Annotated in this window: 99 protein-coding genes and 1 tRNA gene (1 of these 100 cut by a window edge); 70 read left to right on the top strand and 30 right to left on the bottom strand. The window is 72.1% G+C overall.

Going from position 1 to position 114,238, the window contains the following annotated elements; translation table 11 throughout:
• Window positions 1–15: 15 nt before the first annotated feature.
• From ACIP2X_RS35700 to ACIP2X_RS35685, 4 genes are all read left to right on the top strand, one after another.
• A complete protein-coding gene (locus tag ACIP2X_RS35700; protein WP_401681767.1) occupies window positions 16–1,602 on the top strand; it encodes a flavin-containing monooxygenase in 1,587 nt (528 codons plus the stop codon).
• Window positions 1,599–2,525 carry an alpha/beta fold hydrolase gene (locus tag ACIP2X_RS35695; protein ID WP_401681764.1) on the top strand — a complete coding sequence of 309 codons (927 nt, stop codon included), beginning with the start codon at window positions 1,599–1,601 and terminating at the stop codon, window positions 2,523–2,525. Before ACIP2X_RS35700 ends, ACIP2X_RS35695 begins: the two co-directional genes overlap by 4 nt.
• On the top strand, window positions 2,522–3,406 hold the full coding sequence (locus ACIP2X_RS35690) for an SDR family oxidoreductase (RefSeq protein ID WP_401681761.1): 885 nt from the start codon (window positions 2,522–2,524) through the stop codon (window positions 3,404–3,406). Before ACIP2X_RS35695 ends, ACIP2X_RS35690 begins: the two co-directional genes overlap by 4 nt.
• A gap of 75 nt (window positions 3,407–3,481) precedes the next feature.
• A complete protein-coding gene (locus ACIP2X_RS35685) occupies window positions 3,482–3,676 on the top strand; it encodes a hypothetical protein (RefSeq protein WP_401681759.1) in 195 nt (64 codons plus the stop codon).
• A gap of 87 nt (window positions 3,677–3,763) precedes the next feature.
• On the opposite strand, the gene ACIP2X_RS35680 is transcribed toward ACIP2X_RS35685, so the two are convergent.
• On the bottom strand, window positions 3,764–7,003 hold the full coding sequence (locus ACIP2X_RS35680; RefSeq protein WP_401681757.1) for a S41 family peptidase: 3,240 nt from the start codon (window positions 7,001–7,003) through the stop codon (window positions 3,764–3,766).
• Between the two features lie 191 nt (window positions 7,004–7,194).
• Between ACIP2X_RS35680 and ACIP2X_RS35675 the strand changes: the two genes are divergently transcribed.
• From ACIP2X_RS35675 to ACIP2X_RS35655, 5 genes are all read left to right on the top strand, one after another.
• Entirely contained in the window at window positions 7,195–7,794 is a 600-nt protein-coding gene (locus ACIP2X_RS35675; RefSeq protein ID WP_401681754.1) for a TetR/AcrR family transcriptional regulator, read from the top strand.
• A gap of 155 nt (window positions 7,795–7,949) precedes the next feature.
• Entirely contained in the window at window positions 7,950–10,163 is a 2,214-nt protein-coding gene (locus tag ACIP2X_RS35670) for an MMPL family transporter (RefSeq protein WP_401681751.1), read from the top strand.
• 201 nt (window positions 10,164–10,364) lie between these two features.
• Complete coding sequence (locus ACIP2X_RS35665) at window positions 10,365–12,413, top strand: TerD family protein (protein WP_401681748.1); 2,049 nt, start codon at window positions 10,365–10,367, stop codon at window positions 12,411–12,413.
• A gap of 69 nt (window positions 12,414–12,482) precedes the next feature.
• Window positions 12,483–12,980 carry a YbaK/EbsC family protein gene (locus ACIP2X_RS35660; RefSeq protein ID WP_401681746.1) on the top strand — a complete coding sequence of 166 codons (498 nt, stop codon included), beginning with the start codon at window positions 12,483–12,485 and terminating at the stop codon, window positions 12,978–12,980.
• Window positions 12,977–13,816, top strand: a complete 840-nt coding sequence (locus ACIP2X_RS35655; RefSeq protein WP_401681744.1) for an EamA family transporter — start codon at window positions 12,977–12,979, stop codon at window positions 13,814–13,816. The genes ACIP2X_RS35660 and ACIP2X_RS35655 overlap by 4 nt, the downstream gene beginning before the upstream one ends.
• Here the strand turns inward: ACIP2X_RS35655 and ACIP2X_RS35650 are convergent.
• Window positions 13,803–15,368 (bottom strand): metallophosphoesterase, encoded by a 1,566-nt coding sequence (locus tag ACIP2X_RS35650; RefSeq protein WP_401681741.1) that lies wholly within the window; start codon window positions 15,366–15,368, stop codon window positions 13,803–13,805. The genes ACIP2X_RS35655 and ACIP2X_RS35650 overlap by 14 nt on opposite strands.
• Window positions 15,369–15,538: 170 nt before the next feature.
• Here ACIP2X_RS35650 and ACIP2X_RS35645 point away from each other — a divergent pair, with 170 nt between their 5' ends.
• The 4 genes from ACIP2X_RS35645 to ACIP2X_RS35630 all read left to right on the top strand — a co-directional run bounded on the left by ACIP2X_RS35645 (window position 15,539) and on the right by ACIP2X_RS35630 (window position 19,117).
• A complete protein-coding gene (locus ACIP2X_RS35645; protein ID WP_365453043.1) occupies window positions 15,539–15,814 on the top strand; it encodes a DUF1876 domain-containing protein in 276 nt (91 codons plus the stop codon).
• 250 nt (window positions 15,815–16,064) lie between these two features.
• Complete coding sequence (locus ACIP2X_RS35640) at window positions 16,065–17,252, top strand: acyltransferase family protein (RefSeq protein WP_401681737.1); 1,188 nt, start codon at window positions 16,065–16,067, stop codon at window positions 17,250–17,252.
• A 190-nt stretch (window positions 17,253–17,442) separates the two neighbouring features.
• Window positions 17,443–18,249, top strand: coding sequence for an SAM-dependent methyltransferase (locus tag ACIP2X_RS35635; protein WP_401681735.1), 807 nt, complete (start codon window positions 17,443–17,445; stop codon window positions 18,247–18,249).
• Between the two features lie 196 nt (window positions 18,250–18,445).
• Window positions 18,446–19,117, top strand: a complete 672-nt coding sequence (locus ACIP2X_RS35630) for a ScbR family autoregulator-binding transcription factor (protein ID WP_401681732.1) — start codon at window positions 18,446–18,448, stop codon at window positions 19,115–19,117.
• A gap of 112 nt (window positions 19,118–19,229) precedes the next feature.
• On the opposite strand, the gene ACIP2X_RS35625 is transcribed toward ACIP2X_RS35630, so the two are convergent.
• Window positions 19,230–19,964 carry a ScbR family autoregulator-binding transcription factor gene (locus ACIP2X_RS35625; protein WP_401681729.1) on the bottom strand — a complete coding sequence of 245 codons (735 nt, stop codon included), beginning with the start codon at window positions 19,962–19,964 and terminating at the stop codon, window positions 19,230–19,232.
• Between the two features lie 222 nt (window positions 19,965–20,186).
• Between ACIP2X_RS35625 and ACIP2X_RS35620 the strand changes: the two genes are divergently transcribed.
• Both ACIP2X_RS35620 and ACIP2X_RS35615 read left to right on the top strand, forming a co-directional pair.
• Window positions 20,187–21,218 (top strand): ScbA/BarX family gamma-butyrolactone biosynthesis protein, encoded by a 1,032-nt coding sequence (locus ACIP2X_RS35620; RefSeq protein WP_401681726.1) that lies wholly within the window; start codon window positions 20,187–20,189, stop codon window positions 21,216–21,218.
• A gap of 186 nt (window positions 21,219–21,404) precedes the next feature.
• The gene (locus ACIP2X_RS35615; protein WP_401681724.1) at window positions 21,405–21,554 is read left to right on the top strand and encodes a hypothetical protein; all 150 of its coding nucleotides are present in this window, start codon (window positions 21,405–21,407) and stop codon (window positions 21,552–21,554) included.
• A 153-nt stretch (window positions 21,555–21,707) separates the two neighbouring features.
• On the opposite strand, the gene ACIP2X_RS35610 is transcribed toward ACIP2X_RS35615, so the two are convergent.
• The gene (locus tag ACIP2X_RS35610; RefSeq protein WP_401681722.1) at window positions 21,708–22,478 is read right to left on the bottom strand and encodes a response regulator transcription factor; all 771 of its coding nucleotides are present in this window, start codon (window positions 22,476–22,478) and stop codon (window positions 21,708–21,710) included.
• 373 nt (window positions 22,479–22,851) lie between these two features.
• On the opposite strand from ACIP2X_RS35610, the gene ACIP2X_RS35605 reads away from it, so the two are divergent.
• The 31 genes from ACIP2X_RS35605 to ACIP2X_RS35455 all read left to right on the top strand — a co-directional run bounded on the left by ACIP2X_RS35605 (window position 22,852) and on the right by ACIP2X_RS35455 (window position 54,331).
• Entirely contained in the window at window positions 22,852–23,481 is a 630-nt protein-coding gene (locus tag ACIP2X_RS35605; protein WP_401681719.1) for a hypothetical protein, read from the top strand.
• A complete protein-coding gene (locus tag ACIP2X_RS35600) occupies window positions 23,478–23,669 on the top strand; it encodes a hypothetical protein (RefSeq protein WP_401681716.1) in 192 nt (63 codons plus the stop codon). Before ACIP2X_RS35605 ends, ACIP2X_RS35600 begins: the two co-directional genes overlap by 4 nt.
• A gap of 351 nt (window positions 23,670–24,020) precedes the next feature.
• On the top strand, window positions 24,021–24,392 hold the full coding sequence (locus ACIP2X_RS35595; protein WP_401681714.1) for a dehydrogenase: 372 nt from the start codon (window positions 24,021–24,023) through the stop codon (window positions 24,390–24,392).
• Window positions 24,389–24,955: a nuclear transport factor 2 family protein gene (locus ACIP2X_RS35590; RefSeq protein ID WP_401681711.1), complete on the top strand. Its 567-nt coding sequence runs from the start codon at window positions 24,389–24,391 to the stop codon at window positions 24,953–24,955. Before ACIP2X_RS35595 ends, ACIP2X_RS35590 begins: the two co-directional genes overlap by 4 nt.
• Before the next feature lie 93 nt (window positions 24,956–25,048).
• Complete coding sequence (locus ACIP2X_RS35585; protein ID WP_401681708.1) at window positions 25,049–25,540, top strand: ester cyclase; 492 nt, start codon at window positions 25,049–25,051, stop codon at window positions 25,538–25,540.
• Window positions 25,541–25,640: 100 nt separating this feature from the next.
• On the top strand, window positions 25,641–26,045 hold the full coding sequence (locus ACIP2X_RS35580) for a nitroreductase family deazaflavin-dependent oxidoreductase (RefSeq protein WP_401681705.1): 405 nt from the start codon (window positions 25,641–25,643) through the stop codon (window positions 26,043–26,045).
• Complete coding sequence (locus tag ACIP2X_RS35575) at window positions 26,042–26,632, top strand: NADPH-dependent FMN reductase (RefSeq protein WP_401681702.1); 591 nt, start codon at window positions 26,042–26,044, stop codon at window positions 26,630–26,632. Before ACIP2X_RS35580 ends, ACIP2X_RS35575 begins: the two co-directional genes overlap by 4 nt.
• A 66-nt stretch (window positions 26,633–26,698) precedes the next feature.
• A complete protein-coding gene (locus ACIP2X_RS35570) occupies window positions 26,699–28,003 on the top strand; it encodes a cation:proton antiporter (protein ID WP_401681699.1) in 1,305 nt (434 codons plus the stop codon).
• Window positions 28,004–28,146: 143 nt separating this feature from the next.
• Window positions 28,147–28,806, top strand: a complete 660-nt coding sequence (locus ACIP2X_RS35565) for a hemerythrin domain-containing protein (protein WP_401681697.1) — start codon at window positions 28,147–28,149, stop codon at window positions 28,804–28,806.
• A 92-nt stretch (window positions 28,807–28,898) separates the two neighbouring features.
• The gene (locus ACIP2X_RS35560) at window positions 28,899–30,371 is read left to right on the top strand and encodes an MFS transporter (protein WP_401681694.1); all 1,473 of its coding nucleotides are present in this window, start codon (window positions 28,899–28,901) and stop codon (window positions 30,369–30,371) included.
• Between the two features lie 86 nt (window positions 30,372–30,457).
• Window positions 30,458–31,540, top strand: a complete 1,083-nt coding sequence (locus ACIP2X_RS35555; protein ID WP_401681692.1) for a methyltransferase — start codon at window positions 30,458–30,460, stop codon at window positions 31,538–31,540.
• A 71-nt stretch (window positions 31,541–31,611) separates the two neighbouring features.
• Entirely contained in the window at window positions 31,612–32,721 is a 1,110-nt protein-coding gene (locus ACIP2X_RS35550; RefSeq protein ID WP_401681688.1) for a MarR family winged helix-turn-helix transcriptional regulator, read from the top strand.
• Window positions 32,722–32,846: 125 nt separating this feature from the next.
• On the top strand, window positions 32,847–34,559 hold the full coding sequence (locus ACIP2X_RS35545) for an NAD(P)/FAD-dependent oxidoreductase (RefSeq protein ID WP_401681686.1): 1,713 nt from the start codon (window positions 32,847–32,849) through the stop codon (window positions 34,557–34,559).
• A 43-nt stretch (window positions 34,560–34,602) separates the two neighbouring features.
• Entirely contained in the window at window positions 34,603–35,178 is a 576-nt protein-coding gene (locus tag ACIP2X_RS35540) for a flavin reductase family protein (RefSeq protein ID WP_401681683.1), read from the top strand.
• A gap of 1 nt (window position 35,179) precedes the next feature.
• Complete coding sequence (locus ACIP2X_RS35535) at window positions 35,180–36,964, top strand: acetyl/propionyl/methylcrotonyl-CoA carboxylase subunit alpha (RefSeq protein WP_401681680.1); 1,785 nt, start codon at window positions 35,180–35,182, stop codon at window positions 36,962–36,964.
• Window positions 36,965–36,969: 5 nt separating this feature from the next.
• Window positions 36,970–37,932 (top strand): hypothetical protein, encoded by a 963-nt coding sequence (locus ACIP2X_RS35530; protein ID WP_401681677.1) that lies wholly within the window; start codon window positions 36,970–36,972, stop codon window positions 37,930–37,932.
• An 87-nt stretch (window positions 37,933–38,019) separates the two neighbouring features.
• The gene (locus ACIP2X_RS35525) at window positions 38,020–39,486 is read left to right on the top strand and encodes an FAD-dependent monooxygenase (RefSeq protein WP_401681674.1); all 1,467 of its coding nucleotides are present in this window, start codon (window positions 38,020–38,022) and stop codon (window positions 39,484–39,486) included.
• 69 nt (window positions 39,487–39,555) lie between these two features.
• On the top strand, window positions 39,556–39,885 hold the full coding sequence (locus tag ACIP2X_RS35520) for a TcmI family type II polyketide cyclase (protein WP_401681671.1): 330 nt from the start codon (window positions 39,556–39,558) through the stop codon (window positions 39,883–39,885).
• Window positions 39,882–41,153: a beta-ketoacyl-[acyl-carrier-protein] synthase family protein gene (locus ACIP2X_RS35515; RefSeq protein ID WP_401681668.1), complete on the top strand. Its 1,272-nt coding sequence runs from the start codon at window positions 39,882–39,884 to the stop codon at window positions 41,151–41,153. Before ACIP2X_RS35520 ends, ACIP2X_RS35515 begins: the two co-directional genes overlap by 4 nt.
• Window positions 41,150–42,370, top strand: coding sequence for a ketosynthase chain-length factor (locus tag ACIP2X_RS35510; protein WP_401681665.1), 1,221 nt, complete (start codon window positions 41,150–41,152; stop codon window positions 42,368–42,370). The genes ACIP2X_RS35515 and ACIP2X_RS35510 overlap by 4 nt, the downstream gene beginning before the upstream one ends.
• A gap of 669 nt (window positions 42,371–43,039) precedes the next feature.
• Window positions 43,040–43,312: an acyl carrier protein gene (locus tag ACIP2X_RS35505; RefSeq protein WP_401681662.1), complete on the top strand. Its 273-nt coding sequence runs from the start codon at window positions 43,040–43,042 to the stop codon at window positions 43,310–43,312.
• A 133-nt stretch (window positions 43,313–43,445) separates the two neighbouring features.
• Complete coding sequence (fabG, locus tag ACIP2X_RS35500) at window positions 43,446–44,231, top strand: 3-oxoacyl-ACP reductase FabG (protein WP_401681659.1); 786 nt, start codon at window positions 43,446–43,448, stop codon at window positions 44,229–44,231.
• A 41-nt stretch (window positions 44,232–44,272) separates the two neighbouring features.
• Window positions 44,273–45,217: an aromatase/cyclase gene (locus ACIP2X_RS35495; RefSeq protein WP_401681656.1), complete on the top strand. Its 945-nt coding sequence runs from the start codon at window positions 44,273–44,275 to the stop codon at window positions 45,215–45,217.
• Between the two features lie 2 nt (window positions 45,218–45,219).
• On the top strand, window positions 45,220–47,514 hold the full coding sequence (locus ACIP2X_RS35490; RefSeq protein WP_401681653.1) for an SDR family oxidoreductase: 2,295 nt from the start codon (window positions 45,220–45,222) through the stop codon (window positions 47,512–47,514).
• A gap of 4 nt (window positions 47,515–47,518) precedes the next feature.
• Window positions 47,519–48,937: an MFS transporter gene (locus ACIP2X_RS35485; RefSeq protein ID WP_401681651.1), complete on the top strand. Its 1,419-nt coding sequence runs from the start codon at window positions 47,519–47,521 to the stop codon at window positions 48,935–48,937.
• Window positions 48,938–48,995: 58 nt separating this feature from the next.
• Window positions 48,996–49,445: an acyl carrier protein gene (locus ACIP2X_RS35480; protein WP_401681648.1), complete on the top strand. Its 450-nt coding sequence runs from the start codon at window positions 48,996–48,998 to the stop codon at window positions 49,443–49,445.
• A 35-nt stretch (window positions 49,446–49,480) separates the two neighbouring features.
• The gene (locus ACIP2X_RS35475; RefSeq protein ID WP_401681646.1) at window positions 49,481–50,251 is read left to right on the top strand and encodes a 4'-phosphopantetheinyl transferase family protein; all 771 of its coding nucleotides are present in this window, start codon (window positions 49,481–49,483) and stop codon (window positions 50,249–50,251) included.
• A gap of 10 nt (window positions 50,252–50,261) precedes the next feature.
• Window positions 50,262–51,938: an acyl-CoA carboxylase subunit beta gene (locus tag ACIP2X_RS35470; protein ID WP_401681644.1), complete on the top strand. Its 1,677-nt coding sequence runs from the start codon at window positions 50,262–50,264 to the stop codon at window positions 51,936–51,938.
• Window positions 51,935–52,165: an acyl-CoA carboxylase subunit epsilon gene (locus ACIP2X_RS35465; RefSeq protein WP_401681642.1), complete on the top strand. Its 231-nt coding sequence runs from the start codon at window positions 51,935–51,937 to the stop codon at window positions 52,163–52,165. The genes ACIP2X_RS35470 and ACIP2X_RS35465 overlap by 4 nt, the downstream gene beginning before the upstream one ends.
• A 70-nt stretch (window positions 52,166–52,235) precedes the next feature.
• The gene (locus ACIP2X_RS35460) at window positions 52,236–53,162 is read left to right on the top strand and encodes a nuclear transport factor 2 family protein (RefSeq protein WP_401681639.1); all 927 of its coding nucleotides are present in this window, start codon (window positions 52,236–52,238) and stop codon (window positions 53,160–53,162) included.
• Window positions 53,163–53,347: 185 nt separating this feature from the next.
• Complete coding sequence (locus tag ACIP2X_RS35455; protein ID WP_401681636.1) at window positions 53,348–54,331, top strand: NAD-dependent epimerase/dehydratase family protein; 984 nt, start codon at window positions 53,348–53,350, stop codon at window positions 54,329–54,331.
• On the opposite strand, the gene ACIP2X_RS35450 is transcribed toward ACIP2X_RS35455, so the two are convergent.
• From ACIP2X_RS35450 to ACIP2X_RS35430, 5 genes are all read right to left on the bottom strand, one after another.
• The gene (locus ACIP2X_RS35450; RefSeq protein WP_401681633.1) at window positions 54,321–55,484 is read right to left on the bottom strand and encodes a serine hydrolase domain-containing protein; all 1,164 of its coding nucleotides are present in this window, start codon (window positions 55,482–55,484) and stop codon (window positions 54,321–54,323) included. The genes ACIP2X_RS35455 and ACIP2X_RS35450 overlap by 11 nt on opposite strands.
• A gap of 88 nt (window positions 55,485–55,572) precedes the next feature.
• Window positions 55,573–56,019 carry an organic hydroperoxide resistance protein gene (locus tag ACIP2X_RS35445; RefSeq protein WP_401681631.1) on the bottom strand — a complete coding sequence of 149 codons (447 nt, stop codon included), beginning with the start codon at window positions 56,017–56,019 and terminating at the stop codon, window positions 55,573–55,575.
• A 128-nt stretch (window positions 56,020–56,147) separates the two neighbouring features.
• Window positions 56,148–56,921: an energy-coupling factor ABC transporter ATP-binding protein gene (locus tag ACIP2X_RS35440; protein WP_401681628.1), complete on the bottom strand. Its 774-nt coding sequence runs from the start codon at window positions 56,919–56,921 to the stop codon at window positions 56,148–56,150.
• Window positions 56,909–57,670 (bottom strand): cobalt ECF transporter T component CbiQ, encoded by a 762-nt coding sequence (gene cbiQ, locus ACIP2X_RS35435; protein WP_401681625.1) that lies wholly within the window; start codon window positions 57,668–57,670, stop codon window positions 56,909–56,911. The genes ACIP2X_RS35440 and cbiQ overlap by 13 nt, the downstream gene beginning before the upstream one ends.
• 1 nt (window position 57,671) lies before the next feature.
• Complete coding sequence (locus tag ACIP2X_RS35430) at window positions 57,672–58,727, bottom strand: energy-coupling factor ABC transporter permease (RefSeq protein ID WP_401681623.1); 1,056 nt, start codon at window positions 58,725–58,727, stop codon at window positions 57,672–57,674.
• A 167-nt stretch (window positions 58,728–58,894) separates the two neighbouring features.
• On the opposite strand from ACIP2X_RS35430, the gene ACIP2X_RS35425 reads away from it, so the two are divergent.
• Entirely contained in the window at window positions 58,895–59,251 is a 357-nt protein-coding gene (locus ACIP2X_RS35425) for an SsgA family sporulation/cell division regulator (protein ID WP_401681621.1), read from the top strand.
• Window positions 59,252–59,273: 22 nt separating this feature from the next.
• On the opposite strand, the gene ACIP2X_RS35420 is transcribed toward ACIP2X_RS35425, so the two are convergent.
• From ACIP2X_RS35420 to ACIP2X_RS35405, 4 genes are all read right to left on the bottom strand, one after another.
• Window positions 59,274–60,944 (bottom strand): penicillin-binding transpeptidase domain-containing protein, encoded by a 1,671-nt coding sequence (locus ACIP2X_RS35420; protein ID WP_401681618.1) that lies wholly within the window; start codon window positions 60,942–60,944, stop codon window positions 59,274–59,276.
• Window positions 60,945–61,077: 133 nt separating this feature from the next.
• Entirely contained in the window at window positions 61,078–62,709 is a 1,632-nt protein-coding gene (locus ACIP2X_RS35415) for a penicillin-binding transpeptidase domain-containing protein (protein WP_401681615.1), read from the bottom strand.
• An 87-nt stretch (window positions 62,710–62,796) separates the two neighbouring features.
• On the bottom strand, window positions 62,797–62,982 hold the full coding sequence (locus ACIP2X_RS35410) for a hypothetical protein (RefSeq protein ID WP_401681612.1): 186 nt from the start codon (window positions 62,980–62,982) through the stop codon (window positions 62,797–62,799).
• 44 nt (window positions 62,983–63,026) lie between these two features.
• Window positions 63,027–64,772, bottom strand: coding sequence for a dolichyl-phosphate-mannose--protein mannosyltransferase (locus tag ACIP2X_RS35405; protein ID WP_401681609.1), 1,746 nt, complete (start codon window positions 64,770–64,772; stop codon window positions 63,027–63,029).
• 62 nt (window positions 64,773–64,834) lie between these two features.
• Between ACIP2X_RS35405 and rsmI the strand changes: the two genes are divergently transcribed.
• The 10 genes from rsmI to ACIP2X_RS35355 all read left to right on the top strand — a co-directional run bounded on the left by rsmI (window position 64,835) and on the right by ACIP2X_RS35355 (window position 77,472).
• Complete coding sequence (gene rsmI, locus ACIP2X_RS35400; RefSeq protein WP_401681606.1) at window positions 64,835–65,680, top strand: 16S rRNA (cytidine(1402)-2'-O)-methyltransferase; 846 nt, start codon at window positions 64,835–64,837, stop codon at window positions 65,678–65,680.
• Window positions 65,681–65,843: 163 nt separating this feature from the next.
• Entirely contained in the window at window positions 65,844–66,257 is a 414-nt protein-coding gene (locus ACIP2X_RS35395; protein WP_401681604.1) for a hypothetical protein, read from the top strand.
• A gap of 37 nt (window positions 66,258–66,294) precedes the next feature.
• Entirely contained in the window at window positions 66,295–67,194 is a 900-nt protein-coding gene (locus ACIP2X_RS35390; protein WP_401681601.1) for a TatD family hydrolase, read from the top strand.
• A 94-nt stretch (window positions 67,195–67,288) separates the two neighbouring features.
• Entirely contained in the window at window positions 67,289–68,767 is a 1,479-nt protein-coding gene (locus tag ACIP2X_RS35385) for a ubiquitin-like domain-containing protein (protein ID WP_401681598.1), read from the top strand.
• Between the two features lie 31 nt (window positions 68,768–68,798).
• On the top strand, window positions 68,799–69,698 hold the full coding sequence (gene rsmA, locus ACIP2X_RS35380; protein ID WP_401681596.1) for a 16S rRNA (adenine(1518)-N(6)/adenine(1519)-N(6))-dimethyltransferase RsmA: 900 nt from the start codon (window positions 68,799–68,801) through the stop codon (window positions 69,696–69,698).
• Window positions 69,695–70,594 carry a 4-(cytidine 5'-diphospho)-2-C-methyl-D-erythritol kinase gene (locus ACIP2X_RS35375; RefSeq protein ID WP_401681593.1) on the top strand — a complete coding sequence of 300 codons (900 nt, stop codon included), beginning with the start codon at window positions 69,695–69,697 and terminating at the stop codon, window positions 70,592–70,594. Before rsmA ends, ACIP2X_RS35375 begins: the two co-directional genes overlap by 4 nt.
• An 82-nt stretch (window positions 70,595–70,676) precedes the next feature.
• A complete protein-coding gene (locus tag ACIP2X_RS35370; RefSeq protein WP_401681590.1) occupies window positions 70,677–72,482 on the top strand; it encodes an ABC-F family ATP-binding cassette domain-containing protein in 1,806 nt (601 codons plus the stop codon).
• Between the two features lie 250 nt (window positions 72,483–72,732).
• On the top strand, window positions 72,733–74,538 hold the full coding sequence (locus ACIP2X_RS35365; protein WP_401681587.1) for a PQQ-binding-like beta-propeller repeat protein: 1,806 nt from the start codon (window positions 72,733–72,735) through the stop codon (window positions 74,536–74,538).
• A 49-nt stretch (window positions 74,539–74,587) separates the two neighbouring features.
• Entirely contained in the window at window positions 74,588–76,471 is a 1,884-nt protein-coding gene (locus ACIP2X_RS35360) for a PQQ-binding-like beta-propeller repeat protein (protein ID WP_401681585.1), read from the top strand.
• A 314-nt stretch (window positions 76,472–76,785) separates the two neighbouring features.
• The gene (locus ACIP2X_RS35355) at window positions 76,786–77,472 is read left to right on the top strand and encodes a LuxR C-terminal-related transcriptional regulator (protein ID WP_401681583.1); all 687 of its coding nucleotides are present in this window, start codon (window positions 76,786–76,788) and stop codon (window positions 77,470–77,472) included.
• A gap of 487 nt (window positions 77,473–77,959) precedes the next feature.
• On the opposite strand, the gene ACIP2X_RS35350 is transcribed toward ACIP2X_RS35355, so the two are convergent.
• Together ACIP2X_RS35350 and ACIP2X_RS35345 are read right to left on the bottom strand one after the other, a co-directional pair.
• Complete coding sequence (locus ACIP2X_RS35350; protein ID WP_401681581.1) at window positions 77,960–78,271, bottom strand: hypothetical protein; 312 nt, start codon at window positions 78,269–78,271, stop codon at window positions 77,960–77,962.
• A 19-nt stretch (window positions 78,272–78,290) separates the two neighbouring features.
• The gene (locus ACIP2X_RS35345) at window positions 78,291–79,970 is read right to left on the bottom strand and encodes a sodium:solute symporter family protein (protein ID WP_401681578.1); all 1,680 of its coding nucleotides are present in this window, start codon (window positions 79,968–79,970) and stop codon (window positions 78,291–78,293) included.
• Window positions 79,971–80,148: 178 nt separating this feature from the next.
• Between ACIP2X_RS35345 and galT the strand changes: the two genes are divergently transcribed.
• From galT to galK, 3 genes are read left to right on the top strand one after another with little or no spacing between them, the layout of a single operon-like run.
• Window positions 80,149–81,210: a galactose-1-phosphate uridylyltransferase gene (gene galT / locus ACIP2X_RS35340; RefSeq protein ID WP_401681575.1), complete on the top strand. Its 1,062-nt coding sequence runs from the start codon at window positions 80,149–80,151 to the stop codon at window positions 81,208–81,210.
• Window positions 81,207–82,169: a UDP-glucose 4-epimerase GalE gene (galE, locus tag ACIP2X_RS35335; RefSeq protein WP_401681572.1), complete on the top strand. Its 963-nt coding sequence runs from the start codon at window positions 81,207–81,209 to the stop codon at window positions 82,167–82,169. The genes galT and galE overlap by 4 nt, the downstream gene beginning before the upstream one ends.
• Window positions 82,170–82,197: 28 nt before the next feature.
• A complete protein-coding gene (gene galK / locus ACIP2X_RS35330; RefSeq protein WP_401681569.1) occupies window positions 82,198–83,370 on the top strand; it encodes a galactokinase in 1,173 nt (390 codons plus the stop codon).
• A 10-nt stretch (window positions 83,371–83,380) separates the two neighbouring features.
• Here galK and ACIP2X_RS35325 read toward each other — a convergent pair whose 3' ends face one another.
• A complete protein-coding gene (locus ACIP2X_RS35325; RefSeq protein ID WP_401681567.1) occupies window positions 83,381–83,842 on the bottom strand; it encodes a GNAT family N-acetyltransferase in 462 nt (153 codons plus the stop codon).
• Window positions 83,843–84,140: 298 nt separating this feature from the next.
• Between ACIP2X_RS35325 and ACIP2X_RS35320 the strand changes: the two genes are divergently transcribed.
• Window positions 84,141–84,911 carry a LuxR C-terminal-related transcriptional regulator gene (locus ACIP2X_RS35320; RefSeq protein WP_401681564.1) on the top strand — a complete coding sequence of 257 codons (771 nt, stop codon included), beginning with the start codon at window positions 84,141–84,143 and terminating at the stop codon, window positions 84,909–84,911.
• 344 nt (window positions 84,912–85,255) lie between these two features.
• Here ACIP2X_RS35320 and tamR read toward each other — a convergent pair whose 3' ends face one another.
• On the bottom strand, window positions 85,256–85,753 hold the full coding sequence (tamR, locus tag ACIP2X_RS35315) for a MarR family transcriptional regulator TamR (RefSeq protein ID WP_210588285.1): 498 nt from the start codon (window positions 85,751–85,753) through the stop codon (window positions 85,256–85,258).
• Window positions 85,754–85,825: 72 nt separating this feature from the next.
• Here tamR and ACIP2X_RS35310 point away from each other — a divergent pair, with 72 nt between their 5' ends.
• The gene (locus ACIP2X_RS35310) at window positions 85,826–86,626 is read left to right on the top strand and encodes a trans-aconitate 2-methyltransferase (RefSeq protein ID WP_401681560.1); all 801 of its coding nucleotides are present in this window, start codon (window positions 85,826–85,828) and stop codon (window positions 86,624–86,626) included.
• Between the two features lie 30 nt (window positions 86,627–86,656).
• Here the strand turns inward: ACIP2X_RS35310 and ACIP2X_RS35305 are convergent, their stop codons facing one another.
• Together ACIP2X_RS35305 and ACIP2X_RS35300 are read right to left on the bottom strand one after the other, a co-directional pair.
• Window positions 86,657–87,331 (bottom strand): TetR family transcriptional regulator, encoded by a 675-nt coding sequence (locus tag ACIP2X_RS35305; protein ID WP_401681558.1) that lies wholly within the window; start codon window positions 87,329–87,331, stop codon window positions 86,657–86,659.
• Window positions 87,328–88,347 carry an acyl-CoA desaturase gene (locus ACIP2X_RS35300; RefSeq protein WP_401681555.1) on the bottom strand — a complete coding sequence of 340 codons (1,020 nt, stop codon included), beginning with the start codon at window positions 88,345–88,347 and terminating at the stop codon, window positions 87,328–87,330. Before ACIP2X_RS35300 ends, ACIP2X_RS35305 begins: the two co-directional genes overlap by 4 nt.
• A gap of 315 nt (window positions 88,348–88,662) precedes the next feature.
• On the opposite strand from ACIP2X_RS35300, the gene ppc reads away from it, so the two are divergent.
• On the top strand, window positions 88,663–91,407 hold the full coding sequence (gene ppc / locus ACIP2X_RS35295) for a phosphoenolpyruvate carboxylase (protein ID WP_401681552.1): 2,745 nt from the start codon (window positions 88,663–88,665) through the stop codon (window positions 91,405–91,407).
• Window positions 91,408–91,494: 87 nt separating this feature from the next.
• Here ppc and ACIP2X_RS35290 read toward each other — a convergent pair whose 3' ends face one another.
• From ACIP2X_RS35290 to ACIP2X_RS35265, 6 genes are all read right to left on the bottom strand, one after another.
• Window positions 91,495–91,983, bottom strand: coding sequence for a hypothetical protein (locus tag ACIP2X_RS35290; RefSeq protein WP_401681549.1), 489 nt, complete (start codon window positions 91,981–91,983; stop codon window positions 91,495–91,497).
• Window positions 91,984–92,037: 54 nt separating this feature from the next.
• Entirely contained in the window at window positions 92,038–92,640 is a 603-nt protein-coding gene (gene pth / locus ACIP2X_RS35285; RefSeq protein ID WP_401681546.1) for an aminoacyl-tRNA hydrolase, read from the bottom strand.
• A 67-nt stretch (window positions 92,641–92,707) separates the two neighbouring features.
• On the bottom strand, window positions 92,708–93,319 hold the full coding sequence (locus ACIP2X_RS35280) for a 50S ribosomal protein L25/general stress protein Ctc (RefSeq protein ID WP_401681544.1): 612 nt from the start codon (window positions 93,317–93,319) through the stop codon (window positions 92,708–92,710).
• Between the two features lie 200 nt (window positions 93,320–93,519).
• The gene (locus ACIP2X_RS35275; protein ID WP_393109397.1) at window positions 93,520–94,500 is read right to left on the bottom strand and encodes a ribose-phosphate diphosphokinase; all 981 of its coding nucleotides are present in this window, start codon (window positions 94,498–94,500) and stop codon (window positions 93,520–93,522) included.
• A gap of 134 nt (window positions 94,501–94,634) precedes the next feature.
• Window positions 94,635–96,083 (bottom strand): bifunctional UDP-N-acetylglucosamine diphosphorylase/glucosamine-1-phosphate N-acetyltransferase GlmU, encoded by a 1,449-nt coding sequence (gene glmU / locus ACIP2X_RS35270; protein WP_401681542.1) that lies wholly within the window; start codon window positions 96,081–96,083, stop codon window positions 94,635–94,637.
• 121 nt (window positions 96,084–96,204) lie between these two features.
• Window positions 96,205–96,275 (bottom strand) — tRNA-Gln (locus ACIP2X_RS35265).
• Window positions 96,276–96,736: 461 nt separating this feature from the next.
• Between ACIP2X_RS35265 and ACIP2X_RS35260 the strand changes: the two genes are divergently transcribed.
• Window positions 96,737–98,068: a histidine kinase gene (locus ACIP2X_RS35260; protein WP_401681539.1), complete on the top strand. Its 1,332-nt coding sequence runs from the start codon at window positions 96,737–96,739 to the stop codon at window positions 98,066–98,068.
• 22 nt (window positions 98,069–98,090) lie between these two features.
• Here ACIP2X_RS35260 and ACIP2X_RS35255 read toward each other — a convergent pair whose 3' ends face one another.
• Together ACIP2X_RS35255 and ACIP2X_RS35250 are read right to left on the bottom strand one after the other, a co-directional pair.
• On the bottom strand, window positions 98,091–98,585 hold the full coding sequence (locus ACIP2X_RS35255) for an SUKH-3 domain-containing protein (protein ID WP_401681537.1): 495 nt from the start codon (window positions 98,583–98,585) through the stop codon (window positions 98,091–98,093).
• A gap of 104 nt (window positions 98,586–98,689) precedes the next feature.
• Window positions 98,690–99,205, bottom strand: coding sequence for a YwqJ-related putative deaminase (locus ACIP2X_RS35250; RefSeq protein ID WP_401681534.1), 516 nt, complete (start codon window positions 99,203–99,205; stop codon window positions 98,690–98,692).
• A 319-nt stretch (window positions 99,206–99,524) separates the two neighbouring features.
• Between ACIP2X_RS35250 and ACIP2X_RS35245 the strand changes: the two genes are divergently transcribed.
• The 3 genes from ACIP2X_RS35245 to ACIP2X_RS35235 all read left to right on the top strand — a co-directional run bounded on the left by ACIP2X_RS35245 (window position 99,525) and on the right by ACIP2X_RS35235 (window position 104,408).
• Window positions 99,525–100,553 carry an SMI1/KNR4 family protein gene (locus ACIP2X_RS35245; protein ID WP_401681532.1) on the top strand — a complete coding sequence of 343 codons (1,029 nt, stop codon included), beginning with the start codon at window positions 99,525–99,527 and terminating at the stop codon, window positions 100,551–100,553.
• A gap of 7 nt (window positions 100,554–100,560) precedes the next feature.
• Window positions 100,561–103,335: an SUKH-4 family immunity protein gene (locus ACIP2X_RS35240; RefSeq protein ID WP_401681530.1), complete on the top strand. Its 2,775-nt coding sequence runs from the start codon at window positions 100,561–100,563 to the stop codon at window positions 103,333–103,335.
• Between the two features lie 182 nt (window positions 103,336–103,517).
• A complete protein-coding gene (locus ACIP2X_RS35235) occupies window positions 103,518–104,408 on the top strand; it encodes a DivIVA domain-containing protein (RefSeq protein WP_401681527.1) in 891 nt (296 codons plus the stop codon).
• Window positions 104,409–104,461: 53 nt separating this feature from the next.
• On the opposite strand, the gene ACIP2X_RS35230 is transcribed toward ACIP2X_RS35235, so the two are convergent.
• The 3 genes from ACIP2X_RS35230 to ACIP2X_RS35220 all read right to left on the bottom strand — a co-directional run bounded on the left by ACIP2X_RS35230 (window position 104,462) and on the right by ACIP2X_RS35220 (window position 108,297).
• Window positions 104,462–106,072: a cation acetate symporter gene (locus tag ACIP2X_RS35230; RefSeq protein ID WP_401681524.1), complete on the bottom strand. Its 1,611-nt coding sequence runs from the start codon at window positions 106,070–106,072 to the stop codon at window positions 104,462–104,464.
• Complete coding sequence (locus ACIP2X_RS35225) at window positions 106,069–106,602, bottom strand: DUF485 domain-containing protein (protein WP_401681521.1); 534 nt, start codon at window positions 106,600–106,602, stop codon at window positions 106,069–106,071. Before ACIP2X_RS35225 ends, ACIP2X_RS35230 begins: the two co-directional genes overlap by 4 nt.
• A gap of 168 nt (window positions 106,603–106,770) precedes the next feature.
• Window positions 106,771–108,297 (bottom strand): MFS transporter, encoded by a 1,527-nt coding sequence (locus tag ACIP2X_RS35220; protein WP_401681518.1) that lies wholly within the window; start codon window positions 108,295–108,297, stop codon window positions 106,771–106,773.
• A gap of 457 nt (window positions 108,298–108,754) precedes the next feature.
• Here ACIP2X_RS35220 and ACIP2X_RS35215 point away from each other — a divergent pair, with 457 nt between their 5' ends.
• From ACIP2X_RS35215 to mfd, 3 genes are all read left to right on the top strand, one after another.
• A complete protein-coding gene (locus tag ACIP2X_RS35215; protein WP_401681515.1) occupies window positions 108,755–109,543 on the top strand; it encodes an ABC transporter ATP-binding protein in 789 nt (262 codons plus the stop codon).
• A complete protein-coding gene (locus ACIP2X_RS35210) occupies window positions 109,540–112,119 on the top strand; it encodes an ABC transporter permease (RefSeq protein ID WP_401681512.1) in 2,580 nt (859 codons plus the stop codon). The genes ACIP2X_RS35215 and ACIP2X_RS35210 overlap by 4 nt, the downstream gene beginning before the upstream one ends.
• A gap of 238 nt (window positions 112,120–112,357) precedes the next feature.
• On the top strand, window positions 112,358–114,238 hold the 5' portion of the coding sequence (gene mfd / locus ACIP2X_RS35205) for a transcription-repair coupling factor (protein ID WP_401681509.1). It continues 1,653 nt past the right edge of the window; the window shows 1,881 of its 3,534 coding nt (coding positions 1–1,881); its start codon is at window positions 112,358–112,360; its stop codon lies off the right edge, out of view.

The raw sequence follows: 114,238 nt of genomic DNA, 5'->3' as shown, positions 1-114,238 counted from the left end.
TGGAGGGGCGTCGGTATGTCCGAGCACGAACATGTACGGGTGGCGGTGGTCGGGTCGGGATTCGGTGGGCTCGGGGCCGCCGTGCGGCTGCGCCGCGAGGGGATCACCGACTTCGTCGTCCTGGAGCGCGCCGGCAGCGTCGGCGGCACCTGGCGGGACAACAGCTACCCCGGGTGCGCCTGCGACGTGCCCTCCCATCTGTACTCGTTCTCCTTCGCGCCCAACCCCGAATGGCCGCGCACCTTCTCCGGGCAGGAGCACATCCGCGCCTACCTGGAGCACGTCGCGGACGTCTTCGGACTGCGCCCGCACCTGCGCTTCGACTCCGAGGTCAAGCGGATGGCCTGGGACGGCGACGCGCTCAGGTGGGTGATCGAGACCGCCTCCGGCACCCTCACCGCCGACCTCGTCGTCTCCGCCACCGGACCGCTGTCCGACCCGAAGGTCCCCGACGTCCCCGGCCTCGACACCTTCCCCGGCAAGGTCTTCCACTCCGCCCGCTGGGACCACGAGGCCGACCTGCGAGGCAAGCGCGTCGCCATGGTCGGCACCGGCGCCTCCGCCATCCAGATCGTGCCCGCCCTCCAGCCCGAGGTAGGCCGGCTCACCCTCTTCCAGCGCACCCCGCCCTGGGTCATGCCCCGCATGGACCGCGCGATCAGCGGTGCCGAGCGCAGGCTGCACCGCGCGCTGCCGCTGACGGCCCGGCTCCGCCGCGGACTGCTGTGGGGCATCAGGGAGTTGCAGGTCCAGGCCTTCACCAAGCACCCGGGCGAGCTGGGTTTCGTGGAGCGGCTGGCCAAGCAGAACATGGCCCGAGCCATCAAGGACCCGGCCCTGCGCGCCAAGCTCACCCCGGACTACCGCATCGGTTGCAAGCGGATCCTGCTGTCCAGCGAGTACTATCCGGCGCTCGCCCGGCCGAACGTGGACGTCGTCGCGAGCGGGCTGAGCGAGGTCCGCGGCTCGACGGTCGTCGCGGCCGACGGCACCGAGGCCGAGGTCGACGCGATCGTCTTCGGCACCGGCTTCCATGTGACGGACATGCCGATCGCCGAGCGGGTCGTCGGGGCGGACGGCCGGACGCTCGCCGAGGTCTGGAAGGGCGGCATGGCGGCCCTGCGCGGCGCCTCGGCCGCCGGGTTCCCGAACTGGATGACGATCATCGGGCCCAACACCGGACTCGGCAACTCCTCCATGATCCTGATGATCGAGTCCCAGCTGAACTACTTGGCCGACTACGTGCGGCAGTTGGAGGTGCTCGGCGGACGGGTGGCCCTCGACGCCCGCCCCGAGGCCGTGAACGCCTGGAACCTGAACGTGCAGGAGCGGATGAAGCGCACGGTGTGGAACACCGGCGGCTGCAACAGCTGGTACCTGGACGCCTCCGGCCGCAACACGACCATCTGGCCCGGTACGACGAGCGAGTTCCGGCGCGCTACACGGCGCGTGGACCTCGCCGAGTACGAGGTGCTGCGCCCGTCCGCCGACCGGCCCGCCGGCGAGGTCACGGGGCAGGCTGCCGGCGACGCGACCGGCGACGCGACCGGCGACGCGACCGGCGACGCCACCGGCGAGGCCGTCCGGGAGGCCCTCGCATGAGCCGCCTCCCGCATGTCACCGCCGGCCCCTACGCGCCCCCCGTCCCGGCCCGCGAACTGAAGGTCACCTCCGCCGACGGCGCACCCCTGCACGTCGAGGTGCACGGACCCGACCACGCGCCGGCCGTCGTCCTCGTCCACGGCTGGACCTGCTCCACCGCGTTCTGGGCCGCGCAGATCCGGGCCCTGGCCGCGGACCACCGGGTCATCGCCTACGACCAGCGCGGTCACGGCCGCAGCCCCGCGAGCCCGCTGTGCAGCACGCAGGCCCTCGCCGACGACCTGGAGGCCGTGCTCGCCGCGACCCTCGTGACCGGGGAGCGGGCGGTGATCGCCGGGCACTCCATGGGCGGCATGACGGTGCTGGCGGCGGCCGGGCGGGAACACTTCCGGGCCCACGCGGCGGCCGTCCTGCTGTGCAGCACGGGCAGTTCGCGCCTGGTCGCCGAGTCGACCGTCCTGCCGATGCGGGCGGGACGGCTGCGGACATGGCTGACCGGGCACGTCCTCGGCTCCCGCGCGCCTCTCGGCCCGGTCACGGCGCCGGCGCGCAGGATCCTCAAGTACGCCACCATGGGCGCCGGTTCCGCCCCGCACATGGTGGAGGCATGCGCCCGGATCGTGCACGCCTGCCCGCGCACCGTGCGCCACTCCTGGTCGCGGGTGCTGGACCTGCTCGACCTCGACCACGGCGTAAGGGAGTTGCAGGTCCCCGCCGAGGTCGTCGTCGGCACGGGCGACCGGCTCACACCGCCGGTGCACGCCCGCGCGCTGGTCGCCGCGCTGCCACGGTGCGTCGGACTCACCGAGCTGCCCGGGCTCGGACACATGACACCGGTCGAGGCTCCCGAGCTGATCACCGGCAGGATTCGCGAACTCGTCACCACGTACGCGCCGGGGGAACCGGTCAAGGAGGGCGCATGAGCAGGGTCGGCCTGGAGGGGCAGGTCGCGGTCGTCACCGGGGCCGCGCGGGGCGTCGGGGAGCTGCTCGCCCGCAAGCTGTCGGCGCGCGGCGCCAAGGTGGCGCTGGTCGGCCTGGAGCCGGACGCGCTGAAGCAGGTCGCCGCGCGGCTGCACAGCGAGAGCGAGCACTGGTACGCCGACGTCACCGACCACGAGGCCATGGCGAAGGTCGCCCAGGAGGTCAAGGCGCGTTTCGGCAAGGTCGACCTCGTCGTCGCCAACGCGGGCGTCGCGAGCGGCGGGCCCTTCACCGACTCCGATCCGCAGGCCTGGCGGCGGGTCATCGAGGTCAATCTGATCGGGTCCGCGGTGACCGCCCGCGCCTTCCTGCCGGTGCTCACCGAGAGCCGGGGCTATCTGCTCCAGATCGCCTCCCTCGCCGCGATGACGCCGGCGCCGATGATGACCGCGTACTGCGCGTCCAAGTCGGGCGTCGAGGCGTACGCGCACAGTCTGCGCGCCGAGGTGGGCCACCAGGGCGTGAAGGTCGGGGTCGCGTATCTGTCCTGGACCGACACCGACATGGTGCGCGGGGCCGATCAGGACGACGTCATGCGGGAGTTGAGGCAGCGGCTGCCGTGGCCGTCGAACAAGACCTATCCGCTCGGGCCGGCCGTGGACCGGATCGTGGCCGGCATCGAGCACCGGTCCAGCCATGTGTACGGGCAGTGGTGGCTGCGCGGGATGCAGGGGGTGCGCGGGTACTTGCCGGCGCTCATCGCCACCGTGGGGCAGCGCGAGATGCGGCGGTTCGCGCCGCGGCTGCGCGGCATGCGCACGGGACTCGTGGGCGCGGGCGGCGAGGCCGACGAGCAGGCGCGTGCTACGCAGCGTAGTTGATCGAAATGCGTGCGTAGTCGCGCCGTGCAAATCTGGTCGAGGCCCCATCCCCCACCCACTACGGGAGTGAATCTCATGGGCATGAAGGACCAGTTCCAGGACAAGGCCGAGCGCATGCGGCAGCAGGCCAAGGAGCGCGCCGGGCAGGAGCGGGACGAGAAGCGCGAGCGTCCCTCCGAGCCGATGCGTGAGCGCGGCCGCCGCGACTCGGACCCGGAGCGGGAGCGGCAGGAGGCCGAGGACCGTTTCGCGCAGGACTACGACGCCTGAGTGTGCGTACGGCTTCACCCAGTGACGCAGGGTGCCCTCCTCTTCCGGAGGGCACCCTGTGTTCGTGTTGGTGCGCGCGGGCGCGGGTCACGGGCGGGGCGGCAGCTTCGGGCGGGATCTGTCCGGCACGTGACGGTAGTCGGGCGGTGTCGCCGCGGGCTCCGTTGTCAGCAGGCGCACGGCGAGTTGCACCGCGTCGTCGAGCTGGGCGTAGCGGCCCTCCGCCCAGTCGAGGGGGGTGCGCAGGGCCTCCACGTCGGGGGTGACGCCGTGGTTCTCGACGGACCAGCCGTAGGCGTCGAACCAGGCGGCGTTCATCGGCACGGTGATGACCGTGCCGTCGCCCAGCCGGTGCCGGCCGGTCATGCCGACGACGCCGCCCCAGGTGCGCTGCCCCACCACGGGGCCCAGTTTCAGGAGCTTGAAGGCGGCCGTGATCATGTCGCCGTCGGAGGAGGTCGCCTCGTCCGCAAGTGCCACCACCGGGCCGCGCGGCGCGTTCGAGGTGTACGAAACCGGCTGGGCGTCGCGGGTGAGGTCCCAGCCCAGGATCGTTCGGGTCAGCTTCTCGATGACCAACTCGCTGATGTGGCCGCCGGCGTTGCCCCGCACGTCCACGATCAACGCGGGACGGGACACCTCCATGCGCAGATCGCGGTTGAACTGGGCCCAGCCCGAGCCGCCCATGTCGGGGATGTGCAGATAGCCGCAGTGCCCGCCGCTCAACTCCCGCACGACCTCCCGGCGTTTGGCCACCCAGTCCTGGTAGCGCAGCGGACGCTCGTCGAGGAGCGGGACGACGGCGACCCGCCGGGAGCGCCCCTCGCCCTCGGCCGGGGTGAAGGTCAGCTCGACCGTCGTGCCGCCCGCGCCCGCGAGAAGCGGGTACGGGCCGGTCAGCGGGTCGACCGGGCGGCCGTCCACATGGGTCAGGATCGCGCCCTCGCGGATGCCGGAACCGGCCAGCGGTGAGCGGGCCTTGGAGTCGGAGGAGTCGCCGGGCAGGATGCGGGCGACGGTCCAGCCGCCTTCGCGCTGGGCGAAGTTGGCGCCGAGCAGGCCCTGGCGGCGCTGGTAGTGGGGCGGGCCCTCGTTGCGGCGGGCGGCGGTGACGTAGGCGTGGGAGGTGCCCAGTTCGCCGAGGAGTTCGCGCAGCAGGTCGGCGAACTCGTCCGGGGAGGCCACCCGCTCCACCAGCGGCCGGTACTGGTCCAGCACAGCGTCCCAGTCGATCCCGCACATCCCCGGCTCCCAGAAGTAGGCCCGGATCAGCCGGCCCGCCTCCTCGTACGACTGGCGCCACTCGGCGCCCGGGTCGACCTCGTGCAGGATGCGGCGCAGGTCGATCCAGGTCGTCGTGTCGCTGTCGCCGGGCTCGGTGGACGGCACCGCGCGCAGGTCGCCCTCGTCGACCACGACGAGACGGGTGCCGTCGCCGCTGACGGTGAACCAGTCGAGGTGCTCGACCAGTTCGGACTTCTTCGCCTTGACGATGTTGAAGTACTCCAGCGTGGGACGGCCGCTGGTGTCGTCCGGGTTGACGAACGTCTCGCCGAGCGCGCCCGAGATCGGCCAGCGCAGCCAGACCAGCCCGCCGCCCGCGACCGGGTACAGCCCCGAGTACTTGGAGGCGGCGACCGGGAAGGGCGTCACCCGGCTCTCCAGGCCCTCGACCTCGACCATCACCGTGCCGCCCTCCCCGCCCTCGGCGCCGGCCTCGTCCTCGACCGGGTCCATCCCCCCGGCGGCCGGGCGTCCGTCCGGGCTCAGCGCGAAGGGGGAGGGGGTGGCCGAGGTCAGCGGGACCAGGTAGGGGCGGCAGCCCAGCGGGAAGGACAGGTCGCCGGTGTGGACGTCGTAGACCGGGTCGAAGCCGCGCCAGGAGAGGAAGGCGAGGTAGCGGCCGTCGCGGGTGAAGACCGGGTTCTCGTCCTCGAAGCGGCCGTTGGTGAGGTCGACGACGAAACGGTCCTTGATCCGGGCCAGTTTGATCTGGCGCAGGGACCGGCCGATGCCCGGGTGCGACCACGTGAGCCACGAGCCGTCCGGGGAGAAGGCGAGGTCCCGCACCGGGCCGTTGATCGACCGGATCAGCTCGGTCACCCCTCTGTTCGACCCTTCCGTCGCGTCGAGCAGGAGCAGCCGCCCGTCGTGCGAGGCGAGGGCGAGCCGTTCGCCTTCCGGATCGGAGACCATCTCCAGCACCCGGCCCAGCTCCCCTTGTGCCAGCCGTCGCGGCTCGCGGTCGCCGGTGGCGCGCGGCAGATAGGCGATCTCGATCGCGTCCTCGCCCTCCGCGTCCGTGACGTAGGCGACCTGGCCGCCCGAGCCGAGCATCTCCGGCAGCCGCACCCGGACGCCCGGGGTGTCGGTGATGGTGCGGGCGGGGCCGTCGCGGTGAGTGAGCCAGTACAGGCTGCCCCGGACGACGACGGCGCTAGCGCGCCCGGTCTCGTCGACCGAGATGCCGTCCACGTGGTGTGCGGCGGGCACCTGGTAGGTACGGCGGCCCGCGCGTGGACCGCTCAGGCGGACGTCGAGCCGGCGGGGCGCGGAGTCGGCGGCGAGGTCGTCGACGAGCCACAGGTCCCCGCCGCACTGGTACACGACGCGGGTGCCGTCGCCGGCGGCGTGCCGGGCGTAGAAGGCGTCGTGGTCGGTGTGCCGGCGCAGGTCGGAGCCGTCGTAGGCGCAGGAGTAGAGGTTGCCGACGCCCTCGTGGTCGGAGAGGAAGGCGATCCGGCCGCCGACGAACATCGGGGAGTGCAGATGGCCCTCCAGGTCGGCGAGCAGCCGGGTGCCGTGCAGCCAGAGGCGGCCCATGGCGCCGCCGCGGTAGCGCTTCCAGGAGGCCGGTTCGTGGGGTGGCGTCCCGGTGAGCAGGAGGGTGCGGCGCTCGCCGTCGATGTCGGCGACCTGGAGGTCCGCGACCGGGCCCCAGGGCAGTTTGCGGCCCGGGCAGCCGTCCGTGGAGACCTTGTAGGCCCAGGTGAAGTGCGAGAAGGGCTCTCCGTGCGAGGCGACGGCGAGAATGTCGCCGTCCGGGGTCCAGCCGCACACCTGGGTGTCCGGGCTGCCCCAGTAGCTGAGCCGGCGGCCGCTGCCGCCCTGCGTCGGCACCAGGTACAGCTCGGGCACCAGACTGCGCCAGCTCGTGTACGCGATCCGGCTGCCGTCCGGGGAGAAGCGCGGATGGCCGATCTTGGTGCGGTCGACGGTGAGCCGCCAGGCGCGACCCGGCCCGTCGAGAGGGGCGAGCCAGAGGTCGTCCTCGGCGACGAAGCACAGCAGGTCACCGCTGAGGTGGGGCAGACGCAGATAGGTCACCTCCCCATGCTTCGCCCCGAGGACGGACCGGAGCAAGTCGTGTGAAAACGCCCCTCGGGGTGTGGTGGGCGAGCGTGACGGGCGACACGTACGAAACGGTTTCGTTTCTCAGCGGGCTGCGCTACATTCGTCATGTACGAGTACGAGACGGTGTCGTACGGAGATCGCCGCGAGCGGGAAGGGTGAGTCGGATGGCCGAGGTCGCAACGACGCGTCGCAGCCGGATCACACCCGAGCGCGAGGCCGAGCTGTACGCGGCCGTGCTCGACCTGCTCCGGGAAGTCGGCTACGACGCGCTCACCATGGACGCGGTGGCCGCCCGTACGAAGTCCAGCAAGGCGACGCTCTACCGCCAGTGGGGCGGCAAGGCCGAGCTGGTGGCCAAGGCGATCCGGTACAACAAGCCGGGCGGCATCGCCGACGTCGACACCGGCACCCTGCGGGGCGACTTCCACGCCCTGCTGGAGCACGAGGACGACTGCACCATGGAGCAGAACGCCGCGCTGATGCGGGGTCTGGCCATGGCGGCGCACACCAACCCGGATCTGCTGAAGGCGTTCAGGGAACTGCTGGTGGAGCCCGAGACGCAGGAGTTCCGCAGAATGGTCCAGCGGGCGATCGACCGGGGCGAGGTCCGGGCCGACAACCCCGCGCTGGAGTACGTCGTGCACATGATGCTCGGCGCCTTCGCCACCCGTGCGCTGATCGAGGACCTCCCGCCGACGCGGGACTTCCTCACCTCGTACATCGACGCCGTGGTGCTCCCCGCCCTCGGCGTTCCCACCCTCTGAGCACCTCCTCGCCCGAGTAGCAGCACCCCCTACCCGCACCACCACCTGTACCTGACGCGCCCGCTCACGTCGTCGGGACGATCACCCCTGCCTCCCCGCCGGGTGATCACCCCTGCCCTGAAACACCCCCACGACCTGACCGGGAGTTCGCCCTCGTGGCCACGTTCCTCTACAAACTCGGCCGGCTCGCCTTCCGGCGACGGCATTTCGTCGCCCTGATCTGGGTGGCGCTGCTGACCCTCGCCGGTGTCGGCGCGGCCAGCGCGCCCACCGCCGGCACCACGTCCTTCTCGATCCCCGGCACCGAGGCCCAGAAGGCCTTCGACCTGCTGGAGGAACGCTTCCCCGGAATGAGCGCGGACGGGGCGACCGCACGGGTCGTCTTCAAGGCGCCGCCCGGAGAGAAGATGACCGCCGCCGGCCACAAGGCGACCGTCAAGGAGACCGTCCGGGAACTGTCCGACGGCTCCGAGGTCGCCGCCGTCGCCGACCCGTACGTCGCCAAGTCGGTCAGCCGGGACGGCACGATCGCCTACGCGCAGGTCACCTACAAGGTGTCCGGCATGGAGCTGGCGGACTCCTCCCGCGAGGCCCTGGAAGAGGCCGCGCAGGACGCGCGGGACGCCGGGCTGACCGTCGAGGTCGGCGGCGACGCGCTCCAGACCACGCCCGAGACCGGTTCGACGGAGATCATCGGCATCGCCATCGCGGCGGTCGTCCTGGTCATCACCTTCGGTTCGCTGCTCGCGGCCGGGCTTCCGCTGCTGACGGCGATCATCGGCGTCGGCATCGGCGTCGCGACGATCACCGCGCTGGCGAGCACGCTGGACCTCGGCTCGACGACGTCGACGCTGGCCACCATGATCGGCCTCGCGGTCGGCATCGACTACGCGCTGTTCATCGTCTCCCGCTACCGGGCGGAACTGGCCGAGGGCCGCGAGCGTGAGGAGGCCGCCGGACGGGCGGTCGGCACGGCCGGTTCCGCGGTGGTCTTCGCGGGCCTGACGGTCGTGATCGCGCTGGTGGGTCTGGCCGTCGTCAACATCCCGATGCTGACGAAGATGGGTGTCGCGGCGGCGGGCACCGTGGCCATCGCCGTGCTGATCGCGCTGACGATGATTCCGGCGCTGCTCGGATTCGCGGGCCGCAAGGTGCGTCCGGCGGGGGAGAAGAGCAAGCTGCTGGGCGGCGGCCGCGCCTCGGCCGCGGGCAAGCAGAACCGCCCCAACATGGGCACCCGCTGGGCGAGTTTCGTCGTACGCCGTCCCGTCGCCGTGCTGCTGCTGGGGGTGCTCGGCCTCGGTGCCGCCGCCGTCCCGGCGACCTCGCTGGAACTCGGCCTGCCCGACGACGGCTCGCAGCCGACGTCGACCACGCAGCGCCGGGCGTACGACCTGCTGTCGGACGGCTTCGGTCCCGGCTTCAACGGCCCGCTGATGGTCGTGGTCGACGGGAAGTCGAGCGACGACGCCGAGGGCGCGTTCGACGAGGTCGCCGACGAGATCAGGGGCCTGGAGAACGTCGTCACGGTGACTCCGCCGGCGCCCAACAAGGCCGGTGACACGGCGACGATCACCGTGATCCCCGACTCCAAGCCGTCGTCGGTGACGACCGAGGAACTGGTGCACTCCCTCCGCGACGCGGGCACCGCGATCCAGGCGGACACCGGGGCGGAGGTGCTGGTCACCGGCGCGACGGCGATGAACATCGACGTCTCCCAGAAGCTGAACGACGCGCTGGTGCCGTATCTGATCCTGGTGGTCGGCCTGGCGTTCCTGCTCCTGATCGTGGTCTTCCGCTCGATCCTGGTCCCGCTGAAGGCGGCGCTCGGCTTCCTCCTGAGCGTGATGGCGGCGCTCGGCGCCGTCGTGGCGGTCTTCCAGTGGGGCTGGTTCGCCGGACTGATGGGCGTCGAGGAGACCGGACCGGTCATGTCGATGATGCCGATCTTCATGGTCGGCGTGGTCTTCGGACTGGCGATGGACTACGAGGTGTTCCTCGTGACCCGGATGCGGGAGGCGTACGTCCACGGGGAGAAGCCCGGCCAGGCGATCGTGACCGGGTTCCGGCACGGCGCGCGGGTGGTCACGGCGGCGGCCGTGATCATGATGGCGGTCTTCGCGGGCTTCATCGGCTCCAGCGAGGCCATGGTCAAGATGATCGGCTTCGGCCTGGCGATCGCGGTCTTCTTCGACGCCTTCGTCGTCCGCATGGCGATCGTCCCGGCGGTCCTGGCGCTGCTCGGCAAGAAGGCCTGGTGGCTGCCCAGGTGGCTGGACCGCGCGCTGCCCAACGTCGACGTCGAGGGCGAGGGCCTGCGCACGAGGACGGACCGCGACGACGAGGACCGCCAACTGATCCACGCCTGAAGCCCCTTGAACCCGGGCCGGTGAGTCCCCACGACGACGGGACTCACCGGCCTCTGCGCGCCCACGTGCTGGGTGATGTTGCCCGAGGAGCCCCTCGCCCTCGTGATCGGGCACTACAGTCTTTCGTTGTGCCGTACATCACATGATGGTGCGGCGGTGGCGGCTGGGTGGGGGCCCGAGTCGTGAGAGCTGGGGGGCTTCATGCAAGAAATGATCAAAGGTTCGAACGTCGCGCTGGCGGCCCTGAGCGAGAACGCCGGGTCGGTCATCGTGAGCCTGAGCTGGGTCAGCCCGACGGGTGAAGGCGACGCGGACGTGTCCGTCCTGCTGCTGAACGCGGACGGCAAGGTGCGCAGCGACGGCGACTTCTACTTCTACAACAACCCGGTCTCCGCCGATGGAAGCGTGCAGTTGCTGGGTAAGACGCCGACGGGGAGCGGCGACGAGGACAGGATCAGCTTCGACCTGACGGCGGTCTCCTCCGAGATCGACCGGATCGTCGTCGCGGCAAGTCGCTACGAACGAGGCGGCTTCGGCGAGCTGGAGGATCTGAAGCTGACGCTCGCCGACGGAGGAGGCGAGTGCTTGCTCGGCTTCGCCATCGACGACCCCGGCACGGTCAGCGCGATCATCTTCGGCGAGCTGTACCGGCGCGGGGAGGAGTGGAAGTTCCGCGCTGTCGGACAGGGCTACGGCTCAGGTCTGGCGGGCCTGGCGACGGACTTCGGCGTCGACATCGACGACGACGCGGGCAGCGAGGAGTCCGTCCACGACGACCTGGACGGTGGGCAGGCAGACGCCGTGGCTCCGCCGATTGCCGTGGAGCAAGCACCGTCGGCACCGCAGGGGACACCGAGACTCGTTCCGACGCCTCGCCCGCCCGGCGACGAGACGAAACCGGTGAAGGCGGCTCGGCCGCGCACCGCGAAGAAGAAGGTCACCGTGCCCAGGGGGGCCAGGAAGTCGCTGGCTGAGAACGAGTCCTGGAGGGGCGCCAGGCTCTTTCCCGTGCCGGCGCTCAAGAGCGACCGTGAGCGGGAGCAGCGTGCCACGTCGGTCCTGCTGTCGGTGATGGCGCAGGTGCCGGAGTTCGGCCGGCGACTGCTGGCACCGTTCGGCGCGCCGGCCGGACGCATGGAGACGTTCACCGAGGTCTCCCTGCCACACGGAGACACGCCGCGACGTCCCGACGGGGTGGTTCGCGTGGAGCGGGCCGGCAAGTTGTGGACCGCGCTGGTGGAGACCAAGACGAACGGCAACGGCGTCAAGGCCGAGCAGGTGCAGGCGTACGTGGACATCGCGGCACGACGTGGCTACGAGGCGGTGATCACGCTGACCAACGACGTCGCGCTGGAAGGCAGCCCGCTCGTCGAGGTCAAGATCGACGGTCGGCGCAAGCACAAGGTCGCCGTGCGGCACCTGTCGTGGGCCGAAGTCACCTACCAGGCACAGATGCTGATCCGGCACGAGGGCGTCGGGGACAAGGCGCACGCGTGGTTGCTGGAGGAGCTTCTGCACTACCTGCAGCACGAGAACTCCGGCTGCCACGGCTTCCAGAACATGGGATCCGCCTGGGTCCCGGTCCGTAACGGCATCGACGACGAAACACTGTGCCAGGGCGACCCGCGCATCCTCGAAGTGATCGAAAGCTGGGAACGGCTCGTTCGTCAGATCTGCCTCAGTCTCGGTGGTGAGATCGGGCAGAAGGTGCTGCCCGTTCAGCGCGCCAAGCGCGGCGCCGACCCGAAGGCCCGACGCGCGCTTCTGGCCGATCAGTTCTGCCTCGACGGCAGACTTCAGGCGGAGCTGCGGATCGAGGGCGCACCCGGCATCCTCGCGATCTGCGCCGATCTGCGGACCGGCAGGCTCCGTACCTCCATCGACATTCCCGCCTCCGAGCAGGGGTATCCGCTGACCCGGGTGAAGCGACTGGTCCGGCGTCTGGCCGAGGCCCCCGCGGACCTTCACGTCGAGACCCTTGTCGAGGGCGAGGCAGGCGGGCCACGCGGCACCCTGGAGCGGCTCCGCCCGGAACCGGCGGACCTGCTTCCGAAGCACGACGGTGCCCGCATCAACGGCTTTCGCCTGTCCCTGCTCAAGAGCATGGGAAGCAGTCGAGGGAACGCCGAATCGGGATTCATCCGCAGTGTCGACGACGCCGTTCGGCGCTTCCACACGAACGTGGTGGTCCACCTGGATCGCGCCGAACCTCGCCGGACGCCGACCCAGGAAGGTGCCGGGGCCGGATGACAGTGGCGCAGGTCCGGTGGGGGGTAACCCGGTCGCGTGTGGTGTGTACCGGCCGCTAGCGTGCCGGGCATGACCACTTCGGAATCAGGAGTCCACCCCCGGTTCGGTGCCGCGCTCGACGCGTTGGGGCTCGGGGAGGTGCGGGGGCGGGTCCGGCGTTTTCCGGAGGCGACGCGGACCGCCGCCGAGGCCGCCGCCGCCCTCGGGTGCGAGCTGAGCGAGATCTGCAAGTCGCTCGTCTTCGGTGCCGACGGGGTGCCGGTGCTGGTGCTGATGGACGGGGCCTCCCGCGTCGACGTGGAGCTGGTGCGCCGGGAGCTCGGCGTCGGCAAGGTCACGCGGGTCGGCGCCGACGTCGTACGGGAGACCACGGGGTACGCCATCGGCGGGGTGCCGCCGTTCGGGCATCTGACCAGGACGAGGGTCCTCGCCGACCGGTCGCTGCTCGACCACGACGTCGTGTGGGCGGCGGCCGGGACGCCGTACACCGTCTTCCCGATGGAGCCCAAGGCCCTGATCGCGCACGCCGGCGGCACCCTGGTGGACGTCCGCGAGCGCGCTGCGTGACCCCGCTGGTCACCACGGCCGTCCTGCTCGCCGCCGTCGCGCACGCCAGCTGGAACGCCATCGCCCACCGCATCACCGACAAGCTCGTCGGGTTCACGCTGATCTCGGGCGGCGGGCTGGTCATCGGACTCGCACTGCTGCCCTTCGTCGCGGTACCGGCGACGCGGGCCTGGCCGTATCTGCTGCTGTCGTCCGCGCTGCACATCGCCTACTACGCGCTGCTGATGAAGTCCTTCCGGCTCGGCGACTTCGGGCAGGCCTATCCGATCGCGCGCGGCAGCGCCCCGCTCGTCGTCACCGTGCTGGCCGCGGTCTTCGCGCACGAGATCCCCGACGGCTGGGTGGTGGCCGGGATCGCGCTGAGCTGCGCGGGGCTGACCGGCGCCGCGCTGTGGGGGCTGCGCGGACGGCGGCCCGACTGGCCCGCGATCGGGGCCGCGCTGGCGACCGGGCTGTCCATCGCCGTGTACACGGTGGTGGACGGTCTCGGCGTACGGGCCTCGGGCTCGGCGTTCGGGTACGTGGCCTGGCTGATGGCGGTGCAGGGCGTCGTGATCCCGGCGTACGCGCTGTACGTCTGGCGTGCCGGGACCGTGGCGCGCCTACGGCCCTTCCTCGGACCGGGACTGGTGGGCGCCGTCCTGTCCGTGGGCGCCTACGCCCTGATCCTGTGGGCGCAGACCCGCGCCGAACTCGCGCCCATCGCCGCCCTGCGCGAGTCGTCGGTCCTCGTGGGCGCGGCCATCGGTGCCGTGGTCTTCAAGGAGCGGTTCGGGGCGGCCCGGATCGCCGCCGCGGGGCTGCTGGTCGTGGGGATGGGACTCATGCTGGCGTGAGCCCGCCGGCAGCCCCCGGCGCGCCGCGGGCTCGGCACCGGGATGACCGGCCCCAGGCCGCCGTGAGGCGGTCCGGTACGGGGTCCCTCGGTGCCGGGCGGGTGATGCCCGAGAGGTCGTGGGCCGCGACGCTGTTGCGGTCCGTCACCGAGTGGCCGAACGCGTGGTGCGGCCACAGACCGCCCGCGACCCGGCGGCCGCGCTCCACCCAGGCGCGGGCCGCGGCGTCCCGGGGCGTGTAGTGGTTCAGGGCGTATCCGGCCGTGTGCAGGCGCAGCAGGCTGAAGCCGCCCGGATAGTCCTTGACCGCGCTGACCTCCTGGAACGTGACGTGCGGCGCCTCGTCCAGGACCGTGCGCTTGTTGCGGTGGGTGTGGCCGGCGTGATGCAGGAAGACACCCCGCGCGGCGGCGTAGGCCGCCAGGACCGCGCGGGCCTGCGCGCGGGCCAGCCGCTGTCCCGCGCTCACCGGGAACAGGGAGTGCCGCACGGTCAGCGGATGGTGGCCGAAGACGAGCGTCGGCTGCTCCCGTGTCTCGCGCAGCAGGGCCCGCAGCCACGCCAGCTGCTCCGCCCCCATCCCGCCCGCGTCGCCGCCGGTGCCCGTCTTCTCGTAGGTGTCGAGCCCGATGATCCGCAGGCCGCCCACCTCTCGGGCGAAGAACGTGGCCTCGCCGGTCGCGGAGCCGAAAGCCCGGTGGAAGGCGTCGCCGCCCGGGCCCGCCCGGTCGTGGTTGCCCCGTACGACGAAGTAGTCCCGCCCGTGGGCGCCGAAGCCGTCCAGTATGCGCCGCGCCGTCGCCAGGTCGCGCGGCGCGCCGCCCGCCGAGATGTCCCCGGCGGCCAGCAACAGGTCCGCCCCGCGTCGCAGGGCCTCCGCGACCACGGCGCGGCTCATGACCTCCGGGTAGGGATCGTGCCCCGGCGTCTGGGAGACACCGCGCAGGAGCGGGAGCCCGGCCACCAGGCCCGCCGTCGTCTCGCCCAGGTGCAGGTCGTTGCAGAGCGCGATCGAGAGCAGGTGGCGGCCCGGCGGCGGCTGGGGCGTGGTGAAGGAGTACGGGCCCGCGGGCGTGCCCAGGCCGTGCGGCGAGGTGCCCACCGCGTTCCCGCCGGCCAGGTGCAGCGGGGTCGCGGAGGCGGGGACGCCCCGGGAACGGGCCTGGTAGTAGTACGTCCGGCCCGGCTCCAGGTCCGTCAACTCGACCTGGTGGTGTGCGGTCGGCCGGTCCTCGCCGGCGAGGCGGTCCAGGCGCGCCGGATGGGTGCCGTACACCACCTCGCCCTCGGTGGGCGCGGGGAGCATCTGGCCGAGCCCGTCGTCGGTGCCGGGCACACCCGTGAACCAGGTGAGCACGGCGTGGTCCTCGGCCAGCGTGACCAGTTCCAGCTGCACCGCGGCGACGGGGCCGTGGTGCCGGGTGCGCAGACCGTGCAGGACCACGGGGGCCAGCAGGGCGGCGGAGCGCACGACGTGGTGGGGGGCGGGGAGCGCGGAGAGGGACCCGAGGGCCGAGCGGACGGCTGGGGGAGCGGTCGGACAACAGCGCATACGGCCTTGGTGCCCGGCGGCGGTGAACGGCGGCCGTGGTCGCGGCGGCGTGACCGGGTCAGGAACACGACAGGAGCGACGGGAACGCGACAAGCCGGGCACTGCGGGAGCACCCTGGAAACAACCGGCAACGGCTGATCCTGGAGACAGGTGGTCCGGAGGTGATCGTCATGATGCACACCACGGTGGGATGGCATGTCGAGCTGGAGTTCCAGGAGGACGACACCCACACGAGGGCGGCGGCGCTGGTGCGGCTGCCCGACGGGACCGAGGTACGGGCCCACGGACACGCTGCCCGGCACCACACCGACTCCCAGCAGCCGCGGGTGGGCGAGGAGATCGCGGGGGCGCGGGCGCTGAACGAACTTGCCATGCGGCTGCTCACCAAGGCGCACGACGAGATCGACTCGGCGTCGGGGCGCACGTCGCACCCGATCCACGTCTGATCCGCCGCCGATCCGCGTCCCGCGCGGCCCGACCGTCAGGCGCGTGGCGGCATCCGGAGCGGGTTGACTTCCGCGAAGGAGGGCTGTCACGCTCTTGGCGGCGGTTGATGTGTGCGCCCGAGCGCCCCCCTTGAGGGCCGGGACTTCCCGTCGGCCGACCCTTCTCTTTTTCCCTGTCTTTCCGACACCGCGCGGCAGGCCATCCGGCCTGCCGCGCGGTGTTTTCTCATGCCGCGCGAAGGAGAGATCCGTGACCATCCCCACCCATCGGCCCCAGGAGAGCGTGCCCGCCCGGACCGGGCGGGCACGCCCGCTCGACGGGCTGCCGTCACTGACGGGACTGCGGTTCTACGCGGCGACTGCCGTGTTCCTGTACCACGTCACCAGCCCCCAGCTCAGCCCGTTCGCCGGGCGGACCGGGCACGACGCGGCCCGGCTGTTCGGGATCGCGGGCGGGCTCGGGGTGTCGTTCTTCTTCATCCTCAGCGGGTTCATCCTGACCTGGTCCGCCCGCCCCACGGACACCTCCGGCCGGTTCCTGCGGCGCCGCCTGGTCAAGCTGTACCCCAACCACCTCGTCACCTTCGTGGTCTCGCTGCTGGTCTTCGCCGGCGCGACCACCACCGCCTGGCAGCACTGGCTGCCCAACCTGCTGCTGTTGCAGACCTGGTCCTGGGACCCCGCGGTGTCCTTCAGCGTCAACGCCCCCAGCTGGTCGCTGGGTTGTGAACTGCTCTTCTACCTGTGCTTCCCGCTGCTGCACCGCGCGGTGAAGGCGATCCGCCCGGCCCGGCTGTGGGGGTGGACGGCCGGCCTCGTGGCCGCCGTGATCGCCGTACCGGCCTTCGCCTACGCCGTGCTGCCCGGCGAGGTCCGCATCCCGGGCTGGCAGGTCAGCGAGGTGCAGAACTGGTTCGTGTACCAACTGCCGCCGGTGCGGATGCTGGAGTTCGTGGTCGGCATGCTGCTGGCCCGGCTCGTGCTGACCGACCGCTGGGTGGGCGTGCGACTGTGGCAGGCGGTGCTGCTGTGCTTCGCCGCGTACGCCGTGGCGCTCGAGGTGCCCTACCTGTACGCCCTTTCCGCGGTCTGGGTGATCCCGCTCGGCCTGCTCATCCCGGCCGCGGCGGTCGCCGACGTGCGCGGGCGGCGCTCGCCCTTCCGGGGCCGGGTGATGACCTGGCTCGGCGAGGTGTCGTTCGCGTTCTACCTGCTCCAGGCGACCGTCCTGATCGGCGGCACCAAGTACCTGGCCGGGCACGCCCCTTACAGCTTCGCCGAGGCCATCGGGCTGTGCGTGCTGGCCTGGGCCGTCACCACCGTCCTCGCCTATCTGCTCCACGCGCTGGTGGAGCGCCCCGCGATGAAGCACCTCAGCCGGCCGCGCCCGAAGCAGGCGGCGACGGCACCGGCGGAGCGGACTCCCAGCCTCCGTTGACATCGGACGCGTGCACATGTCACGCTTCCCCGCGGAGCCCTTTTGCCCTGAAACAGCATGACAAAGGCGACATCCACCGGTGGTCACCGGTCTCGGATGTCGCCTTTTCCGTGTGTTCCCTGCCGGGCCGGTCGGCCCCGCCGGGCTCCCCCTCGCATGAGACCCAACCCCTCACCAAGGATGTGTGGACATGCCCGAGAACATGACCCCCGACCAGATCCCGCACGCCGCGCGCATCATGGACTACTTCCTCGGAGGCTCCGAGAACCTCCCGGTGGACCGTGCCGCGGCGGACGGCATCGTGAAGCTGCTGCCCGGCGGCCCGCTGGGGGCGCGCGCGAACCGGCGCTTCCTCAACCGGGCGGTGCGCACCGCCACCCGGCGTGGCATCGGCCAGTTCCTGGACATCGGCAGCGGCATCCCCGCCGCGGCCGCCACGCACGAGGTGGCGCCCGAGGCCAAGGTCGTCTACGTCGACAACGACCCGGTCGTCGGCGACATCTCCCGCCGGCTGCTGGGGGAGACCTCGGACGGCAGGACCGCCTACGTCGACGCGGACTTCCGCGACCCGCAGTCGGTGCTGTCCGCCCCCGCGACCAAGGAACTGCTCGACCTCTCCCGGCCGGTGGCCGTGCTGCTGGGCGCGCTGCTGCACTTCGTCGTCGACTCCGAAGACCCCTACGGCACCGTCGAGCGCTACAAGGAGGCGCTGGCCCCCGGCAGCCTGCTCGTCCTCACCCACTCCAGCCCCGACTACGTCTCCGCGCCGGTGCGGGCCGCGGTCGACGAGTTGTACACGAACCTGCGTGTGGACCTCGCCTCGCGCTCCCGTGCGGAGATCACCCGGTTCGTGGCCACGGAGGGCTGGACCGTGCTCGAGCCGGGTGTGGTGTCCGTCAACGAGTGGGAGACGGACGAGGAGCGGGCCGACGACGCGGACTACCAGACCAACCGCGAGGACACCGCCGGCTTCGCCGCCGTCGCCGTGAAGAACTGACGCACCCGGACGCACCCGGACGCGGCCGGGCCGGCCTCCCGTGGGCCGGCCCCGTCGTGCGAGCCGGGTCGGAAAGTGTGAGGGTTTGGAATCTTTTTGTTTATCTGACACTGGGCTTGCGTTCCGCTGCCCCGCCGAGGCGTATCAAGGACCCATGCAGGAGGTGTAACGGGTTGCTTCGAGAAGCGGCGGTCGGATGGCAGGAAAACAAAAACGCTCCGAAAGGACCGTCGAGCGACTGGTGGTCGCCGCGGCCGAGCAGTTCGCTCAGCACGGCTACGTACGGGCCACGCTCGCCGACATCAGCCAGCACGCCGGAGTGACCAAGGGAGCGCTGTTCTTCCACTTCTCCACCAAGGACGTGGTGGCCATGGCCGTGCAGGAGCGCGGCCGGGAGGTCATGGAGCGCGCGGTGCTCCAACTGGAGGCGACCGGCGCCACCTATCTCCAGCTCGTCGTCGATCTGACCTACGAGCTGGGCCGGTTGCTGCGCGAGAACGTGTTCGTGCGGGCGTCGGTGCGGATCGCCCGGGAACGGGAACCGGGGGACGCCGGCGGGATCGTTGTCGGTCGTGCGCTGCCCGCCGACGACGGCACCGCGGACTTCTACGGGCAGTGGCTGGGGCGCCTGGGCGGCCTGCTCGACCAGGCCCGCCGGGCCGGAGAACTCGGGCACACCGTGGCGGAGTCGTCCGCGCGCACGCCGGTGGCGGCGGCGGTCTCCGGTCTGGAGACGCTGACCTGGCTGGGGGTGCCGGCGGACGAGTGCGAGACGTGGCTCGCCGATCTGTGGGAACTGACCCTGCCCGCGCTCGCGTCGGAGGACGGGCTGCGAGCGGTGCGGACCACGGCCCCGTCCGTGCTGTGAGGCCCGGGGACCGCTTCGTCGGGGACCGCTTCGTCAAAGACCTGAGTCGACGTCATGTCGGCGCTGCGGTCCCCCCATTGGCACGTGTACATGCCTGGCCTGCGCCTACCGGTCAGTCGGTCGGCTGCGCAACCCGCTCCCGCTCCAGCCCGTGCCCCCGCAACAGCCCGTGTCCCTGCTCCGCCGGGTGCCCGTGGACCAGCGGCGCGAGCCCCAGCTCCGCACGGCACTTGGGGGATCCGGCGGGCAGGAAGGCGTCCAGCCGCTCGGCCGGGACGATGCCCGGGAGCAGGTAGCGGAACATGTCGGCGACCCGCTCGTGCAGGTCCTCGCGGCCGGTGCGGACGTACGAGGTGAGCTGGAGGCCGGTGAACGAGCCGCACACGAACGTCGCCAGGTCGGTCACGTTGATCTCCGGGAAGAGGTCGCCGCGGCCCTGGGCGGGCGCCAGGCAGTCCCGCACGATGCTGATCCACGAGTTGTAGGGCGTGGGGTCGGGGTCGACGAACGAACCGAACTCCACCACCAGCCGTATCCCCGCGCGCAGCCGGACGTCGCTGCGCAGTCCGTGCGCCAGCCGGTGCCCCATGTCGATCACCGTCTGCACGCCCGGCATCAACTCGCCGGCGATCAGATCGGTGGACTGGAACTGCTCGTCCACCAACGCGCGGGCGAGGGCCTCCTTGGAGGCGAAGTGAAAGTACAGGGCGCCCTTCGTGACGCCCGCCTGCTGCGCGACGTCGCTCAGGCTCGTACCGCCGAACCCGGTCGCGTCGAATGCCGTCGCGGCTCCGTCGAGGATCGCCTGCCGGGTGATCTCGGCCCGTTCCTGCCTGGCCCTTGCCAACTTGCCCACCTCCTGTCCGGCGACATCCGGTGGCGGTCGCCCACCCCCGCCGGTGCCGCCGTGAGTCCCTTGGTAAAAGACTGCCATGTCCGACAGAAAAAAAACCAGTCAGCTAGTACGCTTACGGCAGCGGCGTTGCCATGCACGACGGCGGCCCATGTAAGCCCTGTCCTGTTCCGCTCGCGGAAGGCCACGTTCCTTTCGCGCCTCAGGAGGCACACGATGAGTGCACTTGTGCAAGCCGACCGGCAGGAATTTTTAACCCTCGAAAACGGGGAGGTCGACCTCTTCGAGCGCACGGTGCCGCGCTGGCTCGTGCACCGTGCCGCGGTCTCGGAGGTCCTCATCACAGGGGTGAGACCGCACAGACGGGACGTGTACCGCGTGGGAGCCCAATGGGCGCGCGGGCACAGCTACTACGGCCCGGTGGCGGGGCGCTGGCACGATCCCATGGTGCTAGCAGAATCGATACGCCAGGCCGGGCTGCTCCTGGCCCACCAGGCGCTCGGCATCGCTCAGGGCCATCAGTTCCTGACCAAGCACACCTCCTTCGAGATCACCGAGGAGGGGGCACGGCTGGCGGGGGCGCCGGCCAACGTGGTCCTCGAAGTGACGCTCAAGGACATCCGCTGCCGGCGGGAGCACGTCGTGTCGTTCGCCTGCGACGTGCTCGCGCACCGGGACGGCACGCTCATCGGGCACGGGTACGCCGCGAGCGACTGCGTGGCTCCCGCGGTGTACCGCAGGCTGCGCGGCGAGCGGGCCGAGGCACGTCCGGCGTGCACGCTCGTCCCGGCGGTCCGGCCCGAACTCGTGGGACGGAGCAAGGAGTTCGACGTCGTTCTGGGCGTGCCGGGCGGGGGGGCCGGCAGCGACCAGGGTTTCGACGTCCTGCTGGGCGCGCCGGGCGGGGAGGCCGGCGACGACCGGAGTGCGGTGCATCTGCTGCGCGTCGACCACACCCACCCGGTGCTGTTCGACCACCCGGTGGACCACGTGCCGGGCATGCTCGTCATGGAGGCCGCCCGGCAGGCGGCCCTGGCCCGCCTCGGGCTGCCGCAGGGGCTGCTGGTCGGCTGCGACGCCTTGTTCCACCGGTACGTCGAGCTGGACACGCCCTGCGTGGTCTCGGCGTCCGTACCGACGGTGGACGAACTGGGCCGCCGCAGCCTGACGGTGGAGTTCCACCAGTCCGGCAGCGTGGCCGGCGTCTGCACGGTCACCATCCTGGACACGGCGGCACAGCTCGCCTGAACACCTGAGGGGCGCCCCCCTTCCCGCGGCCCGCGGGGAGGGGGGCACGGCCATGTGCGGCGCGGGGTGGGGGAGGGGCGAGCCCGGCTGCGGCGTCGCCGGGGGCCGTACGCGTACGCCTCGCGCCGCCTCGTGCGGTGGTCCCGTCCGGACGGCGCCTGTGGGGCGTTGTGGACGGTGGCCGGCATGGGCCGACGTGTCCGTGAGACGCCGCCGGTACGCCGCTCCGGGCGAACGCCGGGCCGTGAACCGGGCGGCAGGGGCGTACAGGTGGGCCTGTGGTGGCCCCTGGTCGTGTCGCGCCGGATCGTCGAGGAGTGGTCCGCCACGCGGTAGGTGATGAAGGGCGCGCTCAGGTGGGGACGCCGGGCTGGGCGGGGGACGTGCGCGTGCGCCTTGTGGTGGCCGCTGGTCGGGCCGTGCCGGATCGTCGACGAGTGGCCCGTCGCGCGGAAGGTGAGCGCCGGGCGGTGGGGCACCGGAGGCGGCTCAGCCTCCTGCCTTCTCCGGTGTCCGGTGGGCCGGGGTCAGGGGCTTCGGGGGGATCACCAGGCGGTAGCCGATGCCGCGCACGGTCTCGATCCAGTCGCGGTTGCCCAGCTTGCTGCGCAGGGAGCCGACGTGGACGTCGAGGGTGCGGGTGGAGCCGAACCAGTTCTCGTCCCAGACCTGGGCCATGATGTCCTGCCGCCGGTGCACGGTGCCGGGTTCCTCCATGAGCATCGCCAGCAGGTCGAACTCCCGCCGGGTGACCGGGATCTCCTCGCCGTTCAGGGCGACGGTCCGGGTTCGCAGGTCGAGCCCCAGGGGGCCGGCGCTGAGCGTGTCGGCGGCGGACGTCAGGCCCTGCGCGGGCCCGTCCACGGCCCGCGGCGCCTCGCCGTGGCCCTCGTGCCAGGGGCAGTTGCCCGCGCGCCGGAACAGGGCCTGGATGCGGGCGCTCAACTCGTAGGAGCCCACCGGCTTGTACGCGAAGGCGTCGGCACCCATGTGGAACGCCATCACCCGGTCCAGTTCCTCGGCCCGGTCGCTCATCGCGAGGATCGGCACGCAGGAGCGCTCCCGGATCCGCCGGCACACCTCGTGCCCCGCGAGGTCCGGAAGGCTGAGTTCGAGCAGGACGAGCGACACGTCGTCCAGCAGGTCCAGCGCGTCGGCACCGGTCGCGGCGCGCAGCGCCATGAACCCGTGGACGGTCAGGGCCTGCGCGAGCGATTCGGCCACACCGTCATCGTCGTCGACGATCAGAACGGTCCTCATCGGTGTCTCCCAGCGCCGTGGCCCGCCCGCCTCGGAGGTCTCCGCCACGGGTCTGAAGGGTGGTCTAAAAAAACTGGTCGCACGGTATCTTCTGCTATGTTTATCAAACGGATCGGCCAGTCTTCAAGCCTTGCCGGAGGCCCCCGGCCCCGGCCCGGCGGCGGAACCAGCCCCTCCGGGGACGCCACCGGGCGCACCACCGGCCCAGGGCCCTGCCAGGCGACGAATTCAGGCCGTCTCACACTGTCCTGACGGTCCGTTCACACAACTGCAGATGCTTGTCCAAACCCTGAACGGACCTGCGTTGAAGCGCGTCGGGGCGGCCGCGAGCATGGAGGAAGTCTCAGGAGAACCCAGAGATTCGGGGGATCGGATGCACGAGGTTCGGCAACTCGCCGACGACCACAGGAGCAGGGAGTGCGTGCCCCTGTGCGGTCGGATCTGCGCCAAGTGCGTGGACCGGCTGCACCGGGAGTTACGCACGCTGCTCGAACTCTACGAAGAGAGCGATCAGGCCCTCACCCGGGCCACGCCCCACCTGCGCGAGCGGGTGAGCGGCAGCCGGAGCACCGTGGGCATCGTGCTGGACGACAACGCGGTGGCGCTGCGGGCCCAGGTCGGCGACGTACTCGCCCAGTGGGCCAGGCTGGTGGTGGACGAGCGGCGGGACCGCGCACCGCGGCTCCGGGAGCCCCGGCCGGCCGGCCTGGTGCGGTTTCTGCGGCAGCAGTTGCCGTGGCTGGCCGGCCACCCCGCGGCCGTCGACTTCGACGAGGAGGTCGCCGAACTGCTCGCCGCCCTCGGCAAGCTGTTCGGTCCCGGCCAGGTGCGCAGGTTCCCGCTCGGCTCCTGCCTGGAGCCCGGGTGCGACGGCTCGCTGCACGGCGTGATGTCCCAGGGCGGCGGCCGGGTGCCCAGCCATGTCACCTGCGACGCCGGGCACGCCCTGCCACCGCACCTGTGGATGCGCGTGGCCGACCGGCTGAAGGACGAAGCCGCGTGACGGAGGAGGAGAGCCGGAGACGACGGAGGGTCTCGACGGAACTGGCCGCCCTCGCCATGGGCGTGTCCGAGGCCACCATCCGCAAGTGGGCGAGCCGCCGGAAGATCACCCGATACGGCGGCCCGCAGCGGGCGGAGTACGACCTGGACGAACTGTTCCGGTTGACCCGCCGCGACGATTCCCAGTAATTCCCGATCTTCGGCAACGGCGCCGTGGAATAACACCTTCACCATTATCTGCCGACCATCATGACGGGCCCGTCAGGACCATCATGAAGAAAAAACGCGGATCCGTGCGGGGATCCCGTTGAGCAGCCCCCACGGCCTTCCCCCAGGCCGTGGGGGCTGCTTTTTCCGTTCACCGGCGATTCATCAAGTGGCTTCCGAAAACTCGGAGTTGACGAAGCTCGGGCCAAGGTGTCACACTTTTTCCGGCGCCTTCATGCCCTGACTCGAAATCCGTATCCACGTCGGTGTTCCCGACCTGGATGCGGATTTTTTGTTTCCCCGACGTTTCCCCGACTAGAGGAAGTGTGGTCGATGCCTGTTTCTACCTGGACGCCCGTCGGTCGCTGGACGGGTACGGTCACGCACGACGGCGAGGTGGACGACTACACGGTCACCTTCGCCCCGGACGGTTCCCTCTCGGTCACGACGAAGAAGAGCACCGGCACCGGCTCGTGGACCGTCACCAGCGACACCGAACTGGAGTTCTCCCTGCGCGAGGACTTCAACCTCGACGTCACCCAGATCAGCCCCAACGGCCACCACGCCGCGTACATACAGATCGACATCAGCGCCCGCCGCGACGGTGACTCGCTCACCGGCGAGGGCAAGGCCGTCGTGCACGGTCCGGACGACGCCGTGATCTACGGGACGGACGCCACCACCGAAGCGCGCCGGGTGTCATGACCCGCCTTCAGGCGGCGGACCCGGCCGCGCTGGCCGCCGAGATCGCCCGGCTCGCCGACCTCGCCGAGCTGCAGAAGCTCGCCGGCCGCTATCTGGCCAGCCTCGACGAGGGCGAGTTCGACGCGGCCTGGGCCACGTCCCTGTTCACCGAGGACATCGAGATGACGTTCCCGGTGGGCAGCCACCACGGGATCACCGGTGTCGGCGGTTTCACCGGCGAGATCATGGCGCGCTGGGGCCGCACGCATCACCACGGCTCCGACAGCTCGGTGGACCTCGACGGCGACCGGGCCGCGCTCAGCTGGAGCCTGATCGCGTCCCATGTGCACCACGGCTCGCCCCTGCCGCCGGACCCCTCCGAGTACTTCCAGCTCGGCGGCCGGTTCACCGGCACGGCCCGGCGCCTGCCCGACGGCTGGCGCTTCGACCGGCTGCGGCTGCGCATCTCGTGGACCACGGGCGCCGTGCCCCGGGGCGTGACCCAGGTCGACGTCAAGACGCTCGACACCCGTGGGAACACCGTCGCGGCCGCGTCAGCGGGTTCGGCGACCACGGCGCCGTAAGCAACTTCAGCGACTTCAGCAACTCCTGCAACTCCTGCAACTCCTGCAACTTCAGCGACATCAGCGACATCTGCGATGAAGGAGAACTGACGCATGCCCACCACGCTCACCGCCGAGCAGCAGCGCGAGGTCATCGAGAAGGTCTTCCACGAGGGCCTGGACCTCGGCGACCTCTCGGCCGCCGACCGCTACCTGACCGCGGACTTCCGCAACAACGGCAGCCACGACGACTCCATGCGCGGTCCGGAGGCGTTCAAGCACACCATCAAGATCCAGCAGTCCGCGTTCAGCGACATCCGCTACGAGATCCTCGACTTCATCTCGATGGGCGACAAGGCCGCGATCCGCTGGGTGATGCACGGCAGGCACACCGGCTCGTTCATCGGCATCCCGGCGACCGGGTTGCAGGTGCAGCACCAGGCGATCATCTGGTTCCGCTTCGAGGGCGACCGGATCGCCGAGCGCTGGGGCATCGTCGACAACTTCACCCTGGAGCGTTTCCTGAAGTCCGGTGGCAAGCCGGTCGGCCCCCTGACGCCGGCCGGCGCGAACGGCGGTCCCGGCGCGGGCAAGCCGGCCGCCTGACCCACGCCCCGGATCCGGACGGGCGCCCGCCGTGGTGTGACGGCGCGGCGCCCGTCCGGCGTTCAGAGGCGACAAGACAGCTCAGAGGGAGGGAAGATCCGTGCCGATCGACAGGAAAGTGGCCCGCTTCAACCGGAAGTTCGCCAACCACCTGGTGGGCCCGCTGTTCAGCCGGCTGCCGGGGTTCGGAAAGGTGCACCACCGCGGCCGCAGGTCGGGCCGCGAGTTCGCCACGCCGGTCAAGCTGTTCCGGCGCGGCGAGGACATCATCATCACGCTGCCGTACGGGCCGGGCTCCGACTGGGTCAAGAACGTGCTGGCGGCGGGCGGTTGCGAGATCACCACCCGGGGGCGGCGCGTCCAGGTCACCAGCCCGGTGGTCTTCACCGACGACGGCACCACCAAGATGCCGGCCCTGACCCGCCGCATCCTGTCCAGGGTCGACGCGAAGGAGTTCCTGGCGCTGACTCCGGTGCCCGCGCCGCGCCCGGCGGTCCGGCGATGAGCGCGTCCGTACTGGTGACGCGTCCCGTGCGGGTCACGCTGCTGGTCGGCTCGGCCCGGGAGGGACGGCTCGCGCCGGACGTCGCGGGCTGGTTCGCCCGGGTGGCCGCCCGCCGTGACGACCTGGTGCTCGACGTCGTCGACGTGGCCGAGCACCTGCTGCCCGCGAGCCTCGACGCGGAGCACCCCGCGGCGGCGGCCCTGCGCCCCCGGCTGACCGGGGCCGAGGCCTACGTCGTGGTCGTGCCGGAGTACAACCGCAGCGTGCCCGGCCCGCTGAAGACACTGATCGACAGCTTCCAGGCCGAGTGGCAGGCCAAGCCGGTCGGCTTCGTCGGCTACGGGCTCGGCTCGGCCGGCGGGGTGCGCGCGATCGAGCATCTGCGGCAGATCTTCGCCGAGTTCCACTGCGTGGGGATGAAGGACATCGTCACCTTCCCCCGGATCCTCGAACACTACGACGCCGAAGGCCGCTTCCCCGCCGATCCCGAGGGCGCGGAATCCGCGGTCAAGCTCATGCTCGACCAGCTGCTGTGGTGGGCCCGCGCGCTGCGCGAGGCGAAGGCGGCACGCCCGTACGCCTCCTGACGTGACGTCAGTGACACCGGACACCCGCGCGCTTTTCCTTCCCGAACCCTCCACAGGAGACGTGTGATGGCCGCTGTTCCCGATCCCCTCCCCGATCTGCTGACGGCCGTGCCCGCGGTGATCCTGGCCTGCCGGGCCGGTGCCCAGCTCGTGCGGCGGCTCGGGCAGCCGCCCGTGGTGGGCGAGATCGTCGTGGGGATCCTGTTCGGTCCCTCGCTGCTGGGCTGGCTGTGGCCGGCCGCGCAGGCCTGGCTCTTCCCGCAGTCCGTCCTGCCGTACATCGGTGTGCTGGGCAACATCGGGCTGCTCGCCTTCATGTTCCTCGTCGGGCTGGAACTGGATCTGAAGGCGCTGCGCGGCCACAGCCGCACGGCGGTGGCCGTGTCCCAGGCCAGCATCGCGGTGCCGTTGCTGCTGGGCACCCTGCTGGCCTTCGGCATGTACGACACCTTCGCGCCCGCGGGCACCGACAGGCCGGCGTTCGTGCTGTTCATCGCGGTGTCGATGAGCATCACCGCCTTCCCCGTCCTCGCCCGCATCCTCACCGACCGGGGCCTGTACCGGACCCGGGTGGGGGCGCTGGCGATGGCCTGCGCGGCGGTGGACGACGTGACCGCCTGGTGCCTGCTCGCGGCCGTGGTCGCCGTGACGAAGAGCAGCTCGCCCACGGAGGCGCTCGTCACCGCCGGGTACGCCCTGGCGTTCACGCTGGCCATGTTCTACCTCGTGCGTCCGGTGCTGCGCCGCTGGGCGGGGCGGGCCGAGCGCAAGTACGCCGACGGGGTGCTGCTGGTCGTGCTGTTCAGCGGGCTGTGCCTGAGCGCGTACGCCACCGAGGAGATCGGCGTGCACGCGCTGTTCGGCGCGTTCCTGTTCGGCGTGATCACCCCTCGGGGCCGGCGGAAGATCGAGGCCACCGCGGCCCGGCTGCGGGCCTTCACCGTGCCGGTGCTGCTGCCGCTCTTCTTCGTCTCCACCGGCCTGCGGACCGACGTGTCGCTGCTGGGCGGGGACCCGGAGCTGTGGCTGTGGGCCGGCGCCGTGCTCGCCGTCGCCGTGGCCGGCAAGTGGGGCGGCGGCTCGGTCGCGGCCCGGCTCGCGGGCCAGCGCTGGCGGGACGCGATGTCGATCGGCGCGCTGATGAACTGCCGCGGCCTGACCGAACTGGTCGTGCTGAACATCGGCCTCGGCCTCGGGGTCATCGGCCCCGACCTGTTCACGATCCTCGTGTTGATGGCGCTGGTCACGACGGCCGCGACCTCGCCGGCGCTGAGCCGGATCCGCCGCGGCATGGGGGATCTGGATCCCGCCCGGGATCCGTCCAGAACCGGCCAAGAAGAGCCGGTGCTGGAGTCCGCGGGAACCCGCTGAAACCGCTTCCGACCTGCTCGTTCCACCATTACTTGGATAGTAGATGGTTGGCTAGTTGTTAGTTGGACGCATTGATGGATAAGTAAGTTGACGATACTCTCGCGGTACGGCAACGCAGCAGTGAGGCACTGAGGGAGACAGCGATGAGCCAGCAGTTCAAGAACCTCGACATGACGATGATGTTCGCCATCCACGACGCCCTCCGGCGCGAGCTGGAGCGGATCGCGCGGATCACGGCCCGGGTCGACGAGGACCCCCGCCATGTGCTGAGCACCGCGGTCGGATGGGAGCTGTTCAAGAAGTTCCTCACCATCCACCACACGTCCGAGGACGTCACCGTGTGGCCCGTGATGCAGCAGGCCCTGGCCGGCAAGCCCGACGAGCTGGCCCTGCTGGACGCGATGGAGGCCGAGCACGCCGTCATCGACCCGCTGCTCGCCGACATCGACGCGGCCCTCGCCGACCGCGACTCCGGCCTGGAGCGCCTCGGCGGCCTCACCGACACCCTCTGCACGCAGCTCGGCGGTCACCTCGACCACGAGGAGCGGGACGCGCTCCAGCTGATGGACATCACCATGAGCGCGGAGCAGTGGGCGGCCTTCAGCGCCGAGCAGCGCACCCGCGTCGGCGACGACTCGCGGTACTACCTGCCCTGGCTGCTCGACGACATGACCGCCGCCAAGCTCACCGGAATCCTCGGCAAGATGCCCGAGCCGCTGCGCAACGCCTACGAGACCGAATGGCGCGCCGCCTACGAGGCGCTGGACATCTGGGGCACCAAGGCCGGCTCGGCCGCCCGCTGACCCGAGAACCCCGCGTCCGGGGGTCTCCGCTTCCGCGCCCCCGGACCCCCGCGGTACCCACCCCCCTCAACCAGAGACATCGGAGAGAGCTCATGTCGCTGCAAGACCGCACCCAGGCCGTCCCCAGGGCCGCGGCACCGCCGCAGAAGGACGGCAAGCTCGGCCTCGCGCTGCTGGTCATCGCCGCAGCACAGCTGATGCTCGTCCTGGACAACACGATCGTGGCGGTCGCCCTGCCGAGCATGCAGAGCGCCCTCGGCCTCAGCGAGGCCGGCCTCGGCTGGGTCGTCACCGCCTACGCCCTCGCCTTCGGCGGACTGCTGCTGGCCGGTGGCCGCGCGGGTGACCTGTTCGGCCGCCGGCTGGTCTTCCGGATCGGCCTGGTCATCTTCACCGCCGCCTCCCTGCTCGGCGGCCTGGCCACCACCGGCGAGCTGCTGATCGCCGCCCGGCTGCTGCAAGGTCTGGGCGCCGCGATCGCCGCGCCCACCGCGCTGTCCCTGCTGGCCACCACCTTCCCGGCGGGCCCGGCCCGCAACAAGGCGCTCGGTGTCTACGGCGCGATGGGCGGCCTCGGCTCCGTCGTCGGCCTGCTGCTCGGCGGCGCCCTGACCGAGTACCTGAACTGGCGCTGGGTGATGTTCGTCAACATCCCGATCGCCCTCGCCGTCCTGGTCGGCACCGGCGTCCTCGTCGAGGGCGGCCGCGAGCGCGGCAAGGTCGACGTGCCGGGTGCCTTCGCCGCCACCTTCGGCTTCGGCGCCCTGGTCTACGGCATCACCCGCGCCGGTGAGGAAGGCCTCGACGACACCACCACGCTGATCTCCCTCGGCGTCGCACTGGTCCTGCTGGTCGCCTTCGTCGCGATCCAGCGCACCGCGCGGGCGCCGATGATCCCCGGCGGTGTGCTGGCCGACAAGGGCCGCGTCGGCGCCAACGTGGTGATGTTCCTGGTCGGCGCGGGCATGCTCGCCACCTTCTACTTCCTGACCCTCTACATGCAGCTGGTCAAGGGCTACGACCCGATGATCACCGGCGTCGCCTACCTGCCGTACGCGGTGGGCATGCTGCTCGCCGCCGGCGGCATCGGCCCGCAGCTGCTGGCCCGGCTGTCCGAGCGCACCGTGATCTCCGTCGGTCTGACCATCGGCATCCTCGGCATGGTCTGGTTCAGCCTGCTGGCCCCGGACCAGAACCCCTGGGTCGCGCTGCTGCCCGCTCAGCTGGTCTCCGGTCTCGGCCTCGGCATGGTCTTCGTCGCCGTCACCATCATCAGCGTCCGCGGGGTCGCGCCGCAGGAGACCGGTGCCGCGTCCGGCCTGGTCAACACCGCCCAGCAGATCGGTGGCGCGATCGGCCTCGCCGCGCTGGCCGCGGCGGCGACCGTGATCACGCAGAACGAGTCCGAGCCCACCACGTCCGACGCCCTGACCACCGGCTACTCGTACGGCTTCCTGCTCGGTGGCGCTCTCTACCTGCTGGCCCTGCTGACGGCGCTGCTCACCGCGCCGAAGTCGGCACCCCAGCCGCAGCAGGACGGGGCCCAGCCCCCCGTCGCGCTGTGACCCACCCCGGCGGCCCCGCCCCTTCCCCCGCGGCGGGGCCGCCGGTCCTCTCCCCCCACACCACGAGCCCGGAAAGAGGCGCCGAGATGCCCCAGCCCGCGCGGAACACCCAGGTCGAGCAGTCCACGTCGCACAGTGGTCCGGGGAACAGCGGTCCGGAGAACCGTTCCCTCGCCGTGTGGGAGCTCGCCGACCTCGTCACCCCCATGGCCGTGCGCGTGGCCGCCACCTACCGGGTCGCCGACCACATCGCGGCCGGCCGGACCACCGCCGAGGACATCGCCCGCGCCGAGCACCTGCACGCCGGGGCGCTGGAGCGGGTCCTGCGGCACCTGGTCACCGTCGGGGTCCTCACCGTGAGCGGCCCGGCGTACGGACTGTCCGGCCTCGGTGAGCAGCTGCGCACCGACCACCCCGGCGGCCAGCACCGCCTCGTCGACCTCGACGGCGCCCTCGGCCGCGGCGACCTCAGCCTCGTCGAGCTGGCCCACGTGGTGCGCACCGGCGAGCCCGCGTACCCCGTCCGCTACGGCGTGCCGTACTGGGACGACCTGGCCGCCGACCGGGCGCTGGCGGAGTCCTTCGACGCGATCATGGCGGACAACCTCGCCCGGGACGTGCCCTCGATCGCGGCGGCCTACGACTGGTCCGCGCTGGGCCACGTCCACGACCTCGGCGGCGGCAGCGGTGTCCTGCTCGCCGGGCTGCTCACGGCCCACCCGCCGCTGCGGGGCACGGTCGTGGACCTCAAGGCCACCGCCAACGGGGCGGCGGACCGTTTCCGGGCGCTCGGCCTGGAGGACCGGGCCGACGTCGTCGACGGCAGCTTCTTCGACGAGCTGCCCGCCGGCGGCGGGGGCTACGTCCTCTCCTCCGTCCTGCACAACTGGTCCGACGAGGACGCCCTGCGCATCCTGCGCCGCTGCGCCGACGCCGTCGCCGGCGGCGACGGCCGGGTGCTGGTCGTCGAGGAGACCGGCGAGCGGCCCGAGACGGCCATGGACCTCAGGATGCTCGCCTACTTCGCCGGCGTGGAGCGTGGCGTCGACGAACTCATCCGTCTCGCCGGCCGGGCGGGCCTGAAGCTGACCGGCGTGTTCGAGGCCGGCAGCCAGGCCGCCGGTGTCCGGTCGGTGCTCGAACTGGTCCCGCAGCACGTCACCCCCTGAATTTCCGGACCGCGGTGCACCCGAGGGGACGGCGGGTGCACCGCACTTATACTCGGGCAGGAGGTGCTGTTTTGCGGCGTGCACGCGACGAGGTCCAGGAACCGGTGAACCCGGTGGGTGCGGTCACTCCCCTCACCAGGACGGAGGAGACCGCGGAGGTCCCGGGACCCCTCCCGGAGTCGCTCGCCGGCTATGTCAGCTACCTCCTGCGCCGGGTCCACGCGCAGTTCTCCGCGACCCCCGACGGCACCGGCACCGACTCCCGCGACTTCCTCGTCCTCGACGCCCTCACCGGCCAGGACTGGGCCTCCCAGCTCGACCTCGCCGAACGCCTCGGCATCAACCGCACGATCATGGTCCAGGTCATCGACCGCCTGGAGGCCCGCGGCGAGGTCCGGCGCACCCGCAACCCCGACAACCGGCGCCAGTACGTCCTGTCCCTGACCGACCGCGGGCGCACCGCCCTCGGCTCCATGCGCCGGGCCGTCGCCGAGCGGGACGCGCAGCTGACCGCCGTCCTCGGCCCCGAGGAGCGCGCACGGCTCGACGAACTGCTGGCCCGGCTGCTGCCCGAGTCGGCGCAGCCGCTGGTGCGGGGCACCGAGTACCTGGTGGCGCAGGCCCATTTCCGGCTGCGCCGGCACGGCGACGACAAGCTCACCGGCACCGGCCTGCGCGTCCGCCACTACGGCCCCCTGTCCGCCCTCGTCGCCTCCGGCCCGTGTTCCCAGCAGGAACTCGCCCGGTTCCTCGCCGTCACCGGGCCGGCCGCCTCGCAGCTCGTCGACGAACTCGTCAAGCAGGGGCTGGTCCGCCGCGGCCGCGACGCCCACGACCGGCGGCGGTACGCCCTGGAGGTCACCGACGACGGCCGGAGGTCACTCGCCGTCGTCACCGCGGCCGTGCACGAACTCGCCCACGACGTGGCCGAGATGCTCGGTCCCGGCGGCGAGGACGAACTGCGGGCCATGCTGCTGCGACTGCTGGAGGCGGGCGAGCATTCCGCCGGACATCCTGATTCCAGCGGTGATATCAGCAGTGCTGCCGGCGGCGAATCCGGTGGTGAATCCGGCGGCGAATCCGGTGGTGAATCGGGCAGTGAATCCGGTGGTGAATCCGGCGGGCATTCCGGAAGCGATCTCTCCGAAAACTCCAAGTCGACCGTTCCGGCCAGGGGTTGACCCTCTGGCCAGAACCTGTCACGCTTAATTCAGCGGTTACCTCACGCCTTTTTCCACGGCTCTTCATTCTCCGAATGAAGGGCCTTTTTTCATGCGGTGTTCCGCCCCGAAGAAGGAGACAGTTCATGGTCACGAAGATGACCGAGGGCGCGACGGAATCGGCACGCATACCCGAGGAGATGACATTCGACGTCGTCGTCCTGGGTTCGGGCCTGGCCGGCTCCGTGACCGGTGCGATCCTGGCCAAGCACGGCGCGCGGGTCCTGCTGGTCGACGCGACCGCCCACCCGCGCTTCGCCGTCGGCGAGTCCATGACCCCGCAGCTCGTGGAGTGGATCCACATCCTCTCCGAGCGCCACGACATCCCCGAGCTGAAGAGCCTGTCCAGCGTCCAGGCCTCCACCCGTGACATCGGCCCGACCTTCGGCACCAAGGCGCACTTCGGCTTCATCAAGCACGAGGTGGGCCAGGAACCCGACCCGCGGGCCGCCACCCAGCTGGCGCTGCCCAAGATCTTCCACCAGAACAGCCACATGCACCGCCAGGACAGCGACTCGTTCATGTTCCACGTGGCGATCAAGTACGGCTGCACCCCCCGGCAGAACTGGCGTGCGAGCGAGGTCGACTTCGACGACGACGGTGTGACCGTCACCGGGAAGAGCGCCGCGCCGGGCGCCCAGCCCGAGCAGTACCGGGCCAAGTACCTGGTGGACGCCTCCGGTTTCCGCTCGCCGCTCGCCGACAAGTTCGACCTGCGCGAGAAGCCGGCCCGGTTCAAGCACCACAGCCGCTCGATGTTCACGCACTACGTCGGCATCAAGCGGTTCGACGACGTCAGCGGCCACCCCAAGGACCTGCGCCCGCCGGCCGACTGGCACACCGGCACCCTGCACCACATGATCGAGCGCGGCTGGTTCTGGATCATCCCGTTCGACAACCACGACAAGTCCCGCAACCCGCTGTGCAGCGTGGGCCTGACCGTGGACGAGCGCACCTACCCCAAGCCCAAGGACCTCACCCCGGAGCAGGAGTTCCAGCTCTGGCTCGACAAGTACCCGGCGGTCAAGCGCCAGTTCGACGGTGCGACCCGGGTGCGCGAGTGGGTGTCCACGGACCGGCTCCAGTACTCCTCGAAGCAGACCATCGGCGACCGCTGGTGCCTGATGTCGCACGCGGCCGGCTTCATCGACGCGCTGTACTCCCGCGGGCTGTCCAACACCTTCGAGGTGGTCGACGCGCTGACCTCCCGGCTGCTGGTCGCGCTCAAGGACGGCGACTTCTCCGCCGAGCGCTTCGAGTACGTCGAGCGACTGGAGCAGGGGCTGCTCCAGTACAACGACGAACTGGTCAACAGCTCCTTCATCGCCTTCTCCCACTTCCGCCTGTGGAACGCGGTGTTCCGGGTGTGGGGCTCCTTCATCACCCCCGGCACCATGCGGCTCACCCGGGCCCGGCTGAACCATGCCCGCGACGGCCGCAAGAAGCACTTCGAGGAACTGGAGCAGGTGCCGTACCCGGGTCTGTGGTGGCCGCAGTCCGACTCCTTCAAGCGGATCCTCGACACCACCGCCGAGGCCTGCGAGAAGTACGAGGCGGGCGCGATCACCGGCGACGAGGCCGCCGACATCATCTTCGAGACCCTGCGGAACTCGCCCATCGTCAACCCGGTCTTCGGCTGGAAGGACGAGAAGCAGCGCTTCATTTACCCCTCGGTGCCGACGATGGCCCGCTTCCTGTTCTGGGCGTCGGTGCAGGCCCCGTCGGAGATGAACGCCGTCGGCCGGGAGTTCCTGCTCGGCATCGTCAAGGCCGGCTCGAAGGTTCGCAAGCTCCTCTGATCCGCGCGGCACACCCACGACACCCCCCATGGAAGGGATGAGCATGTCCGCAGCAGCGCGGTCGCTGACCCGCACCCCTGAGCGACAGCCCATCGAGCCGCTGAATCTGCGCCGCGTGTGCGGCCTGTTCACGACCGGCGTCACGGTGGTCTCCACCGGGCCGAGCGGCCGGGCCGAGGGCACCACCGTGAACTCCTTCACCTCGGTCTCGCTGGATCCCCCGCTGGTGCTGTTCTGTCTGCACAAGCAGTCCCGGCTGCACGACCTGCTCCAGGAGAGCGGCGGCTTCACCGTCAACTTCCTGTCCGGGCAGCAGCAGCCGCTGGCACGCTACTTCGCCGAGAAGCGGCCCGACGCGTTCTCGGCGGTCCCGCACCACTTCACCACGGACGGACTGCCCGCGCTCAGCGAGGCGCTGGCCTACATCGCCTGCACCACGGTCGACGTGCACGCGGCAGGCGACCACGACATCGTCATCGGCGAAGTCGTGGAGCTGGGCGCTCCCCGGGACGGCCAGGAACCGTTGATCTTCTTCGACGGGTCGCTGGGTCCCCTGGAGACGGCGGCCGGCCGGTTCAGCCGGGCCGGCGAGCCGCCGGCAGCGGCCCGGGTGTCCTGACATGCGCCGGGTGCTCATCGCCAACCGTGGCGAGATCGCCGTCCGGGTGGCCCGGGCCTGCCGGGACGCCGGTGTCGCGAGCGTGGCCGTATACGCCGACCCGGACCGCGACGCCCTCCATGTCCGGGCCGCGGACCAGGCGTTCGCCCTGGGCGGTGACACCCCGGCCACCAGCTATCTCGACTTCGGCAAGGTGCTCGGGGCGGCCCGTGAGTCGGGAGCGGACGCCGTCCATCCGGGCTACGGGTTCCTCTCGGAGAACGCGGAGTTCGCGCAGGCGGTGCTGGACGCGGGGCTGATCTGGATCGGGCCGCCGCCGCAGGCCATCCGCGATCTGGGTGACAAGGTCGCGGCCCGGCACATCGCCCAGCGTGCCGGTGCCCCGCTGGTGGCGGGGACGCCGGACCCGGTCTCAGGCGCCGACGAGGTCGTGGCGTTCGCGAAGGAGCACGGGCTGCCGATCGCGATCAAGGCCGCGTTCGGCGGCGGGGGCCGCGGCCTGAAGGTCGCCCGGACCCTGGAGGAGGTGCCCGAGCTGTACGACTCGGCGGTCCGTGAGGCCGTCGCCGCGTTCGGCCGGGGCGAGTGCTTCGTCGAGCGCTACCTCGACAAGCCCCGCCACGTCGAGACCCAGTGCCTGGCCGACACCCACGGCAACGTCGTGGTCGTCTCCACCCGCGACTGCTCCCTCCAGCGCCGCCACCAGAAACTCGTCGAGGAAGCCCCCGCCCCGTTCCTGTCCCCGGCACAGGTGGACGAGCTCTACACGGCGTCCAAGGCCATCCTCAAGGAAGCCGGCTACGTCGGCGCCGGCACCGTCGAGTTCCTCGTCGGCCTCGACGGCACCATCTCCTTCCTCGAGGTCAACACCCGCCTCCAGGTCGAACACCCCGTCACCGAGGAAGTCTCCGGCATCGACCTGGTGCGCGAGATGTTCCGCATCGCCGACGGCGAGGCCCTCGGCTACGACGACCCGCCGCTGCGCGGCCACTCCTTCGAGTTCCGCATCAACGGCGAGGACCCCGGCCGCGGCTTCCTGCCCGCCCCCGGCACCGTCACCACCTTCACCGCGCCCTCCGGACCCGGTGTCCGCCTGGACGCCGGCGTCGAGTCCGGCAGCGTCATCGGCCCCGCCTGGGACTCCCTCCTCGCGAAGCTGATCGTCACCGGCCGCACCCGCGCCGAGGCCCTCCAGCGCGCCGCCCGCGCCCTGGAGGAATTCACCGTCGAAGGCATGGCCACCGCCATCCCCTTCCACCGCGCGGTCGTCAAGGACCCGGCATTCACCCCCGAACTGACCGGCTCCACCGCCCCCTTCACCGTCCACACCCGCTGGATCGAAACCGAGTTCGCCAACGACATCGAACCCTTCACCGCACCCGCCGACGACACGGAGAACGAGGGCGGCGGCCGTGAGACGGTCGTCGTCGAGGTCGCCGGGCAGCGCCTGGAGGTGACGCTGCCCGCGTCGCTCGGGCGGGTGCCGGAGCGTCAGCTGAGCCTCGTCGGGGCCGCCGCCGCCAAGCCGCGGCGCCGCAACTCCGGCGGTGGCGCGGGCGCCGCGGCCTCCGGCGACACGCTCACCTCGCCGATGCAGGGGACCGTCGTCAAGGTCGCCGTCGCGGAGGGGCAACGGGTCGAGCAGGGCGACCTGGTCGTCGTACTCGAGGCGATGAAGATGGAGCAGCCGCTCACCGCGCACAGGTCCGGCACCGTCACGGGGCTGGCCGCCACGGCGGGGCAGGCCCTGACCTCCGGTGCCGCCGTCTGTGACATCAAGGACTGATCCACGTGGCAGCACTCACCTACACCGACGCCATGGGCGAGGCACTCCAGCGACTGCACGGAGTGGGCTTCGAGCACGGCGGGTCCTTCGTCAACCACGCGCCGATGGCCGCGGAGGCGCTGGCGCACATGGGGTACGCCGACGAGGTGCCCGCCTGGGTCGACCACAACCTGCGCCACCGCGAGTACCACGACGTCCCCGAGCGCCGCTGGGCCATCGACCCGGCCGACCCGGCGGACTGGCGCGGTGCGCTCGGCGACTTCGCACGGGTCGCCGACTGGACCGGCCTGTTCGAGCGGGAGCTGGCCCGGGAGCCGTGGACCGAGGTGCTGGCCCGCTGGTGGCCCCGGCTGCTGCCCGGCATGTCGGGGATGCTGACGCACGGAGTGATCCGCACCGCGCACGCGGTGCGGGCCGTCGCCGCCGCCGGCGAGGACGACCGGCTCCAACTGACCGAGCTGGCCCACGGGCTGGGCTACTGGGCCGCACGGCACTCCACCGGCGGCGTCACCGTGGCCGGGGAGCCGCCGCCGGACCTGCCGGACGGGGACGACGGGCGGGAGCCAGTCGTCCGTGCGCTGGACGAGCTGGTCGCCGAGTACGCCGGGATCTACGCCACCGTCGCCCAGCGGCACCCCATCCCGCTGATCCACGCGGTCACCGGACCGGCCGCCGTACGGCTGGTCGTCGGGCATCTGCCCGAGGCACAGCGGCTGCCGTCGTACCAGGTCGCGCGGCCCGTCAGCCGCCGGATGCTCGACTGGTTCCACGCCACGCCCCGGCCGGCGGCGCCGCTGCCCCAGGCACCGGACGTGGCCGAGGTGTTCGCGCGGGCCGCCGAGATCGGCGACGAACACACCATCAAGCTCGCCGAGGTCGCGGTGCGGCACGAGGCGATCGCCCCCGACCCGCGGCACGCGGCCGCCGCCCAGGTGGCGAACGAGGGCATCGGCCGCTTCTACCGCTGAACCACCCCTGCCGGTTTCAGATCGTTTCCGGACTCTTTCCGACCCGTTCCTTCCCCGCCCGGAGGGCGGGTTGTCCCGAGGAGTGTCATGGACGCACAAGTCATCGTCGTGGGCGCAGGACCGGCCGGGATGATGCTGGCCGGCGAGCTGCGGCTCGCCGGCGTCGACGTCATCGTCCTGGAGAAGCTGCCCGCGCGGACCGGGGAGTCACGCGGCCTCGGCTTCACCGCCCGCACCATGGAGGTCTTCGACCAGCGCGGACTGCTGCCCCGGTTCGGCGACATCGAGGTCAGCAACGTGGGCCACTTCGGGGGCCTGCCGGTCGACTTCGGTGTCCTCGACGGAGCCCACCAGGCCGCCAAGACCATCCCCCAGTCCGTCACCGAGACCGTCCTGGAGGAGTGGGCCACCCAGCTCGGCGCGGACATCCGGCGCCGGCACGACGTCGTCTCCGTCAAGGAGAAGGAGGACAGCGTCGAGGTCGAGGTGCGCGGCCCCGAGGGCGTGCACCGGCTGCGCGCCGAGTACCTCGTCGGCTGCGACGGCGGCCGGTCCACCATCCGCAAGGCGGCCGGATTCGACTTCCCCGGCACCGCGTCGACCCTGGAGATGTTCCTCGCCGACGTCAAGGGCATAAAGCTGGAGCCCCGCATGATCGGCGAGACCCTGCCCGGCGGCATGGTCATGGTCGGCCCGCTGCCCGGCGGGATCACCCGGCTGATCGTCTGCGAGCGGGGCACCCCGCCGCAGCGCCGGGAGCAGCCGCCGACCTGGGACGAGGTGGCCGCGGCCTGGCAGCGGCTGACCGGCGACGACATCTCGCACGCCGAGCCGGTGTGGGTCTCGTCCTTCGGCGACGCCACCCGCCAGGTCACCGAGTACCGGCGCGGCCGGGTCCTGCTCGCGGGCGACTCCGCGCACATCCACCTGCCGGCCGGCGGGCAGGGCATGAACACCAGCATCCAGGACTCGGTCAACCTCGGCTGGAAGCTCGGCGCGGTGGCCCGGGGCCGGGCGCCCGAGGCACTGCTGGACACCTACCACGCCGAGCGGCACCCGGTCGGCAAGCGGCTGCTGATGAACACCCGGGCGCAGGGCCTGCTCTTCCTGTCCGGGCCCGAGGTGCAGCCGCTGCGCGACGTGCTGGGCGAGCTGATCCGCTACCCCGAGGTAAGCCGGCACTTCGCGGCGATGGTGTCCGGCCTGGAGATCCGCTACGACCTCGACGGCGGCCCCCACCCGCTGCTCGGCCGCCGGCTGCCCGACGTGAGGCTGACCGGTCACCGGCTGGTCTCCTCCAGCACCGAGGCCCTGCACGCGGGCCGCGGCGTGCTGCTCGACCTCGCGGACAACGAGCGGCTGCGCGACCGCGCCTGGGACTGGCAGGACCGCATCGACATCGTCACGGCCGAGCCCGTCCTGCCGGAGGACAGCCCGCTCGCCGGCACCACCGCGGTCCTCGTCCGCCCCGACGGCTACGTGGCCTGGGCCGCCCCGGGCAGCCACGCGGACCTCCCGATGGCCCTGGAGCACTGGTTCGGCCCGGCGCGCTGACCTGGGCGACACCCGCACGCCGTCGACCGACCCCCGCGACCCCGCGACGCACCTCTGAATGGAGAGATCATGCACAGCACGTTGATCGTCGCCCGGATGGACCCGGGTCACAGCACCGAGGTGGCCCGGCTGTTCCAGGAGTTCGACCGGAGCGAGATGCCGCATCTGATGGGCACCCGGCGCCGCCAGCTCTTCGCCTACCGCGGTCTGTACTTCCACCTCCAGGACTTCGATTCCGACAACGGCGGCGAGCTGATCGAGGCGGCCAAGACCGACCCCCGCTTCGTGCAGATCAGCGAGGACCTCAAGCCGTTCATCGAGGCCTACGACCCGGCGACCTGGCGGTCCCCCGCGGACGCGGTCGCCACGCGCTTCTACGACTGGGAGGGCCGGGCGTGAGCGCCAGGCGAGTGGTCATCACCGGGGTCGGCGTCACGGCCCCCGGCGGTGTCGGCACCAAGAACTTCTGGAACCTGCTCAGCGAGGGACGCACCGCCACCCGGGGCATCACCTTCTTCGACCCCTCCTCCTTCCGCTCCCGCGTCGCCGCCGAGATCGACTTCGACCCGGAGGAGCACGGGCTCGGCCCGCAGGAGATCCGCCGGATGGACCGCGCGGCCCAGCTGGCCGTGGTCACCGCCCGCGAGGCCCTCGCCGACAGCGGCCTGGACCTGAGCGGTGCGGACCCGCACCGGGTCGGCGTCACCATCGGCAGCGCGGTCGGCGCCACCATGGGACTCGACCAGGAGTACCGCGTCGTCAGCGACGGCGGGCGCCTGGAGCTGGTGGACCACGCCTACGCCGTACCGCACCTCTACAACTACCTGGTGCCCAGCTCCTTCGCCGCCGAGGTGGCGTGGGCGGTGGGCGCCGAGGGCCCCGCGACGGTCGTCTCGACCGGCTGCACCTCGGGACTGGACTCGGTCGGCCACGCCGCCGAACTGATCCGGGAGGGCTCGGCCTGCGCGGTGGTGGCGGGCGCGACGGACGCCCCGATCTCCCCGATCACCCTGGCCTGCTTCGACGCGATCAAGGCCACCACCCCGCGCAACGACGACCCCGAGCACGCCTCGCGGCCCTTCGACGGGACCCGCAACGGCTTCGTGCTCGGCGAGGGTTCGGCGGTGTTCGTCCTGGAGGAACTCGAAGGAGCGCTTCGGCGGGGCGCGCACATCTACGCCGAGATCGCCGGCTACGCCTCGCGCTGCAACGCCTTCCACATGACCGGACTGCGCCCGGACGGCGTGGAGATGGCCGAGGCCATCACGGTCGCGCTGGACGAGGCCCGGATGAACCCCGAGGCCGTCGACTACGTCAACGCGCACGGCTCGGGCACCAAGCAGAACGACCGGCACGAGACGGCGGCGTTCAAGAAGAGCCTCGGCGAGCACGCCTACCGGACCCCGGTGTCCTCCATCAAGTCGATGGTCGGGCACTCGCTCGGCGCGATCGGCTCGATCGAGATCGCCGCGTCGGTCCTCGCCATGGAGCACGGCGTCGTGCCCCCGACGGCGAACCTGCACACCCCCGACCAGGAGTGCGACCTGGACTACGTGCCGCTGACGGCCCGTGAGCACCGCACCGACGCCGTGCTGACCGTCGGCAGCGGATTCGGTGGTTTCCAGAGCGCCATGGTGCTCGCCCGACCGGAGAGGAGCGCGGCATGAGCACGGCCGCGACGCGCACCGTCGTCACGGGGCTCGGCATAGCCGCCCCCAACGGCCTCGGCACCACCGACTACTGGGCGGCCACCCGCTCGGGCAAGAGCGGCATCGGCCGCATCACCCGCTTCGACCCCACCGGCTACCCGGCCAAGCTCGCCGGCCAGGTGCCCGGCTTCCACGCCGACGACCACCTGCCCAGCCGGCTGCTCGCGCAGACCGACCACATGACCCGCCTCGCCCTGGTCGCCACCGACTGGGCGCTGGCCGACGCGGGCGTCACGCCCGCCGAGCTGCCCGCGTACGACATGGGCGTGGTCACCGCCAGCTCCTCCGGCGGCTTCGAGTTCGGCCAGGGCGAGCTGCAGAAGCTGTGGAGCCAGGGCAGCCAGTACGTCTCGGCGTACCAGTCGTTCGCCTGGTTCTACGCCGTCAACAGCGGTCAGATCTCCATCCGCAACGGCATGAAGGGCCCGAGCGGGGTGCTGGTCTCCGACCAGGCCGGCGGGCTCGACGCGATCGCCCACGCCCGGCGGCAGATCCGCAAGGGCACCCAGCTGATCGTCTCCGGGTCGATCGACGCCTCGATCTGCCCGTGGGGCTGGGTCGCCCAGCTGGCGAGCGGGCGGCTGTCCGAGGGGGAGGAGCCCGACCGGGCCTACCTGCCCTTCGACACGGCCGCCGCCGGGCACGTGCCCGGCGAGGGCGGGGCCATCCTGATCCTGGAGTCCGCCGAGGGCGCCGCCCGGCGCGGCGTGCGGGTGTACGGCGAGATCGCCGGCTACGCCGCCACCTTCGACCCCGCCCCCGGCAGCGGGCGGCCGCCCGGCCTGCGCAAGGCGATCGAACTCGCCCTGGCCGACGCGGGCGTGGACGCCGGAGACGTCGACGTCGTCTTCGCCGACGGGGCGGCCGTGCCCGAGCTGGACCGGATCGAGGCGGACGCGCTCAACGAGGTGTTCGGTCCGCACGGCGTCATGGTCACCGCCCCCAAGACGATGACCGGGCGCCTCTACTCGGGCGCCGCCCCCCTGGACGTGGCGACCGCCCTGCTCGCCATCCGGGACGGCGTCGTGCCGGCCACCACCCACGTCCACCCCGACGCCTCCTACGACCTCGACCTGGTCACCGGCGAGGCACGGGCAACCGAGGTCCGCACGGCACTGATCCTGGCCCGAGGCCACGCCGGCTTCAACGCGGCAACGGTGCTCACGGCCCCGTAGGCCGCCCGGCGGCCCGGCAGTTGGCGCGGCGCGCGAATGCCGGGGGTTCTCCTGCGGGCGTCCCGCCCCGCCCCACCACGCGCAGCGCTTCACCGACCCACGCCAATGACGAGACGGCGACGGTGGTCACGGACCCGTCCGGCGGTCCGGGCCCTGGGCGTCCGCCGACACGAGTCCAGCGGCGCCCCGCCGCGCTGCGAGACGGCGACGGTGCTCACGGCCCCGTAGGCCGTCCGGCGGTCCGGGGGCGGGCGCGGCGCGCGGGTGCCGGGGTTTGTCCGGCGGGCCCGCTTCGGCGGTCCCTGCCCCGCCCCACCGCGCGCAGCGCTTCACCGACCCTCGCCGCCGTCGAGACGGCGACGATGCTCACGGCCCCGCAGACCGCAGGGCGTCCGTCCGACAGCAGTCCAGCGGCGCCCCGCCGGCTGCGAGACGGCGACGGTGCTCACGGCCCCGTAGGCCGTCCGGCGGTCCGGGCCACGGGTGTCCGTCCGACGCACGCCCCGCCGCGCGCACCGCCCTGCGAGCCGAGTGGCCTCGGCGTGTGGCGTGCCGCGCCGTTCCCGCCCCTGAACGCGCCCGCGTGCCCGGTCCTGCCGTCTCTCCCACGGTGGTCCGGGCCGCGGGCGTCCGCACGTTCCCGCAAGACCCAGACGAGAGGAACCTCCCGTGTCCACCCAGTCCTTCACCCTCGACGACCTCAAGCGCATCCTCCTGGAGTCGGCCGGGGCCGACGAGAACGTCGACCTGGACGGCGACATCCTCGACACCGACTTCGAGGAGCTCAGCTACGAGTCGCTGGCCATCCTGGAGACCTGCGGCCGCATCGAGCGCGACTACGCCATCTCCCTGGACGACAGCGTGGTCACCGAGGCCAGGACGCCGCGCGCCCTGCTGGAGATCGTCAACAACCAGCTCGCCCAGTCCGCGCAGGCCGCCTGAGCCGCCGTCCCGCCCCGAGGCCGTCCCCCTCACCCTCACCCCGGTGTGCCGGTGCCCGCCCCCGAGCGGGGCACCGGCGCACCCCCCGAGATGCCCAGACATGCCCACACACCGTGACAAGGGAGCAGCAGTCATGTCCGACAAGCACGAGCGGGTCGCCCTCGTCTCCGGGGCCACCAGCGGAATCGGCCTCGCGGCGGCGCGGCTGCTGGCCCAGCAGGGTCACCGCGTCTTCCTCGGCTCCCGTGACGCCGACAACGTCGCCCGGACCGTCAAGGAGCTGACCGCCGAGGGACTCGACGTCGACGGCGGCACCCTCGACGTGCGCTCGGCGCTGTCCATCGAGAGCTTCGTCCAGGCCGCCGTGGACCGCTTCGGCCCCGTCGACGTCCTGGTCAACAACGCGGGCCGGTCCGGCGGCGGCGTCACCGCCGACATCGACGACGAGCTCTGGTACGACGTCGTCGAGACCAACCTCAACAGCGTCTTCCGGCTCACCCGCGCGGTCCTCACCACCGGCGGCATGCGGCACAAGAACCGCGGCCGGATCATCAACATCGCCTCCACGGCCGGCAAGCAGGGCGTGGTCCTCGGCGCCCCCTACTCCGCCTCCAAGCACGGCGTCGTCGGCTTCACCAAGGCCCTCGGCAACGAGCTCGCCCCCACCGGCATCACCGTGAACGCGGTCTGCCCCGGCTACGTCGAGACGCCCATGGCGCAGCGGGTGCGCGCCGGTTACGCCGCGGCCTACGACACCACCGAGGACGCGATCATGGAGAAGTTCACGGCGAAGATCCCGCTCGGCCGCTACTCCACCCCCGAGGAGGTCGCCGGGCTGGTCGGCTACCTCGCGTCCGACACCGCCGCCTCCATCACCGCGCAGGCCCTCAACGTCTGCGGCGGCCTCGGCAACTTCTGACCGGCCCGCCCGCCCCCGTACCTTCTCCGAGGAGTTCACGCATGTCCGCATCCGAGCTGCGGGAAGTCGAGCACGAGATCACGATCGGGGCCCCGGCCGCCGACGTCTACCGGCTGATCGCCGACGTGGCGAACTGGCCGCGGATCTTCCCCCCGACCATCTACGTCGACCACCTGGAGCGTTCCGGCGACGAGGAGCTGATCCGTATCTGGGCGACTGCCAACGGCGAGCCCAAGAACTGGACCTCGCGCCGCGTCCTGGACGCCGAGGCCCTGCGGATCACCTTCCGCCAGCAGGTCTCCACCCCGCCGGTCGCCACAATGGGCGGCACCTGGATCATCGAGCCGCAGGGCGACGGCGCCTCGCGCGTGCGGCTGCTGCACGACTACACGGCCGTCGACGACGACCCGGCGGGCCTGAAGTGGATCGACGAGGCCGTGGACCGCAACTCCCGCTCGGAACTCGCCTCCCTGAAGACCAACGTCGAACTCGCCGCCGCCTCCGCGGAGCTGACGTTCTCCTTCGAGGACACCGTCGAGGTCGACGGCTCCGCCAAGGACGTCTACGACTTCGTCAACGAGGCGGGTCTGTGGTCCGAGCGGCTGCCCCACGTGGCGACCGTCCGGCTCACCGAGGACTCCCCGGGCCTGCAGACCCTGGAGATGGACACCCGTGCCAAGGACGGCTCCACGCACACCACCCGGTCGTACCGGGTGTGCCTGCAGGGCCGGAAGATCGCCTACAAGCAGACCACGCTGCCGGCGCTGATGAACCTGCACACCGGCTACTGGACGTTCACCGACACGGACACCGGCAGCACCGCCTCCTCCCAGCACACCGTCGTGCTGCGCCCCGAGAACATCGAGAAGATCCTCGGGCCGGGGGCGGGCGTCGCCGAGGCCCGGGAGTACGTGCGCTCGGCGCTGAGCACCAACAGCCGGGCCACCCTCGGCCACGCGAAGGCGTACGCCGAAGCGAGGCGCTGACCATGGCCGGCGCCGACGCTGCCGTGACGGACGTCGTCGTGGTCGGCGCCGGACCCGTCGGGCTGATGCTCGCCGGGGAACTGCGGCTCGGCGGCGCCGACGTGACCGTACTGGAGCGGCTGGACACCCCGACCACGGAGTCCCGGGCCTCCACGCTGCACGCGCGGACCATGGAACTGCTCAAGCAGCGCGGACTGCTCGACGGCCCGGACGGCTTCGGCGATCCGCTGCCGCCGCACGAGCCGCGCGGCCACTTCGGCGGGTTGCCCATGGACCTCACGCTGCCCAGCCCCTATCCGGGGCAGTGGAAGGTGCCGCAGGTGCGCACCGAGGAACTCCTCGGCGCCCGCGCGGCCCGCCTCGGCGTCCGCGTGCTGCGCGGCCACGAGGTCACCGGGCTGACCCAGGACCAGGGGCAGGTGACGGTGTCCGCCCGGCACGCCGGGCGGCCGGTCCGGTTCACCGCGCGCTACGTCGTCGGCTGCGACGGCGAGCGCTCGGCCGTACGCCGGCTCGCGGGCGTCGACTTCCCCGGTGACGACGCCGAGCGGGAGCTGATCCGCGCCGACGTCGGCGGCATCGACATCCCGAACCGGCGGTTCCAGCGGCTGCCCGTGGGGCTCGCCATCGCCGCCCGGCGCGGCGACGGCGTGACCCGGGTGATGGTCCACCGCTTCGGCACCCCGCCACGGGACGGCGAGGCACGCTTCGCCGACATCGTCGAGGCCTGGCGGGAGGTCACCGGCGAGGACATCGCCCACGGCACCCCGCTGTGGGTCAACTCCTTCGGCGACGCCTCCCGGCAGGCCGCGCGCTACCGCGTCGGCCGGGTGCTGCTCGCCGGTGACGCCGCCCACCAGCAGATGCCGATCGGCGGCCAGGCCCTCAACCTCGGCCTCCAGGACGCCGTCAACCTCGGCTGGAAACTCGCCGCGACCGTGCGCGGGCGCGCCCCCGAGGGACTGCTCGACACCTACCACGACGAACGGCACGCCGTCGGCCGCCGGGTCCTGTCCAACATCCGGGCCCAGGCGCGCCTGCTGCTGGGCGGGCCGGAGGTCGAGGCGCTGCGCTCGGTGATCGGCGAACTGACGTCGTACGAGCGGGTGCGCGCGCACCTGGCGGGCACGATCAGCGGCCTGGACGTCCGCCACGGCACCGGCGACGGACCCACGCTCGCCGGGACCCGGTTGCCGGACGCCGCCCTCCTGGGCGCCACCGGACCCCGCTCCACCCTGGACCTGCTCCGCGAGGCCCGCGGCCTGCTGCTCGTGCTGACCGACGCGCCGGAGCCGTTCGCCAGGGTCGCCCGGCCGTGGTCCGGTGCCGTCGACACCGTAGCGGCCCGCCCGGCCGAGGCCGGCGCGCTGCCCGAGGCGGCCGCCCTGCTCGTACGCCCCGACGGATACCTCGCCTGGGCCGGTGACACCCCGGAAGGACTCGACGCGGCGCTCGCCCGCTGGTTCACGCCCGGTCCGCGCACCGCACCGCACCGCACGCATCCCCACCGACAACACCACGTCAGGAGAACGAAGATGGGCAACCTGACCGGCAGGACGGCGCTCGTCACGGGCGCCAGCCGAGGCATGGGCCGGGCCACCGCGCAGCGGCTCGCCCGCGACGGCGCGCTGGTCGCCGTCCACTACGGCACCAACGAGGACGCGGCCGCCGAGGTCGTCGCCGGGATCGAGCGTGACGGCGGCCGGGCGTTCGCCGTACGCGCCGAACTCGGCGCCCCCGGCGACGTGCACGAGCTTTTCCTCGCCCTGGAGCAGGGCCTGAAGGAGCGCACCGGCTCCACCGAGCTGAACATCCTGGTCAACAACGCCGGCGTGATGGGCGGGGTCAAGCCCGAGGACACCACGCCGGACATGTTCGACCGGATCTTCGCCGTCAACGCCCGGGCGCCGTTCTTCCTCGTCCAGCGGGCCCTGACGAACATGCCCGACGGCGGGCGGATCGTGAACATCTCCTCGGGCCTGACCCGGTTCGCCAACCCCGACGAGATCGCCTACGCCATGAGCAAGGGCGCCGTCGAACAGCTCGCGCTGCACTACGCCAAGGCCCTCGGCCCGCGCGGCATCACCGTCAACAGCGTCGCCCCCGGCATCACCCGCAACGGCAACGCGCTGTTCGACATCCCCGAGGCCGTCGAGGCGATGGCGGCCCTGTCCACCTTCAACCGGGTCGGCGAACCGCAGGACGTCGCCGACGTGGTCGCCTTCCTCGTCTCCGACGACGCCCGCTGGGTCACCGGCTCCTTCGTCGACGCGAGCGGCGGCACCCTCCTCGGGTGACGCCGTGACCAGGACGCACCCCGCGCCCGCCGTCGGCGCCGCGGACGGGCGCTGGAGCCCCCGGCTGTGGGGGCTCCTGCTCGTGCTCGCCGGCAACATGCTCATCGACGCCCTCGAGGTGTCCGTGGCGGTCGTGGCACTGCCCTCGATCGGCACGGACCTCGGGCTGCCGCTGACGGACGTGCACTGGGCGATGACCGGCTTCGCCGTCGGCTTCGGCGGTCTGCTGCTGTTCGGCGCCCGGGTGGTGAGCCTGCTGGGGCGCCGCCGGGTCTACCTGGCGGCGCTGCTCGCCTTCGCCGCCGCCTCCGCCCTGAGCGCGCTCGCCCAGGAACCGGCGCTGCTCGTCGCCACCCGGCTGGTCAAGGGCTTCTGCGCGGCGCTGACCGCCCCCACCGGCCTCGCCATCATCGCCACCGCCTTCCCGCAGGGCCCGGCCCGCGACCGGGCGGTGTCCGTCTACGCCCTGTTCGGCGCCGGCGGCTTCACGGCCGGCCTGCTGCTGTCGGGCTGGCTCACCGAGGTCAGCTGGCGACTGGCCTTCGCGTTCCCGGCCCCCGTCGTGCTGGTCCTGTTCGCCCTCGCCCTCCGGCTGATCCCGGACGAGGACCCGGCCCCGGCGAGGACCTCCCCACGCCGCTACGACCTCACCGGCGCCGCCACCTTCACGGCGGCGCTCCTCGCCCTGGTGTACGGCATCGGCGCCGTGCCCGCGCACGGCTGGACGTCGCCCCGGGCCGCCGGGCCGCTCACCGCGGCCGTGGTGCTCCTCGCGGTCTTCGCGGTCGTCGAACGCACCACGTCCGCACCTCTGGTGCAGCCGCTGCGCGACGCCGCCCTGATCCGCTCGGCGCTCGGCGCGGCCTGCCTGAACGGCTCCTATCTGGGGCTGCTGTTCGTGCTGACCTACCAGATGCAGACCGTCGCCGGCTGGCCGCCGTCGACGGCCGCGCTCGCGCTGCTCCCGGCCGCCGCCCCACCGGCGCTCACCGCGCTCGCCTCCGGCCGCCTGGTCGCCCGCTTCGGCGCACCCCGGCTGATCGCGGCCGGCGCCGCCTGCGCGCTCGCCGGGTACCTGCTCCAGCTCTCGCCCGCCTGGCCGCTCCACTACCCCGCCCGGCTGCTGCCGACGCTGCTGCTGGTCGGGGCCGCCTTCGTGCTGTCCTTCGCCGCGCTGAACATGCAGGCGACCTCGGGGCTGAGCCCCGAGCGGCGCGGCGCGGCCGGCGGCCAGTACCAGACGGCCGTGCAACTGGCCGCCGCGGTGGTGGTCGCGGCCGTCGCCGCGCTGCTCGCCGCCGCCGCGGAACCCGGCGCCACCGCGGCCGAGGCCGTCGAGGCCTGCCGGCCGGCGCTGATCCTGGTGGCCGTGCTCGGCGGACTCGGAACCCTCACCGGCCTCACCGGCCTCAGACGCCGCTGAGCCCCCCGACCGGGCCGGCCGCTCCCCCTCCACCCACCCACACCCAACGGGGCACGCAATGGACCAGACAACGAAGACCTGGGTCTTCGACGACCTCGACGATCTCGACGACCTGGACTACGAGTTCGAGCAGGACACCGTCGTCGACGTGGACCCGCCGGACCCGGCCCACCTGTCCGCCTGCGGCGAGAGCGAGCGGCTCCGGCTGATCGACGCGTACGTACGGGCCGAACTCGCCCGGGTGCTGCGGGTGCCGCCGCACACCATCGACACCGAGGGCCGCCCGATGAACAGCCTCGGCATCGGCTCCATCAGCGGACTCGAACTCCAGCGCCGGATGGAGGCGGCCCTGCGCCTCGACGTCAACCTCAACATGCTGCTGCGCGCCAACAGCGCCGCGGAGCTCATCGAGTGCCTGTCCGGGCAGCTCGGCCCCGGGGACAGCCCGCACAAGCGCGGCGGGCAGGGCGCCCACCTGGTCTCGCACGACGGGCCGGGCACGACGTGATCCCGGAGCTGGTGGTCCGCGAGGGACCCGAGACCGTGAGGACGCGGCTGCCGGCCCCGGGGCAGCTCGACGTGTGGCTGGTGCGCCGGCCCCGGCTGGAGACGGCGGCGGAGCTGCTGGACCTGTCCGAGCTGGACGACGCGGAACGCCGGCGCACCGCCTCCTTCGTCCGCCCGACCGACGGCATCACGTACGCGTCGGCGCATGTCGCGCTGCGCCGGCTGCTCGGCGGGTACCTGGGCCTGGCGCCGCGCGCGGTGCCGTTCGTGCGGGAGCCCTGTCCCGGCTGCGGCAAGCCGCACGGACGGCCCGCCGTCGCGCACCCCGATCCGCCGCTGCACTTCTCCCTGGCGCACAGCCACGGCGTGGCCGTCGTCGCCGTCGCCGCCACCGTGCTCGGCGCCGACGTGGAGCGGCTGCCGAGGGACGAGACCGTCGAGGTGTGCGCCCCGGCGCTGCACCCGGGGGAGCAGGAGGAGCTGGCGGGCCTGCCCGTCGAGGAGCGGCGTGCGCTCTTCGGACGGATGTGGACCCGCAAGGAGGCCTACCTCAAGGCGCTGGGCACCGGCCTGTCCCGGGACCCGGGCCATGACTACCTGGGGGCCGACAGGCGGCGCCGCCCACCGGGCTGGACCCTGCTGGACCTGCCGTCCGGGCCTCGCCACAACGCCGCCGTCGCGGTGCTGGGCGGGCCGCCCGAGCGGGTCACCGTGCGCTGGGTGCCGCCGACCGCGCTGTACGCCGGCGGGACGGTGGACCTGGACGCCGACGGCTCGCACACGCACGAACCTGACTGGGGAGCGTGAGAGGCACCACATGACGACCGACCAGAAACCCGATCAGAAAGCCGATCAGAAACCCGATCAGAAAGCCGACCAGAGGACCGATCAGAGGGCCCCCGCCGCCGACCGGCCGAGCCTGCACGACCGCGAGCACCGCGGTCAGTGGAGCGCCGCGGAACGGCTGGAGGAACTCAGCCTGATCAAGCAGGCCGCCCGGCACGGCGATCCCCTGGCCACCGAGCGGCAGCACGCCAAGGGCAAGCTCACCGCCCATGAGCGCATCGAACTCCTGCTCGACGAGGGGTCGTTCACCGAGGTCGAGATGTTGCGCCGGCACCGGGCCAGCGGCTTCGGGCTGGAGAAGAAACGTCCCTACACCGACGGGGTGATCACCGGCTGGGGCACCGTCCACGGCCGTACCGTCTTCGTCTACGCACACGACTTCCGCATCTTCGGCGGCGCCCTCGGCGAGGCCCACGCCCAGAAGATCCACAAGATCATGGACATGGCCATGGCGGCCGGAGCGCCGCTGGTGTCGCTCAACGACGGGGCGGGGGCCCGCATCCAGGAGGGCGTCAGCGCGCTCGCCGGCTACGGCGGCATCTTCCAGCGCAACACCCGCGCCTCGGGCGTCATCCCGCAGATCAGCGTGATGCTCGGCCCGTGCGCGGGCGGCGCCGCCTACAGCCCCGCCCTGACCGACTTCGTCTTCATGGTCCGCGACATCGCCCAGATGTTCATCACCGGACCCGACGTGGTCAAGGCGGTCACCGGCGAGGAGATCACCCAGAACGACCTCGGCGGCGCCGACGTCCACGCCACCACCTCCGGCGTCGCCCACTTCGCCTACGACGACGTCCGTACGTGCATGGAGGACGTGCGCCACCTGCTCTCGTTGCTGCCGGCGAACAACCGCGACCTGCCGCCCCGGATGCCGAGCGCCGACCCCGCCGACCGGCGCACCGACCGGCTGCTGGACCTGGTGCCCGAGGACCCGAGCCGGGTGTACGACATCCGGTCCGTGATCGAGGAGATCGTGGACGACGGCGACCACTTCGAGGTCCACCCGGACTGGGCGACCAACGTGGTGTGCGCGCTGGCCCGGCTGGACGGCGAGGTCGTCGGCATCGTCGCCAACCAGCCCGCCTCCTACGCCGGGGTGCTCGACATCGACGCCAGCGAGAAGGCGGCGCGCTTCGTGCAGTTCTGCGACGCCTTCAACATCCCGATCGTCACCCTGATCGACGTGCCGGGCTTCCTGCCGGGCGTCGACCAGGAGCACAACGGGATCATCCGGCGCGGCGCCAAGCTGCTGTACGCCTACTGCAACGCCACCGTGCCGCGCATCTCGCTGGTGCTGCGCAAGGCGTACGGCGGCGCGTACATCGTCATGGACTCCCGGTCCATCGGCACGGACCTGGCGCTGGCCTGGCCCTCCAACGAGATCGCGGTGATGGGCGCGGAGGGCGCGGCGAACGTCATCTTCCGCCGGGAGATCGCCGGCTCGGACGACCCGGACACCACCCGCGCGCAGAAGATCAAGGAGTACCAGGCGGAGCTGATGCATCCCTACTACGCCGCCGAACGCGGCCTGATCGACGATGTGATCGACCCCCGGGACACCCGGGGGGCCCTCGTCCGCGCCCTGTCGATGCTGCGCAGCAAGCAGGCCGACCTGCCGTGCCGCAAGCACGGCAACCCGCCGCAGTGAGCACGCGGGACGCGCTGGTCATCAAGGTCGTCAAGGGCACGGCGACCCCGGCCGAACTCGCGGCCCTGACCAGCGTGCTGCTCGCCCGCGCCGCCGCCCTCGCGGCCGTCGGCCCCGGCCTGCAGGACCAGGCCCCCCACCCCACGGCGGGCTGGCGCCGCCCGGAACGCGTCCCGGCGCACCGCGACCCGCGGGGGTGGCGGGTGTCGGGCAGCCGGGCGGCGTAGGCGCGCCACCCCAGGTGCCGTCGAACGCCCCCCTTGGCGAGGGGCGCTGCCGAAACGGAGCTTCTTCCCCATGACCTTGCCGCACCACGAACAGAGCGACACCGTCACGCTCCCGCGGGCCGAACTCGGCGTGCTGCGGGAGCGGTTGCGCGAACTGGGCGACCGGGCAGAGATCACCGAACTGATCGACCGGTACGTCACCCTGCTCGACGCCCAGGACGCCGGCGGGTACGACGAGAGCTGGCCCCGCACGGTCTTCACGGACGACTGCCGGCTGGAGTTCCCGGTCGGCACGGTGCGGGGCCTTCGGACCGCCGCCGCCTTCCACTTCGACCGCAAGTCACGCTTCGCCCGCACCCACCACCTGGCCTCGAACTACGGCATCACGCTGGACGGCGACAGGGCCCGCGTCCGGGTGCACATCCTCGCCTCCCACGTCCACCACGACGACGGCCCCGACCCCGGGGGCCGCTTCGACATCGGCGGCTGGAGCGAGGGCGAGACCGTGCGCACCCCGCGGGGCTGGCGGATCAGCCGCTGGCGGTTCCATCTGGTGTGGTCCGACGGCGCGGGCCCGCGCCCGGGTCCCGCACCGGCCACGCTGCGCAGCTCCCAGCCACGCCCGCGCACCGCCCCCACTCCCAGAAAGGACGACACCGTGTCACGGACTTCGGCCGCCACCCTCGATCTCGGCGCCCTGCGCGCCGCCTCCGGCGAGGACCGGCTGCGGGCCATCGAGGCGTTCGTCTCCCGCACCCTGGAGACCTACCTCGACGTCCCGCCCGCCCACCGCGTCCACCGCGACCGCCCGCTCTACGCCCAGGGCATCGACTCCCTGACCGCCCTGGCCTTCCAGCGCAAGCTGGAGAACGCGCTGCGGATCCCGGTGCCCACCCACCACCTGCTGCGCGAGCAGTCGGTCAGCGAGCTCGCCGCCACCCTCGACGACCTGCTCACCCACGCGGAGCGCCGGGAGGCCGCCACGGCCTCCGTGTAGGCGCTCCGGCACGCGGGCGTGCCGCCACCGGACGGGGGCGGCATCCGCGCCGCCCCACGCCTCTCGCCCATCGGGCCGTCGGTGGGGAAGCCGGTGTAGGAGGATGACGCGACGGGACGACGCAAGGAGCCCCGCGCGAGGCCCGTCCCGAGCACCCTCACCGACTCCCCGGCGGAAGGCCGCACTTGAGTACCGAACGCATCCTGGTGACCGGCGGCACCGGTTTCATCGGCTCGCACGTCCTGCCCGTGCTGCGGGCGGCCTCCGCCGCCCCGCACGGCCCCGCCCTGAGGCTCCTCACCCGTCGCCGCCCCGGTCCCGAGGCCCGAGGCGCGGGCCCGCGGAGCGTGTACGGCGACCTCGCCGACCCGGCCTCGCTGCACGGCGTCTGTGAGGGCGTCACGACCGTCCTGCACCTCGCGGCCCGGATCGGCGGCACCCCGCAGGAGTGCCGGACCGTCAACGAGGAGGGCACCCGTGCCCTGCTCGCCGAGGCGGAACGGGCGGGCGTACGCCGGATCGTGCAGCTGGGCACCGCCGCCGTCTACGGCGACGGACCGCACCGCGGCGCACGCGAGGGCCGGATCGCCGAGGCGCCGGTCTCCCCGACCAGCGAGACCCGCCTCGCCGGGGAACGCATGGTCCTGGCCGCCGGCGGCACCGTCGTGCGCCCGTTCCTCGTCTACGGCGACGGGGACGCCTGGGTCGTGCCCGGCATCGTCCAGCTGCTGCGCCGCGTGCCGCACTGGGTGGGCGGCGCCGACTCCCGGCTCTCCCTGATCTCGGCGCCCGTCCTCGCCCGGGCCCTGGCCGAACTGGCCCTCGCGCCCGAGGCGCCGGCCGCCGGTGTCCTGCACGCCGCGCACCCCGAGCCCGTGACCCTGCGGGAGCTGCTCACGACCGTCTGCGGCGCCCTGGACCTGCCCCTGCCCGACGGCGAGATCACGCTCGACGAGGCGCTGGCCCGGCTCGACGCCCACGGCCCCGCCGCCCGGCGCCCCTTGGCCCTGGTCGCGGTCGACCGCTGGTACGACACCGACGCCCTGTGGTCCCGGCTGACGACCACCCCGGGAGCCCCCTTCGCCGAGGCGTTCGAGGAGTGCGCCCCCTGGTACCGCCGGGCTCTGGCCCACGCGGGGCAGCCCGCGGCGCCGGACCTCAGGCGGTGATGACGCCCCGCAGCGCCCGCACCAGCGCCTGGGCGCGCGGGTCGGCCGTCACGCTCTTGCGGAAGCCGTTGGTGACATAGCCGAAGGCGATGCCCGCATCGGGGTCCGCGAAGCCCAGCGAGCCACCGCGGCCGGGGTGGCCGAAGGAGGCGTCCGACAGCAGCGGGGACGCGCTGCCGTGCAGCATGTAGCCGAGCCCGAAGCGGGTTCCTACCACCAGCACCCGGTCCGGCCCCGCCGACTGCTCGCCGCGCGCCGCCTCCACCGTCTCCGGCGTGAACAGCCGTACCCCGCCGTCCACCTCGCCGATCAGCGAGGCGTAGAAGCGCGCGAGGCCGTCGGCCGTCGCGATGCCGTTGGAGGCGGGCAGGACGGCCGAGCGGTAGACGGGGTCGTTCTCGTCCGGCGGGGGCGCTATCGCGCCGAAGGCCCGGCGGGTGACGGAGTCCGGGTCGGCGTAGGCGTCGGACACCGCCCGCTTGGGCCGGGTCCTGAGCCCGTTCGCCGCGTCCGGGGCCTCGACCTTGCCGACCCGGCCCACGCGCCCGGCCTCCCGCTCCGGCAGCCCGAGCCACAGCCGGGCCCCGAGCGGTCCGGCGATCTCGTCGGCGATCCACTCCCCGGCCGACCGCCCGCTGACCCGTCGGACCACCTCGCCCACCAGCCAGCTGTAGGTGTGCGCGTGGTAGCCGTGCGCGCTCCCCGGCGTCCACACCGGTGCCTGCGCGGCCACCGCCGCCGCGCCGAGGTCGGGGTCGGTGGCCTCGGCGACGGTCAGCGGCCGGTCCAGGACGGGCACCCCGGCCCGGTGCGAGAGCAGATGCCGTACGAGCGTGCGCTCCTTGCCCGCCGCCTTGTACTCCGGCCACACCTCGCCGACCGGCGCGTCCAGGTCCAGCTCGCCCCGCTGCGACAGCAGCAGCAGGACGGCGGCGGCGACGCCCTTGGTCACCGAGCGCACGATCTGGGCGGTGTCCTGCTCCCACGGAGCCGTGCCGTCGACATCCTTGGTGCCGCCCCACAGGTCGACCACCTTGTGCCCGTCCCGGTAGACGGTCACGGCGGCGCCCCGGTCGCCGAGCGCCTCGAAGTTGCGCGCGAACGCCGTCCTGACCGGCTCGAAGCCCTCGGCCACTGTGCCGTTCACGTCCACGTCCGCACTCCGTCCACTCCACTCGCCCGCGACACCCCGTGCAACGCCGACGGCCGGCCCGGGATTCCTGCGTCCGGCCGGGTCCGCCTCATCCCAGCAGGATCGTGACGTCGATGTTGCCGCGGGTGGCGTTGGAGTAGGGGCACACCTCGTGGGCCTCGTCCACCAGCTTCGCCGCGATCTCCGCGTCGAGGACCGGCAGCGAGACGCTCAGGGCGACGGCGAGGCCGTAGCCGCGCCGGTCGTTGGGGCCGATGCCGACCTTCGCGGCCACCGTGGACCCGGTGAGGTCGTAGCCCGACCGGTTGCCGACCAGGATCAGGGCGTTGTGGAAGCAGGTGCTGTAGCCGGCCGCGAACAGCTGCTCCGGGTTGGTGCCGTTGCCGTCGCCGCCCAGCTCCGGCGGCATCGCCACCTTCAGCTCGATCTGCCCGTCCTGGCTGGTGACATGGCCCTCCCGGCCGCCGTGCGAGGTGGCCTCGGCGACGTAGGTGATCTTCCGCGGGCGGGTGTCGGTGGTGGCGCCGTCGGTCAAGGGTGGCCTCTCCCCAGCAAAGAAGGTGAACCCGGCAACTACTTCGTGCCCAAGGTACTGGCCGGGAATCAGCTTTATTACCGGGGGGTAGCCACGGGTGATGCGGGCCACCGCACCGCCCCGGCCGCTCAGGCGCCCGTCGCCACCGAGCGCGGGTCGAAGCCGAAGGGCAGCTCCAGGCGGTGGGCGCGCATCAGGGCGTCGTCGGTGAGCAGATCACCGGTCGGCCCGTCCGCCGCGATCACCCCCTCGCTGAGGATCAGCGCGCGCGGGCAGAGCTCCAGGGCGTACGGCAGATCGTGCGTGACCATCAGCACGGTCACGTCCAGGGCGCGCAGGATGTCCGCCAGTTCGCGCCGCGAGGCGGGGTCGAGGTTGGACGAGGGCTCGTCCAGCACCAGGATCTCCGGCTCCATCGCGAGCACCGTCGCCACGGCCACCCTGCGCCGCTGCCCGAACGAGAGATGGTGCGGCGGCCGGTCCTGGAACCCGGCCATCCCGACCTGCTCCAGCGCCCGCTCCACCCGGGCCGTGAGCTCCGCCCCCTTCAGCCCGGCCGCCGCCGGCCCGAAGGCCACGTCCTCACGGACGGTCGGCATGAAGAGCTGGTCGTCCGGGTCCTGGAAGACGATCCCGACCTTGCGCCGGATCTCCGCCATGTGCGCCCGGCCGACGGGCAGACCGGCGACCCGCACCGAGCCCGTGCCCCCGCCGAGGATGCCGTTGAGGTGCAGCACCAGCGTGGTCTTGCCGGCGCCGTTCGGCCCGAGCAGCGCGACCCGCTCGCCGCGCCCGATGCGGAAGTCCACGCCGAACAGGGCCTGATGGCCGTCGGGGTAGGCGAAGGCGAGGCCGGAGACCTCCAGGGAATGTTCCGTCACAGCACGAGTCACAGCACCCATCCCAGCAGACAGACGACCAGGGCCGCACACGGCAGGGCGAGGGCGTACGACCACTGCGCCCGGGACGCGGTCACCTCGTCGATCACCGGCATGACTCCGGAGTACCCCCGGCTGACCATCGCCAGATGGACCCGCTCGCCGCGTTCGTAGGACCGGATGAACAGCGCGCCCGCCGTCTTGGCCAGCACCCCCCAGTGCCGCAGGCCCCGGGCCTCGAAGCCGCGCGACTCCCGCGCGATGCGCATCCGCCGCATCTCGTCGGTGATGACGTCGCCGTAGCGGATCATGAAGGACGCGATCTGCACCAGCAGCGGGGGCAGCTTCAGCCGCTCCAGGCCGAGCAGCAGCTCCCGCAGTTCGGTGGTGGCGGCCAGCAGGACGGACGCGGCGACGCCCAGGGTGCCCTTGGCGAGCACGTTCCAGGCGCCCCACAGGCCGCTGACGCTCAGCGACATGCCCAGCACCTCGACCCGCTCGCCCTCCGCCACGAACGGGAGCAGCACGGCGAACGCGACGAACGGCACCTCGATCAGCAGCCGCTTCGCCAGGAAGAGCGCCGGTACGCGCGCGATCACGGCCACCGTCGCCAGCAGCACGGCGTACGCGGCGAAGGCCCACATCGCCTCGCGCGGGGTCGACACCACGACCACCACGAAGGCGAAGACCGCGGCGAGCTTGGTGTGCGGCGGCAGGGCGTGCACGGGTGACGATGCCGCCCGGTAGAGCTTGTGGGCGTGCCCCGCACCCATGTCAGACGCTCGTGCTCGTGGGCGAGGCGACGTCCGTCCCGTCCGTACGGCGCCAACGCACCGCCCAGAAGATCGCGCTGCCCGCGGCGACGGTCACGCCGACGCCGATCACGCCGGCGAGGCCGCCGGAGACCCGGGCGTTGTCGACGTCCCTGACGCCGTAGTCGGCGAGCGGGGAGTCGGCGTTGTGGTGTTCCTCGGCGGACGCGGCGAAGCCCTTGTCCTCGGCGACCTTCTCCAGGCCGTCGGGGCTCGCGGAGGCGTAGAAGCTGACGACCCCGGCGAGCACCAGGGAGGTGGCCAGACCGCTCAGCAGCAGCGTGCGGTGGGAGGTCCGGTGCACGGGGACCGGGGCCTCGGCGGCCGGGGCGTCGACGATTTCGCCGCCGACCCGCAGCTTCAGCGGCCGGCGCAGGTCCCGCGCGTCGTAAACGAGGTCCGGCCGTACGGCGACGACGGCGCCGACGGTCAGCGCGGTGATCACCGCCTCGCCGATGCCGATCAGGACGTGCACGCCGACCATGGCGGTGGCGACCTTGCCGATCGGGACGTCGGTGGTCCCGCCGATCGCGTAGAACGCCGTGAAGGCGAGCGCGGCGGCCGGCACCGACACGAGCGCGGCCACGAAGGAGGCGCTGGTGAGGGACCGCCGGGTGCGTGGCAGCAGCTTCACCAGGCCCCGGAAGACGACGTAGGCGACGCCGACGCCGACCACCGACATGTCGGTGATGTTCACGCCGAGCGCGGTCAGGCCGCCGTCGGCGAACAGGACGCCCTGCATGAGCAGGACGACGGATATGCACAACGCCCCGGTGTAGGGGCCGACGAGGATCGCGGCGAGGGCGCCGCCGAGCAGATGCCCGCTGGTCCCGGCGGCGACCGGGAAGTTCAGCATCTGCACCGCGAAGATGAACGCCGCCACCAGGCCGGCGAGGGGCGCGGTCCGCTCGTCGAGTTCGCGGCGCGCGCCGCGCAGGCTCACGGCGACGGCGCCGGCGGCGACGACTCCGGCCACGGCGGACGTGGGCGCGTTGATGAATCCGTCAGGTACGTGCACGCCTCGATGATGTGGCTTAATGCGAACCTATTGCAAGAGCGAGGCTCTCCCCGTTGTGAACATGAGATAAGCCGCTCCGTCAGGCGTAATCCAGGAAATATGGGACATTGGATGGGTAGCGGATTGATAGTTTCCGCTCCGGTGACACACGGTGAAAGGGCCGTCCGATGTCCGTGGTCGAGCAGTACGCACGCGCCCATATCGTCACGGACACGGATGTCCAGCTCCTCGACGAACGGGGAGCGATTCCGGTGGTCCTGCGCTACGACCCCGACCGCGATCCCCGCGCCGTGCGCATCGGCCTGCCCGGTCCGCACGAGTGGACCTTCGACCGTGAGCTCCTCGAACGCGGCCTGCGCGCCCCGGCCGGATCCGGCGAGGTCCGGGTGTGGCCGTGCGGGCGGGTGCAGGCCGTCGTCGAGTTCCACTCCCCGCAGGGGACGGCGGTCGTCCAGTTCGACACCAAGGCGCTGATCCGCTTCCTGCGGCGCACCTACATGGCCGCCGCCACCCCCGTCGGCTGACGCGGGACGCCGCCCGCGCCGGTCAGCCCTGCTTCAGCAGCGCCGCCACGATGGGCCCCGCCGTCTCGCCGCCGTGCCCGCCCGACTGGACGACACCGGCCGCGGCGAGATCGCCCCGGTAGGCGGTGAACCAGCCGTTGGGCTTCTTCTGCCCGTCGACCTCGGCGGAACCCGTCTTGGCGCCGACGTCACCGGTGACCCCCGCCATCGCCTCCGCCGCCGTGCCGTACGCCGCCGTGTAGGCCATCAGTCCGCGCAGCTTCGCCAGCGTGTCCGCGGACATCGTGCGCGAGGCCGTGGCCAGCTTGCGGTCGTCCACCGACGGGGCCACCAGGTACGGCTGATGGAAGACGCCCGCCTTCACCGTCGCCGAGACCGACGCCATGTTCAGCGGGTTCATCCGCACCCCGCCCTGGCCGATGAGCGACGCCGCCATCGACGCGGCCGACTGCACCGGCACGGCACCGTCGAAGGTGGGCACACCGATCGCCCAGTTGTTCAGCGACAGGCCGAAGACCTGCTGCGCCTGCCGGGTCAGGTCGTCGTCGTCCAGCTTCGGCGCCTGGCTGATGAACGCCGTGTTGCAGGACCGGGCGAAACTCGCCGTGAACGTGCCGCCCTTGATCTCGAACTTGTCGTCGTTCTGGAACTTCCAGCCGCCGTACGTGAAGTACTTGGGACACGGATGCGTCTTGTCCGGCGAGGCCAGCCCCTTCTCCAGCAGCAGCGACGAGGTGATGACCTTCATCGTCGAACCGGGCGCCAGCGAGCCCTGGAAGGCGGTGTTGAAGCCGGGGTTGGAGTTCGCCACCGCCAGGATCTCGCCCGTCGAGGGCCGCAGGACGACCACCGAGGCACGGGAGCGGGAGCCGACCTGCTGCTCCGCGGCCTCCTGCAGGCTCGCGCTGAGCGTCGTGCGCACCTCGCCCGGCGTGCCCTCGCTCAGCTCCAGGACCGTCTTGTCGGACAGCTTCTGCTTCTCGGAGGCCGTGCCGCGGACCACCCGGAGCTCGACTCCGGCCTTGCCACCCGCCGTCTTGCCGTACTTCTCGCGCAGTCCGTCCAGGACCGGCCCCAGCGACGCGTACTTCTCCGTGGACAACTCGTCGCCGTCCCGGTCCAGCGCGGTCACCGGCGGCGTGCCCGCCTCGCCGGTGACCAGCCGGTCACCCTCGCGCAGATCGGGGTGCAGGACCGACGGCTTCCAGCCCACCAGCGGCTCGCCGTCCGCGGCCCGGCGCACCACCGTCAGCGAACTGCGGTAGGTCAGCGGCTTGCTGACGCCCTGGTACGACACCGTGCCCTTCACCGTGAACGGCACGCTGTCGCCGGCACGCGCACCCGGGGTGAGCGTGAGGTCCTTGATGCGGGCGTCCTTGGCGTACGCGGCCAGCAGCGCCTTCGCCGCCGTGGCATCGTCGGTGGCGTCCGCCGCGCCGGCCACCTCGCCCCGCTGCCAGGCCGTGAGGAACGCCTGGGCCGTGCTGCCGATCTCCTTCGCCGACAACGGGCCCGTCTTCACGGTCCGCTCCCGCCCGGCGGCCGTCGTGGACGCGCCGTCCTCGCCCGAGGAGCCCGTGCCGAACAGCGCGTACGCGCCGACCCCGGCGCCGGCCACGACCACGGCGATCACACCGCCGATGACGGCGGGACTCGTCTTCCGTCGCTCGGCGACGCGCCTTCTCTTGCCCACTGCTTCCCGATCCTCCGCGCAATCCCCGGGCCCCGCCCTAGCGAGGCACGGCCCTTACGGCCGTACCGGCCGCGTGGTCGTCACAGTCCCCAACGACGGCACCACCCTAGAGTCCCCGCCTGAGCGGGTGACGTCAGCCACCCGCGCGCAGCACGGCCGCCACGATCGGACCCGCCGCCTCGCCGCCCCGTCCGCCCTGCTGGGCCATGGCCGCCGCGGCGACGTCGTCGCGGTAGCCAGTGAACCAGCTGTCCGCCTTGGCGTTTCCGTCCACCTCCGCCGAACCGGTCTTCGCGCCGATCTCGCCGGACAGCCCCGACATCACGGACGCGGCGGTGCCGCTGGTGGCGGTGCGGTTCATCATGGCGCGCAGCTGCGCGGCGGTGTCCCCGGACAGGCCCTGCGCCTTGGCCAGTTCCCGCCCGTCCAGGCTCTGCGGCACGATCACCGGCTGCCGGAACGCGCCCGTCCTGGCGGTCGCCGTGATCGAGGCCATGTTCAGCGGGCTCATCTGCACCTGGCCCTGGCCGATCAGGTTGGCGGCGGTGTCCGGGCCGCCCGCGGCGGGCACCGAGCCGTCGAAGGAGGGGACGCCGACCTTCCAGTCGTCGCGCCCGATCCCGAACCGGTCTTGCGCCTCCCGGGTCAGGGAGTCCACCTTCACCTCGTCCGCGAACTTGATGAAGGCGGTGTTGCAGGAGCGCGCGAAGCTCTCGGAGAGCGTGGCGCCCTCGTTCGGGGTCATGCCCTCGAGGTTGTGGAAGGTCTGGCTCTCCGAGACCGCGTTCGGCGGACAGGGCGCCGGACCGTTCATGCTGGTGATGCCGTTGTCGATGAGGGTCGCCGCACTGACGATCTTCATCGTGGAGCCGGGCGCCACCTGGCCGAGGAAGGCCGCGTTGAAGCCGTCCGCGCGGTTGTTGGCGACCGCCAGGATCTCGCCGGTGCTCGGCTTGACGGCGACGACCGAGGACTCGTCGTACCGTCCCACCGCCTGCTCGGCGGCGGCCTGCACGGGGGCGCTCAGCGTCGTCGGCAGCTTGCCGGGCCTGCCCTTGGAGAGGGTCAGCAGGGTGGTGTCGGCGGCCTCGGTGGCGGTGTGCCGGACGGCGAGCTCGACGCCGGGGGTGCCGCCGGCCCGTTCGCCGTAGCGGGCGCGCAACTCGTCCAGGAGCGGGCCGAGTGAGGGGTACTTCTCCTTCGACAGCACCGTGCCGTCGCGGTCCACCGCCTCCACCTCCGGGGCCGCGGACTCCCCGGTGACAAGGATGTCACCGTCCTTCAGACCGGGGTGCACCACCGACGGCTCCCAGTCGACCAGCGCCCGCCCGGTGCTCTCCCCGCGCACCACGGTGAGCGTGCTCCGGTACGCCAGCGGCTTGGACTTCCCGCCGTACGACACCGTCGCCCGGACGGAGAACGGCACCGTCCGCCCCCGCGTCGCGCCGGGTGTGATCTTCACGTCGGTGAGACCGGCGTCCTGCCCGAACGACGTCAGGACCGGCTCGGCCGCCTCCTCGAAGTTCGTGAGGGACGCCGCCCGCGCGCCCTGCCCGCTCTCCCAGGCCGCGAAGAACGCCCGGCTCGTCTCCTTGACCTCCGCGCCGCTCGGCGGCCCGCTCCGCAGCGGCTCGCCCTGGGCCGCGGGTGCGGTCCCCCCGTCGTCGCTCAGCGCGGAGACGAAGTTGAAGGCGCCGTACCCGGCCCCCGCGACCATCACCGTGAACACACCGCCGACGACGGTGGCCTTGACCCCCTTGCGCATGAAGCGCCCCCTCCCCGTGGACAGACCTCCGCACTCTAAGTGCGCGCTGCGACGAGAGTGGCGGGAGTTCCCAGATCGTTAGGACGATCAGTCGTCCCCGCCGCTCTGCCGCGAGCGGGCGTTCCGGCTCGCGCCGCGGGCCAGCTCGCCGCCGAGCAGCGTCGCCTTGGCGACACCCCGTGCCCAGCGCGGAGCGTCGCCCCGAGCCGCCCAGAAGACACAGACGCAGCCCCCGATGAGCAGCAGGAGGACGACCGAGAGGATGACGAGCACGCTTACCCCGTTTCGTGTGATGGTGCCGGTGTGGACGTTCCCCGCTACACCCAGGTGTCGAGCCACATTCGCGACCGCCAGTCGTCCATCGGGATGGACTGGCCGGTGTAGATGGGCCAGAAGTAGATGAAGTTCCAGGCGATCAGCAGGACCAGGACGCCGGCTCCCGTGGCGCCTGCCACCCGGCGGGTGTCGGTGGAGCCCGGGGGGCCGACCAGGGCGCCGATCAGCATCGCGACGGCCAGGCAGAGGAAGGGGACGAAGACCACGGCGTAGAAGAAGAAGATCGTACGCTCCTGGTACAGGAACCAGGGCAGGTAGCCGGCGACGATCGCGCAGGCGATGGCGCCCGCGCGCCAGTCGCGGCGGAAGAACCAGCGCCACAGCACGTACAGCAGCGCGAAGCAGCCCACCCACCACAGCATCGGGGTGCCGAGCGCCAGCACCTCGCGCGCGCATTTGTCGCCCGCGTCGACCGGGCAGCCGTCCGCGCCGGGGGCGGGGGACTCGTAGAAGTACGACACCGGGCGGCCGGTGACGATCCAGCTCCACGGGTTGGACTGGTAGGTGTGCGGCGAGGACAGGCCGACGTGGAACTCGTACACCTGGCTCTCGTAGTGCCACAGGCTGCGCCACCAGTCCGGGAACAGCCACGACCAGGCGCTGTCCTTGCCGTCGGTGGTGGCCCAGTTGCGGTAGTAGCCGCCCGAGCCGTCGCCGGAGGACAGGATCCAGCCGGTCCAGGAGGCGAGGTAGGTGACGATCGCGACCGGGACCGTCGACAGGAACGCCCAGCCGAGGTCGTGCTTGACGACCGCCTTGTACGGATGCCGGGCACCCGCCACCTTGCGGGCGCCGACGTCCCACAGCACCGCCATGACGCAGAACGCGGCCAGGATGTACAGGCCGTTCCACTTGGTGCCGATGGCCAGGCCCAGCATCAGGCCCGCCGCGATCCGCCACGGCCGCCACCCGATGCGGGTTTCCTCCGCCGTCCGCGCGTCCGGCCGGACCAGGCCCCCGGGATCCACGGGCAGCGCGGCGGCCAGTTTCGCCCGCGCCCGGTCCCGGTCGACGAGCAGACAGCCGAACGCCGCCACCACGAAGAACATCAGCACGCCGTCCAGCAGCGCGGTGCGGCTCATCACGAAGTGCAGCCCGTCCACCGCCACCAGCGCGCCCGCGAGGCAGCCGAGGAACGTGGAGCGCAGCAGCCGGCGCCCGATGCGGCACAGCAGCAGGACCGACAGCGTGCCCAGCAGCGCCGTCATGAACCGCCAGCCGAACGGGTTGAACCCGAACATCAGCTCGCCGAGCCCGATCACGTACTTGCCGACCGGCGGATGCACCACGTACGCCGCGTCCGTCGGGATGGGCACGTCGCCGTTCTGGGACAGGATGAGGTCGTTGACGTTCTTGTCCCAGTTGACCTCGAAGCCGCGGTGTACCAGCGCCCACGCGTCCTTGGCGTAGTACGTCTCGTCGAATATCACCGCCTTCGGGCTGCCCAGGTTCCAGAACCGCAGCACACCCGCGAACAGCGTCACCAGCAGCGGCCCGCCCCAGCCCGACCAGCGGCCGATCCGCGTGGCCAGCGGGTACCGGATGCCGAGCGCCGCCCACAGCCGCGGGCTCGGCTCGGCGTACGGCGGCACGAGGCGGTCCCGGACGTCGACGCGGGGCCCGGCGGGCGCGTATCCGAAACGGCGCAGCCGCTGCCGCCACGACGGTTGTGGCTCGTGGGAGGCCTGGTCCTGCCGGATGTCCGTGGAGGACGCGGTACTGGTCACCGCGCCATCGTAGGGAACCCGTCTGTGGGAGTCCCGTGGACCGCCCCTGCGAGGATGGAAACGTGACAGGAACCCTTGTTTTGGCAGGCACCCCCATCGGCGACATCGCGGACGCGCCGCCGAGACTCTCCGAGGAACTGGAGCGGGCCGACGTCGTCGCCGCCGAGGACACCCGGCGGCTGCGCCGACTGACCCAGGCGCTCGGCGTGACCCCCAAGGGCCGGGTGGTGTCCTACTTCGAGGGCAACGAGGCGGCGCGTACGCCGGAGCTGGTCGAGGAGCTGATCGGCGGGGCACGGGTGCTGCTCGTCACGGACGCCGGGATGCCCTCCGTGTCGGACCCCGGGTACCGGCTGGTGGCGGCCGCTGTGGAGCGGGACGTCCGGGTCACCGCGGTGCCGGGGCCGTCCGCCGTGCTGACCGCTCTGGCGCTGTCCGGGCTGCCGGTGGACCGCTTCTGCTTCGAGGGGTTCCTGCCGCGCAAGGCGGGGGAGCGGCTGTCGCGGCTGCGGGAGGTCGCGGGCGAGCGGCGGACGCTGGTCTACTTCGAGGCCCCGCACCGCCTCGACGACACGCTGGCGGCGATGGCCGAGGCGTTCGGCGCGGACCGGCGGGCGGCCGTCTGCCGGGAGCTGACGAAGACGTACGAGGAGGTGCGGCGGGGCACGCTCGGGGCGTTGGCCGAGTGGGCGGCCGAGGGGGTGCGCGGAGAGATCACCGTGGTGGTCGAGGGCGCCGCCGACAAGGGGCCCGAGGACGTCGGCCCCGAGGAACTGGTGCGGCGGGTGCGGATCCGGGAGGAGGCCGGCGAGCGGCGCAAGGAGGCCATCGCGGCGGTGGCCGTGGAGGCGGGGGTGCCCAAGCGGGTGGTGTTCGACGCCGTGGTCGCGGCGAAGCGTGAGCCCTGAGACGCGTACCCGTGCCAACCCCCGGTAAAGGGTGACGGGCCCTACGGCAAGACACCTCCAAGTCCCGCCCAATACTGGACAGAAGGCGTGCTTCCGGGCCTCTTCGGGAGTCCACTGGGTGAGGGAACGGAACCCGTTCCCCCAGCGGACGACAGGAGCTGGCATGAGCGAGATCGCAGGGCACACCGGCCTTCGCAACGGGGCGACCGCCGTGGTCAACGAGTCGTATTCGTTCGCCTGCATGCGATGCGGGCACGGGTGGGAACAGTCGTACGAGATAGAGCACCACGTCGACGGCGAGGGTCATGAGTTCGTCCTGTACGTGGCCGACGGGCGGATCGTGCCGTCGCCGCTGAGCCGGCCGGGCTGTCAGAACTGCGACGGGCACCTGGTGCGGATCATGCGGGCCGGTCAGGTGTCGTCGGCGCGCGAGGCGGGGCTGCGGCAGCCGTCCGCGGGGACGGCGGCCGGTCCGGTCGCGGTGCCGCGGCCGGCCGACGAACCCGGGGCGCACGGCGAGCAGCATCACTGGCACCTGTCCGACCTGCTGCACGTCTTCCAGCGCAAGGCGGGCTGACCTGATCCCGGGCATGCCTCTCTCGTACGATCGGGGCATGCCCACCTCCGACAGGAACGCCGCACCGCCGCTCCCGCCGCCCCTGGCGGTACCGGTCGCCGACTCGCACACGCACCTCGACATGCAGTCCGGCACCGTGGAGGAGGGCCTCGCCAAGGCCGCGTCGGTCGGCGTCACGACGGTCGTGCAGGTCGGCTGCGACGTGAACGGTTCGCGGTGGGCGGCCGATACGGCGGCGGCGTACGAGAACGTGCACGCGGCCGTCGCGCTGCACCCCAACGAGGCCCCGCGCATCGTGCACGGCGACCCCGACGGCTGGTCCCGTCAGGGGGCCCGCGAGCCCGGCGGGGACGCGGGGCTGGACGAGGCGCTCGCCGAGATCGACCGGCTGGCCGCGCTGCCCCACGTGAAGGCGGTCGGCGAGACGGGACTGGACCACTTCCGTACCGGGCCCGAGGGCATGGCGGCGCAGGAGCGGTCCTTCCGCGCGCACATCGAGATCGCCAAGCGGCACGGCAAGGCGCTGGTCATCCACGACCGCGACGCCCACGCCGACGTGCTGCGCATCCTGAAGGAGGAGGGCGCGCCCGAGCGGACGGTGTTCCACTGCTACTCCGGCGACGCCGAGATGGCCGAGGTGTGCGCCCGCGCCGGGTACTACATGTCCTTCGCCGGCAACATCACCTTCAAGAACGCCCAGAACCTGCGGGACGCGCTGGCCGTGGCGCCGCTGGAGCTGGTCCTGGTGGAGACGGACGCGCCGTTCCTGACACCCGCGCCCTACCGCGGACGGCCCAACGCTCCGTATCTCGTTCCGGTCACGGTGCGCGCGATGGCCGCCGTGCGGGGCATCGGCGAGGACGCCCTGGCCACCGCGATCGGCGCGAACACCGCACACGCCTTCGGTTACCGACCCCCGACGCGCCACCCTGAGTAGTCGCGTCGCTTTGGAGAGTGACGAACGCTCCGCTAGGTTCTGGGGGCCCGATCCGGACCCCTCTGGACCCCTCCGGCTGCTGGAGCGTGTCGGCGTGAGCAACTCGCAGTACTCGCAGTACTCGCAGGACGAGACGTACGGGACCCACCCGCCGTACGAGCCCTTCGACGCCCTCGGCCCCTTCGAGGCGTACGACCCGTCGCCCGAACACGACGGGTTCGACGGGTTCGACGGGCCGGACGGGCTCGACGGGTGGGACGTGCACAGCGCGCCGACGCTGCCCTACGGCACCACCCACGCCGCCTACGCCCCGTACGACCCGTACGGCGCCGTGGCCGAGGACACCTACCGCCCCGCGTACGAGACGGCCGAGTCGCTGGTGCCCCGGCAGAGCACGCCGGAGACGACCGGCCCCGTCGGCCGCCCCGGGGCCGGCGGCCGGGCCGCGCGACGGCGCAGGGGGCGGTCCGGCGACCGACCGGACACCTCCGTGCGCCGCCTGCTGCCGCGGGCGCTGGTCGTCGCCTTCCTCGCCGGCGGCACCACCGCCTTCGTCGCCGAGGACAAGGCCGTCGAGCTGACCGTCGACGGCGAGCCCCGCGAGCTGCACACCTTCGCCGACGACGTCGGTGAGCTGCTCGCCGAGGAGGGCGTCGAGATCGGCGCGCACGACATGATCACGCCCGCGCCGGGCGCCGAGATCGGCCACGGCGACGAGATCGCCGTGCACTACGGCCGCCCCGTCCGGCTCACCCTCGACGGACACCGGCAGGAGGTGTGGACGACGGCACGGACCGTCGAGGGAGCGCTCCGGCAGCTCGGCGTACGGGCCGAGGGCGCGTATCTCTCCGCCGCGCGCTCGCAGGCCATCGGACGGGCCGGTCTCGCCCTGGACGTGCGCACCGAGAGGTCCGTCACGGTCATGGCCGACGGCCGGGCCCGCACCGTCCGCACCAACGCCGCCACCGTCGGCGAGGCCGTCCGGGCGGCCGGGGTCACCCTGCGCGGCCAGGACACCACCTCCGTCCCGCCGGACAGCTTCCCGCGCGACGGGCAGACGGTGACCGTGCTGCGGATCACGGGCGGCAAGGAGACCCGCGAGGAGGAGATCCCCTTCGAGGTGCGGCGGGTCGAGGACCCCACGGTGTTCCAGGGCACGGAGGTGGTCGAGCAGGCGGGCGAGCCGGGGCTGCGCCGGGTCACCTACTCCCTGCGCACGGTCAACGGGGTCCGGCAGAAGCCGCGCCGGATCAGGACCGAGCTGGTGCGCGAGCCGACCGCGCGGCTCGTGAAGGTCGGCACGAAGCCGATGCCCACCTCGGTCCAGGGCGCCGACCACCTCGACTGGAACGGCCTCGCCGTCTGCGAGTCCGGCGGCGACCCGGGCGCCGTGGACCCCTCCGGGACGTACGGCGGCCTCTACCAGTTCGACACCGGCACCTGGCACAGCCTCGGCGGCAGCGGCCGCCCCCAGGACGCCCCGGCGGCAGAGCAGACGTACCGCGCGAAGAAGCTGTACACCCGGCGCGGCACAGGACCCTGGCCGCACTGCGGGGCGCGACTGCACGGATAGCCGCGGCGGCGGCCACGGATAGGCTGTCGCCGTGAGCAGCCCCACCCCCGACGCCCTCCTGGGTCCCGCCGACATCCGTGAGCTGGCGGAAGTCCTCGGCGTACGACCCACCAAGCAGCGCGGCCAGAACTTCGTCATCGACGCGAACACCGTCCGCCGTATCGTCCGCACCGCCCAGGTCAGGCCCGACGACGTGGTGGTGGAGGTCGGGCCCGGACTCGGCTCGCTCACCCTGGCGCTGCTGGAGGTGGCGGACCGGGTCACCGCGGTCGAGATCGACGACGTGCTGGCCGCCGCGCTGCCCGCCACCGTCGCGGCCCGCATGCCGGAGCGGGCCGACCGGTTCGCGCTGGTGCACTCCGACGCGATGCGCGTCACCGACCTGCCCGGTCCCGCGCCGACCGCCCTGGTGGCGAACCTGCCGTACAACGTGGCCGTCCCGGTCCTGCTGCACATGCTCGACACCTTCCCGACCATCGAGCGCACCCTCGTGATGGTGCAGGCGGAGGTCGCCGACCGGCTGGCCGCGCCGCCCGGCTCGAAGGTGTACGGCGTGCCGTCGGTGAAGGCCAACTGGTTCGCCGAGGTCAAGCGGGCCGGTGCCATCGGCCGCAACGTCTTCTGGCCCGCGCCCAACGTGGACAGCGGGCTCGTCTCCCTCACCCGGCGCGCGGAGCCGATCGCGACTACCGCCTCGCAGCGCGAGGTCTTCGCCGTCGTCGACGCGGCGTTCGCCCAGCGCCGCAAGACCCTGCGGGCCGCGCTCGCGGGATGGGCCGGTTCCGCGGCGGCCGCCGAGGCGGCGCTCGTCGCGGCGGGCGTCTCGCCGCAGGCGCGCGGCGAGTCCCTCACGGTCGAGGAGTTCGCCCGCATCGCGGAGGCCGCGTCGCCGCGCGAGGCGCATCCCGCGCCCCCGAAGGAGAGCATGTGAGCGTCACGGTCCGGGTCCCCGCCAAGGTCAACGTCCAGCTCGCGGTCGGCGCCGCCCGCCCCGACGGCTACCACGACCTGGCCAACGTCTTCCTGGCCGTCGGGCTGTACGACGAGGTCACGGTCACCGCGGCCGACGAACTGCGCGTCACCTGCGAGGGACCCGACGCGGCCCAGGTCCCCCTGGACCGGACGAACCTCGCGGCCCGCGCCGCCGAGGCGCTCGCCGCGCGCCACGGCCGCCGCCCCGACGTCCACGTGCACATCGTCAAGGACATCCCCGTCGCCGGCGGCATGGCGGGCGGCAGCGCGGACGGCGCGGCCGCGTTGCTCGCCTGCGACGCGCTGTGGGGCACCGGCGCCGGCCGCGACGAGCTCCTCGACATCTGCGCCGAGCTGGGCAGCGACGTGCCGTTCAGCCTGGTCGGCGGGGCCGCGCTCGGCACCGGCCGGGGCGAGCGGCTGACGCCGCTCGACGTCGGCGGCACCTTCCACTGGGTCTTCGCGATGGCCGGCCGCGGGCTGTCCACCCCGGCCGTCTTCCGGGAGTTCGACCGGCTCGCCGAGGGCACCGAGGTCCCCGAGCCCGTCGCCTCCCGGGAGCTCCTCGACGCCCTCGCCAAGGGCGACCCCGACGCGCTCGCCGCCGCCGTCTCCAACGACCTCCAGCCCGCCGCGCTCTCCCTCTTCCCCGCGCTGGCCGACACCCTGGCGGCGGGCCGTGCCGCCGGCGCCCTCACCGCGCTCGTCTCGGGCTCCGGCCCGACCACCGCCTTCCTCGCCCGCGACCCCGAGTCCGCGGCGAAGGTGGCGCAGGCCCTGAGCGCGTCGGGCACCTGCCGGACGGTGCGCACGGCGTCGGGCCCGGCACCCGGCGCGACGGTGCTCGGCGGCTGACCGGCCCCGACCCGCGGTCGCGGCCGGTTTGACGACAGGGCCTAGGCTGGGAGGCTGACCGATCCCCGCGAGCAGGAGTGAAATGGCCGTCAACCTGGTCAATGTCGAGAACGTCAGCAAGGTGTACGGCACCCGGGCGCTCCTCGACGGCATCTCCCTCGGCGTCTCCGAAGGGGACCGCATCGGCGTCGTCGGCCGCAACGGCGACGGCAAGACCACGCTCATCAGGATGCTGGCCCGCCTGGAGGAGGCCGACACCGGCCGCGTCACCCACTCGGGCGGGCTGCGCCTGGGCGTCCTCACCCAGCACGACTCCCTCGACCCCGCGGCCACCGTCCGCCACGAGGTCATCCGCGACATGGCCGACCACGAGTGGGCGGGCAACGCCAAGGTCCGCGACGTGCTCACCGGCCTGTTCGGCGGGCTCGACCTGCCCGGCTTCCCGCAGGGCCTCGACACCGTCATCGGCCCGCTCTCCGGTGGTGAGCGGCGCCGCATCGCGCTCGCCAAGCTGCTCATCGACGAGCAGGACCTGATCGTCCTCGACGAGCCCACCAACCACCTCGACGTCGAGGGCATCGCCTGGCTCGCCCGGCACCTGCGCGAGCGCCGCTCGGCGCTGGTCTGCGTCACCCACGACCGCTGGTTCCTGGACCAGGTCTGCACCCGGATGTGGGACGTGCAGCGCGGTGACGTCCACGAGTACGACGGCGGCTACTCCGACTACGTCTTCGCCCGCGCCGAGCGCGAGCGGATCGCCGCCACCGAGGAGGTCAAGCGGCAGAACCTCGTCCGCAAGGAGCTGGCCTGGCTGCGCCGCGGCGCCCCCGCCCGGACCTCCAAGCCGCGCTTCCGTGTCGAGGCGGCCAACGAGTTGATCAAGGACGTGCCGCCGCCCCGGGACAGCTCCGAGCTGATGAAGTTCGCGTCCTCGCGGCTCGGCAAGACCGTCTTCGACCTGGAGGACATCACCGTCCAGGCCGGTCCCAAGGTGCTCCTCAAGCACGTCACCTGGCAGCTCGGCCCGGGCGACCGCATCGGCCTCGTCGGCGTCAACGGCGCCGGGAAGACCTCGCTGCTGCGGGCCATGGCCGAGGCGGCCCGCACGGAGGGCGAGGCGCAGCCCGCGGCCGGCCGTATCGCCGTCGGCAGGACGGTCAAGCTCGCCTACCTCTCCCAGGAGGTCGCCGAGCTGAACCCCGCCCTGCGGGTCCTGGAGGCCGTCCAGCAGGTGCGCGAGCGCGTCGACCTCGGCAAGGGCCGCGAGATGACCGCGGGGCAGCTCTGCGAGACGTTCGGCTTCAACAAGGAGAAGCAGTGGACGCCCGTCGGGGACCTCTCCGGCGGTGAGCGGCGCCGGCTTCAGCTGCTGAGGCTGCTGATGGACGAGCCGAACGTGCTCTTCCTCGACGAGCCCACCAACGACCTCGACATCGAGACGCTGACCCAGCTGGAGGACGTCCTCGACGGCTGGCCGGGCTCGATGATCGTGATCTCCCACGACCGGTTCTTCGTGGAGCGCACCACGGACCGGGTGTTCGCCCTGCTCGGCGACGGCACGCTGCGGATGCTGCCGCGCGGGATCGACGAGTACCTGGAGCGGCGCCGCAAGATGGAGGAGGCCGTCGCTGCGGCCACCCCGGCGGCGCCGGTGAAGCAGGCCACCGAGAGGAGCGCCGCCGACCAGCGCGCGGCCAAGAAGGAACTCCAGAAGATCGAGCGGCAGTTGGACAAGGTCTCCGAACGGGAGGCCAAGCTGCACGCGCGGATCGCGGACAACGCCACGGACTTCGCGAAGGTGGCCGAACTGGACGCCGAGCTGCGCGGGTTGGCCGGGGAGCGGGAAGAGCTGGAGATGCGGTGGCTGGAGCTGGCCGAGGACGCCTGAGTCCCGGCGCCCAGGCGCGTTCCCGTGGCTGCGCTCAGGGCGCGCGCGTCGCGTGAAGGGGGCGTGAAGGCGCGTAACAAGGGCATCACGGGCCGGTGCTCCCTTGGGAACAGGGGTGGTTCCGGCCCGGTCCGTCGTGGGCCCCGGGTGATAGAAATGGGCGGTCTGAGAACCGTCTGAGAATCGTGGGTGTGGCGGAAACGCAGCGCCAGGGGCGCGGCGCCACATCAGTCACAAGGGGGAACCGCTGATGACCCAGCCGCCCAACCAGCCGCCGGGTGGCGGCTTCGGCGCGCCACAGGACCAGCCGCCAGGCGGCGGCTTCGGCGCACCGCAGGATCCGCGGCAGTCCGGTGGTTTCGGCCCGCCGCAGGATCCGTCGCAGGGCACGCCCCCGCCGCCCGCGCAGCCGCCCCAGCCCCCGCAGGGTCCGCCGCAGCCGGGTTACGGCTATCCGCAGCAGCCCGGTCCCGGTCCGTACGGGCAGCCGCAGCAGCCGGGCCCGTACGGCACCCCGGGCCCCTATGCCCAGCAACAGCCGGGCCCCTACGGACAGCAGCCCGGCTACGGCTATCCGCAGCCCCAGTACCCGGGTGCCCCCGGCACGCCCCCCGGTTCCGGTTCGCGCAACCCCTTCCGTGGCAAGCCCGCGCTGGCCGTCGGTGCCGCGGTGGCGGCGCTGCTGCTGATCGGCGGCACGGTCTACGCCGTGACGAGCGGTGGCGGCGACGACGACAGGAAGCCGGTCGCCCAGCAGAGCGACGACCCCAAGCCCTCCGCCTCCGACGCCCCGGTCAACCCCGGCGACGGCAGCGGTGACGGCGGCGCCGACCCCGACGACCTCAACGCGGGCCGCAAGGCGGGCGAGGCGAAGGTGCTCTGGTACAAGGAGGCACCCGACGCCCCCGGTTCGGGCGCCGACGCCCCCGGCATGTGGGTCACCGACAAGACGGCGGTGAAGGCGGCGTACAAGGAACTCGTCGCCTATGACGTCGGCGACGGCAACCCCACGTGGGACACGATCACCTTCCCGCAGGAGATCTGCTCGGTCACCTCGGGGAAGACGGCCGACGACAAGATCGTCGTGGCGTACATGAGCGGCGCCAGCGACCGCGCCAAGTGCAACCAGATCCAGCTGATCGACCTCAACACGGGCGAGAAGGGCTGGAGCGGCGAGGTCGCGGACGGCGCGCTCTTCGACAGCGCGCTCAGTGTCGAACTCAGCCTGGCCGGCAACACGTTGATGGTGGGCCGCTCGCAGTCCGGCACGGCCTACGACGTCCGGACCGGCAAGAAGCTCTTCGACAAGAAGAAGTACGGCGACTCCTGCTTCCCGAGCGCCTTCGCGGGCGGGGAGCGGCTGATCTCGGTCGCCTCCTGCGGCGCGGCGACCGACAACCAGCACGACGAGATCCAGGAACTGGACCCGAGGACCGGCAAGGTCAAGTGGACCCGGGCCTTCGACAAGGGCTGGCGGGTCATGCGCGCCTACTCCCTCGACCCGCTGGTGATCTACAGCACCAACGAGGACAAGGACGCCTGGAACATCTCGACGCTCGACGCCAAGGGCGGGTTCCGCTCCCAGGTGAAGATCGACGAGAGCTTCGCGCCCGAGTGCGGCTGGTCCGTCCTCCAGCGCGACCTGACCGGCTGCGAGGGCGTCGCGGCCGACGCCGACACGCTCTACCTGCCCACGGAGGCCAGTGGCGGCGCGAACGAGATCGTCGCCGTCAACCTGGCCACCGGCAAGGAGAAGTGGCGGGTGAAGTCCCCCGCGGAGGAGTCGATGCTGCCGCTCCAGGTCGAGGGCGGAAAGCTCATCGCCTACGTCCAGCCGTCGTACGACGCGGGCGGGCGGATCGTCTCCGTGCCGACGACCGGCAGCAGCCATGTGCCGACCGACCTGCTGAGGAACCCCACCGGCGCGGCGGAGGTCGAGGGCAGCTTCTTCTCCCGGGACGTCGCCTGGGTGGACGGCCGCTTCTACATCTCCACGACCAGGCTGTCCGGCGCGGACGAGGCCAAGGAGAAGCTGATGCTCGCCTACGGCAAGTGACGCGCCCCCACGACTCGTTCCGTCCCCGTCTCCCCGAGGTACCCACGTCATGACACAGCCGCCGCCTCCGCCGCCCCACCAGCCCCCGCAGGGGGGTGGGTCCGGCTCGTCCCCGTCCCAGCCTCCGGCTCAGCCTCAGCCTCCGGCCCAGCCTCAGCCTCCGGCCCAGCCTCAGGGGCAGGCGCCGCAGCAGCCGCCCGCCTTCGGAGCGCCGCAGCCTCCCGCCGGGCCGCCCACGCCGCCGCAGCCTCCGGCCGGGCAGCAGCCCACGCCGCCGCAGCAGCCGCCCGGTTACGGATACCCGCAGCCGCCGCAGCCGCAGCCCGGGTACGGCTATCCGCAGGGTCCGCCGACCCCTCCGCAGCCGCCGCAGGGCGGGCCCGGACACGGCTATCCCGGGGCGCCGCAGCAGAACCCGTACGCGCAGCCCGGCCCCGCCTACGCGCAGCCGACCGTGCCGATGCACCCGCAGCCGGGCCGGCCGGCCGGTGGCGGAGGGCGCAACGCGCAGGTGGCCATCATCGTGGCCGCCGTCGTGGCGATCGCGCTGATCATCGGCGGTGGCGTCTGGTACTCGAAGTCGTCCGCCGACGGCGGCAAGGACGACACCGCCAGCTCCAGCGGGGGCAAGGGCGACGGGAAGGGCGGCGCGGACGAGGGCTCGTCCAAGGGCTCCGAGAAGGTGCCGGCCGACCCCAACTCCAAGGTGCTGTTCCAGGTTCCGGCGCCCAAGGTGGACAAGGACGACTCCGTGGTCGTCTCCGGTTCCTGGCTCACCGACACGGTGTACGCCAAGGCCGGTGTCGCCGAGATCGTCGGCTACGACCGGGACAAGGGCACCGAGCTGTGGACGATCCCGCTGCCCGGGCCGGTCTGCGAGGCCACCGAGCACGCCACCGCGGACGGGCGGACGGCCGTCGTCTTCCAGCCCCGGATGCCTGCGAAGAACTCCTCCGAGGGGTGCAGCCAGGTCGCCGCGATCGACCTGAACGCGGGCAAGAAGCTGTGGACGAAGACCGCCAACTCCGGTGACCAGCCGATCAACTTCGACAACGTCACCGTGAGCGCGAGCACGGTCGCCGTGGGCAGCACGAGCGGCGGCGCCGCGTTCGACATCGCCACCGGCAAGTCGCTGTGGTCGCCGAAGCCCGGGGACACCTGCTACGACGCCGGGTACGGCGGCGGGGCCAAGCTGGTCGCGGTGCGCAAGTGCGGTCAGTACGAGGCGCGGGAGCTGCACATCCAGACCATCGACCCGAAGTCCGGGAAGGTGATCTCCGAGTACAAGATGGCCAAGGGCATCGAGTACGCCAGCGTCGTCTCGACCGAGCCGCTGGTGGTGGCGGCCGACGTGGGTGACTCCGCCGGGGACGGCAGCGGCATCTCGGACTTCTTCTCCGTCGACAACAAGACGGGCAAGCTGCGGGCGCGGATCTCGGCGCCGGGGGACTCCTACGCGGCCGACTGCGACGGGATCTCGCGGGTCGAGGACTGCACGGGGCTCGCGGTCGGCAACGACCGGCTGTACGTGCCCACGGAGGAGCAGGACAGCACCGGTGACTACGGGCGGATGAACTCGGTCGTCGTGTTCGACCTGGCCTCGGGGAAGCAGACCGGGCAGCGGGCGGACGCCGGGGACGGGTACACGATGACGCCGCTGCGGATGGACGGCGGGAACGTGATCGCGTACAAGAGCGGGCCCTACGACAAGGGTGGGCAGATCGTCAGCATCGACGGCGGCAGCTTCAAGCAGGTCAAGCTGATGGAGAACCCGGGTACCGACGCGGTGCGGGACGTGGAGTCCGGCAAGGCGCCGCAGTACGGCGAAGTCCTGTACGCGCAGGGGCGGCTGTACATGTCCGAGGTGTACGTCAGCGGGTCGACCGCGAGCGGGGAGGAGTACCTCGCGATCGCGTTCGGCGTGGACGGCTGAGGTTCCGGTCTCCCGCGGTGGTGTGCGGCCCCGTCCCTGCTCAGGGGCGGGGCCGCACGCGCGCCGTGCGTGCGCCGGGGGCTCAACACCCCTCGAATGAGGGGATTTTCGGCGATCCGGGGCACTTCTCGCGGGTAGCGGCAGCGCGACGTCGAACAAGCGTGTAGCTTCCGGGGGCATGACGGGCGTCGATGCCGGGGGGCTGTCGTCCGGGGGGCGGGACTTCATGGGTTCCGTGTGTGTTCCGGGTCTGTCCGTGGGGACCATTGGGCATCCATAGTGGGCGTCCATTGGGGGGACTGGGGGGTTGCTCGATGGGAGTGCGGCTGATGGTGGTCGACGACCACCGGTTGCTCGCCGAGGCGCTGGCCTCGGCGTTGAAGTTGCGGGGGCACCGGGTGCTGGCCGCGGCGGCGCCGGCCGTGGGGGCGGCGGATCTGGTGATCGCGCGGGCGCCGGAGGTGTGTCTGTGGGGGACGGCCACGCCGGCCGAGGCGGGGGCGTTCGATCCCCTGCTGCGGATCAAGCGGGAGCGGGGGCAGGTGGCGGTGCTGGTGCTCGGGCCGGTGCCGAGTCCCCGCGGGATCGCGGCGGCGTTCGCCGCGGGGGCGTCCGGGTATGTGCGGCACGACGAGCGCATCGAGGGGGTGGAGCGGGCGATCATGAAGGCGCGGGCGGGGGAGGCGGCGGTGGCGCCGCAGTTGTTGCAGGGGGCGTTCAGTGAGCTGTTGAATCCCGCGGCGCAGCCGGACGACGAGGGGCAGCGGCTGTTGCAGATGCTGACGCCGAGGGAGGTGGAGGTGCTGGTGCGGGTCGCGGACGGGGAGGACACGCGGCTGATCGCGGCGGGGATGGGCATCGCGCCGTCCACCGCGCGCACGCATGTGCAGCGCGTCCTGATGAAGCTCGGCGTGGGGTCGCGGCTGGAGGCGGCGGCCCTGGCGGCCCGCACCGGCTTGCTGGACCGGGCGGGTCCGCTGCCGGAGCGCGGCGAAGGCTGAATGCCTGCGGCGCCTGTGCTCGTCCGGTGGGGGTTGCCGGCGCGCGGCGGGTGCTTGTCTCGTCGAGGGTGGGTCGGGGGGTGTCCGTCCTCGGAACGGCGCGGAATCGGTCACTTACCAACTCACCCGTGTTGACGCGCCAACCGCTGCGGGCGGACACCCCCCGACCCACCCCCTTCCCGCCGCGGGCGGCTGCCGCGCCGTACGACTGACGCCTGAGCTGGCCAGTCCCTTCGCGCTGTGGGCGGCTGCGCCTGCGGGCGTCGCCGTGCGCCCGACGCCGGAGCGAGGCGCCTTTTTTGCGCCGTTGGCGCCTACGCCGGGCATGGCACAGCTCCTCCCGCCGTGGCTGGGTGCGGCTGCCTGTGGCCGATGCCTGAGCTAGCCGGTTCCTACGCGCCGCGGGCGGCTGCGGCTGCGTGCGGCCGAGGTGCGGGCACGGCAGCCCTGCCGTGGGCCCCCGCCCCTGGGGGCGGGGGTGGGGTGGTCAGGGGGTGTCGGGGGATTGGGGTGGGGGTGGGGGGGCCGTGGGGCGGAGTTTCAGCCAGGTCAGGAAGAAGAGGCCCAGCAGCAGCATGCCGAGGCCGGTCCAGAGGTTGATGTTGATGCCCTCGGCCTTGTCGATCGCGGCCTTGTCGTCGGTGAGGCCGGTGATCGTGACGATGACGCCGTAGAGGACGAACAGGCCGCCGATGATGCGGCGGATGTCGAAGAGGCGGGCCGCCGTCGCGGACTTGCCCTCCAGTTCGGTGACCTCCCGCTGGACGTCTTGTTCGGGGCGGTCGGGTTGCTCCGACATGGTTTCTCAGATCCTTCGGTCAGAACGAGAACGGGATGTAGCAGGCGGCAGCCAGGATCACCGCGCCCCAGCCGAGCAGTGCCGGCCTGCGGTACCAGGCGTCGTCGCCCTTCGCGGGCGGCTCCGCCATGCCGGGCGAGCGGGTGCCGTAGACGAGGCCCTGGAGTTCGCGCTCGGGCTTGGGGGCGGTGAACAGGGAGACCGCCACCATGACCACCGCGCCGGCCACGAAGCCCGCGATCGCGGAGACGAAGTTGGCGCCCTGGTCGGAGGGGATGTCGATGATGCCCTGCTTGTAGATGACGAAGTAGTTGACCATCGCCGCCGTGGTGCCCGCCAGAAGTCCCCAGAAGCCCGACTTCATCGACGCGCGCTTCCAGAACATGCCGATGATGAAGACGACGAACATCGGGACGTTGAAGAAGGAGAACAGCGTCTGGAGGTACGCCATGATGTTCGAGAAGGACGCCGCCAGGAACGCCGTGCCCACGGAGGCGAGGACGCCGATCGCCGTGATGAGGCGGCCGAAGCGCACGTAGTAGGTGTCCTCCTGGCCCCGCTTCACGTACTTGGCCCAGATGTCGTTCGTGAACACCGTGTTGAACGAGGACACGTTGGCCGCCATACCGGCCATGAAGGCCGCCAGCAGGCCGGTCACCGCGATGCCGAGGACGCCGTTGGGGAGCAGGTCCTGCATCAGGTAGGGGATCGCGTCGTTGTACTGGTAGCCCGACTCGGGGGTGCCGAACTGCGGGATCAGCGCGGCGGCGACCAGGCCCGGGATCATCACCAGGAAGACGATGAAGATCTTCGGGAACGCGGCGATCAGCGGGGTGCGCTGGGCCGCGGAGAGGTTCTTGGCCGACAGCGCGCGCTGGACCTCGGCGAAGTTCGTCGTCCAGTAGCCGAAGGAGAGGACGAAGCCGAGACCCAGCACGATGGTGAGCCAGTTCGCGCCGAGCGGGTTGGGATCGCCGATGCCCGTGCCGCCCCATGAGGTCACGAAGTCGTCGCCGTAGCGGGAGGTGAGGGTGTCGGACAGGCCGTCCCAGCCGCCGGCCTTCTTCAGGCCGAGGATCGTGATCGGGATCAGCGCGGCGAGGATCACGAAGAACTGCAGGACCTCGTTGTAGATCGCCGAGGAGAGACCGCCGAGGGTGATGTAGGCGAGCACGAAGAAGCCCGCGACGACGATCGCCACCCATTCCGGCCAGCCGAGCAGCGCCTCCACGACGATGGCGAGCGCGTAGAGGTTGACGCCCGCGATCAGGATCGCCGCGAAGGCGAACAGGATCGAACTGAGCAGGTGCGCCCCCTTGTCGAAGCGGAGCAGGAGGAACTCGGGGACCGAGCGGACCTTGGAGCCGTAGTAGAACGGCATCATCACCAGGCCCAGGAAGACCATGGCCGGGATGGCGCCGATCCAGTACCAGTGGGTCGTGTAGACGCCGTACTGCGCGCTGTTGGCGGCCATGCCGAGGATCTCGGTGGCACCCAGGTTGGCCGCGATGAACGCGAGACCGGTGACCCAGGCGGGCAGGGAGCGTCCGGACAGGAAGAAGTCGAGGCTGGTCCTGACCGACCGGCGGGCGGCGAAGCCGATGCCGAGGACGACCACGAAGTAGATGCCGAGGATCGTGTAGTCGAGCCAGTTGGTGGGGAGCCGTAGCTCGGCTGAGAGATATGTGGGGGTTTCCATACGCACTCGCTTCGTTGCGTGAACTGATCCGGTGCGAAACCTACGTCGGGGCGTTCGTTAATTGAACACGTCCGATGTCGAGCTTTGTTTGATTGTGATGTTGACTGTCTGTGATGAGTTGTGTTCTAGTGTGTTTGGTTATGTTGATTGATTGGGTGGCGTGACTGAGGAGTCCGCGGTGAAGAAGACCTCGACCCGGCTGGCGGACGGCCGCGAGCTCATCTACTACGACCTGCGGGACGACGCCGTCCGGGACGCGGTCGACCACCGCCCGCTGGAGCGGACCGTGACGACCTCCGAGATCCGCCGCGACGACCTGCTCGGCGACTCGGTCGCGATCGCCTCGCACCGCCAGGGCCGCACCTACCACCCGCCCGCCGACCAGTGCCCGCTGTGCCCTTCGCGGGGCGAGCGGCTGAGCGAGATCCCGGACTCGTCGTACGACGTGGTGGTCTTCGAGAACCGCTTCCCCTCGCTGGCCGGCGACTCCGGCCGCTGCGAGGTGGTCTGCTTCACCTCCGACCACGACGCGTCCTTCGCCGGCCTGGGCGAGGAGCAGGCGCGGCTCGTCCTGGACGCGTGGACCGACCGTACGTCGGAGCTGTCCCATCTGCCCTCCGTCGAGCAGGTCTTCTGTTTCGAGAACCGGGGTGCGGAGATCGGTGTGACACTGGGTCACCCGCACGGGCAGATCTACGCCTACCCCTTCACCACCCCCCGCACCGCTCTGATGTTGCGGTCCCTCGCGGCACACCAGGAGGCCACGGGCGGCGAGAACCTCTTCGACGCCGTCGTCGAGCGCGAGCTCGCCGGTGAGCGCGTCGTCCTTGAGGGTGAACACTGGGTGGCCTTCGTGCCGTACGCCGCGCACTGGCCCTACGAGGTCCACCTGTACCCGCGGCGCCGGGTGCCCGATCTGCTCGCGCTGGACGAGGCGGCGCGCTCGGAATTCCCTCAGGTCTATCTGGAACTCTTGAGGCGCTTCGACCGGATCTTCGGCGAGGGTGAGCCTCCGACGCCGTACATCGCCGCCTGGCACCAGGCGCCGTTCGGCCAGCTGGTGGAGTTCGCGGGCGTCAGCCGTGACGACTTCGCACTTCACCTGGAGCTTTTCACCATTCGCCGAACTTCCGGCAAGCTGAAGTTTCTCGCGGGTTCCGAATCCGGCATGAGCGTGTTCATCAACGACGTGCCGCCGGAGCACGCGGCCGAGCGACTGCGAGAGGTAGCTAGTTCATGAGCGGGAAGTACCTGGTCACCGGGGGAGCGGGATACGTGGGCAGTGTGGTCGCCCAGCATCTGCTGGAGGCGGGCCACGAGGTCGTCGTCCTCGACAACCTGTCCACCGGATTCCGCGAGGGCGTGCCCGCCGGTGCGTCCTTCGTCGAGGGCGACATCCGCGACGCCGCGAAGTGGCTCGACTCCTCGTTCGACGCGGTGCTCCACTTCGCCGCCTTCTCCCAGGTCGGCGAGTCCGTCGTGAAGCCCGAGAAGTACTGGGACAACAACGTCGGCGGCACCATGGCGCTGCTCGCGGCCATGCGGGCGGCCGGGGTGCGCAAGCTGGTCTTCTCCTCCACGGCCGCCACCTACGGCGAGCCGCGGGACATCCCGATCGTCGAGTCCGCGCCGGCCGCGCCGACCAACCCCTACGGCGCCTCCAAGCTCGCCGTCGACCACATGATCACCGGTGAGGCGACGGCGCACGGCCTCGGCGCGGTGTCGCTGCGCTACTTCAACGTCGCGGGCGCCTACGGCGAGTTCGGCGAACGCCACGACCCCGAGTCGCACCTCATCCCGCTGGTCCTCCAGGTGGCTCTGGGCCGGCGCGACGCCATCTCCGTCTACGGCGACGACTACCCGACGCCGGACGGCACCTGCGTCCGTGACTACATCCACGTCGCGGACCTCGCCGAGGCGCACCTGCTGGCCGTCGGCGCCGCCGTCCCCGGCGAGCACCTGATCTGCAACCTCGGCAACGGCAACGGCTTCTCCGTCCGCGAGGTCGTCGAGACCGTCCGCAAGGTCACCGGCCACCCGATCCCCGAGGTCGTGGCCCCGCGCCGGGGCGGCGACCCGGCGGTGCTGGTGGCGTCCGCGCGCACCGCCCGCGAGCGGCTCGGCTGGAACCCCACCCGCGCGGACCTCGCCGCGATCGTCGCGGACGCCTGGGAGTTCGCGCAGCGGCGCGGCAAGTAGCAACGTAGGGAAGGTCAGGGGTCAGGGCATGAGCGAGGCTGGAGAGACGGTCGCCGAGGCGGTCGCCGGGCGGTTCCGTGAGCTGTACGGGGCCGATCCGCAGGGCGTGTGGGCGGCGCCGGGGCGGGTCAACCTCATCGGTGAGCACACCGACTACAACGACGGTTTCGTGATGCCGTTCGCGCTGCCGCACACCGCGGTCGCCGCGGTCTCCCGGCGCACCGACGGCGTACTGCGGCTGCACTCGGCGGACGTCGAGGGCGGTGTGGCCGAACTGCGCGTGGACGCCCTGGAGCCGGAGTCGGACCGGAACTGGACGGCGTACCCGGCCGGCGTCGTCTGGGCGCTGCGCGCCGGGGGCCACGAGGTGACCGGCGCGGACATCCACCTGGCCTCCACGGTCCCGGCGGGCGCGGGCCTGTCGTCGTCGGCGGCGCTGGAGGTGGTGGTCGCCCTGGCCCTGAACGACCTGTACGAACTCGGCCTGAAGGGCTGGCAGCTGGCCCGCCTGTGCCAGCGCGCCGAGAACGTCTACGTCGGCGCCCCCGTCGGGATCATGGACCAGACGGCCTCCGCCTGCTGCACCGCCGGCCACGCCCTGTTCCTCGACACCCGCGACCTCTCCCAGCGCCAGATCCCCTTCGACCTCGCCGCCGAGGGCATGCGCCTGCTGGTCGTCGACACCCGGGTCAAGCACGAGCACAGCACCGGCGAGTACGGCAAGCGCCGCGCCGGCTGCGAGAAGGGCGCCGCCCTGCTGGGCGTCGACGCCCTGCGCGACATCCCCTACGACGGACTGGACGCGGCGCTGGAGCGCCTCGGCGACGACGAGGAGGTGCGCCGGCTGGTGCGGCACGTGGTCACCGAGGACGAGCGCGTCGAACGCGTCGTCTCCCTGCTGGAGTCGGGCGGGACCAGGGCGATCGGCCCGGTCCTCACCGAGGGCCACGCCTCCCTGCGCGACGACTTCCGCATCTCCTGCCCGGAGCTGGACCTGGTCGTCGACACCGCCCTGTCGGCCGGCGCGCTCGGTGCCCGGATGACGGGCGGCGGCTTCGGAGGCTCGGCGATCGTGCTCGCGGAGGTGGCCGACGTCGAAGGCGTCACCAAGGCGGTGGCGGAGGCGTTCGCGGCGGCGGGATTCACGGCGCCCCGGGTGTTCGAGGCGGTGCCCTCGCCGGGGGCGCGGCGGCTGCGGTAGGGCGGTCGCGTCAGCCGGTCCGCAGGCCCTTGGTCAGCGTGAACTCCGTGATGCCGGGCGGGTAGTCGGGGACCGTGCCGACCACCTCGTACCCGTGTCTGCGGTAGAAGTCCGGGGCCTGGAAGTCCCAGGTCTCCACGCGGGCGGCGGTGCAGCGCCGCTCCGCGCGCGCGGTGTGCTCCGCCTGCGTCAGCAGGCGCGAGCCCAGGCCGCTGCCCCGGTGGCGGCCGTCGACCCAGAGGTACGTCACGTGCAGCCAGCTCGCCCAGGTGTGCCCGACCAGTCCGCCGGCCAGCTCGCCGGACGTGTCCAACGCCCAGACGTGCAGGGGGGCTTCGCGTGCGGCGGGAGTTCCGCGCAGGGCGTGCAGGACGGGTGAGGCTGCCGCATTGGTGTCGCGGAGCCGCGAACGGAGAAGATCGCGCCGGGCCCTGTCGACTTCTGTCTCAATACGAAACATGCGGCTCACCATAAACGCGCCGGACGGCCAGTTCTGCAAATTGCCTTCCGCTCCTGCGCCCTGTCCGTACTCTGATGAAAGCACCGGTGGGGGCCGGTGCTGTTCAGGGGGCGAGACAAGTCGGGTACGACGCCCGAAGTGGGGGTAGCAGTTTCTGCACGGCGGCGGCCGTGCGGCTGCGGCGACCCCGTCCTGGGGGAACGGCTCGGACACCAACCCAGGACTGCTTCGGGCGTCGTGCCCGCACCGGTCACCGGCTCCCGTCGATGGGCGTTCCCCTGCTCTTCCAGAGCTCGGGGAAGGGGGTTTCGTGGTACGCATCCGAGTCTTGGTCGTCGACGACCACCGCATCTTCGCCGAGTCCCTGGCGGCGGCACTCGCCGCCGAACCGGACGTCGAGGTCTCCGCGGCGGGCAGCGGTCCCGCCGCGGTACGCAGCCTGGAGCGCGCGGCCGCCGAAGGGCGCCGCTTCGACGTGCTGCTCGTAGACGCCGATCTGGGCGGCACCGCGCCCGGGATACGGTCCGCCCTGCCCGTGCAGGACGGCGGCGAAGGGGTCGTGGACGGGATCTCCCTGGTCGCGGGGGTCCGGGTCGCGCAGCCCGCGGTGCGGGTGGTGGTGCTCGCCGAGAAGGACGATCCCCGGCGGGCGGCGCTCGCCCTGCAGGCCGGCGCGAGCGGCTGGGTCGCCAAGGACTGCTCGCTGTCGCGGCTGCTCACCGTCATCCGGGGCGTGCTGCGTGACGAGACGCATCTGCCGCCCGCCCTGCTCACCGGGGTGCTGCGCGAGCTGACCGCGGCCCGCAGGCACCGCACCGAGAGCGAACGGCTGGTGGAGTCGCTGACCCCGCGCGAGCGGGAGGTGCTGCGCTGCATGGTCGCGGGCCTCGGCCGCAAGGCCGTCGCCGAGCGCCTCTACCTCTCCCCGCACACCGTACGCACCCATATGCAGAACGTCCTCGGCAAACTCGGCGTCCACTCCACCCTCGCCGCCGTCGCCCTGGCCCGCCGAGCAGGCGTGGGCCCGGCCGACCTGGGCCCGACACCCAGAATCCCCACAGAGGAAAGCAACAGCGCCTGACGGTTCGCGGCCGGGCGTCCGACCTCAGGGCGCGTGATGGTTGGCGGCTGAGCGTCCGACCTCAGGGGCGCGGGGAACTGCGCGACCCGGGACCTGCGGACGGCTGTCGGGGGAGGGCTCTGCGCCGGGCCGGGGGCGCGTGATGGTTGGCGGCTGAGCATCCGACCTCAGGGGCGCGGGGAACTGCGCGACCGGCCACCCGGGAGCTGCGGACGGCTGACGGGGGAGGGCTTTGCGCCGGGCCGGGGGCGCGTGATGGTTGGCGGCTGAGCATCCGACCTCAGGGGCGCGGGGAACTGCGCGACCGGCCACCCCCGGCCCGCGGACGACCGACGACGGACGACCTAACCGGGAATGTTGTCGAACGGCGCCGTCAGCTGGCGCAACAGCGCCGCCAGTTCCGCCCGCTGCGCCCGCGACAACTCCGCAAGAATCGCCCGCTCCTGATCAAGCAGCCCCGCCAGCGCCTGATCCGCCCGATCCCGCCCCTCGTCGGTGAGCCGCACCAGCACACCCCGCCGGTCACTGGGATCGGGCAACCGCTCCACCAGCCCCTTCTTGGCGAGCCGGTCGATACGGTTGGTCATCGTGCCCGAGGTGACCAAGGTCTGGGTCAGCAACTGCCCCGGCGACAACTGATACGGCGTCCCCGCCCGGCGCAACGCCGTCAGGACGTCGAACTCCCACGGCTCCAGACTGTGCTCGGAGAAGGCCAGCCGACGCGCCCGGTCCAGGTGCCGGGCCAGCCGGCTCACCCGGCTGAGCACCTCGAGCGGATCCACGTCGAGGTCCGGGCGCTCCCGGCGCCACGCTGCGACCAGCCGATCGACCTCGTCCTCCATGGCGATCAGTGTAGTGGTTGTGTCGACGTGAAGTCTCTTGACGTCGAGATACCCACTTGCCAAGCTGGAGGCATGGCCGACCCCACCTGGGACCCTGCCCAGTACCTGCGGCACGCAGGACACCGCGCCCGCCCCTTCCTGGACCTCCTGGCCCAGCTCCCCGACCCGCCGACCGACCCGCCCCGCGTCGCCGACCTCGGCTGCGGCCCCGGACACCTCACCGCGCTCCTCGCCACCCGCAGGCCGACCGCCCGCGTCACCGGCTACGACAACTCCCCGGAGATGCTCCGCCGCGCCCGCGCCGAGCACGCCGGCACCGACCGCCTGGACTTCGCCCACGCCGACGTACGCACCTGGACGCCCGACGAGCCGTACGACCTGATCCTCAGCAACGCCACGCTCCAGTGGGTCCCCGGGCACGCGGACCGCTTCGCCGACTGGATCGCCGGGCTCGTCCCGGGCGGGACGTTCGCCTTCCAGGTCCCCGGCAACTTCACCGCCCCGAGCCACCGCCTGATGCACGAGCTGGCCGCCTCCCCGCGCTGGGCGGACCGCCTGGCCGGCGTCCTGCGGCACGACGACGCCGTCCTCACCCCCGAGGCCTACCTCGAACGCCTCACCGACCTCGGCTGCGCCGCCGACGTCTGGGAGACCACGTACATCCACCTCCTGACCGGCGAGGACCCGGTCCTGGACTGGGTGAAGGGCACCGGCCTGCGCCCCGTCCTCACCGCCCTCGCCGACGACCCGCCGGCGGCGCGCGCCTTCGAGGACGAGTACCGCACGGCGCTGCGCGAGGCCTACCCGTCAGGCAGCCACGGCACCCCGTTCCCGTTCCGCCGCATCTTCGCCGTCGCCCACAAGAAGACGTAGCAGGTCGGCGCCGGTCCGCCGGTGGCGGCCTCAGCTCTTGCGGTGGCCGATCAGCCGCGGCTTCTGCTCCAGGCCGTCCAGGCCGTGCCATGCCAGGTTCACCAGGTGCGCCGCGACTTCCGCCTTCTTCGGCTTGCGCACCTCCAGCCACCACTGGCCGGTCAGCGCGACCATCCCGACCAGGGCCTGGGCGTACAGGGGCGCCAGTTTGGAGTCGAAGCCGCGGTTCTTGAACTCGCGGCCCAGGATGTCCTCCACCTGGGTGGCGATGTCCGAGATCAGGGAGGCGAAGGAGCCCGTGGACTGGGGGATGGGGGAGTCCCGCACCAGGATGCGGAAGCCGTCCGTGTACTCCTCGATGTAGTCCAGCAACGCGAACGCCGCCTGCTCGCACAGTTCCCGCGGGTGGCCCGCGGTCAGCGAACCGGTCACCATGTCCAGCAGACGGCGCATCTCACGGTCCACGACGACCGCGTAGAGCCCCTCCTTGCCGCCGAAGTGCTCGTAGACCACCGGCTTGGACACCCCGGCCTTCGCCGCGATCTCCTCCACCGACGTGCCCTCGAAGCCCTTCGCGGCGAAGAGGGTGCGACCGATCTCCAGCAACTGCTGGCGCCGCTCCGCACCGGTCATCCGGGTACGGCGCGTCCGCCGCGGCTTGTCGTTGCTGGGGGTGCTGGAGTCGGTCGCCACGGCGTCAATCATGCCGCCTCGGCGGTCTCCGCCCCGCGCCGGGAACCGCCTTCACGGTCCTGACGGCGGGAATCGATACGCGAGCGTGACGGCCAGCGCACGTCGTACGCCCACCCGGCGAGCTCGAACCAGCGGATCAGCCGGGCGGAGGAGTCGATCTGGCCGCGCTCCACACCGTGCCGCGCCGAGGTCGGGTCGGCGTGGTGCAGGTTGTGCCAGGACTCACCGCAGGACAGGATCGCCAACCACCACACGTTGCCCGAGCGGTCCCGCGACTTGAACGGCCGCTTGCCCACCGCGTGGCAGATCGAGTTGATCGACCAGGTCACGTGGTGCAGCAGCGCCACCCGGACGAGCGAGCCCCAGAAGAACCCGGTGAACGCCCCCCACCACGACATCGTCACCAGGCCGCCGATCAGCGCGGGCAGCGCCAGGGACAGCAGCGTCCACAGGATGAACTGCCGGGAGATCGCCCGCAGCGTCCGGTCCTTGATCAGGTCCGGGGCGTACTTGTCCTGCGGCGTGCGCTCCTCGTCGAACATCCATCCGATGTGCGCCCACCACAGGCCCTTCATCAGCGCGGGGAGCGTCTCGCCGTACCGCCACGGCGAGTGCGGGTCACCCTCCGCGTCGGAGAACTGGTGATGCTTGCGATGGTCGGCCACCCAGCGCACCAGGGGACCCTCGACCGCCAGCGACCCGGCGATCGCCAGCGCGATCTTCAGGGGCCGCTTGGCCTTGAACGAACTGTGGGTGAAGTGCCGGTGGAAACCGATCGTGATGCCGTGGCAGCCGAGAAAGTAGAAGAAGACCAGCAGACCCAGGTCCAGCCAGCTCACTCCCCAGCCCCACGCCAGCGGCACGGCCGCGAGGATCGCGAGGAACGGGACGACGATGAAGAGCAGGAGCGCGCCCTGCTCGACGGAGCCCTTGCGGTCGCCGCCGAGCGTGGCGGGCGGAAGGGAATCGGCGGTGTCCTGTGAGGTCGACTTCGGGGCGTCGTCGATCACATCGGAACTCGAGGTCATGGGGCGTCCCCTGTGGGGTCGTGGATTGAGGCAGGTGCCGGGCTGTGGGTACCGCGTACGACTCGGGGCGAGACATTCCTACGGCTCCGTAACCTACGGCGTCGTAAGTATGGCAGCGCGTCCCGCGGCGGCAAGAGCCCGTGATCCTGCGCGTCCCGGCCGACACCTATCCTGGGAGTCGGTCGGACAGCGCGGTCCGCTCTGATTCCTTCCCCGGAAGTCCGGCCCGTAATACGGCTCCCGCCGTGCGACGGTCACCGGGTTCCCGCCCACACGAGCTTCAGACGAGCTTCAACACTGCAAGGAGCCGCACCTGTGAGCAGTGCCGACGACCAGACCACGACGACCAGCAGCGAGCTGCGCGCGGACATCCGCCGGCTCGGCGACCTCCTCGGGGAGACCCTCGTCCGCCAGGAGGGCCCTGAGCTGCTGGAACTCGTCGAACGGGTACGCCGCCTCACCCGGGAGGACGGCGAGGCCGCCGCCGAGCTGCTGCGCGGCACCGAACTGGAGACCGCGGCCAAACTGGTCCGCGCCTTCTCCACCTATTTCCACCTGGCGAACGTCACCGAGCAGGTGCACCGGGGCCGCGAGCTGCGGGCCCGCCGCGCCGCCGAGGGCGGACTCCTGTCCCGCACCGCCGACCGGCTGAAGGACGCCGATCCCGAGCACCTGCGCGAGACCGTCCGCCATCTCAATGTTCGTCCGGTGTTCACGGCTCACCCCACGGAAGCCGCCCGCCGTTCGGTCCTCAACAAGCTGCGGCGCATCGCCAAGCTTCTGGAGACCCCGGTCATCGAGTCCGACCGCCGCCGCCAGGACATCCGGCTGGCCGAGAACATCGACCTCGTCTGGCAGACCGACGAGCTGCGCGTCGTGCGCCCCGAACCGGCCGACGAGGCCCGCAACGCGATCTACTACCTCGACGAGCTGCACGCCGGCGCCGTCGGGGACGTCCTGGAGGACCTGACGGCGGAGCTGGAGCGCGTCGGCGTCAAGCTGCCCGACGACACCCGCCCCGTCACCTTCGGCACCTGGATCGGCGGCGACCGCGACGGCAACCCCAACGTGACCCCCGAGGTCACCTGGGAGGTGCTGATCCTCCAGCACGAGCACGGCATCAACGACGCCCTGGAGATGATCGACGAGCTCCGCGGCTTCCTGTCGAACTCCATCCGCTACACGGGCGCCACCGAGGAACTCCTCGAATCCCTCCAGGCCGACCTCGAGCAGCTGCCCGAGATCAGCCCCCGCTACAAGCGCCTCAACGCCGAGGAGCCCTACCGCCTCAAGGCCACCTGCATCCGGCAGAAGCTGGAGAACACCAAGCAGCGCCTCGCCAAGGGCACCCCGCACCAGTCCGGCCGCGACTACCTCGGCACCGGCGAGCTCCTCCACGACCTCAAGCTGATCCAGGCCTCCCTGCGCGCCCACCGCGGCGGCCTGTTCGCCGACGGCCGCCTGGACCGCACCATCCGCACGCTGTCCGCCTTCGGCCTGCAGCTCGCCACCATGGACGTGCGCGAGCACGCGGACGCTCATCACCACGCGCTCGGCCAGCTCTTCGACCGGCTCGGCGAGGAGTCGTGGCGGTACGCCGACATGCCGCGCGACTACCGCACGAAGCTGCTCGCCAAGGAACTCCGCTCAAGGCGCCCGCTGGCCCCGACCCCGGCCCCCGTCGACGCGGCCGGCGCCAAGACCCTCGGCGTCTTCCGGACCGTCAAGCGGGCCCTCCAGGTCTTCGGGCCCGAGGTCATCGAGTCGTACATCATCTCGATGTGCCAGGGCGCCGACGACGTCTTCGCCGCCGCTGTCCTCGCGCGCGAGGCCGGCTTGGTCGACCTGCACGCCGGCTGGGCCAAGATCGGCATCGTGCCGCTGCTGGAGACCACCGACGAGCTGAAGGCCGCCGACACGATCCTGGAGGACATGCTCGCCGACCCCTCCTACCGGCGCCTGGTCGCCCTGCGCGGTGACGTCCAGGAGGTCATGCTCGGATACTCGGACTCCTCGAAGTTCGGCGGCATCACGACCTCCCAGTGGGAGATCCACCGGGCGCAGCGGCGCCTGCGCGACGTCGCCCACCGGTACGGCGTACGACTGCGGCTCTTCCACGGCCGCGGCGGCACCGTCGGCCGCGGCGGCGGCCCCACGCACGACGCGATCCTCGCCCAGCCCTGGGGCACCCTGGAGGGCGAGATCAAGGTGACCGAGCAGGGCGAGGTCATCTCCGACAAGTACCTGATCCCGTCCCTGGCCAGGGAGAACCTGGAACTGACGGTCGCCGCGACCCTCCAGGCCTCCGCCCTGCACACCGCGCCCCGCCAGTCCGTGGAGGCCCTCGCCCGCTGGGACGCCGCGATGGACGTGGTCAGCGACGCGGCGCACGCGGCGTACCGCAGGCTGGTCGAGGACCCGGACCTGCCCTCGTACTTCTTCGCCTCCACCCCCGTCGACCAGCTCGCCGACCTGCACCTCGGCTCGCGGCCGTCGCGCCGCCCGGACTCGGGCGCGGGCCTGGACGGGCTGCGGGCCATCCCGTGGGTGTTCGGCTGGACCCAGTCCCGGCAGATCGTCCCCGGCTGGTTCGGCGTCGGCTCCGGCCTGAAGGCGCTGCGCGAGTCGGGCCTGCGGCAGGAAGGAGACACCGTGCTCGACGAGATGTACGGGCAGTGGCACTTCTTCCGCAACTTCGTCTCCAACGTCGAGATGACGCTGGCCAAGACCGACCTGCGGATCGCCGGCCACTACGTCGACACCCTCGTCCCGGACGAGCTGAAGCACGTCTTCGACACCATCCGCGCCGAGCACGCCCTCACCGTCGCCGAGATCCTGCGGATCACCGGCGGGGACGAACTCCTCGACGCCCAGCCGGTGCTGAAGCAGACCTTCACCATCCGCGACGCCTACCTCGACCCGATCTCCTACCTCCAGGTCGCCCTCCTCAAGCGGCAGCGCGACGCCGCCGCCACGGGCGCCGAGCCGGACCCGCTGCTCGCGCGGGCCCTGCTCCTGACCGTGAACGGCGTGGCGGCCGGCCTGCGCAACACGGGCTGAGGCCCGCCGGCACAGCGGTGCCCCGACATGGGTGTGCCCCCGTGCTCCTCGTGAGCACGGGGGCACACCCGCGTCCGGTCCCGGCCCCTACACGACGACGTACGTCGCGGTGATCAGCGCCAGCCCCGAGCCGGCCATCACCCAGGCCGTCCGTATCCGTCCCAGGCCGCCCGCGACCACGACGGAGCCGAGCAACAGCGCGCCGCCCAGCGGCACCCAGGAGTACAGCACCCCCGCGGGCCCGGACCGCACGACCTCGCCGCCGCCCGGCTTCATCACCACGGTGTAGGTCTGCCCGTCCCGCACGGCGGCGGTCTTCTCGATGACGACCCGGTCACGGGCCCGCGAGCCCGCGGAGATCGGGGTGTACGGGCCGGAGCAGGTGGCGCCGGCGCAGCCGGTCACCTTGATCGTCCCGCTCTCCCGGCCCTTGGTGAGCATCACGTACTGGGCGGTGCTCCAGGACGCCCACACCCCGGCGATCAGGATCAGCGCCGCGACGAGACCCATCGCCGCGAGCCGCCCGAACCGCAGCGCGACGGACACGCCCTGACTGGAGACGACGGCAGAAGGCATGGCCGCGATCCTTGGCCATGCCTGCACGGTCAGTCAACCGAGGTGGGGGACAAGTCAGGAGTTGTACAAACTCTGCGCCCGCTCCAGCCCCTCGCTCAGCAGACACTCCACCCCGTCCGCCGCCCGGTCCACGAAGTAGTCCAGCTCCTTGCGCTCGGCGGACGAGAAGTCCTTGAGCACGAAGTCGGCCACCTGCATCCGCCCCGGCGGCCGCCCGATCCCGAACCGCACCCGGTGGTAGTCCGGCCCCATCGCCTTCGTCATCGACTTGAGCCCGTTGTGCCCGTTGTCGCCGCCCCCGAGCTTCAGGCGCAGCGTCCCGTAGTCGATGTCCAGCTCGTCATGGACCGCGACCACCTGAGCGAGCGGCACCTTGTAGAAGTCACGCAGCGCGTTCACCGGGCCGCCCGACAGGTTCATGAACGACATCGGCTTCGCCAGGACCACCCGGCGGCTCGCCGGCCCCGGCGGACCGATCCGGCCCTCGACGACCTGCGCCTGCGCCTTCCCCGCCCGCTTGAACCTGCCACCGATCCGCTCCGCGAGCAGATCCGCCACCATGAAGCCCACGTTGTGCCGGTTCATCGCGTACTCGGGCCCGGGATTGCCCAGCCCCACGATCAGCCAGGGGGCAGCCGCGTCGGTCGTCACGTCCACATCTCCTTAGATACGCCACCAGCCGCCGCCTCCGCGAGGGAAGCAGCGGCTGGCAAACTACCGGCGATCAGGCCTCGGCAGCGGCCTCTTCGCCCTCGCCGCCCACAGCGGCCTCCTCGCCCTCCGGCGCCTCCTCGGCCTGCGCGGCCAGGACCTGCAGGACGACGGTGTCCTCCTCGACGGCCAGCGTGACACCGTTCGGGAGCTTGACGTCCTTGGCCTGGATCGAGGCACCGGCCTCCAGACCCTCCACCGAGACGGTGAAGTTCTCCGGGATGTGCGTGGCCTCGGCCTCGACCGGAAGCGCGTTCAGCACGTGCTCCAGCAGGTTGCCACCGGCCGCCAGCTCGCCCTCGGCGATGACCGGGACCTCGACGGTGACCTTCTCGCCGCGCTTGACCAGCAGCAGGTCGACGTGCTCCAGGAAGCCCTTCAGCGGGTCACGCTGCACGGACTTCGGGATCGCCAGCTCGTTGGACTTGCCGTCGATGTCCAGGGAGATCAGGACGTTGGGCGTACGCAGCGCCATCAGCAGCTCGTGACCCGGGAACGTCAGGTGCAGCGGGTCGGAACCGTGGCCGTACAGCACACCGGGAACCTTGTTGTCGCGGCGGATACGACGGGCGGCACCCTTGCCGAACTCCGTGCGGGACTCGGCGGCGAGCTTCACCTCGGACATGACGATCACTCCTCGTAGGAATCAGGTACGGACGTGGTCACCCGGCCACGAACGGCCTGCTACGAAGAGCGCGTCGATAACGGACAGCCGAGTCCCGTCCGGAACGGACTACGGACCACGGCCTCCCTCGCCGAGCAACCTGAACAGACTACTCGGTGGGGAGGCCGCAGAAAAATCGATCAACCTGGAGGAGCAGCCGCCTACTGCTCGTCGAACAGGCTCGTCACCGAACCGTCCTCGAACACCTCACGCACCGCGCGCGCGATGGTCGGGGCGATCGACAGCACCGAGATCTTGTCCATGTCCCGGGCCAGCTCGCCCGGCGTCGGCAGCGTGTTGGTGAACACGAACTCGCTCACCCGCGAGTTCTTCAGCCGGTCCGCCGCCGGACCCGACAGCACACCGTGCGTGGCCGTCACGATCACGTCCTCCGCACCGTGCGCGAACAGCGCGTCGGCAGCGGCACAGATCGTCCCACCCGTGTCGATCATGTCGTCGACCAGGACACACACCCGGCCCTTGACCTCACCCACGACCTCGTGGACCGTCACCTGGTTCGCGACGTCCTTGTCCCGCCGCTTGTGCACGATCGCCAGCGGCGCGCCCAGCCGGTCGCACCAGCGGTCCGCGACCCGGACCCGGCCGGCGTCCGGCGAGACCACCGTCAGCTTCTCCCGGTCCACCTTCTTGCCCACGTAGTCCGCGAGCAGCGGCAGCGCGAACAGGTGGTCCACCGGACCGTCGAAGAAGCCCTGGATCTGGTCCGTGTGCAGGTCCACGGTCAGGATCCGGTCCGCCCCGGCCGTCTTCATCATGTCCGCGATCAGACGCGCCGAGATCGGTTCACGACCCCGGTGCTTCTTGTCCTGCCGCGCGTAACCGTAGAACGGCACAATGACCGTGATGGAGCGCGCCGACGCACGCTTCAGGGCGTCGATCATGATCAACTGCTCCATGATCCACTTGTTGATCGGAGCCGTGTGGCTCTGGATCAGGAAGCAGTCGGCACCACGCGCCGACTCCTGATAACGCACATAGATCTCACCGTTGGCGAAGTCGAAGGCCTTGGTGGGGACAACCCCGACACCCAGCTGGTGGGCGACCTCCTCGGCAAGCTCGGGGTGGGCGCGGCCGGAGAAGAACATCATCTTCTTCTCGCCGGTCGTCTTGATCCCGGTCACAGCACTGTCTCCTCAGAGGTGTCTCAGCTGGATGTCGACACGACGTCTCAACTGGACGAAAAGCGTCGTCTCAGCTGGTGGGGTGCGGGTGTGCACTTATCACGGTACGCCGTCCCAGACGCACCTGTTTCCGGTCAGCCTTCGCCTTCCGGCTTCCGGGAAGCCGCCTCGGCCGCCTTCGCCGCCGCGCTGCCCGGACGCTTACGAGCCACCCAACCCTCGATATTCCGCTGCTGACCACGGGCCACGGCCAGCGAACCGGGCGGCACGTCCTTCGTGATCACGGACCCGGCGGCGGTGTAAGCACCGTCCCCGATCGTGACAGGCGCCACAAACATGTTGTCCGAACCCGTCTTGCAGTGCGACCCGACGGTGGTGTGGTGCTTCTCCTCGCCGTCGTAGTTCACGAACACACTCGCGGCGCCGATGTTCGAGTTGTCGCCGATCGTCGCGTCCCCGACGTACGACAGATGCGGCACCTTCGTACCCTCACCGATCGAGGCGTTCTTCGTCTCGACGTACGTCCCGATCTTGCCCTTGCGCCCCAGCCGCGTCCCCGGACGCAGATAGGCGTACGGCCCCACCGTCGCCTCCGGACCGACCACCGCACCGTCCGACACCGTGTTGTCGACCCGCGCCCCGGCCCCGACCCGGGTGTCCTTCAGCCGGCTGTTCGGACCGACCTCGCAGCCCGCGCCCAGATGCGTCGAACCCTGCAGCAACGTGTTCGGCAGCACCACGACGTCCTGCTCGAACGTCACCCCCACCTCGACCCACGTCGAACCCGGATCCACCACGGTCACACCGTCCAGCATCGCGGCCGTCAGCAACCGCTCGTTCAGGATCCGCCGCGCCTCCGCCAGCTGCACACGGTTGTTGATCCCCGCGATCTCCCGGTGATCACCGGCCACCGAGGCACCCACGCGGTGCCCGGCCTCCCGCAGGATGCCGAGCACGTCCGTCAGATACTCCTCGCCCTGGCTGTTGTTGGTACGGACCTGCCCCAGCGCCTCGGCCAGCAGCCGGCCGTCGAAGGCGAACACCCCCGAGTTGATCTCCCGGATCGCCCGCTGCTCCTCCGACGCGTCCTTGTGCTCGACGATCGCCGTCACCGCACCCGAGGCCGCGTCCCGCACGATCCGCCCGTAGCCCGTCGCGTCCGGCACCTCGGCGGTCAGCACCGTGACCGCGTTGCCGTCCTCGGAGTGGGTGCGGGCGAGGTTCTTGAGGGTCTCGCCGGTCAGCAGCGGGGTGTCACCGCAGACGACCACGACGGTCCCGGCGAGACCGCCACCGAGCTCCTCCAGACCCATCCGGACGGCGTGACCCGTGCCGTTCTGCTGCGCCTGGACGGCGGTGCGCACGTCGGGGGCGACGTCGCCGAGGTGAGCGGTGACCTGCTCCCGGGCGTGCCCGACGACCACGACGAGGTTCTCGGGCTTCAACTCACCGGCGGCGGCGAGGACATGGCCGACCAGGGATCGTCCGCAGATCTCGTGCAGGACCTTCGGTGTGGCCGACTTCATACGGGTGCCCTCACCCGCTGCGAGTACGACGACGGCTGCCGGGCGAATGGCGCTCACGGGATGCCCTTCGGCTGTGGAGGGGGTGTGGACAACCGCAGGATACCGGGGTGGGGGTGGGCCGATACGAGAGCGGGCCCTGCCGGAGCTGTGACCGGTCAGGACCCGAACGGAGGAAGTGCTCCCGGGGGAGGACTCGAACCCCCATGATCAGAACCAAAATCTGACGTCTTGCCCTTAGACGACCCGGGATTACCGCTATGTCCGATTCTGTCGATCGGGTGCGGTGGCAGCCCCTACTATGCCGTACCACCAGCCTTCGATGCGACGGTACAAGTCGGCTCCGTCCCGCACGTCCACTCGCGTCCTTATGAGGTCCGGCCAGAGGCCGACGCCGACAAGGAAGAGCTCGCGGTCGCTCAGCTGTTCGGTCTCCGCCCTCGCCGCTTCCTCGACGCGCCGACGTTCCTCTTCGCGCCGTCGAGCTCCACCTGGATCCGGTCGTACGTCCACCCGCCGGAGGGGGCTCGCCTGTGAATGTGCCATGTGCATACCGTCCGGGCGGAATGAGGCGTTCCGGGGTTGGACGTTCGGGGTTCAGTAGTTCGGGGGATTCCAGGGGGTTTCGTTGTTGTTCGGCTACGGAGTGTTGTGTGGCCAAGTCGTCGAAACTCGCCGGAAAAGCGATGGCCCCCGCCCGTAGGCTGGAGGGCATGACCACGACGGGGGAAGAGCGCGCCCAGGGCCTGTCGGGCCCGTGGTGGTGGGCGAGATGGCGTAGTGCCGCACTGGACGGGACGCTCGCGCTGCTGTCCGCGATCGAGTGCGGTGTCGAGGGAGTGCCGTTCGCGCGGGACGCGGGAATCCCGGTCGCCGCCGGTGTCGTCTTCGGCCTGCTGGCCGGCTCGACGCTGCTGCTGCGCCGGATGTGGCCGATCCCCGTCGTGCTGGTGTCGATCGCGATCTCACCGGCCCAGATGGGCTTCCTGCTGACCGTGGTCGGCCTGTACACCCTCGCCGCGTCGGAGCTGCCGCGCCGGATCATCACGGCGCTCGCGGGCATGTCGCTGGTGGGCATGCTGGTGGTGACGTTCGTCCGCGCGCAGCAGGACATGGCGCGGGGCGACGTGGGCATCGGCGAGTGGGTCGTCCCCTTCGTCTCCATCACGGCCTCGCTCGGTGTGACAGCGCCGCCTCTGCTGCTGGGCCTGTACGTGGGTGCCCGGCGCCGGCTGATGGAGAGCCTGCGGGAGCGCGCCGACAGCCTGGAGCGGGAGCTTCAGTTGCTCGCGGAGCGGGCGGAGGAGCGGGCCGAGTGGGCGCGCAACGAGGAGCGGACGCGGATCGCGCGGGAGATGCACGACGTGGTCGCGCATCGGGTGAGTCTGATGGTGGTGCACGCCGCCGCGTTGCAGGCCGTCGCGCGGAAGGATCCCGAGAAGGCCGTGAAGAACGCGGCGCTGGTGGGCGACATGGGGCGGCAGGCGCTGACCGAGCTGCGCGAGATGCTCGGGGTGCTGCGCAGCGGTGACGGTGGTGCGGGGCGGCGGGAGCAGGCGGCGGTGCCGCTGGCGGCGGTGGGGGCGGCCGCGGCCGCCGCGGCGGCGGCCTCGCGGGCGGTCGCGGTCGACGAGGGCGCGGTGGGGGACGGTCCCTGTCTGTCGGAGCTGGACGAGTTGGTCGGGCAGTCGGCGGCGGCGGGGATGGTGGTCGACCTGTCGGTCGAGGGGGAGGTGCGGGTGTATGCGGCGGCGGTGGAGCAGACGGCGTTCCGTGTGGTGCAGGAGGCGCTGACGAACGTCCACAAGCACGCGGCGGGGGCGAAGACCTATGTGCGGTTGGCGCACCGGGTGTCGGAGATCGCGATGCAGGTGGAGAACGAGCCGCCGCCGGAGGCCGGCTCGGCGTCCTCGGCCCGGTTGCCGTCGGGGGGCAACGGTCTGGTGGGGATGAAGGAGCGGGTCGTCGGCCTGGGTGGGGTGTTCGTGTCCGGGCCGACGGACGCGGGGGGTTTCCGGGTGTCGGCGGTGATTCCGGCGTCGTAGCCGGGGCGGGTCCGCCGGGGGTTCAGCCCGCTGTGAGGCGTACCGGTTCCATGCCGGAGACGAGGCCGGCCAGGGCGCGGTCGATGTCGGCGCCGAGGTACCAGTCGCCGGTGTGGTCGAGGGCGTAGACGCGGCCTTCGGTGTCGATGGCGAGCAGTGCCTGGGTGTCGGATTCGGCGCCGAGGGGGCTGACCTCGGTGTCGAGGGCGCGGCCGAGGTCGCCGAGGGTGCGGGCCATGTGCAGGCCGTGCAGCGGGTCCAGGTGGAGGTGTGCGGGGGCGATCTGGCGTCCGGGGCCGGTCGGGGCGATCCGCAGGCCGCCGAATTCGGCCCAGGCTTCCACAGCGGCGGGGAAGACGGCGTGCCGGTGGCCGGCGGGCGAGGTGTGCTCGCGCAGGGTGTCGGCCCAGATCTCGGCCTGCTTGATGTCCCAGCGTCCCGGTTGCCAGCCGGCGTCGCGCAGGGCGGCGTCGACGGGTACGGCGAAGCGGGTGGTCGAGGTGCGGTCGGTGTGCATCTGCTCTTCGTTCGTCGTGCGGCTCGTGAGGTGCGGCGTCCGGGGTGTGGGGGGACTCCTGCGGGCCGCTTCGGTCGGCAGTCGTCGTCAGTCGTCGTCGGTCGTCAGTCGTCGGCCGTCGCCGGGTCGACGACGCGGACTCCGAAGTGGGCGGTGAGGGCGGCGCAGGCGCGGCATGGGGCGGCGAAGCCGCCGTGCAGGGGGTCGCCGTCCTCGCGGATGCGGCGGGCGGTGAGCTTGGCCTGCTTGAGGGCCTTGCGGGCCTCGCCGTTGGTCATGGGTTTTCGGGCCGCGCGTCTGCTGCGGGCGGCGTCGGCGGCGGCGAGGTGCCGGGAGATGAGGATGGCCTCGGCGCAGCGGCCGGTGAAGCGGTCGCGCTGGGCGCTTGTGAGGGTGTCGAGGAAGTCCTGCACGAGGTGGTGGAGGGCGGGGGGCTGGTCGCCGCGGGCGGCGGTGCCGGTGAGGGTGGCGCCGCGGACGGAGAGGGCGGCGGCGACGGTCGGGAGTATGCCGTCGCGGCGGTGGTGGAGGGTGGGCGCGGGGCGGTCGTCGGTGGCGCTCCAGTTGATCCGGGGGTCGCCGGACGGGCCGGCGTGCGGCCCTGTTTGCGTCGCGTTCATGATCGTATTTCCCCTCCGTGCATCCCCCCGGCGGACACAGAGTGCCAAATGCCGTGGCCTGTGCGGAAGCTGGGGCGCCGCGACACGCCCGGGGCGAGGCAGGCTGTCACGGTGGGGTGACGGCTGGTCACCGTGGGCGGAGGAAGGGTTTCCGGTGCGGTGACGTGCGCCGGTGACCGGTTTCGTCGTACCGCATAGGCTGTTGGCACCACGAGGCGCGGGCAACGCGTTGGAGACAGTCGATACGGGGCGTAGCGGGCCGAAGGGTTCAAGAAGGTCCGCCACGGGTCGTACCAGAGTGCCGCAGGGGGCAACCGCCATGACGACAGGTCGGCTCGGGCTGGGGGCACCTCCCGGCCGCCAGGCCGGGGGAGAAGCCGCGCCGCCGAACGCGGCCTACGCCGGGCAGGTCGTGCACTTCCCGGATCCGGTCCGGGCGGCCCGTCACCCGGGAGGGGTGCGGGTGGACGAGAACGGCTACCCCGACTTCTCGGCCTACGCGCGTGCGGCCGCGGAGATCGCGGAACCGCCGGCGGGTTTCGGTGTGGACGAGTTGCGGCTGACGGACTACGTGTCGGCGAACGCGGCGCTGTCGGCGTCCGGTCACGACCTGTGGGACACGGTGGCGCCGGTGGCGACCCCGCACGGGTGGACGTGGCATCACGTGGTGGGGACGCGGCGGCTGGAGTTGGTGCCGGTCGAGGTGAAGGCGCTGTTGCGCCATCACGGCGGGATCGCCACGGCCGCGGTGGACCAGACGAAGCGGGGCACGCGGCCCCTCCAGGAGACGCGGCCGGCGCACTTCGGGTTGCCGAAGCCGGGTCTTGCGGTGACGGAGGCGCAGGTGCTGGGCGTCGAGGAGGACCTCGGGTACCGGCTGCCGGGCGCGTACCGCTCGTTCCTGAAGGCGGCCGGTGGCTGTGCGCCCGTCGGGACCGCGCTGGACGCGGAGTTGGGGCTGCTGATCGACCAGCCGTTCTTCACGGTGCGTGACGAGGCGGCGGTCAACGACCTGGTGTACGTGAACAAGTGCCTGCGTGACCATCTCACCAAGGACTACCTGGGTGTCGGGTTCGTGCAGGGCGGTCTGCTCGCCGTGAAGGTGAGGGGCGAGCGGGCCGGTTCGGTGTGGTTCTGCGCGTACGACGACGCGCGGGACGTCGATCCCTCGTGGGCTCCGGCCGAGCGGGTGGAGCGGTTGCTGCTGCCGGCCGGGGAGGACTTCGACGTCTTCCTGTCGCGGCTGGCGGGGTCGCCGCCGGAGTTGGACACGGTGGCGAATCTGATGGTGGACGGCGGTTTCGCGCGGGCGGTCGACGTCTCGTCCTCGGTGTCTGTGGGGGAGTGAGCTGACGATGGTGACCTTCGCGCAGGCGCAGGAGCGTGCCGAGGAGTGGATCAACGGGGACGTGCCGTCGTACCAGCATCGTGAGGTGCGGGTGCGGGAGTTCGAGCTCGGGTTCGTGGTGTGGGCCGAGGACCGCGCTGACGGGCCGCGGTCGGACGGCGGCACGCAGCGGCTGGTGATCGCGCGGGACAGCGGGGAGGCCACGCTCTGGCCGTCGCTGCCGGTGGGCGAGGTCGTCCGGCGCTACGAGGAGGAGTACGGGCGTCCGGAGGGGACGCCCGCGCCGGTGGCCGCGCCCCCGGAGCGGGTGGACCTCAACCAGACGTCGTTCCTGCTGAGTCCGCCGGAGTGGTTGCAGGAGGCGGCCGACAGGATGGGGATCCCGGACCGCCGGGGGGCGGCCGCGGCCCCCGGGGGCGACACCGGGGCGGGCCTGCCGGGCGGCGCCGTCGGCAGTGGGGCGGCCTGGCCCGCGGCCGCGGGCGGCGCCGAGGACGTGCCGCCGGCCGGGTCCGCGCCGTCGGGTGCGCCGGGTGCGCCTGCGGCACCGGCGGGAGCGACCCCGTGGGCCGGTACGGACACCAACGGGGATGCCGGTGAGGACCGTTCCGTGCCGCTGCCGGTGACGGTGTTCGCGCCGCCGTTGAGCGGGGCCGACGAGGAGGAGTCCCGGGTGGCTCCGCCGGAGGCGCAGACGGCGCTGATCGCGGGGGGAAGCCAGCTTCCGCCGACGACGGTCGCGCCGGTGCTGGACGAGGGGTCCTCGCAGGGCGCGGGTGCGCCGGCGCAGGCGCCGCTCGCGCAGACGTACGGCTATCCGCAGGGGGTGGCGGGCGCGGCGACGCCGGGTTCCGCCACGCCGCCGCCGGTTCCGGGTACGCCGGCTCCGGGGGTGCCCATGCCCGCGCCGGGGGCGCCGACGCCGCCGCCCGTTCCGGGTGCGCCCGTGCCGGGTTCGGCCACGCCTCCTCCGGGTGTTCCGGGCGGCCCGTCGTACGGGTCCGGGCAGACGCCGGGCGCGCCGCAGCCCTCGGCCGCGGACGCCGGGGACATCGCCGACGCCGCCACCTCCAAGGCGGCACCTCCGCCCCGTCGTGGGCGGGGCGGCGGCGCGACGCCGCCTCCGCCGCCGGGTGTTCCGGGGATGCCCGGCGCGCGGCCGGGAAGCACGCCCGCGCCGGGTACGCCCGGCGCGCAGGGCGCGTACGTGCCCACGCAGCTCGTCTCCTCCCTCGGGCCCGACGGACCCGAGGGTCCCGCGGCCGGTCCGGGCGCGCCGCAGGCGCCGGGTGCCCCGACCCCGCCCGGGCCGCCGGCTCCTCCGGGAACGCCGGGAACTCCGGGAACTCCGGGAACGCCGGGAACTCCGGGCGGGACGCCGCCCGGTGGGGCGCACCACGCGGCCACGATGCTGGCCGACCCCGGCCACACCGGGCCCGGGCGGGGAACACCGCAGCCTCCGGGCGCGCCCCAGGCTCCGGGTGCTCCGGGAGCCCCTGGCATGCCGGGTGCGCATCAGCCCCCCGGTGCGCCGGGCATCCCGGGTGTGCCGGGTGCGCAGGGTTCGGCCGGGGGTGCGCACGGCGCCGTGCACCACGCGGAGACCATGCTCGCCGGTCCCGCTGTCGGCGGTCCCGCCGCGCCCCCGCCGCCGCAGGCACCGGGTGTTCCCGGCGTGCCTCCCGGCGCCCCGCACCCGATGCCCCCGGCGCAGGGGGCGGTGCCGCCGCCTCCGGCTCCCGGGATGCCGATGCCGGGGCAGCCGCTTCCCGGGCAGCGTCCGGCGTACGGCTATCCGCAGCAGGGTCAGCCGACCGTCGGACCGGGCTATCAGGCCGTGCTGCGCTACCGCGCGCAGGACGGCTCGGAGCAGCAGCTGATCCGGCGTTCGGCGCCGGGTACGCCCCACCCGGAGTGGCAGATCTTCCACGAGCTGCGGGCCATGAACGTGCCGCCGGACCAGGTCCTGGAGCTGCACACCGAGTTGGAGTCGTGCGAGCTGCCTGGCGCGTACTGTGCGCGGATGATCCGCGAGCAGTGGCCGCAGGCGCGGATCGCGAGCATCGCGCCGTACGGCACGGATCACGCGAGCCGGCAGCAGGGCATGCAGCAGCTGCTGGCGCATCAGGGCGAGTTGCATCAGGTGGCGGACGGTCCCGCGCGCCCGGCGCCGGTGCGGGCGCCGCTCCCGTCGGTGCAGCCGGCGCCGCCGCTTCCGCCGGAGGCCGTGGCGCAGGAGCTGGCGGGGGCGTTCGGGCCGGGCGTGTTCCGGTTCGAGCAGGCCGCGGTGTCCCGGCAGGGCGTGCCGCCGGTCGTGGCCCACACGCTGGTGGCGGCCGGACTGCCGCTGGACATGGGGCCGTTCTTCTGGGCGCAGGCCCAGCCGGGCCGGCCGGTGCCGACGCTGGCCGAGCTGGCGCAGGAGCGTGGGGTGCAGCCCGCGGCGGACGCGGGCTCGTACCTCGTCATGGGCAGCGACTTCGGCAAGGCCCTGTGCGTGCAGTACGGCACGGCGCACATCGTGGCCGTACCGGTGGAGGCCGGGCCGGGCGGTGCGCCGGTGCCGCCGCAGTTCGTGAACACCGGGCTGCCCGAGTTCGTGCGCTGCCTGGCGCTGCTGGGCCGGATGTGGCGGCTGCGGTTCGGGCTGAACCAGGAGCAGGCGGGCCGCTGGACGGTCGACTTCCAGGCCCAGTTGGCGGCGCTCGACCCGGCGGCGCTGGCTTCGCCGGAGAGCTGGTGGTCGGTGCTGCTGGAGCAGATGTGGGACGGGTTGCTGTGATGTCCGCGGTGCGCTGACATCCCTTGCGGGGAGGGCCGGGCCCGGTCGTGAGACCGGGCCCGGCCCCTCTGTTTTCCGGAACGTGCAACCAGGAGCGCCCGGCGCGGAGTGTCGAATTATGACCATTTCTGTCCGATACATCAAGATATGCGCTAAATCGACATCGCTCGAGGAGTTCCGCAATGAGCAGCGCATCCGTGTCGTCGCATGGCTTCGCGCCAGTACGGGGGCGCGGTTACCGCCCCGAAGAGGTCGATGCCTACATCGAGGCCCTGTCCGAGGATCGTGACGCCGCCTGGGAGCGGGCCGCCCGTCTCACCGTGCTGGCCCGGGAGATGGAGGAGGAGCTGGAGGATCTGCGCGAGACGCTCGCCGAGCTGCCCCCGCAGACGTACGAGTCGCTGGGGGAGGGCGCCCGGCTGCTCTTCCAGGCGGCGCAGGACGAGGCCGCGGCGGTGCGGGAGCGTGCGCGGCGTGAGACGCGGGAGCAGGTCGCGGAGGCCGAGGCGTACGCCGACCGGGTGCGCCGGACGGCGCGGGAAGAGGCGGACGCGCTCGTGGCGGAGGTCGAGGAACGGGCCCGGCAGCGGGTGCTCGCGGCGAGCACGGAGGCGGACGAGATCCGGATCGAGGCCCGGCGGGAGGTCAAGGAGGGCCGCGCGGAGGCGCTGTCCGCGCTGCGCGAGCTCCGGCACCGCACCGCCGCGATGCTGGCCGAGCAGGAGAAGGCGCAGGCCGAGCGCTGGTCCGCGGTGGAGAACCAGGCCGTGGAGGGCGACGCCGTCGTGGACGCGGGCCTCGCCGAGCGGGTCGCGCGCGCGGAGGCCGAGCTGGCCGAGGCGGAGCGGGACTTCGCCGACGCCGAACAGGCTCCCGGGCGCGAGCAGGAGAAGGCACAGGCGCTGGCCGCCGAGGTGCTCGCGCAGGCCCGGGCGCGTGAGGACCAGATCGCCCGCGAGACCGAACGGGTCCTGCGGGAGCACGGGGAGCGCTGGGACGACGTACAGGCCCACATGGACTACGTCCGCAACAGCCTCGCAGCACTGACCGGCGGCCGGGCCCCCGCGGAATGACCGACCGGGCCCCCACCGGCCCGCCCACCGACCGACGCCGACGAAAGGCCCCGTCACCCCTTCCGGCGTACCGCTCCGGCCAGGATCCACGCCTCCACGGCCTCGTACTGGCGACGTTGCTCCTCCGCCTTCCGCCGGCCGGAGGCCATCGTGCCGAGCCAGCCGAAGGCGAAGCCGAGGGGGACGGAGACCAGGCCCGTGGTGGTGAAGGGGAAGTACGTGAAGTCGGCCTCGGGGAAGGCGGCGACGGGTGAGCCGGAGACCAGCTTGGTGCCCGGCGTCAGGACCAGCACCGCCAGCGAGCCGCCGATGAGGGTGCTCAGCAGGCCGGTGCGGGTGTAGCGGCGCCAGAAGAGGGAGTAGACCAGGGCGGGCGCTAGGGCCGAGGCGCCCAGGGAGAACGACAGGGTCACCAGCGGTTGCAGGCTGCGGTGCTGGACCATCGTGGCCAGCAGGATGGTCGGGATGCCGATCGCGACGGCGGAGAGGCGGGCCAGGGTCATCTCCCGGCGGGCGGACAGCTCCTGGACGCGTCCGGCGAAGACGTCGTGCGCCAGGGAGTTGGCGCAGGCGAGGATCATCCCGGCGACCGAGGCGAGCACCGTCAGGAAGACGGCGGTCGCGACCGCCGTGAACAGGAACGTCTCCCCGGTCGTCACCTCCGGCCCGAACGCGGCCTGGGAGCCGAGCAGATAGGCGGAGTTGCCCTGCGGGTCGGCGGCCGCGACGGTCTCGCGGCCCAGCAGCGCGGTCGCGCCCATGGCGACGACCGTGATGATCAGCACGAAGACCGCGACGCCGGACACCGCCCAGGACATCGACCGGCGCACCTGGCGGGCGCTGGACGCGGTGTACATGCGCATGGTGACGTGCGGCAGGCAACCGCCGCCGAGCACCACGCACAGCTCGGCGGTGATCATGTCGAGCCGGGGGAACGGGCCGCCCTCGAACTGCAGCCCGGAGCTGAGGAACGCTGCGCCCACCCCGCTCCGGTCCGCCGCCGTGTCGAACAGGGCGGCCGGGTCCCAGTCGAACTTGGCCAGCACCAGCGCGGCGACCACCGCCCCCGACCCGAGCAGCATCACCATCTTCAGGATCTGGATGAGCGCGGTCCCCTTCATCCCGCCGATCGCGGCGTAGCTGATCATCAGCGCGCCGAGGCCCACGATGCAGCCCGTCTCCACCGTCGTGCCGGACACCCCCAGCAGAAAGGCCATCAGCTGCCCGGTGCCCGCGAGCTGGACCAGCATCAGCGGCAGCAGCGCGGCCAGCGTCACCACGCAGGCGGTCATCCGTACGGCCCGCCCCGGCATACGGCGTGCGAAGGCGTCCCCCATCGTGAAGCGGCCCGCGTTGCGCAGCGGTTCCGCCAGCAGGAACATCAGCAGCAGCAGCGAGAGCGTGGTGCTGAGCGCCAGCACGATCCCGTCGTGGCCGTACAGGGCGATCACCCCGGCGGTGCCCAGCACGGTCGCCGCGGAGATGTAGTCGCCGGCGATCGCGAGGCCGTTGCGCATCGGGGACAGGGAGCTGTAGCCGGTGTAGAACTCGTCGAGGTCGTCGCGGTCGGGGCCGGTCATCACGCACAGCAGCAGCGTGATGGTGGCGACGACGGTGAACGCGACCAGCGTCATCGTCTCCGCGGACTCACTGAATCCGGTCATCGGCCGGCCCCCCGCTTGGCGTCGAGCGCGGCCTGCCGGCGGATGCGGTCCGCCAGGGGATCGACCCGTACGCGCGCCGTGCGCTCGTACAGCGCGATCGCCAGCCAGGTGACCGGCAGTTGGACCAGCGCGAGCAGCAGTCCGGTCGGCAGCCCGCCGGCCGCCCCGGCCGTCATGAAGCCCGGCGCGGCCGCGGACAGCACCAGGAACAGGGTGAAGTACCCGAGAGCGGTCAGCGTCGCCACCCGCCGCTGCCAGCGGTAGGCGCTGCGCAGGATGCGCAGGTCGCTGTGGTGTCCGAGCGGCGCGTGCACGGGCGTCGGCCGCCGGTCGGGTTCGGGCCGGGCCTCCGGCTGCCACGGGTAGGTGGGGTGGGTCCGCGAGGTGAGGGGCGGCGTGGACGCGGTGGGCGGGAGGCCGGGGAAGCGGGGCGGGTAGGGGTCGCCGCCGGAGGGCGGGTACGAGGGGCGGTGGGGAGGGGGCGGGTACGACGGGCGTCGGGGAGGTGGCGGGTACGGGTCGTGGGACATCCCGTGCTCCTTGCGTGGCTCGGGTCCGTGGCGGCGGACCGCAGGGAGGTGGGGGGCGGGCCACGCACGCTACTCGTGAGTTAAGGAACGCGCGACGTTTTCTCCAAACTGAGCGGTCGGTATGCGCTTACTTCCCCGACCCGTCGATGACCTGCGGTGTTACCCGCGTTAACTCAGACTTCTGGATGTGCCCGGCGTGGGTGAGGACTCGTCGATGACCGGGAAGCGGCGCGGAGCCAGCACCAGCAGCGCCAGGAAGGCGAGCGCGGCCGCGCACGCCGCCCCCAGGTACACCGCGTGGACCGCGTCGGCGACGGCCCGCCGGGTGGTCTCGGACACCGCGCCCGTGCCGAGGCCGTGAGCCACGGCGTCGAGGTCCGCGCTGCCCATGTGTCCGGCCAGCACGCCGTTGGCGACGGCGCCGAAGACCGCCGCGCCCACGGTCTGGCCGGTCTGGCGGCAGAAGAGGATCGAGGCGGTGGCCGTGCCGCGTTCCGACCAGCCCACCGTGGACTGGACGCCGACGATGAGGGGCAGCTGGAACAGGCCGAGCGCCGCGCCGAGGAGGAGCATCACCAGCGTCGGCTGCCAGGCCTGGCCCGGGTACGGCAGCAGCGGGAAGGCCAGCAGGATCACGGTCGCCGCGCCGATGCCCAGCATCGCCGTGTTGCGAAAGCCGATCCTGCGGTAGACGTGCTGGCTGCAGGCCGCCGAGACCGGCCAGCTCAACGTCCATACGGAGAGCACGAATCCGGCGGCGACCGGTCCGAGTCCGAGGACCGACTGGGCGTACGTCGGCAGGAAGACGGTCGGTGCGACCATCAGCAGCCCGAGCGCGCCCAGCGCGAGGTTGACCGCGACGATCGTCCGGCGGCGCCACACCCACCCGGGGATGATCGGCTCGGCCGCCCGGCGTTCCACCACCACCAGGAGCGCGACCAGCGCAAGTCCCGTGCCGAACAGGGCGAGCGAGGGCGCCGACAGCCACGGCCAGGCCACCCCGCCCTGCACCAGTGCCGTCAGCAGCACCCCGCCGCAGGCGAAGACGGTGAGCGCGCCCCACCAGTCCACCCGCGCGCGTGCGGCCCGCTCACGCAGCGGCTCGTGCAGGTGACGCACGATCAGCCAGAGCGCGAGACCGCCGACCGGCAGGTTGACCAGGAAGATCCAGCGCCAGTCGGCGTACGCGGCGAGGACCCCGCCGACCGCCGGGCCGGCGACCGCCGACACCGCCCACACCGTGGAGAGCCTGGCCTGGATCTTCGGGCGCTCCTGGAGCGGATACAGGTCGGCGGCGAGCGTCTGGACCGTGCCCTGGAGGGCGCCGCCGCCCAGGCCCTGGACGACACGGAAGGCGATCAGCGCCCACATGTTCCAGGCGAGCGCGCACAGCAGGGAGCCGAGCAGGAAGACGGACGCTCCCACGACGAGGACCGGTTTGCGGCCGAAGGTGTCGGAGAGCTTGCCGTAGACGGGCAGGGTCACGGTGACCGCGAGCAGATAGCCCGAGAAGAGCCACGAGAAGACCGAGAAGCCGCCCAGGTCACCGACGATCTGCGGGACGGCCGTGGAGACGACGGTGGAGTCGAGCGCCGCGAGCGCCATGGCGAGCATCAGTGCCGCCACGACCGCTCCCCGCCTGCCGGTCGCGGTGCGCTCGGCGGCGCCCCGCACCACGGGTCTGGTGCTGCCCACGCGGATTCCTTCCCCTTGCACCTATCTGCTGCCCGACAGCTTCCCACTTGACCCTCACGCGACGGGAGGGTGCACCCTGAGGAGGCCGGAGGGGGGACCCGACCCTGAGACGGACTCCGCCCTGAGGGTGACGGCCCCTAGGGGGTTCTCCGCACTACGGCTCGGGGAGGGTTCGTCCCGGCGGAGGACGAACGGCCGCCATGCCGTCCTTAACCTGGCTTTACGTCGTTGAGCGCCGCCGGGGAGGGCGGCCGGGGGGCGGTGCACCGCACCTTCGGGGGTGGGGTTTTCCTCAGTGCAAGAGGGGGCCGTGCACCATCGAGCGGCAGCCCCTCCTGCCGCCAGACTCATCGGCGTAGCACTTCGCGGCGCTGCACCTCGCACCACCCGGTACGACCCGGCACGGGCCGGCGGGCGCACTTCCGCGCCAACTCATGACCGACATAGGAGACATACGGTGACATCGGCTGTAACCATTCCCAGGCACGGGGGCACTGGAGAGCGTACGGCCGTAGCCGCGCGAGCGCGGCAGGTCGTCAAGGCATACGGGGCCGGGGAGACCCGCGTCGTCGCCCTCGACCATGTCGACGTGGACATCGCCCGCGGCCAGTTCACCGCGATCATGGGTCCGTCGGGCTCCGGCAAGTCCACTCTGATGCACTGCCTCGCCGGCCTCGACACCGTGACCAGCGGTCAGATCTACCTGGACGAGACGGAGATCACCGGCCTGAAGGACAAGAAGCTGACCCGGCTGCGCCGCGACCGGATCGGCTTCATCTTCCAGGCCTTCAACCTGCTGCCGACGCTCAACGCCATAGAGAACATCACGCTTCCCATGGACATCGCCGGCCGCAAGCCCGACAAGGCGTGGCTGGACCGGGTGGTGGAGACCGTCGGGCTCGCCGACCGGCTCAAGCACCGGCCGACGCAGCTCTCCGGCGGCCAGCAGCAGCGCGTCGCCGTGGCGCGTGCCCTCGCCGCCCGCCCGGAGATCATCTTCGGTGACGAGCCGACCGGGAACCTGGACTCACGCGCGGGCGCCGAGGTGCTGGGCTTCCTGCGCCGCTCCGTGGACGAGCTCGGGCAGACCATCGTGATGGTCACCCACGACCCGGTGGCCGCGTCGTACGCCGACCGGGTGCTGTATCTCGCCGACGGCCGGATCGTCGACGAGATGTTCCGGCCGACCGCCGAGACCGTCCTGGACCGCATGAAGGACTTCGACGCCCGGGGGCGCACGTCATGACCGTGCTGAAGACCTCGATGCGCAACTTCTTCGCGCACAAGGGGCGCATGGCCCTCTCGGCCGTCGCCGTGCTGCTCTCGGTCGCCTTCGTGTGCGGCACGCTCGTGTTCACCGACACCATGAACACCACCTTCGACAAGCTGTTCGCGGCCACCGCCTCCGACGTCACGGTCAGCCCCAAGGGCTCCTCGGACACCGGCGAGACCACCGCGGACAACGGCAAGCCGCCGGTCATGCCGGCCTCCGTCGTCGCCGAGGTCGGCCGGGCGGACGGCGTGAAGTCGGCGCAGGGGACGGTCTTCTCGACCTCGGTGACCGTCGTCGACGCCGACAAGGACAGCCTCTCCCCGACCAGCGGCGGGCCGACCATCGTCGGCAACTGGAACGCCAACGACGCCCGCACCATGAAGATCGCCTCCGGTTCCGCGCCGCAGGGCGCCGACCAGGTCATGGTCGACGCGGACACCGCCGACAAGCACGGCCTCGCCCTGGGTGACGGGATCGGCATCATCACCGCCGTCGGCACCCACCGGGCGAAGGTCACCGCCATCGCCGACTTCACCGTCACCAACCCCGGCGCCGCGATCTTCTACCTCGACACGAGGACCGCCCAGCAGGCCCTGATCGGTGAGACCGGGGTGTACACCAACGTCAACGTCACCGCCGCGGCCGGTGTCAGCGACGCCCAGCTGAAGAAGAACGTCGCCACGGCGCTCGACGGCGGCTACAAGGTGCAGACGGCCAAGGAGGTCGCCGACGCCAACGCCGCGGACGTCCAGGAGTTCATGGGCGTGATCAAGTACGCGATGCTCGGCTTCGCCGGGATCGCCTTCCTCGTCGGCGTCTTCCTGATCATCAACACGTTCTCGATGCTGGTGGCCCAGCGCACCCGCGAGATCGGCCTGATGCGGGCCATCGGATCGAGCCGCAAGCAGGTCAACCGCTCGGTGCTGATCGAGGCGCTGCTGCTCGGCGTCGTCGGCTCCGTGCTCGGCGTCGGCGCGGGCGTGGGGCTCGCGGTGGGGCTGATGAAACTCATGGGCGCCATGGGCATGAACCTCTCCACCGACGATCTGACCGTCGTGTGGACCACCCCGGTGGTCGGCCTCGTCCTCGGTGTCGTGGTCACCGTCCTGGCCGCCTACCTCCCGGCCCGCCGCGCCGGCAAGATCTCGCCGATGGCCGCCCTGCGCGACGCGGGCGCCCCCGCCGACGCCAGGGCCGGAGTCGTCCGGGCCGTGATCGGCCTGCTGCTGACCGGCGGCGGCGGGTTCGCGCTCTACCTCGCCGCGGCCGCCGACACCGCCGGTGACGGTGCGCTGTGGCTGGGCGCAGGTGTGGTGCTCTCGCTGATCGGCTTCGTCGTCATCGGCCCGCTGCTCGCGGGCGGCGTGGTCCGGGTGCTCGGGGCGATCGTGCTGCGGATGTTCGGCCCCGTCGGCCGGATGGCCGAGCGCAACGCGCTGCGCAACCCGCGCCGCACCGGCGCCACGGGGGCCGCGCTGATGATCGGGCTGGCGCTGGTGGCCTGCCTGTCGGTGGTCGGCTCCTCGATGGTCGCCTCGGCGACGGAGGAGCTCGACAAGAGCGTCGGCACGGACTTCATCGTGCAGTCCGACAGCGGGCAGCTGATCACCCCGCAGGCGGTCCAGGCCGTGAAGGACGCCGACGGCGTGGCCCGCGTCACCGAGTACAAGTGGACGCAGGCCGACTTCACCACCCCCGACGGCAAGACGTCCAAGGACACCGCCATCACGGCCGCCGACCCGACGTACGCGCAGGACCTGCGGGTCGAGACCGTCGCCGGCAACCTCGCCGACGCCTACCGGCCCGACTCGATGTCGGTCCACGAGGAGTTCGCCGAGGACCACGGCATCCGCCTCGGTTCCGCGGTCACGGTCGCGTTCAAGGACGGCTCCGAGGCCCGGCTGACGGTCCGGGCGATCACCAGCAGCGACGCGGTGATCGACCAGGGCGCGATGTACACGTCGATCGACACCCTGGCCTCGTACGTCCCGGCCGAGAAGATGCCGCTCGACACGCTGGTGTTCGCCTCGGCCGAGGAGGGCCGGGAGGCGGCCGCGTACACCGCGCTGAAGGCCGGTCTGGACGACTACCCGCAGTACAGCGTGCGGGACCAGACCGACTACAAGGAGGCCCTGAAGGACCAGATCGGGCAGCTGCTGAACATGATCTACGGCCTGCTGGCCCTCGCGATCATCGTCGCGGTCCTCGGCGTCGTGAACACGCTCGCCCTGTCGGTGGTCGAGCGGACCCGGGAGATCGGCCTGATGCGGGCGATCGGCCTCTCGCGCCGGCAGCTGCGCCGGATGATCCGCCTGGAGTCGGTCGTGATCGCCCTCTTCGGCGCCCTGCTGGGGCTGGGGCTGGGCATGGGCTGGGGCGCCACGGCGCAGCAGCTGCTGGCCCTGGAGGGGCTGGACGTGCTGGAGATCCCGTGGCCGACCATCGGCGCGGTCTTCGTCGGCTCGGCCTTCGTGGGACTGTTCGCCGCCCTGATCCCGGCGTTCCGGGCGGGCCGCATGAACGTCCTCAACGCCATCGCCACCGAGTAGCCACCGCATACGGGGGTTGCGGCGGACGGGCCCGGTGTCGGAAGTCCTGAGGGGACTTCCGGCACCGGGCCCCACGCCGTCCCGAGCCGTTCACTCCCGCGGGTGACATGTGCGGCGGCGACGTACCCTGGAGACCCCCGGCCCGCACCGCGTGTCGGGTGGTTCGCGTTGCCCACCCCCGGCTCGTCGCGAGCCCGGCCAGTCATCAGCCCCTGTCATCCCGGACGGAAAGCCCCCCATGAGCCTGCACGGTCTGCTCGACGCCGTCGTCAAGGACGCCGCACTCGCGGAAGCGATCAAGGCGGCCACGGACGGCAACCGGACGCACGTCGATCTGGTCGGCCCCCCGGCGGCCCGCCCCTTCGCGGTCGCCGCGCTGGCCCGCGAGAGCGGCCGCCCGGTGCTGGCGGTGACGGCGACCGGCCGCGAGGCCGAGGACCTCACGGCGGCCCTGCGCACGCTGCTGCCCCCGGACGGCGTCGTGGACTACCCGGCGTGGGAGACGCTCCCGCACGAGCGGCTGAGCCCGCGCAGCGACACCGTGGGCCGTCGCCTCGCCGTGCTGCGCAGGCTGGCCCACCCCCGGCCCGACGACCCGGAGACCGGCCCGGTCTCCGTCGTCGTCGCACCCGTGCGCTCGGTGCTCCAGCCGCAGGTCAAGGGCCTCGGCGACCTGGAGCCCGTGGCACTGAGGGGCGGGCAGACGGCCGACCTGAACGAGATCGTCGACGCCCTCGGCGCCGCCGCCTACGCCCGCGTGGAGCTGGTCGAGAAGCGCGGCGAGTTCGCCGTCCGCGGGGGGATCCTCGACGTCTTCCCGCCCACCGAGGAACACCCCCTGCGCATCGAGTTCTGGGGTGACGACGTCGAGGAGATCCGCTACTTCAAGGTCGCCGACCAGCGCTCCCTGGAGGTCGCCGAGCACGGCCTGTGGGCCCCGCCCTGCCGTGAGCTGCTGCTCACCGACGACGTGCGCGCCCGCGCGCGTCAGCTCGCCGACGAGCATCCCGAGCTCGGCGAGCTGCTCGGCAAGATCGCCGAGGGCATCGCGGTCGAGGGCATGGAGTCGCTCGCGCCGGTCCTCGTCGACGACATGGAGCTGCTGCTCGACGTGCTGCCGAAGGGCTCCATGGCCGTCGTGTGCGACCCGGAGCGCGTGCGCACGCGCGCCGCGGACCTCGTGGCGACCTCGCAGGAGTTCCTCCAGGCGTCCTGGGCGGCAAGCGCCGGCGGCGGCGAGGCGCCCATCGACCTCGGCGCGGCCTCCCTGTGGTCGATCGCGGACGTCCGCGACCGGGCGCGCGAGCTGGACATGATGTGGTGGTCGGTGTCGCCGTTCGCCGCCGACGAGGAGCTGGACGCGGCCACCCTCAAGCTCGGCATGCACGCCCCGGAGACCTACCGCGGCGACACCGCCAAGGCGCTCGCCGACACCAAGGGCTGGCTCGCCGACGGCTGGCGCACGGTCTACGTCACGGAGGGCCACGGCCCGGCCGCCCGCACCGTCGAGGTGCTCGGCGGCGAGGGCATCGCGGCCCGGCTGGACGCGGACCTCGGCGACATCTCCCCGTCCGTGGTGCACGTGGCGTGCGGCTCGATCGACCACGGCTTCGTGGACCCGGCGCTGCGGCTCGCCGTGCTCACCGAGACCGACCTGTCCGGCCAGAAGGCCGCCGGCCGCGACGGCCAGCGCATGCCCGCCCGCCGCCGCAAGACCATCGACCCGCTCACCCTGGAGGCGGGCGACCACATCGTCCACGAGCAGCACGGGGTGGGCCGCTACATCGAGATGGTGCAGCGCACCGTGCAGGGCGCGACCCGCGAGTACCTGGTCGTGGAGTACGCCCCCGCCAAGCGGGGCCAGCCCGGCGACCGCCTCTACATCCCCACCGACCAGCTGGAGCAGATCACCAAGTACGTCGGCGGTGAGGCGCCCACGCTGCATCGCCTCGGCGGCGCTGACTGGACGAAGACCAAGGCGCGGGCCAAGAAGGCCGTCAAGGAGATCGCGGCCGACCTGATCAAGCTCTACAGCGCGCGGATGGCGGCGCCCGGGCACGCGTTCGGCACGGACAGCCCCTGGCAGCGCGAGCTGGAGGACGCGTTCCCCTACGCGGAG

The organism is Streptomyces sp. NPDC089424, assembly GCF_044749345.1.
GTDB lineage: Bacteria > Actinomycetota > Actinomycetes > Streptomycetales > Streptomycetaceae > Streptomyces.
This window is presented reverse-complemented; position numbering and strand designations above follow the sequence as displayed.

Excerpts from the sequence above, each read along its gene's own strand:
- ACIP2X_RS35460 (WP_401681639.1), top strand. The coding sequence starts at position 52,236 with ATGACCTTGCCGCACCACGAACAGAGCGACACCGTCACGCTCCCGCGG.
- ACIP2X_RS35565 (WP_401681697.1), top strand. The coding sequence starts at position 28,147 with ATGAGCCAGCAGTTCAAGAACCTCGACATGACGATGATGTTCGCCATC.
- ACIP2X_RS35240 (WP_401681530.1), top strand. The coding sequence starts at position 100,561 with ATGGTGACCTTCGCGCAGGCGCAGGAGCGTGCCGAGGAGTGGATCAAC.
- ACIP2X_RS35555 (WP_401681692.1), top strand. The coding sequence starts at position 30,458 with ATGCCCCAGCCCGCGCGGAACACCCAGGTCGAGCAGTCCACGTCGCAC.
- ACIP2X_RS35370 (WP_401681590.1), top strand. The coding sequence starts at position 70,677 with ATGGCCGTCAACCTGGTCAATGTCGAGAACGTCAGCAAGGTGTACGGC.
- ACIP2X_RS35305 (WP_401681558.1), bottom strand. The coding sequence starts at position 87,331 with ATGATTGACGCCGTGGCGACCGACTCCAGCACCCCCAGCAACGACAAG.
- fabG (WP_401681659.1), top strand. The coding sequence starts at position 43,446 with ATGTCCGACAAGCACGAGCGGGTCGCCCTCGTCTCCGGGGCCACCAGC.
- ACIP2X_RS35470 (WP_401681644.1), top strand. The coding sequence starts at position 50,262 with ATGACGACCGACCAGAAACCCGATCAGAAAGCCGATCAGAAACCCGAT.
- ACIP2X_RS35620 (WP_401681726.1), top strand. The coding sequence starts at position 20,187 with ATGAGTGCACTTGTGCAAGCCGACCGGCAGGAATTTTTAACCCTCGAA.
- ACIP2X_RS35510 (WP_401681665.1), top strand. The coding sequence starts at position 41,150 with ATGAGCACGGCCGCGACGCGCACCGTCGTCACGGGGCTCGGCATAGCC.
- ACIP2X_RS35345 (WP_401681578.1), bottom strand. The coding sequence starts at position 79,970 with ATGGAAACCCCCACATATCTCTCAGCCGAGCTACGGCTCCCCACCAAC.
- ACIP2X_RS35525 (WP_401681674.1), top strand. The coding sequence starts at position 38,020 with ATGGACGCACAAGTCATCGTCGTGGGCGCAGGACCGGCCGGGATGATG.
- ACIP2X_RS35440 (WP_401681628.1), bottom strand. The coding sequence starts at position 56,921 with ATGGGTGCTGTGACTCGTGCTGTGACGGAACATTCCCTGGAGGTCTCC.
- galK (WP_401681569.1), top strand. The coding sequence starts at position 82,198 with ATGAGCGAGGCTGGAGAGACGGTCGCCGAGGCGGTCGCCGGGCGGTTC.
- ACIP2X_RS35660 (WP_401681746.1), top strand. The coding sequence starts at position 12,483 with ATGACCACTTCGGAATCAGGAGTCCACCCCCGGTTCGGTGCCGCGCTC.
- ACIP2X_RS35495 (WP_401681656.1), top strand. The coding sequence starts at position 44,273 with ATGTCCGCATCCGAGCTGCGGGAAGTCGAGCACGAGATCACGATCGGG.
- ACIP2X_RS35280 (WP_401681544.1), bottom strand. The coding sequence starts at position 93,319 with ATGTCCGAGGTGAAGCTCGCCGCCGAGTCCCGCACGGAGTTCGGCAAG.
- ACIP2X_RS35245 (WP_401681532.1), top strand. The coding sequence starts at position 99,525 with ATGACGACAGGTCGGCTCGGGCTGGGGGCACCTCCCGGCCGCCAGGCC.
- ACIP2X_RS35250 (WP_401681534.1), bottom strand. The coding sequence starts at position 99,205 with ATGAACGCGACGCAAACAGGGCCGCACGCCGGCCCGTCCGGCGACCCC.
- ACIP2X_RS35225 (WP_401681521.1), bottom strand. The coding sequence starts at position 106,602 with ATGTCCCACGACCCGTACCCGCCACCTCCCCGACGCCCGTCGTACCCG.
- ACIP2X_RS35210 (WP_401681512.1), top strand. The coding sequence starts at position 109,540 with ATGACCGTGCTGAAGACCTCGATGCGCAACTTCTTCGCGCACAAGGGG.
- ACIP2X_RS35595 (WP_401681714.1), top strand. The coding sequence starts at position 24,021 with ATGCCTGTTTCTACCTGGACGCCCGTCGGTCGCTGGACGGGTACGGTC.
- ACIP2X_RS35260 (WP_401681539.1), top strand. The coding sequence starts at position 96,737 with ATGACCACGACGGGGGAAGAGCGCGCCCAGGGCCTGTCGGGCCCGTGG.
- ACIP2X_RS35605 (WP_401681719.1), top strand. The coding sequence starts at position 22,852 with ATGCACGAGGTTCGGCAACTCGCCGACGACCACAGGAGCAGGGAGTGC.
- ACIP2X_RS35235 (WP_401681527.1), top strand. The coding sequence starts at position 103,518 with ATGAGCAGCGCATCCGTGTCGTCGCATGGCTTCGCGCCAGTACGGGGG.
- ACIP2X_RS35540 (WP_401681683.1), top strand. The coding sequence starts at position 34,603 with ATGTCCGCAGCAGCGCGGTCGCTGACCCGCACCCCTGAGCGACAGCCC.
- ACIP2X_RS35395 (WP_401681604.1), top strand. The coding sequence starts at position 65,844 with ATGAGCGAGATCGCAGGGCACACCGGCCTTCGCAACGGGGCGACCGCC.
- ACIP2X_RS35360 (WP_401681585.1), top strand. The coding sequence starts at position 74,588 with ATGACACAGCCGCCGCCTCCGCCGCCCCACCAGCCCCCGCAGGGGGGT.
- ACIP2X_RS35560 (WP_401681694.1), top strand. The coding sequence starts at position 28,899 with ATGTCGCTGCAAGACCGCACCCAGGCCGTCCCCAGGGCCGCGGCACCG.
- ACIP2X_RS35585 (WP_401681708.1), top strand. The coding sequence starts at position 25,049 with ATGCCCACCACGCTCACCGCCGAGCAGCAGCGCGAGGTCATCGAGAAG.
- ACIP2X_RS35590 (WP_401681711.1), top strand. The coding sequence starts at position 24,389 with ATGACCCGCCTTCAGGCGGCGGACCCGGCCGCGCTGGCCGCCGAGATC.
- ACIP2X_RS35610 (WP_401681722.1), bottom strand. The coding sequence starts at position 22,478 with ATGAGGACCGTTCTGATCGTCGACGACGATGACGGTGTGGCCGAATCG.
- ACIP2X_RS35520 (WP_401681671.1), top strand. The coding sequence starts at position 39,556 with ATGCACAGCACGTTGATCGTCGCCCGGATGGACCCGGGTCACAGCACC.
- ACIP2X_RS35635 (WP_401681735.1), top strand. The coding sequence starts at position 17,443 with ATGCCCGAGAACATGACCCCCGACCAGATCCCGCACGCCGCGCGCATC.
- ACIP2X_RS35650 (WP_401681741.1), bottom strand. The coding sequence starts at position 15,368 with ATGCGCTGTTGTCCGACCGCTCCCCCAGCCGTCCGCTCGGCCCTCGGG.
- ACIP2X_RS35690 (WP_401681761.1), top strand. The coding sequence starts at position 2,522 with ATGAGCAGGGTCGGCCTGGAGGGGCAGGTCGCGGTCGTCACCGGGGCC.
- ACIP2X_RS35255 (WP_401681537.1), bottom strand. The coding sequence starts at position 98,585 with ATGCACACCGACCGCACCTCGACCACCCGCTTCGCCGTACCCGTCGAC.
- ACIP2X_RS35230 (WP_401681524.1), bottom strand. The coding sequence starts at position 106,072 with ATGACCGGATTCAGTGAGTCCGCGGAGACGATGACGCTGGTCGCGTTC.
- ACIP2X_RS35490 (WP_401681653.1), top strand. The coding sequence starts at position 45,220 with ATGGCCGGCGCCGACGCTGCCGTGACGGACGTCGTCGTGGTCGGCGCC.
- ACIP2X_RS35665 (WP_401681748.1), top strand. The coding sequence starts at position 10,365 with ATGCAAGAAATGATCAAAGGTTCGAACGTCGCGCTGGCGGCCCTGAGC.
- ACIP2X_RS35645 (WP_365453043.1), top strand. The coding sequence starts at position 15,539 with ATGATGCACACCACGGTGGGATGGCATGTCGAGCTGGAGTTCCAGGAG.
- ACIP2X_RS35700 (WP_401681767.1), top strand. The coding sequence starts at position 16 with ATGTCCGAGCACGAACATGTACGGGTGGCGGTGGTCGGGTCGGGATTC.
- ACIP2X_RS35350 (WP_401681581.1), bottom strand. The coding sequence starts at position 78,271 with ATGTCGGAGCAACCCGACCGCCCCGAACAAGACGTCCAGCGGGAGGTC.
- ACIP2X_RS35310 (WP_401681560.1), top strand. The coding sequence starts at position 85,826 with ATGGCCGACCCCACCTGGGACCCTGCCCAGTACCTGCGGCACGCAGGA.
- ACIP2X_RS35415 (WP_401681615.1), bottom strand. The coding sequence starts at position 62,709 with ATGCGCAAGGGGGTCAAGGCCACCGTCGTCGGCGGTGTGTTCACGGTG.
- ACIP2X_RS35300 (WP_401681555.1), bottom strand. The coding sequence starts at position 88,347 with ATGACCTCGAGTTCCGATGTGATCGACGACGCCCCGAAGTCGACCTCA.
- ACIP2X_RS35355 (WP_401681583.1), top strand. The coding sequence starts at position 76,786 with ATGGGAGTGCGGCTGATGGTGGTCGACGACCACCGGTTGCTCGCCGAG.
- ACIP2X_RS35675 (WP_401681754.1), top strand. The coding sequence starts at position 7,195 with ATGGCCGAGGTCGCAACGACGCGTCGCAGCCGGATCACACCCGAGCGC.
- ACIP2X_RS35325 (WP_401681567.1), bottom strand. The coding sequence starts at position 83,842 with ATGGTGAGCCGCATGTTTCGTATTGAGACAGAAGTCGACAGGGCCCGG.
- ACIP2X_RS35290 (WP_401681549.1), bottom strand. The coding sequence starts at position 91,983 with ATGCCTTCTGCCGTCGTCTCCAGTCAGGGCGTGTCCGTCGCGCTGCGG.
- ACIP2X_RS35545 (WP_401681686.1), top strand. The coding sequence starts at position 32,847 with ATGGTCACGAAGATGACCGAGGGCGCGACGGAATCGGCACGCATACCC.
- ACIP2X_RS35575 (WP_401681702.1), top strand. The coding sequence starts at position 26,042 with ATGAGCGCGTCCGTACTGGTGACGCGTCCCGTGCGGGTCACGCTGCTG.
- cbiQ (WP_401681625.1), bottom strand. The coding sequence starts at position 57,670 with ATGGGTGCGGGGCACGCCCACAAGCTCTACCGGGCGGCATCGTCACCC.
- ACIP2X_RS35570 (WP_401681699.1), top strand. The coding sequence starts at position 26,699 with ATGGCCGCTGTTCCCGATCCCCTCCCCGATCTGCTGACGGCCGTGCCC.
- ACIP2X_RS35685 (WP_401681759.1), top strand. The coding sequence starts at position 3,482 with ATGGGCATGAAGGACCAGTTCCAGGACAAGGCCGAGCGCATGCGGCAG.
- ACIP2X_RS35695 (WP_401681764.1), top strand. The coding sequence starts at position 1,599 with ATGAGCCGCCTCCCGCATGTCACCGCCGGCCCCTACGCGCCCCCCGTC.
- ACIP2X_RS35365 (WP_401681587.1), top strand. The coding sequence starts at position 72,733 with ATGACCCAGCCGCCCAACCAGCCGCCGGGTGGCGGCTTCGGCGCGCCA.
- ACIP2X_RS35480 (WP_401681648.1), top strand. The coding sequence starts at position 48,996 with ATGGACCAGACAACGAAGACCTGGGTCTTCGACGACCTCGACGATCTC.
- ACIP2X_RS35535 (WP_401681680.1), top strand. The coding sequence starts at position 35,180 with ATGCGCCGGGTGCTCATCGCCAACCGTGGCGAGATCGCCGTCCGGGTG.
- ACIP2X_RS35425 (WP_401681621.1), top strand. The coding sequence starts at position 58,895 with ATGTCCGTGGTCGAGCAGTACGCACGCGCCCATATCGTCACGGACACG.
- ACIP2X_RS35630 (WP_401681732.1), top strand. The coding sequence starts at position 18,446 with ATGGCAGGAAAACAAAAACGCTCCGAAAGGACCGTCGAGCGACTGGTG.
- ACIP2X_RS35615 (WP_401681724.1), top strand. The coding sequence starts at position 21,405 with ATGGGCCGACGTGTCCGTGAGACGCCGCCGGTACGCCGCTCCGGGCGA.
- ACIP2X_RS35390 (WP_401681601.1), top strand. The coding sequence starts at position 66,295 with ATGCCCACCTCCGACAGGAACGCCGCACCGCCGCTCCCGCCGCCCCTG.
- tamR (WP_210588285.1), bottom strand. The coding sequence starts at position 85,753 with ATGGAGGACGAGGTCGATCGGCTGGTCGCAGCGTGGCGCCGGGAGCGC.
- galE (WP_401681572.1), top strand. The coding sequence starts at position 81,207 with ATGAGCGGGAAGTACCTGGTCACCGGGGGAGCGGGATACGTGGGCAGT.